Source organism: Lactococcus nasutitermitis, assembly GCF_018403765.1.
In the GTDB taxonomy this organism is placed as follows: domain Bacteria; phylum Bacillota; class Bacilli; order Lactobacillales; family Streptococcaceae; genus Lactococcus; species Lactococcus nasutitermitis.
In genome coordinates this window covers 230,686-346,028 of sequence record NZ_BOVQ01000002.1, presented here as the reverse complement: position 1 = coordinate 346,028, position 115,343 = coordinate 230,686, and the positions used below count along the sequence as shown (strand labels likewise).

Below are 115,343 nucleotides of genomic sequence, written 5' to 3'. Positions count from 1 at the left end.
ATGTTGATGCCCATCTGGTGAGCAGTCAGTATTTTGATTTTTTGAATTATCAAAAAGAAAATTTCTTTCAAAATAAGCTTCTCGCGCTCAATCCTGTAGGCTCAATCGGCTTGCAAAATTCTGTAATGTCACGTTCTGATATTGCCTATACTGAGATGTGGGGAAATGGTTCAAAAGATAAGGCTTTAAAGAAAAATAGTGATGGTTCGGTCACGAATACAGGTGTTTCTACGGCAACTTATCAAGCATTGAAAGATAATATTGATTTGACGCGTCAGCTGAGTGGAAAATCTTTGATTGTCGCCAATTATCAGGAGCATAATCGGGTAAAAGAATGGAATAAGTCTGGTATTGAGCATTCATTGAACAAAGCAGCAATGTTACTGAGCGAAGCAGAAGTTGTTGCGAGTGGTGGCAGTCGGGTGAGTTTAGGCGATGGTCAAAATGCTTTGAACAGTGATTATTTCCCAGATAAAACGTTAAAAATGGACGGAGATTTGCTGTTTAGTATGCAAAATTATCAAAACTTTCAAGTGGCTTATCAAAATCTCCTCCGTGATGGTCAAGAAAATAATGAAAATGAAATCCAGATGAATGGAAAAGTTTTGTTAAATAAACAAGCGGGCAATCAGGTGCAGGCTTTTGCAAAATCTACGACAGGGACTTGGGAGACTGGAACAGACACGATTCAGTTGATAAATTTCGTAGGAAATGATTTGCAAGAATGGGAAGATGGAGCAGGTGTGGCTGCTGATGATAGTTTTGATAATAATGGTCAGCACCATTTTGAGCCGGCTTATCAGAAGGATTTTACTGTGAAGTATTATACGAATAAAAACTTTAAAGAGGCTTATGTGACAAGCCCTGATTATGATTTTCAAGGGAAACAACAGAAGTTGCAGCTTAACTTTGGAAGTGATGAAAAGGGGAAATATGTGGAATTTAAAGTTTCGAGTCTGGAGTATTGGGATATGGTGGTGTTAAAATAAAAAAACTGACGATTGTCAGTTTTTTTATTATTTTATTTCATGAGGAAATGAATAGCTTTTGCAATTCCTTTTTTGCAGGAAATGTAAATGGCAAGGGCCAATACAACTGCGATTGGAACTGCAACTAAGCTGCTTAACATAGAAACGAGAATGTAAGTTATTAAAGCGAGCAAAATTGAAAAAATAGCGATGTTTGCAAAGAAAGTAAGTTCAGCAATCCGTTTTTCAAGAGCTGTTTGAGATTTTTTTCTAGTTTCTGAATAACTATAATATTTTTGATTGTTATAGAAGTCTTTGAGATTTTTTAATTCCATGTGATAATTAGCAACTTTCCGAGGTTTTATGTACTTTTCCATTATAATATAAAATGCGAGAGCTTACATTTCTATAATATTTTTTAAGTTACAATTATGTATCTATTTGAATAAATTAAGCTTAAGCTCACTTGCTGAACTCAGTTTAAAAACGTGATATAATAAATGATATGATTACTATTACAACAACGGCAGAAAGTGTTGAACAGGCAAAAGCTTTGATTGATGCTGGTGCAGATACTTTATATATTGGCGAAGCTGAGTTTGGCTTGCGTGTTCCGACGGCGCTCACTTATGATGAAATTCGAGAAATTACGTTATTGGCACATGAGGCAGGACGTACGGTGACTGTTGCAGTCAATTCGCTCATGCACACGGAAGATATGGCAAAAATTAAACCTTTTCTTGATTTTCTACAGGAAATCGGAGTTGATAAGATTGCGGTTGGAGATACAGGTGTGATTTTTGTTTTGCAACGGGATGGTTATAAATTGCCTTATATTTATGATGCTTCAACGCTTGTCGCTTCGGCTCGGCAGATTAATTTTTGGGCGGAGCAAGGAGCAGTAGAGGCGGTTCTCGCGCGCGAACTTCCTAAGATAGAACTTGAGGGAATGGCTTCAGAGATGCAAATTCCGGGAGAAATTCTTGTTTATGGCGCAACGGTAATCCATCAGAGTAAACGTCCGTTGATTCAAAATTTTTATAACTTCATCAAAACAGATGAGACGGGAAAAGACCGTGAACGTCACCTTTTTGTTTCTGAACCGAAAAAAGAAGATACACATTATTCGATTTTTGAAGATAATCATGGCACCCACATTTTTGCAAATGATGATTTAGATATGCTGACAGAACTATCAAATTTGACAGAAATGGGCTATAATCATTGGAAGCTTGACGGAATTTTTACACGTGGAGAAGTTTTTGTCAAGATTGTCAAAATTTTTGTTGAGGCAAAAAAGCTTATTGAGGCAGGCAATTTTACAATAGATAAAGCGAATCAGTTAGACGAAGAAGTTCGGAAGCTTCATCCATCAGGACGAACAGTTTCTCACGGATTTTATGACATCAATCCAGAAAAAATTAAGTAAAAAATATTTTTGACAGAACTGTCAAAAGTAAGTTTAGCTCATAAAACATTTTTGACAGAACTGTCAAAAATAAAAAAGTAAAAGTTTTGGTCTCACAGACCTTTTCAAAACACAGGAATCTATCTTGAAAATAGTTCCAAATTATTGGAGAAAAAATGAATAAAAATATCACATGTCCAGAAATTCTCGCACCAGCGGGAACATTGGAAAAACTCAAAGTTGCCATTCGTTACGGTGCAGATGCCGTCTATATCGGTGGACAGGCTTACGGTTTACGCTCACGAGCAGGCAATTTTAGCTTTGAAGAAATGGAAGAAGCCGTCGCTTTTGCCAATGAGCATGGAGCCAAAATCTACGTCGCAGCCAACATGGTCACGCACGAAGGCAATGAAAAAGGAGCCGGTGAATGGTTCCGCACACTTCGCGACATTGGCATCTCAGCAGTTATCGTTTCAGACCCAGCTCTTATTGCCATTTGCGCCGCCGAAGCACCAGGTCTTGCCATTCACCTTTCAACACAAGCTTCCGCAACGAACTATGAAACCTTGCAATTTTGGCAAAAACTCGGACTTGAACGTGTGGTCCTCGCGCGCGAAGTTTCTATGCAGGAACTCGCAGAAATCCGCAAACATACAGATATTGAGATTGAAGCTTTCGTTCACGGCGCGATGTGCATTTCCTACTCAGGCCGTTGTGTTTTGTCCAACTACATGAGTATGCGCGACGCCAACCGTGGCGGTTGTAGCCAATCCTGCCGTTGGAAATATGATCTCTACGATATGCCATTTGCTGGCGAAAGAAAGTCTATCAATGGCGAGATTCCCGAAGAATTTTCAATGTCAGCTGTTGATATGTCAATGATTGAGCATATTCCCGACCTCATTGAAAATGGTGTCAATTCTTTCAAAATCGAAGGACGAATGAAATCCATCCACTACGTCTCAACCGTTGCGATGGTCTATAAAAAAGCCGTCAACGCTTATCTGGAAAGCCCAGCGAGTTTTGAAGCAATCAAGCAAGAACTCGTAGATGAACTTTGGAAAGTTGCACAGCGCGAACTTGATACAGGCTTTTACTACGGTATTCCCGATGAAAACAAACAACTTTTTGGCGCTCGTCGAAAAATTCCTGAATACAAGTTTGTCGGAGAAGTCATTTCCTATGATGAAAATTCAGGCACAGCTATCATTCGTCAACGCAATGTCATCAACGAAGGAGACACGATTGAGTTTTACGGTCCAAATTTCCGCCATTTTGAAACAACAATCCAAAATCTCCGTCTTGCAGAAACAGGAGAAAAGATTGACCGCGCGCCCAATCCAATGGAATTACTCATTATTGACGTACCACAAGCCGTTGAAACAGGCGATATGATTCGTCGTTCAGGCGCTGGACTGATTAATCTTTACAAAAAAGAAGGAAAGGTCGCAATGGCAAATGGCACACATTAAAACGATTGTTCTAGCCAATCCTTGGCTAACTTTTACAGATGAAATCAAAGCACTTTTTTTGCAAAATACAGCATACGATTTCCAATTTAAGTCAGAAAAAGAACTCACTGAGCAAGATTTTGCAGAAACAGAAGTTTTGATTGCTATTCCTAGCCCTGATATCTTACCCAAATTTAAAAAATTAAAATGGCTTCAACTTTTTAGTGCAGGCACAAATGGTTACACAGAAGGAGCAGCTTTTCCAGAAAATGTCCAACTCACAAATGCCACAGGGACTTATGGATTAACGATTTCTGAGCATATGTTGACAATGTCGCTTGTTCTCATGCGCAAATTTAACATCTATCAAGAGCAACAGGAAAATGAAATCTGGCAAAATGCAGGAGAACTCCAGTCAATCTACGGCTCAACCATTCTTGTACATGGATTAGGAGATATTGGCGGACATTTTGCACAAAAAATGCAAGCACTCGGAGCAAAAGTGATTGCCGTCAAACGTACAGTTTACGGCGATGAAAAATTTGCCGACGAAGTTTATCCTGAAAGTGAACTTGAACGCCTTTTGCCACAGGCAGATATTATTGCTTCCTCTGTTCCAGGTACGAAAAAAACCTACAAACTCTGGAATGCTGAGCATTTTTCTCTTATGAAGCCCACAGCAATTTTTATCAATGTTGGACGTGGCACAAACGTAGATTTGGATGCACTATGTACAGCCTTAAATAATCAAAAACTTTGGGGAGCAGGAATTGATGTAACTGACCCAGAACCATTACCAAAAGGTCATCCTGCATGGCATACAAAAAATCTTCTCATCACACCACACGCTTCAGGTGGTTATACCTTACCTGCAACGCGCCAACGTTTTGAGAAAATTCTTGTAGATAATCTTACACGTTATGCAGCAGGAAAATCACTAAAAAATATCGTTGATATGCAAACAGGTTATAAGCGAAAGGATTGAACATGACAAAAGTTGGCGTATATTTTGGAACTTTCGCTCCTTTGCACATTGGACATTTACAAGAAATTTATAAATGTGCGACTGAAAATGAAAAAGTTCTCGTGATAGTGTCTGGCTATACAGATGATAGAGGAGCTCAGATTGGACTTCCACTTGCTAAACGTTTGGCTTATTTACAAGAAGCTTTCAAAGATGAGCCAAATTTTGTTATCGCAGGATTAAATGAAACAGATTTACCGCCGATGCCTCACGGTTGGGATGAGTGGACGAAGCGCTTGTACAGTATTATTTTTGAAAATATTGCAGAAACTCCAGCTGATATCACATTTTATGTTGGCGAAGTTGAGTATGTGAAAGAACTCATCCAACGTTTTCCAGAAGATATGAACCATTATCAGGTTGAAATCGCCAATCGTTTGGAAATCCCAATATCCGCTACGAAAATTCGTGGAAACTCACTTCGATATTGGCAATTTATTCATCCTGTTTTTCGCCAACATTTCACAAAGTATGTGACTGTTTTAGACAATGAAACCTTGCTAAGAAGATTAGCTTATTCGAGTAATTCACCACTTGTTACTACAGAAATGGACAATATTAGTTCAAACTCTGGCATTGTTTTTGTAAAAAATCCTATTCACATAGAAAATATGGACATTATTTTTACAGAAAACTCAGAAACGAAGTCCAAGAGAAACACAATCCTCCTTGATGATAAAAACGAACAACTGCGTTTTTACCACAGTATTGATGCTTTAAATGAGCAATTTAAAATAAATATTCCTAGATTAGGAAAATAAAAGTCATCATTATTTTGATGGCTTTTAACTTATTTTTAGAGTAAAATATCATATTTTGATATTAGATTGATTTTTTTGATAAATAAAGTTATACTAGAATAAAAAAGCGCTATCAAAACTACTAAAAAAATAGTTTTAGATAAGTTAATAGCACTAGTTTTAGGGGGAACAAGGGGAGAAATGGTAAAAAGGAGTTTATCAGAAGCTGAAAGTTATACATGGAGAATTATTCAAGAACATTATGAGGAAATTCCCAAGACATCTATTTCAGAATTAGCTGAAATTGCTCATGTTTCAATATCAACAATTAATCGGACAGTGCAGAAAAAAGGTTTCAAAGGTTATGCTGAGTTTAGATTTTCAATCAAAGAAAAATCAATCCCAAAAATTAAAGGTTTTTCTAAAGAAGTATTAGCCGCCATTTCTAAAAATGAAGAAGAATTAATAAAAACGATTAACAGTATTTCTGTTGAAAGTGTAGAAGCAGCTGTAGAAGCGATTGAACAAGCTTCGGAAATTTTAATTTTTGCACGAGGTTTATCTACCAATGTAGCTATAGAGATGATGAAAAAGCTACAACTTTATCATAAATTAGGAGTGATTCATGATGATGCAGGTTCGATGGCTTATTATGCGAAGCACGTCACATCAAACAGCTTGATTATTGTAACATCGCTTTCTGGAGAACGCGATGAAATCAATATTCCATTAAATGATGCAAAAACACAAGGAGCCACTATTTTAGCTTTGACAGTTTCTGAAAATAGTACATTGACACGTCTTGCAGATATTTCGCTTGTTGGTTATAAAAGTCCTTATGAAGTGCATTATTTTGATTTAGATGTTCACAGTCGTCTGCCCTTGCATATATTGGTTCGTGTGCTATTTGACGCTTATTCTATTTATAAAAAAAGTAATTGATTATTGTGAAATAAGTAATGTTAGAAATAAAAACTATTTCATTTATGAAGTAGTTTTTGAATATCATTTTTTATTTTGGAAGAATTTCCAGACAAAAACTTAAAACTTGGAAACCTTTCCTTAGCGAAAAATGTTATTCTTTTATTGTAAGCGATTTCCGAGAAAAATTATGCTTATCAAGAAGGAGCTTCCTCATGGGAGAGAAAATGAAACAAAGAATAAGCTATGCGTTAGGTGCATTTGGTCACGACACCTATTATTATGCGATAAGTACATTCTTTATTGCTTTTGTGACCAGTCAGATGTTTGCAGGTGATAAAAACGAAGATGCTATGATTGCTCTTGTCACATCACTTGTTGTTATTATTCGTTTAGTTGAAATTATCTTTGACCCGATTATCGGTGGTTTTATTGATAATACTCATACACGCTGGGGGAAGTTTAAACCTTGGTTGGTAGTTGGCGGTATCATGAGTTCTTTGATGATTATGTTGATGTTTTCTCGATTTTTTGGTCTGGCTTCAAGTGTCAATAAAGGATTATTCACGGTTGTATTTATCATTTCATTTATTATTTTGGATGCTTTTTATTCATTCAAAGATATTTCATTCTGGGGAATGATTCCAGCTTTGTCTGCGACAAATTCAGAACGTGAAACACTTGGAACTTTTGCGCGTTTTGGCTCAGCAATTGGTGCACAAGGGGCAACGATTTTAGCTGTTCCTATTACCATCATGTTTACATCTGGAGGAAAAACGCAGGGGGCACGAGGATTCTTTGCTTTTGGAGTAATGGTTGCTATCGTACAAGGAGTGACAGCTTTAATCACTGCATGGGGAACAAAAGAACAAAAATCAGACATTCGTCAAACAGGTCAAAAAACAATGCCTATTGATATTTTCAAAGCTCTGATAAAAAATGATCAGTTGATGTGGTTGTCACTTTCATATATCTTGTTTGCTATTGCGTACGTCGCAACGACAGCAACATTGATTTTGAATTTTACATTTATTATTGGACACGCAACACTCTATTCAATCACTGGGATTGTTGGATTTATTGGCTCGATTATTCTTGTGCCTTGTTTCCCACTCTTAGCAAGAAAATTTGGACGGCGCAAAGTATTGACAGGTGCTATTGTAAGTATGATAATAGGATATATACTTTTTGTAGCAGGTTCATCCGTTATAACAACTATTTTGGGATTGATTTTCTTGACAGCACCTTATCAACTTGTCTTCTTATCAGTTCTGATGACAATTACCGATTCTGTTGAGTATGGACAATGGAAAAATGGTGTACGAAATGAAGCAGTCACTTTAGCGATGCGTCCTCTACTTGATAAAATTGCAGGTGCTTTTTCAAATGGTATTTATGGCTTTGTGGCGATTGCAGCAGGTATGACAGGTAGTAAATACGTTGCAGGAAAGAGCTATGGTATCGGAACTTTTAAACTCTATGCTTATATTGTGCCAGCTGTTCTGATGATTATCTCTCTTACAATTTATCTAACAAAGGTTAAACTTACTGAAAAACGTCACGCAGAAATTGTAGCAGAACTTGAAGATAAACTTGGAAATAACAAATGAAAATAGAAACAAAAGAGTTTGGCTTAGGAGCAACGCTGATTACACTGACTAATCAGCAAAATATTGCTTTGAGTTTTACAAATTTAGGTGCGCGTGTGGTAGATTGGAATGTATCAGGAAAACATATCGTTCTAGGATTTGATAGCGCACAAGAATATCTTGAGAAAGATAGTTATCCTGGAGCAACGATTGGTCGTACAGCAGGACGTATCAAAGATGGAATAGTTCAAATTAATGGGAAAGATATCCAGCTCAATCAAAATGAATTTCCCCAAAATTTGCACGGTGGCGAAGATGCGTTTAATTTGAAACTTTGGCGTTTTGAAACATTTAATCAGGGAACAGTAGCAGGAATACACTTTTATCTGACATCAAATGATGGAGAAAATGGCTATTCTGGGAAGCTTGATGTGACTGTGACACATTCGTTTGATGAAAATGGAAAGTGGGAAATTGAATATGAAGCGATTTCTGATAAAGAGACAGTTTTTAATCCTACTGGTCATGTGTATTTTAATCTCAATGGAGATGTGAGTATTCCTATTGATAATCATAAATTGGAACTTGCTGCTTCAAGGTTTGTCGCACTTAAGGATAAGACAGAAATTGTGCGTGGAGACATTTCAGGGATAACACAAGATTTTGATTTTCGTGAGGGAAAACTACTTGAAGAAACTTTTGCAGGCAATTCTGAGCAGTTGATATTGGTTGGTGGGATTGACCATCCTTTCTTGCTAGATGAAGTGATACTTACGAAAGAACAAGCAAGATTATCGCTTGATGATGTGAGCGTTTCGGTTTACACGGATCGTCCGAGTATTGTGATTTTTACGGCAAATTTTGGAGATTTAGGAACGATTTATCGTGGAAAAGCAGAAGCAAATCATGGGGGAATTACTTTTGAATGTCAAGTAGCACCGGGGAGTGAGCAAATTCCTGAGCTTGGGAATATACAACTCCAAGCAGGAGAACATTATCATGCGACAACAATTTACAAACTAAATGGAGAAAAATAAAATGGCGACGATTGTAGAAAATAGCAAAGTCCTATCAAAGTTGACAGGGAAATTTATAGATGTTTTTGGCGGAAAAGAAGGTTTAAAGTATTTTTTCTCGCCAGGACGGATTAATCTGATTGGAGAACATACGGACTATAATGGAGGATATGTATTTCCAGCAAGTATCACGATTGGAACAACAGGTTTGGCACGTTTACGTCATGATACGAAGGTACGTCTTTACTCTTTGAATTTTGAGAAAGATGGAATTTTTGAATTTGATTTAGCTACTGTTCGGGAAAAAACAGACGGAGAATGGATTAATTATGTTAAAGGAATGATTGTTGCATTACAAGAAGCAGGTTATCAGATTGACAAGGGATTTGAGCTACTGGTGTCAGGGGAAATTCCAACAGCATCGGGACTTTCTTCTTCTGCCTCATTGGAATTGCTAGCAGGTGTAGTGCTGGAAAATCTCTTTGGGTTGAATATTTCACGTTTGGAACTTGTGAAATTGGGACAGAAGACAGAAAATGATTATATTGGTGTAAACTCTGGTATTTTAGACCAATTTGCGATTGGTTTTGGTGAAATTGGGAAGGCAATTTTACTGGATTGTAACACGCTAGAATACGAGATGGTACCCGCAGAACTTGGTGATGTAGAGATAGTTATCATGAATACTAATAAACCACGTGCCTTGACCGAATCTAAATATAATGAACGTTTTGCTGAAACACGTGAAGCTTTGAGACGATTACAAACAAAACTTTCTATTCAATCTCTTGGAGAATTATCTAATGAAGAATTTGATGCAAATATTGACTTAATTGGCGATAACACACTGGTAAAACGTGCACGTCATGCAGTATATGAAAATACGCGATGTAAGATAGCGCAAAAAGCTTTTGTTGCGGGAAATTTGAAAGAATTTGGAAAATTACTCAACGCTTCTCACGCATCACTCAAAGATGACTATGCTGTGACAGGGCTTGAACTTGATACGTTAGCTGAGACAGCACAAAAACAGGATGGTTGTTTGGGCGCACGTATGACAGGAGCTGGATTTGGAGGTTGTGGGATTGCATTGGTCAAACATGATGCAATTCCTGATTTTATAAAAAAAGTTGGTGATAAATATGAAGAAGTAGTCGGCTATCCAGCCAGCTTTTATGTGGCACAGATTGGTTCTGGAGCGACAAAACTTGATGTAGAATAGAAAAAGTTATGATAGTCATCAACGTTGGAAATGATAAGAATATTTAACTTTGAAGATAAAGACTTTTTACTTATCAGGTCATGTAATAGTTGCAAGAAGGGACGAGAAATAGGGGATGGAAGAATTAACGATTTATCAAGTGATTGAGAATTTTATTCAGCTTGGAGTTGAAAATGGAACAATTCAAGAACTTGATGTGACATATCTGCGAAATCAACTTTTGCATTTTATCGGAATAGATGATTGGCAAATACCTAAAGAAAAAAAGCTTGAGACAGATTCATTATTGCTAATGGATAGACTTTTGGCTTATGCACAAGAAAAGGGAAAAAGTGTTGAGGAAGAAAAAGAAGCTTATGAAGCTGCTTTGATGGATTTTATTACACCTGCTCCCAGCAAAATTAACATGGATTTTTGGGAAAAGTACCAGCATTCGCCAGATAAGGCAACAGATTACTTTTATACACTTGCTAAACAGGTCAATCAAGTAAAAACACGAGATATTGCACGTAATATTTTATTTAAACATCAGACAAAATATGGTGAGCTGGAGATTACAATCAATTTATCAAAACCGGAAAAGGACCCTAAAGCGATTGCGGCTGAAAAAGAAAGAAAAATACAGTCCATAAGTTATCCACTTTGCCAACTTTGTATGGAGAATGAGGGATTTTTTGGAGGAAATGGACAAGCAGCACGTTCTAATCATCGAATTGTGCGTTTGAAACTTGGAGATGAAGAATGGGGCTTGCAATATTCTCCTTATGCTTACTATAATGAGCATTCTATCGTGTTAAATGAGAAACATCAACCCATGAAAATTAATCAGAAAACTTTTGTGAATTTATTTAGTTTTTTAGAGCAATTTCCACATTATATGATTGGTTCAAATGCTGATTTACCTATTGTTGGTGGTTCGATTTTGACACATGACCATTATCAAGCAGGACGTCATGACTTTCCAATGGCAAAGACAGATATTCGTGAGAAAGTTAAATTAAAAGATTTTCCTGAAATGAGTGCTGGTATTTTAAATTGGCCAATGAGTGTTTTGCGTTTAACTTCTGCTCGTAAAGAGGAGTTGATTGAAGCAAGTCAGATGATACTTGAAAAATGGAAAATCTATGATGACAAAGATTTAAATATACTTTCACAAACTTCAGATGGAGTGGTGCATCATACGATTACACCGATTGCCTATAAACATGGAGAGAGTTATGAAATCAATCTAGTTTTGAGAGATAATAATGTTTCTGACGAATTTCCAGATGGTATTTTTCATCCACATCCTGAGCTTCATCATATCAAAAAGGAAAATATTGGCTTGATTGAAGTTATGGGCTTGGCGATTTTGCCTCCTCGACTGAAAGAAGAACTTAAAGAAGTGGAGAAATATTTGATAAATGAATCCAATGAGATGAAAGCTATTCATCAAAGATGGGTAAATGAATTAAAATCAAAAGATAACTTTACTCCTGAAAATGTTGAAAAAAAGGTAAGAGAAGCTGTTGGAGAAGTGTTTAGTCAGGTATTACAGGATGCAGGTGTATTTAAAGATAATCAAAAAGGACAAGATGGCTTTAGGCGATTTATTGCATTTTTAAATAAGTAAAGTTATACTTAATAGTAAATAATAGGGAATGAGGGGAAAAATGACAGTTTTAGTTTTAGGTGGTGCAGGATATATTGGTTCTCATGCGGTAGATATGCTTCTTAGTAAAGGCTATGATGTGGCTGTAGTGGATAATCTTGTGACAGGTCATCGAGCAGCTGTACCTGCTCAAGCGCGTTTTTATGAGGGAGATGTGCGCGATCGTGGTTTGATGGAACGTGTTTTTACAAGTGAAAAAAAGATTGAGGGATTGATGCATTTTTGTGCTTACTCTTTGGTGGGAGAAAGTATGGAAAAACCTGCCATGTATTTTGATAATAATGTCGGTGGCTGTATCTCGATTTTAGAAGCAATGGAAGAATTTGGTGTGAAGCACATTGTTTTTAGTTCTACGGCGGCAACATTTGGTATTCCTGAAAGTTCTCCGATTTCTGAAAAAACACCACAAAAGCCAATCAATCCTTATGGGGAAAGTAAGCTAATTATGGAAAAAATGATGAAATGGCAATCAGAAGCAACAGAAATGACTTATGTCGCTCTGCGTTATTTCAATGTTGCTGGTGCTGCAAATGATGGTCATATTGGCGAAGCGCATAAAAATGAGACGCATTTGATTCCGATTATTTTACAGGTAGCTCAAGGAAAACGTGAGAATATCACGATTTATGGTGATGATTATCAGACGTCGGATGGGACGTGTATCCGTGATTACATTGATATGGAAGATTTGATTGATGCCCATATCAAGGCTTTGGAATATTTGAAAGCTGGTGGAAAGTCGGATCAGTTTAATCTTGGGAGTTCACATGGTTATTCAAATCTTGAAGTGCTGGACACCGCACGTCAGGTGACAGGAAAAGAAATTCCTAGTGTGATGGGCTTACGTCGTCCTGGGGATCCAGATGAACTGGTGGCAGATAGTACAAAAGCAAAAGAAGTTTTAGGCTGGCAAGTACAACATGACTTGACACATATCATTGAGAACGCTTGGCGCTGGCATAGTTCGCACCCAGATTTGTATGAAAAATAAAAAATTCGGATTTAATCCGAATTTTTCTTTTCGAGCAGCTCATAATAAGTTTGCTTTTTCTTTTGCAAAAAGTCAATGTGACTTTCAAGCTCTTGCTTTTTTTCGCGTAATATGTGTTCTTGTTTGATGAGAAGTGAGAGCCGTTCAATGATGGTGCTGTCTCCTTTTTCTCGCAAATCAGAGTAAGCTTTGATGTCTTCAAGCGGCATACCAGTCATTTTGGCACGCTGGATAAATTCTATCCAGTGGAGGTCTTTTTCTGTGAATGTGCGATAGTTGCTCGTACTGCGTTCAGGTTTGATAAGTCCTAAATCTTCATAATAGCGAAGTGTGGGAATACTAAAGCCAGTGATTTTTGCGATTTCGGAAATTTTATAAGTTTTTGTCATTTTTTTTTGCCCTCAAGCTCGCTTGATAGTTTATAATGATTGTACCATAAGAAAAAGGAGAATAGTATGAACAACTATGAAAAAGGACTAAAAGTCCGTGAAGAAGTGATTGGTAAAAGTGCCAGTCAAGCTGTTTCTGAGAGTTTACGGGACATTGCCCCCGATATTGACAACTACACGCTGTTGACCTTTGCAGAATTTTCTGAGCGAACGGTACTTGATATGAAATTGCGTGAACTGATTACGTTGACGAGTTTATTGACGCAGGGCGATACGGCAGGACAACTTCGTGTCCATCTTCAAGGAGCGCTTAACGTTGGTTGGAGCAAAGCTGAGATTATTGAGAGTTTTATCCAGTGTTTACCTTATGTTGGTTTTCCGCGCGTGCTAAATGCCGTGAGTGTTGCCAAAGAAGTTTTTGAAAAACAGACTGATTAGTCTGCTTTTTTGATGTGTCCAGCTTCTACTTCAAAAATACTGAGATTTTCGGGGAGATTTTTTAAGTGGTCAAGTGTGGTTGTTGTGATGAAAGTTTGTGTTTTGCCAAGGGCGGTTTCAATCAAATCTAATTGGCGACTGTTGTCAAGTTCACTCATGACATCGTCAAGTAGTAAAATTGGATATTCGCCAGTTTCATCAAAAATCAGGTCGATTTCTGCGAGTTTAATGGATAGTGCAACTGTTCGTTGTTGACCTTGACTACCAAAATCGGCGACATTGATATCATTTACAAAAAACTCAAGGTCATCGCGATGTGGACCAATACTTGTTTGGTGGCGGAAAATATCTTTTTCATGTGAATTTTCTAATTCTAGTAGAAAATCTTTTTGAACATTTTGTTTGTAGTGAATAGTGAGTTTTTCTAAACTGTGCGTGAGTTGTGTGTGAACTTTTTGAGCATAGTTTTCTAATTTTTCGATAAATCGGCTACGTTCCTGCATGATTTTTGTTCCATGCTCTACAAGTTGAGTATCAAGAACACTTAGGAAGTTCTTATCAATCTTAGATTTTTCAAATTTTAAATAAGAATTGCGTTCTTTGAGCGTTCGGTTGTAGCGGACGCTGTCGTAAAGATAGACAGGACGAATTTGTCCAATTTCCATATCGAGAAAACGGCGGCGAACACTTGGAGCGCCTTTGATGAGTTCAAGATTTTCGGGCGCAAACATAATGAGATTGAGTTGTCCAATATAGTCGGCAAGGCGATTTTCTTTGAGGTGGTTCGCTTTGGCAGTTCGTCCTTTGGCGGTCAACTCAACTTCTAATGGAACACTTGTGTGTGATTTTTCGACAGTAGCTGAAACTTTCATTTCATGTGCATTCCAAGCGATAAGTTCCTTGTCATGACTGGTACGATGACTTCTCGTGAGGGCAAGAAAATAAATCGCTTCAAGGATATTTGTTTTGCCCTGAGCGTTTTGTCCTAAGAAAATATTAAGATTTGGATGAAAAGTGAGATTGAGATTCTCATAATTTCGGAAATTTTTTAGTTGAATATTATTTAATTTCATTGGGGATTTTTCGTTATTGAGAGCAATCGTTTATTTTCTGCCAGGGAAATGAGGTTTTGTGGGTTTCTTAGTGCTTTTTTGCTTATTATTTTCAGCATTAAGCTTTTTTACGAGTGCTTTGACACGAAGTGTTTCTTCTTTTTCTGTTTGGTGTTCTGCAATTTCTGCTGCTGTGGCGGCACGAAATGTTGTGGCTAAATCGAAATTTGGAATTTCTAATGTATCACCTGCACTGAGTTTTTTTCCTCTACGATTTTCGGTTTCGCCATTGAGGAAAATTTTTCCTTCATTTTCTGCGAGAAAAATCTTTGCTTGACCTCCTGTGTTAATGAGACCAATTTCTTTGATAAATTGGCCAAGAGTAATGTATTCTTCGTATAATGTGTAATTTTCCATGTTCTTATTTTATCACAATTTTAGATTATTTTTATGAGAAGATAATAAGTAAAATATGGCTGATTTTTAATAAAAAAAGAACTCAAAAGTTGCTTGAATTTTGATATAATAAAGTGTATGATAATGCTTTGGCTTGAAAAGTCTTTGAGAGCATTGAACTTAGGAAAGTGATAGAAATATGAAGTTAGCAAATGGAGTAAATCTCCATGTGATAAATGAAACAAAGTTTAAAACAATTCGGATTATGGTGCGTTTTCGCGAGGAAGTGTTGCAGGAAAATTTGGCAAAACGTGTGTTGATTTCTAATCTTTGGGAAACAACAAATGCGGTTTATGAGACGGGAAAAGCCTTTAATCGTCGTCTTTCTGAGATTTATGGAGCGACATTTGCAACAGGTGTGGCAAAAAAAGGGAAGCAACATTTACTGAGTATCAATATGAGTGTTGTGAATCCAAAATTTGTGGGATTTGATACTTTATCTGCGATAGTTGATTTTTTAAAAATTGCTCTTTTTCAACCTGATGTACAGGAAAATGCTTTTAATGTGGATATTTTTCAGCGTGAACAAACAAATCTTATTCATTATTTGGAATCAATGAATGAGGACAGAGCATATCATGCGAGTCGAGAATTGACAAAATTGTTTTTTTCAGATAAAAAATTAGCTTTGCCGAGTGTTTCTACGGTTGAATTATTGGCGCGTGAAAATGCTCAATCTGTTTGGGATTATTATCAAGAAATGTTACGTTCAAATCTGATTGATATTTTTGTGCTTGGAGATGTAGCTGAGACACAAGTTGAGAGACTTTTTACGGATTTTGATTTTGAGAATAGAGCGGAAATTGATGGTCTTTTTTATGCGCAAGCTTTGCAAGATGATGTGCATTTTCTGACGGAGAAAAAAGAAGCGGCACAGTCTATTTTACAGTTGGCTTATCATTTGCCTGTACAATATGGAAGTGCGGATTATCTGGCTTTGCAGATTATGAATGGGTTGCTTGGTGGTTTTGCACATTCAAAATTATTTACAAATGTGCGTGAAAAAGCGAGTTTGGCTTATAGTGTGTCTTCTACTTTTGATTCTTTTACTGGATTTTTCAAGATTTCAGCTGGGATTGATGGGAAAAATGTTGAACGAGCAAAAGCTTTGATTTTTGAGCAGGTAAATGCTATGCAGGCTGGAGATTTCAGTGATAGTGAGTTAGAACAGACTAAAACAATGTTGCGCAATAGTTATTTTATGGGGCAAGATTCTACTTCTAATAATATTGAATTAGCATTTGTGAAGGCTTTGTTGCCTGAGCGTTTTTTGGAGACGGATGCGTTTGTTAGTGGAATTAGTGCGGTCACAAAAGAAGATGTACAGCGGGTTGCCAAGAGTTTAACCTTGCAAGCGGAGTACTTTATGGAAGGTTCACTTTGATTGAGGAGAGGAAGATGAAAAAAATTTTTTATGAGCGCGTTGGCGAAACTTTATTTGTAGATGTTTTAGAGAATGGGTTGACGGTTTATTATCTTCCTAAAGCGGATTATAATCGGACTTTTGGTTTGTTTACGACGAAATTTGGTTCTTTGGATACGACTTTTACTCCAGTGGGAAAACTGGAAACAAAGACATTTCCTGAGGGAATTGCGCATTTTTTAGAACATAAACTTTTTGAGAAAAAAGAGGGCGATGTGATGTATAAGTTTGGAGCTTTAGGTGCTCAAACGAATGCTTTCACGAGTTTTTCGCGGACGAGTTATCTTTTTTCAACGCAGGAAAATAGTTATCCTTGTGTGGAATTGTTGCTTGATTTTGTACAGGAACCTTATTTTACGGCTGAAAATGTGACAAAAGAGCAGGGAATTATTCAGCAGGAAATTCAGATGTATCAAGATGAGAGTGATTGGCGTTTATTTGCTGGATTGCTTTCACGAATGTATCCAAATTCTCCGTTGGCAGCTGATATTGCTGGGACACCAGCGACGATTGATGCGATTACGGCGGAAGATTTATATGAAAATTATGAAACTTTTTATCAGCCAAAAAATATGAACTTGTTTTTGACAGGACCATTTGATGTGGAAAAGATGTCAAACTTTGTGCGAGAAAATCAGGCGAAGAAAGATTTTGTGAATTCTGAAGTGATTAAACGTGAGACGGTAAAAGCGAGTGAGCCAATTTCTGGAGAAACGTTGGCTTTAGAAGTTGCGATGCCAAAATTTGCTCTGGGCCTTCGGGGAGAAGATAAATTGCCTGAAAATCCTGTGGAATTGTTGAAATATAAACTTTCTATGTCATTATATTTAGATTTATTGTTTGCGCCGACAAGTCAGCTTTATGAGAAATTGTATCAATCTGGTTTGATTGATGATTCATTTGAGACGAGTTTTGAGTTTGATGAACGTTTTCATTTCGTGGCTTTATCGGGAGATACAGAAAATCCTGAAAAATTGAGTGAAGTTTTGCAAGAAGCGCTGAAAAGTTATAAAATAGAGAGTGATTTCAGTGAGGAACATCTTGATTTGCTCAAACGAGATACTTTGGGGGATTATTTTAGCTCGTTAAATTCACTGGAATATATTGCCAATCAGTTTTCTTCGGCACTTTATGATAAAGTGAGTTTCTTTGAGTTGCCTGAGATTTTGTCAAAATTGACGCTGACGGAAATTAGTGACAATGCTGAAAAATTTATTCAAGAGATGAAAGTAGTAGAATTTACTATTTTGCCAAAATAAAATGAAAAAGTAGTAAAATTAATTTTGACAGAGTTGTCAAAAGTTAAAAATCAGTAAAATATTTTTTGACGGAGTTGTCAAAAGTTAAAAATTAGTAAAATATTTTTTGACAGAACTGTCAAAAATAAAATGTCAGTAAATTTGGCTGACAAATCTGAAAATATTGTTAAAATATTTTCCAAAAACAAAAAATACGAACAGTTATAATAAAAAATCCATGTGCAGTACAATAACGAAAGGGGGACATGGTGGCAATAAAAACAATCGGTCAGGTTTTAAAAGAAAAACGGACAGAACTCGGTCTTGGACTATCTGAGGCTGAAAAACTTACAAATGTACAAAAATTATATATCGTAGCGCTGGAAACAGATGATTACAAGGCGCTTCCAGGCGAATTTTATATAAAGGCTTATCTGAAACAATATGCTGAAAAATTGGGTTTAAATGCAGAGGAGATTGTTGCAGCTTATGAGGCGGGCAATGGAATTACGGTTGAGGATAAAGATGATATTCAAGAAACTTATCGTTTTGTGAAGCCGAGTGAGCGTGTGGAGGAAGAAGATACAGGACCACGGACTTGGCGAGATTATGTGCCAATTATTTTATTGTCCTCTGTTGCACTTGCGATTGTCCTTGCAGTTGTCTTGGCAGTTGTTGTCAATCAGTCAGGAACACCAAGCCTTGCGAGTAATAATTATCATTATTCTGATAGTAAAAAATCGTCTGCATCGGCGAAATCAACATCAAGTACAACACAAAGTTCTTCAAGCTCAAGTTCCAGCGCAGCTCCGCTACAAAAGCTGAGTGTTACTGGTTCAGGAACAACGTTGAATGCAAATTTAACAAATGCTCAAACACCAGTTAAAATCGAAATTTCAGTAGCAGCTGGAGGTAGTGTTTGGGTTTATGCCAATAATTCAGACATGGCAACAACGGGTGTCACATTGTCTGGCACGAATTTGACAACAACAGGAACTTTGAGCGCTGGTAGTACAGCATCGGTTATCACATTGGGAAATCATGCAGGTGTTTCAGTGACTATCAACGGTCAAGCACTTGACTTGTCTCAGTTGGGAACAGTTGGCCCTTATAAAATTTACTTGACAGTAAATGCTGCGACGGGCACACAAGCACCAACCACACAATCATCTTCAGCAGTGACAGCAAATGCTAATACGACAACTGCTCAATAAAATAAATTATTTTCAATGTATGAAAATGAAAAAAGAAAAGGAATATTATGAAACAGAAACTCCCTAACCAACTTACTATTTTGCGCATTTTTATGATTCCTATATTTGTGATTTTGCTTTATATCCCTAAAGGAGCGCACATTGGAAATACTTATCCAATGTGGATTATTGCAGCAGTAATTTTTGCTTTGGCTTCATTTACGGATTGGCTTGATGGATATCTGGCTCGGAAATGGCACGTTGTCAGTAACTTTGGTAAATTTGCAGACCCATTGGCAGATAAAATGTTGACAATGGTAGCTTTTGTGATGTTGGTTGCTTTAAATATTGCGCCTGCTTGGGCGGTCGCAATCATTGTCTGTCGTGAACTTGCGGTAACTGGTTTGCGCTTGCTTTTGGTTGAGCAAGGTGGAGTTGTGATGGCAGCTGCCATGCCAGGTAAGATAAAAACAGCAACACAAATGGTGTCAATTATCTTCTTGTTCATCGGCAATCCTTTGTATATTGGAACAATCCTGTTTTATGTGTGCGTCTTTTTCACAATTTATTCAGGATATGATTATTTTTCAAAAAATATGTCTGTTTTTAAAAATGCAGATTGATGGAGAAGAGTTGCAGTCATTTAATATGGCTGTTTTTTAATCTAAAGGGGAGTTCTAAAAGCTCAGATTTTGATTTTCCCAAGCCCAGTGTCAAGTCTCCTAGACATGGTGTAACCTGTTGTCGTCGGCTTTCCTTGTTCTTGGAAAAATCAGCTCAGAGATGCCAAAAAGCAGTTTTTAGAGCTACCCTAAAATTTTGGGGAAATAAATATGAAGTTACTTGCTTTCAGAGTGCTTTTGCGTTACAATAAGCTTGTAGAGAACGAACGGTCGGTGCAAGTTCGTCAATCATTGCGTGACAGTAAAAAATGGTGACCACATTATAGTCGTCTGAGGTTCTGCTGAATAACAGGACAAATTTAGGTGGTACCGCGCTTAACGAAAATTTTGCACCCTAGAGCTTCGGCTTTGGGGGCTTTTTTAACTCAAAACTGAGAAAACACAAGATGACAGAAAGGAATTTCATGAAATTACAAAAACCAAAAGGAACGGCTGATATTCTCCCTGATGAATCAGCAAAATGGCAGTATATCGAGGAAATTGCACGGGCAGTTTTCACGGATTACAACTTTAGAGAATTGCGTACGCCAATGTTTGAGAACTATGAACTTTTCAAACGCGCAACAGGTGAGACAAGTGATATTGTCACAAAAGAAATGTACGATTTTGAGGATAAAGGAGGGCGACACATTGCCCTGCGTCCAGAGGGAACAGCTTCGGCTGTGCGTGCTTATATTGAAAATAAACTCTACGCACCAGAAGTTTTGAAACCTGTGAAGATTTTTTATGAGGGTTCAATGTTTCGCTATGAACGTCCACAATCAGGACGTTTGCGCGAGTTTCATCAGTTTGGTGTTGAGTGCTTGGGAGTGAAAAATCCTGCGGTTGATGTGGAAGTTATCGCAATGGCACAGTCATTTTTCACACAAATCGGGATTAGTGGTGTGACTTTGCATTTGAATTCTTTGGGGGATATGGAAAGTCGCAAAGCTTATCGTCAAGCTTTGGTTGATTATCTCACACCTTTTGAGGAGCAACTTTCTGAGGATAGTCGTCGTCGGTTGCACGAAAATCCTTTGCGTGTGCTGGATAGTAAAGAAACAGAAGATAAGAAAATTGTGAAAGATGCACCATCTATTTTGGATTATTTGAGTGATGAATCTGCTAGTTATTTTAGTAATGTGCGTTCGCAGCTTGAGACATTGAATATTCCTTACGTGATTGATACAAATATGGTGCGTGGGTTGGATTATTATAATGATACGATTTTTGAGTTTATTGTTGATTTGAAAGGTCAGGAATTAACAGTTTGTGCTGGTGGACGTTATGATGGCTTGGTTGAATACTTCGATGGTCCTGCGACGCCTGCATTTGGCTTTGGCTTGGGAATTGAACGTTTGCTTTTGATTGCCGAAACACAGGACGTTTACTTTTTGCCAGAGGAAGGTTTGGATGCTTTTATTGCGGTTATGGGCGATAAGGCGAGTGTTGAAGCAACGAAATTGACGGAAGCTTTGCGTACTCAGGCTTATAGAGTGGAACGCGATTTTTCTGGACGTAAATTGACTGCACAGTTTAAAACGGCGACAAAACTTGAGGCTGAGGTGATTATCACGCTTGGTGATGATGAAGTTGAAACGAAACAAGTGACGGTAAAACATAATCGCACACGGCAAGAAATAAAGACAAGTTTAACGGCTCTTTATAAGTCATTTGACCATATTCTTGAGCGATTTGATGAAGAGTATTGAGCTTCTATTAACTACTAATGAGAAACTATTAAAAAATAAATGAGGAATGGGGGATTTGAGTTCTTCAACTTGGAAAGGATTGAAAAGATGAATTTTTCGATGTTTCTTAAGGAGAGGAACTTGTATCTGATATGAAACGGACAGATTACGCTGGAAATATTACAGAGGATTATTTAAATCAAGAGGTGACGGTCAAAGGTTGGGTGGCAAAACGCCGTAATCTTGGTGGACTGATTTTTATTGATTTGCGCGACCGCGCGGGGATTGTGCAGATTGTGGTCAATCCTGAGACGGCTTCGCCTAAGATTGTGGAAATCGCGGATAATGTGCGAAGTGAATTTGTGCTGGAAGTCACAGGAAAAGTCGTGGCGCGTGCAAGTAAAAATGACAAAATCAAAACGGGTGCGATTGAGCTGGAAGCCAGTCAAATCACGGTGCTTAACCGTTCAAAAACAACACCTTTTGAGATTAAAGATGATGCTGAGGTGCTTGATGATACGCGCTTAAAATATCGTTATCTGGATTTGCGTCGTCCGAAAATGCTGGCAAATCTGACTTTGCGCCATGCGACAACACGTGCAATTCGCAATTTCTTTGATGAAAATGGCTTTATTGATGTGGAAACACCCTTTTTGAATAAATCAACACCTGAGGGGGCGCGCGATTATTTGGTACCAAGCAGGGTGAATAAGGGCGAATTTTACGCTTTGCCACAGTCACCACAGCTGATGAAGCAGCTTTTGATGACGGCTGGACTTGACCGTTATTATCAGATTGTCAAATGTTTCCGCGATGAGGATTTGCGGGGCGACCGTCAACCTGAATTTACGCAGGTGGATATGGAAACGTCATTTTTGTCAGAAGAAGAAATTCAGGAATTGACAGAGGGGTTGATTGCGCGCGTGATGCACGAGGTTAAGGAAATTGATGTGACACTGCCATTTCCACGGATGACTTGGGATGATGCGATGAATTTTTATGGCTCTGATAAGCCTGATACACGCTTTGATATGCTTTTGACAGACCTGTCAAAAACTTTGAAGACGGTAGATTTCAAAGTTTTCAGTGAAGCGCCTGTTGTCAAAGCGATTGTCGTGAAAAATGCGGCGGATAAATATTCTCGTAAGAACATTGATAAATTGACAGACCTGTCAAAACAGTTTGGAGCAAAGGGACTTGCATGGATTAAGTTTGACAAGGATGAAATCACCGGGCCAATCGCAAAATTTTTGACAGAAGTTTCTGACGAACTTGTCAAAAATCTTCAGCTGGAAAATAATGACCTCGTCCTCTTTGTGGCTGACAAACTTGATGTGGCAAATGCGACGCTCGGTGCGCTCCGTTTAAATATTGCTAAAAATCTGGAACTCATTGACCACAGTAAATTCAACTTCCTCTGGGTGATTGATTGGCCGATGTTTGAATGGTCTGATGAGGAAAATCGCTATATGTCGGCGCATCATCCATTCACCTTGCCAACGGACGAAACGGTCAAAGAATTGACAGGCGACTTGTCAAAAGTCCGCGCGCACGCTTATGATATCGTATTGAACGGTTATGAACTCGGTGGCGGCTCGCTGCGAATTCACACACGCGACTTGCAAGAAACAATGCTCGAAGCGCTTGGATTTAGTCTTGATGCGGCAAAAGAGCAATTTGGCTTTCTTCTTGAAGCACTGGACTACGGTTTTCCACCACACGGCGGACTTGCTATCGGACTTGACCGCTTTGTTATGCTGCTTGCCGACAAGGACAATATCCGCGAAGTGATTGCTTTCCCTAAAAATAATAAAGCGAGTGATCCAATGACTCAAGCGCCGTCTACCGTCGCTGACAAGCAATTAGAGGAGCTAAGTATCAAAGTTGAACGAAATAATTAAACTGATAAAGTCGATTGGCGCAGAACGCTTAGCCAGTCGCTTCTCTGCTGCGGTACTTTATGGCGTTCTCTCAAGTTTTGCGTTGAACTTTTTCTATCAACCAGGACACGTTTATGCCAGTGGTATCACAGGTGCAGCACAGATTGTGTCAGATATTACCATTCGTCTGACGGGACATAATTTCCTGCCCATTTCGCTGATGATTTTCGTCATCAATATTCCGCTCATGCTACTTGCTTGGAAGGGAATTGGCAGACGATTTACGCTCTACACGCTGATTACGATTGGTATGAGTTCGATTTTCATTCATTTTGTTCCTGTGACACAACTGACGAGTGACCCTGTGATTAATGCCGTTTTTGGTGGTGCAATATTGGGCTTTGGTGTCGGAAATGCGATGAAAGAAGGCATTTCCAGCGGTGGAACGGATATCGTTAGTCTTTATGTGCGACAAAAAACAGGGCGAAAAGTTGGCACACTCTCGTTTATTGTCAATGGGATTATCGTCTTTGTTGCAGGGATTCTCTTTGGCTGGGAATATATGCTTTACTCGATTATTGCGATTTTCATCAGTTCGCGCGTGCAAGATGCTGTTTTCACTCGACAAAAGCGCCTGCAAGTCATGATTGTCACGCAATATCCAGATTTACTGATTGACAAATTATTTGAGAAATTCAATCACGGTGTCACGATTTTGAACAATACTGAAGGTGGCTATACGCACGAGAAACGTACAGTTTTGCTCAGTGTCATCACGATGTACGAGTATCAAGATTTCAAACGGATTATCGCCAAATATGACCCGCACGCATTTGTCTCCATCTCGGAAAATGTTCGTGTTTTAGGCAAATTTGAAGAAATTATGGACTAAAAATATTTTTGACAGAACTGTCAAAAATATTTTATCAGCAAAATTCACTTTTCTAAGAAAAAAGTGGATTTTTAGGAAAAAGAAATAAGGAGTTTATGAAAATCTATGACTAGAATCAAACCACATTTCCTTAACTTCATCGCCATTGCTGTCGGCACTATGATTTATGGATTCGGCTTTGTTGAATTTAATATGGCAAATCACCTCGCAGAAGGAGGTGTTGCAGGTATTTCGCTGATGGGACATTTCCTGCTTGGCATTGACCCGTCAATCAGCCAGTTTGTCCTCAATATTCCCCTGTTAATCATTGGTTTCACTTTTCTTGGGCGACGAATGTTTCTCTATACAATCTGGGGAATTGTGAGTTTGTCAATCTGGATGTTCGTTTTTCAGCGGGTCAATATTTTTATCAATATCAATCATGATACGCTGATTGCCGCCTTACTTGCAGGTGTATTTGCTGGAACAGGAATTGGAATTGTGTTTCGATTTGGTGGAACGACAGGTGGCGCAGATATTATCGCTCAGCTCTTGCAACTCAAAAAAGGAATCCAAGTCGGACGAACATTTTTCATTTTTGATACGATTGTTCTTACACTTTCACTGACTTATATTAGTTTGGAACACATGATGTACACGCTGATAGCCAGTTTTGTCGCTGCGCAAGTCATCGGTGTCGTGCAAAATGGTGGATACACTGTGCGAGGAATGCTGATTATCACAGATAAACACGAGGAAATCGCTCAAACCATCATCGAAGAAATCGGCAGAAGTGCGACTTACCTGCATGGCGAGGGCGCTTATTCAGGCAAAGATAAAAAAGTCCTCTATGTTGTGCTCAATCCAAGTGAAATCCAAGAAGTCAAACATATTTTATCAAAAGTAGATTCAAATGCTTTTGCTTCCGTGATAAATGTTCACGAAGTCATCGGCGATTTTTCCTATCCTAAGAGTCGATTTAAAATCGAAAAAAAATAGTCTAATTAAGACTATTTTTTGTAACTATTAAATTTTGTAGAAATTAGACAAACGGTCACTTTCTAACTGCCCGACAGATTTTACACCTTCAACATTATAACTATCTGCATTGACCGCCGTACGAATGGCTTCTAGCTGAGTAATCGTACGGTCCAACTGAATCAGATTTTGCATATTATAATCAAAAGTATAATTGCTAATCTCGCGTTTTGCCTTTTTCAAGTGAATGATTGCTTTTTCAATCTCTTCAGTTGCCTTTGTAGTACGCATTATTGACCTCCTCTTTAAGATAACTCTTTTTCCTACCTCTAGTATAGAATAAAAAATACAAAAACACCAGCAAAATTATTCTCATTAAAAATAATTTTGTTGGTGTTTTCATTTATTTTCCACTTGCGACAAATGCATCCAAAATCTCAACAATTTCAGCCTGAGAGCTTGCTTCATTGACCGCTGCTTTAACCTTTCCAGAACGTGACGCACCTTTCAGATAATAAGCGGCATGTTGACGAAATTCACGAGATGCCAGATTATCGCCTTTTAAGTCAACAAGTCGTTGCAGATGAAGCTTGGCGATTGCCATTTTTTCAGGTACACTAGGCTCAGGCAAAAGTTCGCCCGTCCGTAGATAATGTTCTGTACGATGTAGCATCCAAGGATTTCCAAGCGCTGCGCGTCCAATCATCACAGCCGTGACACCCGTTTCTTCAATCATTCGTTTGGCATCTTCAGGACTTTTCACGTCGCCGTTGCCAATCACAGGAATATTCACAGCGTCGGTCAATTTCGCCAGCCAATTCCATTGTTCCTGTGCATTTCCAGTGTAAGCTTGCGCTTTTGTCCGTGTGTGCATTGCCACAGCGCTCCCACCAGCGGCTTCAATCGCTTTCGCATTTTCCACAGCAAAGAGATGGTCGCTATCCCAACCGATACGGATTTTCACTGTCAAAGGTTTGTCAATCGCAGAACTGACCGCTTTCACAACATCGTAAACCTTATCAGGGTCAAGAAGCAAGCGAGAACCAGCCTCATTTTTTGTCACTTTTGGTACAGGACAGCCCATGTTGATGTCAATAATATCAGCCACCGTATTTGCTTCAACAAACTTTGCAGCTTCAACTAAAGTATCAATTTCTCCACCAAAAATCTGCATAGATAACGGATGTGGCACGCCCTCAAAATCCATCATCGCCAGCGTTTTTTTATTGCGAAATTCAATTCCTTTATCAGAAATCATTTCCGTCACAACCAAACCAGCGCCAAATTCCTTCGCCGTTGTCAAAAAAGCTTTATTAGTGATACCCGCCATTGGTGCTAGTACGATTTTATTTTTAATCTCAATATCCCCGATTTTCCACGGTTCATTGTACATTTTGTCCATAGTCATAAAGAATATTTTATCACTTTTGACAAATGAAAACCAGCCCACAGCACTGTAAGTTGGTTTTTTCATCAAAATATTTTTTGACAAATCTGTCAAAAGTGATTTTCATCCCCAAATATTTTTTGACAAATCTGTCAAAAGTGATTTTCACGCTCAAATATTTTTGACAGGGTACAAACTTACAACTTCGTTATAATCACCCTGTTCGAAATCCTGTCAAAAAATTATTTATCCAAAATCAAGTCATTCAACTCATTTGCATCAAACATATAATGGCGGTTGCAAAATTGACAGACGACTTCTGCCCCATTATCTTCCTCAATCATCGCCGTCAATTCCGCAGCAGCAAGCGAATGCAAGCCCTCACGAAAACGTGCCTTTGAGCAATCACAATGATAATGCAAATCAGATTCAGCCAGCACCGTGAAATCCATTTCCCCATAAATCGCCGCCAACATTGCGTCCAGTGGCGCATCATTTTCCAGCAAAGTAGAAATCGCAGGCATCGTCTTAATATTTGCTTCCATTTGCGAGATTTCCTCATCCGTCGCATCAGGCAAAGCTTGCAACATAAAGCCACCAGCGACTTTGACACTATCAGCATTTTCATCGAGCAAGACATTTAAACCAACAGATGACGGTGTTTGTTCACTTTCAAGAAAATACCAAGCTAAATCCTCGCCAATCTCGCCAGTAATTAAATCGACTTGTCCCGTGTAGGGTTGTTTCAAGCCCATATCTTTCACAACCAGAAAAAATCCATTTCCCACCAGTGGCGCGACCAAAACTTCACCAGTAGAAGCACGTTTATAGTCGAGGTCTGTATTTTGCACATAACCTTTCACATTGCCCAAACTATCCGCGACAGCAACGATGGCGCCCATCGCGCCATCTCCGAGGATTTTGACAGTAACTTTGCTATCGCCTTTTTCATTAGCTCCCAAGATTTGCGCAGCAATCAAAGTTCGTCCAAGCGCCACAGTAGATGACGGCATGGTTTCGTGACGTACTTGCGCTTCACGCACGCTTTCAGTCGCTTCCAATGCAAAAGCACGAAAATGTCCATTTTTTGAAATTGATTTAATGATTTTATCCATATATTTATTATAACAAAATATGGATGAAAATAGAGTTTAAGCTAAGTTTTACAAGACTTTCTAGCATTCTAAAATAAAAATGTTACATTATTTACAATCAACAAAATTCTTTACAAAAAAAATAAAAAAGCGTATAATTGTATTCAAAAGAATAGCAAAATGAAACAAACAAACAAACAAATTAAAAGTAAGTATTTAACGCGGAAAGTGAGGAAAAAATCCATCAAAAAAGAAGTAAACATGGATATTGTTGAAGATAAGTACTATGAAAAATTCTTTCAAAAACTGAGATTACAACAGGATATTATCGTTATTTTTCTGTGGGCAATTATTATTTATCCGATACTCGTTGCGATAAATTCTTTCTCACAAAAACCTCTCTGGAAAGGCATTTTCCACTGGGATTTGGAGACAGGCAGAGCCTTTACAAAAAAAGTCTTTTTAGTTCTCCTCATTGGTGGTATTATTTTAATCATTCTCAGCACTATTTCTCTCATTCATAATAATTGGCGAGAAAACAAAATACTTTCTCAAAAGAGAATGTATGATACAAAACGACTTGCAGCACGCAAAGAAATACTTGAAAAAATCTACGAAGAACGTTACGGAGAACGGGAAGTTCGGGAAAGCTCACAATATTATATTGTTGCACCAGAGCAAAATCTTCCCAATCATCTGATAGAAAATACCTTTAAAGAAAGAAATTGTTAATGCTATTCTTGAAGAAAGTTCTCGAACTCATATCTGCAAGCATTTTCTTTTATCCAATGGTTGCCTCTATTGCTTGGATTGTAGGAGGTACTTATTATCGTTGGTTTTATACTGGACGTATCAAGCAATTCAAACGCATGGCAAAAGAAGATGAACCGATGATAAGCATTTTAATTCCAGCACATAATGAAGAACTTGTCATCGAAGATACGATTAACTATATGTTTACAGAACTTGACTACCACAACTTTGAAGTGCTTGTTTGCGATGATGGTTCGACAGATACGACACCACTTATTTTGCAACGTTTGATGGTAAAATATCCTCGTTTGCGCTGTGTGCGTATCACAGCAAATAAAGGAAAAGCACACGCATTTAATATCGGGGCTTCCTTTGCTAAAGGAGAGTTTATCTTAAGTAATGATGCAGATATCATGCCAGAACGTGATGCACTCTGGAAATATATGAACTACTTTATTGGCGAAAAGCACCAAAACACAGGTGCAGTTACTGTCAATATGACTGTACAAAACCGTACACTTCTCATTGAAAAGTCGCAAACCGTTGAATTTTCCAGTATTTCAGGACTTATCAAACGCACACAAATTGCAGTTTTAGGCGCAATTTATGCCTATTCTGGCGCAAATACAATGTACCGCAAAGATGCGCTTTATGATGTGGGTATGTTTCGGCAAGATAGAGCAACAGAGGATATTTCGATTGCGTGGGACCAGCAGTTTCAGGGCTGGCAAGCGGTTTACACACCAGATATTATCGCCTACATGAACGTCCCGACCAGTGTCAATGAACTTTACAAACAACGCAAACGTTGGGCGAAAGGTGGCACAGAATCATGGATAACAAATTTTTTACGTATCACTCGTCATCCTCTGCGCTATTTTTCAAAAGTTGTTTTACTATTTGACCAGACTTTGAGTATTCTGTGGGCATTTTACTTTATCATTGGGACGATTACAATGCTGATTAAGTTTATTCTTGATATACTCACGGAAAATTATTATTATTTGAATGTTAATTTGGACCGCTTTTTCATCTTTTATTCATTTGTCTGTGTGGTTGGTGTGCTGCAACTTCTCGCATCACTCATATTAGAAAATCATGAGAGTCGTTTAAAATATATTTTCTTCTCACCACTTTATCTTTTGTGGTACTGGATAGTCGCGCCAATCACAGTGATTACAAGTTTTCCCTCAGCAGTCATAGAACTTATCAAAGGAGAAAGTACAGGTACTTGGGTATCGCCTGAACGGACAAAAATGAGGAAATAAATGTTAAAAAACTGATGAATTTTACCATCAGTTTTTTTATTTCCGAACATTTAAAGCAAAATTTACAAAAAATCATGAATTTCACGAATGATTGCCCCTAGATTTGCTATAATTAAAGTAAGTGCGACAGGAGCTTTCATATTGAAAATGCCAGCCAAGAATCACTTGGAGCGTGCAAAATATTTTAAAGAAAAGAGAATATTATGCCATCAGTAGTAGTTGTCGGGACACAGTGGGGAGACGAAGGAAAAGGAAAAATCACAGATTTTCTGAGTTCAAATGCCGAAGTTATTGCCCGTTATCAAGGAGGCGATAATGCGGGACACACTATTGTCATTGCTGGAAAAAAATTCAAGTTACATCTCATTCCATCTGGAATTTTTGATGCAACGAAAATTTCTGTCATTGGAAATGGTGTTGTTGTCAATCCAAAATCATTGGTCGAAGAAATCGCCTACCTCAACGAAAATGGTGTGAGCGCTGAAAACTTGAAAATTTCAGACCGTGCGCACGTGATTTTACCTTATCATATCAAACTTGATGCGCTCCAAGAAGAAGCCAAAGGCGACAAAAAAATTGGCACAACGATTAAAGGTATTGGCCCAGCTTATATGGATAAAGCCGCGCGTGTTGGCATTCGGATTGCTGATTTGCTGGATAAAGAAATTTTTGAAGAACGTTTGCGTGTCAATCTTGCTGAAAAAAATCGTGAATTTGTCAAATTGTATGACAGCGAAGCGCTCGAATTTGACGATATTTTTGAGGAATATTATGCTTATGGACAGCAGATTAAAAAGTATGTCACAGATACATCCGTGATTTTAAACGACGCGCTGGACAACGGCAAACGTGTGCTTTTTGAGGGCGCGCAAGGTGTCATGCTTGATATTGACCAAGGGACTTATCCATTTGTTACCAGTTCAAATCCTGTTGCTGGTGGTGTTACTATTGGTTCTGGCGTTGGCCCAAGTAAGATAAATACCGTCGTTGGTGTCTGCAAAGCCTATACATCACGTGTTGGTGATGGCCCATTTCCCACAGAACTTTTTGACGAAGTTGGTCATAAGATTCGCGAAGTTGGTCATGAATATGGCACAACAACAGGTCGTCCGCGCCGTGTTGGTTGGTTTGACAGTGTTGTCATGCGCCATTCCAAACGTGTCTCAGGTCTGACAAATCTCAGTTTGAACTCGATTGATGTTTTGACAGGGCTGTCAAAAGTAAAAATCTGTGTCGCTTATGATTTGGACGGTAAACGAATTGACCATTATCCTGCCAGCCTCAAAGAATTGCAACGTTGCACACCAATTTATGAAGAACTTCCAGGCTGGACAGAAGACATCACAGGTGTTCGCACACTCGAAGAATTGCCAGAAGCTGCGCGCAACTATGTCCGTCGTGTCGGCGAGCTCGTCGGTGTCCGTATTTCAACATTTTCAGTCGGCCCAGGACGCGAGCAAACAAATGTCCTTGAAAGTGTCTGGAGCTAATTTTTTTGATATAGCGAAGCCGTTGTGAGCTTGCTCACTTACGGATTGGCTAGTTTGTTCTCCTAAGATTGCCGTAGGAGCTAGAGAATTTATTTTCACCCTGTCAAAAATTCTGATGTTTGACAAATCTGTCAAAAGTGATAAAATTAGAACAGTCATCATAAGAAGAGTAAGTCAATCAAAACGTCCGAGGGAACAGCAGTCACCGACTGAAAGCTGCTGTACGTAAGTATTTGCTGAAGTTCACCTTGTGAAAAATTAAATAAAATTATCAATTAAGAGATAAAATAGGATGGTACCGCGGTTTTCGCTCCTTTAGGAGAGAAGACCGTTTTTTGTACTATTTGAAAGGGAAACTATGAGCTTACAAGAAAAAATCGAAGAATTACGTCAACGCACGCTGGGCGAATTGCTTACAGTCACTGACGAAAAAACACTCAATGACCTGCGCACCGTCATGCTCGGTAAAAAAGGAGAATTAACAGAAATTCTTAAAGGCATGAAAGATTTAGCAAATGAAGAACGTCCAATAGTTGGCGCGATTGCCAATGCTTTCCGTGACGAGTTCGGCAAAGCCATTGAGCAACGCAAACAAGAACTCGCAGAAGTTGCGCTCAATCAAGCCCTGCAATCTGAAACGCTTGATGTCACTTTACCAGGCAAAAAGCAACATCAAGGCACACGTCATATCCTCACGCAAACCCAAGAAGAAATCGAAGAAATCTTCCTCGGCATGGGCTACGAGATTGTTGACGGCTACGAAGTCGAAACCGACCATTACAATTTTGAACGAATGAATTTGCCGAAAGACCACCCAGCGCGCGATATGCAAGATACTTTTTACATTACCAATGAAATTTTGCTCCGCACACATACAAGTCCTATGCAGGCACGGACAATGGACAGCCATGATTTCAGTAAAGGCGGTTTACGAATGATTGCACCAGGTCGTGTGTATCGTCGTGATACAGATGATGCCACACACAGCCATCAATTCCACCAAATCGAAGGACTTGTCGTGGATAAAAATATCACAATGGCAGACCTCAAAGGGACACTTGATTTGGTCATGAAAAAAATGTTTGGACAAGAGCGTAAACTCCGTTGGCGCCCAAGCTATTTCCCATTCACAGAACCTTCTGTCGAAGTTGATATTTCTTGTTTCAAATGTGGTGGCAAAGGTTGCAACGTCTGCAAGCATACAGGTTGGATTGAGATTTTAGGCGCTGGTATGGTGCATCCAAATGTCCTAGAAATGTCAGGACTTGACAGCACCGTCTATTCAGGCTTTGCCTTTGGACTTGGACAAGAACGCATCGCCATGCTCCGCTACGGTATCAACGATATTCGCGGTTTCTACCAAGGCGATATTCGCTTCTTAGAGCAGTTTGGAAAATAATTTTTCTATTGATTTGTAAAACTATTAGAACAGGAAAAATAAAATGAACATAAGTTATAAATGGCTAAAAGAACTTGTCCCAGAGCTCACAGCAACAGCACAAGATTTAGAAGAAAAAATGTCCACTTCGGGAATAGAAGTAGAAGGAGTAACTTCACCCGCTGACGGACTTTCAAAACTCGTTGTCGGCGAAATTCTCAGTTTTGAAGATATTCCCGAAACACATTTGCATGTTTGTCAAGTTGATGTCGGCGAAGCAGAAGCCTTACAAATCGTCTGCGGTGCACCCAACGTTGTCGCTGGTAATAAAGCTATCGTTGCTCTCGTCGGTGCGCGTATCAAAGACAATGTTAAAATCAAAAAAGGCAAAATGCGCGGTTTTGAAAGTCAAGGAATGTTGTGCGCTCTTGACGAAATCGGTGTGCCAGATAGCATCAACCCGATGAAGCATGAAGATGGTATTTACGTCATGCCCGCTACTGCTAAAAAGGGTGAAAGCATTTTTCCATATCTTGATATGGACGATGAGATTATCGAACTTTCTATCACGCCAAACCGTGCCGATGCACTCTCTATGCGTGGTACAGCCTATGAAGTTGGCGCTATATATGATTTACCCGTCAAGTTTGATGCTGTCCACCTCACAGAAATAAGCACAGCAACCGCTGATAAAATCAAAGTTACCGTTGAGACCGATAAAGTTCCAACTTATAAAATCCGTGTGATTGAAAATGTAACTATCGCTCCAAGTCCACTTTGGCTCCAAAATCGTCTTATGAATGCTGGCATTCGTCCCATAAATAATGTCGTTGACGTCACCAATTACATCATGATGTACTACGGTCAACCTTTGCACAGTTTTGACTTTGACCAATTTGGAAGTGATGAAATCCTCGTGCGTCAGGCAACAGAAAATGAAAAACTGACAACACTTGATGGTGAAGAACGCACACTTGAGTCAGAGGATATTGTCATCACAGCAAATGGTAAGCCTGTCGCGCTTGGTGGTGTGATGGGCGGCTTGGATAGCGAAATCACAGCGAAAACAAGCACTGTTGCTCTCGAAGCTGCTTTATTTAATGGCACTTCTATCCGCAAAACCTCACAAAAATTTGCTTTGCGCTCAGAAGCTTCCGCACGTTTTGAAAAAGGTATCAACGAAGGCACAGTCCGGGAAGCGCTTGACTATGCAGCTGCGCTGATTGCCGAACTTGCTGGCGGAACAGTTCTTTCAGGAGTTGTCGAGTCAAGTGACTACCAGCCAGCGCCTGTTTCGGTACAAATCACATTGAGCCGTGTCAATCATGCCCTTGGGACAGAATTGACAAAAGCAGAAGTTGAAAAAATCTTTGTTCAACTTGGATTTAAAGTAACGACTGATGATGAACTGTTTACAGTTGAAATTCCTTCACGTCGTTGGGACATCAGTATTGAAGCAGACTTAGTCGAAGAAGTAGCGCGCCTTTACGGCTATGACAATTTGCCAAGCACTCTCCCACAAGGAGAAACAGCGGGCGAATTGACAGCAATGCAAAAATTGCGTCGGAAAGTTCGGACAAGTCTCGAAGGAGCAGGACTTTCAGAAGTTATTGGCTATTCATTAACAACAACAGAAAAAGCTGTCGAATTTGTTGGAGGAAATCTTGCCACGACTTCTCTCATGATGCCAATGACTGAAGACCGTCAAACTTTGCGTGTCAATATGATACCTGGTTTGCTGGATATCATTCACTACAATCAAAATCGTAAAAATCCAGATATTGCTATTTATGAAATCGGAAATATCTTTCTACCAAGTGATACAGAACGTCCAACAGAAGTACCAAACGCGGCTTTTGCCATCTCAGGAAATATCGAAGCAAAATCATACAATCATCCAGCAGTTCCAGTTGATTTCTATTATGCTAAAGGTATTGTTGAAGAACTTTTAGCGGATTATGATATTCATTTTGAAGCAATGACAAGCAATTCTGCATTGCATCCAGGACGCACGGCAGCTATTTATATTGGCGAACGTCCTATTGGCTTTGTTGGACAAGTTCATCCTGCTTTGGCGAAAAAATATGATATTTCAGATACTTATGTCGCTGGAATTGATTTGCAAGCAATGCTGGATTTGAAACCAGAGCAAACAGTTTTTGTTGATATTCCAAAATTCCCAGCTGTATCACGTGATATTGCCATGCTGATTGATGAAGATAAGACACACGCTGAAATTCTTGATGTTATCCGTAATAGTCGGGTGAAAACTTTAGTGAATATTGAACTCTTTGATGTATATCAAGGGAAGAATCTTCCTGCAGGTAAGAAATCAATGGCGTATAGCTTAACTTTCCAAAATCCTGCGAATACAATGACAGACGAAGAAATCAATACAGCAATGAAGAAAATCACTAAAAACTTAGTAGAAACACTTGCCATAGAAATTCGTTAAGATATAAAAAATATAGCTCAATTCAGCTATATTTTTTTAGTTTTTCAGGAAAATAACACAATATTTCAAAATGAAAAACGCGTACTTAAAACTAACTTAATTATTGTAATTATTTTGAAATAAAAAAAGAGGATTTATATGTTAAAATAAGACAGTATGAAAATTATGATTTCAGAAAAGATGAAGAAAATTAGCTTCATTGCTGGCGTTTCGTTGCTTTTTCTGGGAAGTTTTCCAGTTGCAGCTGATGATACGACAAGTACAGCAGGGGTAAATCAACAAATTCAAGCTTTTCAAACACAGTTAAATTCAGAGCTTTCTCAAGCTAACGCACTTTATACAAAAGCAAGTGATTCGCAAGAGCAAGTAGTAGCAACTCAAACGAAGATTGATAATCTAAAAGGAAAGATTGTTACATCTGAAAAAGATTATGCAAGTTTGAAAGTTTCAGTTGCCAATCAACTTCGCTCAATACAGTCTAGTGGTGGTGTTTCTTCATCAGTGATTGATATTGTTGCTTCATCAAGTAGTTTGTCTGATATGATTCAACGACTTACAAATCTTAACTTGGTAATGAAAGCAGAATCTACACAAGCTCAGCAGCTCGTAAAAACCCAAAACTCGTTGAAAGATATGAAATCAAGTTTAGAGAAATCTAAAATTCAACTTGAGAACAATCAGGCAAGTTATCAAAGTCAAGTGACGAGTTTGCAGGGAAGTATTTCTACTTTGAAAGATAAGATTAGTTCTAATCAACAGCTTTTACAGGAGATGCAGGCGCAAGCAGAGCAAAAACAAAAAGAAGCAACTCAGTTGAATGAGGAAAATGCGGCAAAAGCGGCTGCGGCAGCAAAAAAAGCAGCGGCAGCACAAAAACAGACTGCAAGTTCAAGTTCTTCTACAGCATCTAGTTCTAGTTCAGCTTCTTCGTCCAATTCAAACTCAAATACACCATCACCTAAACCAGTTCCACCAGTTGTTCCAAGTACAGGAAGAAGTCTGAATGTATTGGCAACAGCTTATTCATCTGACAATGGATTAGGATATATCACGGCTATGGGGATTAATTTGCATGAAAATCCAATGTGTATCGCGGTTGACCCTAGTGTTATTCCTCTTGGCTCTATGGTTGAAGTGCCTGGTTATGGGATTGCTGTCGCTGGAGATACTGGAGGAGCAATTATCGGTAATCACATTGATGTGCATCTTCCAACAACAGCACAAGCTCAAGCTTGGGGAGCAAAAAATATTACAATACAAATTTTGAGTTAATTGTGAATATATTTGGTTTAAAGTAATAAAAAGGCTTACAGTTAAGCCTTTTTTTGGTATAATGAAGTCATGATAAAAAATGGACGGATTATCAAGTCCTTATCGGGCTTTTTTTATGTTGAAACTGAGGGAACGGTTTATCAAACGAGGGCGCGAGGGAATTTTAGAAAAAAGGGAATGAAACCAGTTGTAGGAGATTTTGTATCTTTTTCGCATGAAGAAAATTCGGAAGGGTATATTTTGGAGCTTCATGAGCGAAAAAATGGGTTGGTTCGACCTGCGATTGCAAATATTGACCAAGCTGTAATTATTATGAGTACGATAAATCCAGATTTTAGTTTAAATCTATTAGACCGTTTTTTGGTTTTTCTGGAGCATAAAGGGATACAGGCGATTATTTATATTTCAAAGATGGATCTGCTGGGAAATGAAGCTGAGCGAAAACGTTATGAGAAGTTTAGAGAAGATTATCAGAAGATTGGTTATGAAATTTTCTTTGATACATCAGCATTGATGAAAAACTTACGTGATAAGGTGACTGTTTTTATGGGACAAACAGGTGCTGGAAAGACGACTTTGCTCAATAAAATTGCACCAGAGATGAAATTGGAGACGGGCGAAATTTCTGATAAATTAGGACGAGGGCGACATACAACACGTCACGTTGAACTTTTTGAGCTGGCTGGCGGTTTAATCGCCGATACACCAGGATTTTCTAGTTTGGATTATGAAGTAGATAATATACCTGATTTGAATGAAGCATTTCCAGAAATTGCTAAAGTAAGTCAGGGTTGCAAATTTCGGGAATGTACACATACACATGAGCCAGAATGTGCGGTAAAACAAGCATTAGAAAATCATGAGATTTTGGAAAGTCGTTATACGAATTACTTGCAACTTCTTAGCGAGATAAATAAGACGAGGGAAAGTTATGCAAAAAAAAGAAAAAAACAAATTTAAAGATAATCTTCTTGGAAAACAACTGGCTTTGTTTGGCTTATTTGTATTGTGGGGATTGTTGATTATTTTCAAAAAGATGTTGTCACCAAACTTGAGAATGGGATTATTTGTATTGCTCGTTCTTGTGACGGTTGCTGGGATTTATTTCTTGAACCGTGCATTTTTTGGAATTGGCGATGATAAGAAATAGATGAAGGAGAAGATGATGAAAAATAAAATAGCTCCGTCGATTTTATCGGCAGATTTTGGAACTTTTGCGCAAGAAGTTCAAAAGTTGGAAAAAGCGGGTGCTGATGTGGTTCATATTGATGTGATGGACGGACATTTTGTGGATAATCTGACGTTTGGCGCAGGTGTTGTGGCGGCAATTCGTCCTGTGAGCAATTTATTTTTTGATGTTCATATGATGGTTGAAGAACCGCAGAAATATGTAGATGAATTTGCTAAAGCTGGTGCGGACTCAATGACGGTTCATGTGGAAGCAACTCCGCATATTCACGGGACTTTGCAAGCGATAAAAAAAGCTGGTATGAAAGCTTCGGTGGCTATCAACCCTGGAACATCTGTGGAGCTGATAAAACCTGTTTTGTCAATGGTTGATATGGTTCTTGTGATGACAGTCAATCCCGGATTTGGCGGGCAAGCTTTCATTCCTGAAGCGATTGAAAAAGTAGCTGAATTGGCAAAATTGCGCACAGAAAAAGAGTTGGATTTTGAAATTGAGGTTGATGGCGGAATTACAGATGAAACGATTAGTCAAGCGCTTGATGCTGGTGCAAATGTTTTTGTTGCTGGAAGTTTTGTGTTTAAAGGAAATGTGACTGAAAATATTGAAAAGTTGCGTGCGAAATTAGACTGATTTTAACTGTTAGCAGTGATGTGAAACAAAGAAGGATTAGAAAAATATAGAGGAAAATGTGGAAATTTTAATTATTATTTTATTGCTGATTGTTATTTTGCTATCTTTGGCGAATTTTTTCAAAAAATCAGGAAATGGAAATCTGTCTGGAAAACTTGAAAATATAGATAGACATTTGTCAGAAGTGCGGACAGATACCAATCAGCAACTTGGACAGAACCGTCAGGAACTTTCAGGAAATTTGACAAGTCTGTCAAATTCTTTGAACAGCAATTTGTCAAATTTGACAGAAGCTATCAATGAAAAATTTGACCGTCAGTTCAAAGATTTACAAGATTCAAATGAAAAAAAATTATCACAGATTTCATCAAATTTGACAGAACTGTCAAAAAATATGGCAGACAAATTTGACAATAAATTTAAAGATTTACAAGAATCCAATGATAAAAAATTGTCACAAATTCAAGAAACTGTTGATGAAAAATTGCAAGAAACACTTAACCGTAGAATTTCACAAAGTTTTGAACAAGTGACCTTACATTTGAAAAATGTCGAAGAGGGACTTGGCGAGATGCGTAATCTGGCAAATGATGTCGATAGTTTGTCGCGTGTGATGACAGGTGTGAAAACGCGCGGTATCGTTGGCGAAATCCAGCTAGGACGGATTTTAGAGCAGATTTTTACGCGTTCACAATATCGTGAACAAGAAAATATCCAAGGAAACAATGCGGTAGATTATGCCGTTGTAATGCCTGGGAAATCAAGTGATGGCGAGGTTTTATTGCCGATTGACTCGAAGTTCCCGATGGAAGATTATCAACGTTTGCAGACAGCGCTTGAAGCTAATGATAGCGCAGAAATCGAAAGTTCTCGTAAAGCTTTATTTAGTGCAGTGAAAGCTCAAGCGAAATCCATCAGCGAAAAATATATTTTCCCACCAAAAACGACCGATTTTGCGATTATGTTTTTGCCAACAGAAGGTTTGTTCATGGAAATTGTGAACAATCCAGAACTTTATGAGCAACTTTCTCGAGATTATAAGGTTAATATTACAGGCCCAACAACGATGACAGCAGTGCTGAACAGTCTGCAAATGGGCTTTAAGACTTTACAAATTGAACAAAAATCATCAGAAGTGTATGAATTGCTCGGTGCTGTGAAAACTGAATTTGGTAAATTTGAAAATTCTCTTAGAAAAGTGCATGAAAGATTACAACAATCTGAGAAAGAAATTAACACGTTAATCACGACACGTACCAATGTCATGAGTAGAAAATTGAGAAATATTGATTCTATTGATGATAGCACGAGCCGCAATTTATTAGAAATAGATGAAGGAGAAGAATAATGCCACTCATTCAAAATCTAAAAGTCGGAGAGCATTTTGAGGGATTTTACCTTATCAAATCCGTGGAACTGCGCCAGACACGAGCAGGTAAAGACTATCTAGCATTGACTTTTCAAGACCGAACAGGCACGATAAATGGAAATATTTGGGATGCCAACACAAAGGGAGTTGAGCAATTTCGTGCGGGAAAAGTCGTTTTCATGAAAGCACTCAAAGAGCTTTACAACGGAATGCCACAAGTCAATAAAATTCAGCTACGATTGGCAACGGATAGTGAACCACATCATGCGCGTGATTATCGTGAAAAGTCGCCAGTGAATGAGCGTGAATTGCGTGAATATGTGCAATCCATCGTTTTTCGGATTGAAAATCCAACTTGGAATCGAATTGTTCGTGCTATTTTGAAAAAATTTGATCATGAATTTTATGAATTTCCAGCAGCCAAAACTAATCATCATGCTTTTGAAGGCGGACTTGCTTATCATACGACCACAATGCTAAAAGTTGCTGAAAAAGTGTGTGAAGTTTATACACAGCTCAATCCGAGCCTGATGTTTGCTGGTGTTTTGCTACATGATATGGCAAAATGTGTCGAGTTTTCTGGTGTTGAAAATACGACTTATACCTTGCGTGGTAATTTGTTAGGTCATATTGTGCTGATTGATGAGGAAGTAAGTAAGGCAGCGATAGAGCTTGGCTTTGATGATGACAATGAAGATTTAGTGCTTTTACGTCATTGTTTATTGAGCCATCATGGTGAACTAGAGTACGGCAGTCCTGTTCGTCCGCAAATCATGGAGGCTGAGATAATTCATCAGATTGATATGATGGACGCAACGATGATGATGATGACAACAGCGACAGCAACACTTGAAGCAGGTGAATTTAGCTCACGTGTCTGGGCGCTTGATAATCGTAATTTTTACAAACCTAAAAATTAAATAAAAATGAAAAGAAGAAGCAGATGAAAAAATATATTTTCGGAGCTTTGGCAATTTTTATTGTTGCTTTAGCTATTGTTGCTGGTATTGCCTATGTAAATCGTCCAAAAACTGCAAATTTTGCTACAAATGTGATTCGTTATCATGGAAAAACTTACCGAGACCTTAATAACAATTATGTGCAGCAAGGAGATGGCAAAGGTTTTGCACCAAGCGCAGACCCAGCAAAGCAGGTAGGATATACGCTCATCAAAGAAGGAGAAATAAAAGGACAAGGAAACTTAGAATTATTAAAAATTGATGGTAATTCTCGTTTCATCCTGAGTACGATTGCCGATGATAATGGTTCAAGTGGTAGTTTGCTTTCAGATGTCAAAATCAAAACCCTGGCACAGGCAGTCAAACTCATGAATCCAACGAAAGTTTTTCATTCTGATGCAACGGATAATGAAATCAATCCTTTTTCCATTAAAAAATCACAACAAATACTTATTGAACTTCAACAAATGATGAAAACTTCGCCGAAAACAGTCGCAGTAACTTGGAAAAACTCAGAGAGTCTCGAACTTGATAATGCGAATCAACTCTTAGAAATTGATTTGGATGTCCATATTGAAAAATCAGGAAAAACTATGATTTATTATCAAGATGATAATTCAAATAATGTAGGTTGGGAAGTTTCAGGAGATTTATCAAAAAATTTGGTCTAGTCAACTTAAAAAATGTTATAATAGTAAGTGAAAAAGAGAACAAATTGTTTTTGACAATTCTGTCAAAAAAAATAATCTCATCAATTTCTAATAAAAAGGAGTTTTCTCATGAAAAATACATTAAGCAGTAAAGAATTAAAGGTCACCGTAGATACATTTGGCGCTGAAATGCACTCTGTCAAAAAATCTGGGATTGAATATATTTGGCAAGCAGACCCAGAATTTTGGGGACGTCATGCACCAGTTTTATTTCCTATCGTTGGAAAATTGAAAAATGGTGAATACACTTATGACGACAAAACATATACAATGGGTGGACACGGATTCGCACGGGACAATGAATTTCAGCTAGTCAAACACACAGGAGATGAGCTGATTTATGAACTCAAAAATTCTGATGAAACACTTGAACATTATCCATTCAAATTCACTTTTCAAGTCAGCTACAAGCTCACAGCGAACAAAATTCGCGTGCGCTATACAGTAAAAAATGAAGATGAGAAAATAATGAAATTTGGAGTTGGCGCTCATCCAGCTTTTAATGTTCCTCTTAAAAATGGTGAATTTGAAAATTATAGTTTGACGATTAGTCCTGTTGAAGAACGGACTTTTATTCCACTCAACGGCGCAGCAGGGACATTAAAAGTTTCCGAAAGTGAGACAGTTGCCGACTACAAAAAACATCTAACGCACGAGCTTTTCGCAGGTGATGCGCTAGTTTACAGCTCCTCACCAAAAACAGAAGTCACGCTTGCGAATAATCTTGATGAGCACAGTGTTAAAGTCTCATGGGAAAATATGCCATATTTTGGACTTTGGTCGCCTTATCCAAAAGAAGCAGGCTTTGTTTGTATCGAACCTTGGTATGGCTTGGCAGATGATGATGCAACAGACGGCGATTTATCTACAAAATTCGGCATCAACAGCTTAGAAGCTGGCAAAGAATTTAACTGTGAATTTACGATTGAATTTAATTAATGATTAAAAATGAAAACTCTGATGCTGTCAGAGTTTTTTCTGATGAAACGTTTTCCAAAATGAGAATTCCTCTTCAAAAAAGTGCTAAAATAGAGCTATCGTTAAAAATGGAAAGGCATTCAAAATGAAAAAATATCAAGCAGAATTTCCGAAAAACTTTCTTTGGGGTGGCGCTATCGCTGCAAATCAAGCGGAGGGCGCTTATCTGACAGATGGCAAAGGCGAAGATTTGTCAGATATCTGGCAACATGGTGTGCAAGGTGGGGCAGACCGTCCAACTTTGCTCAATGCTTACTATCCGAACCGCGAAGCGATTGATTTTTATCATCGGTACAAGGAGGATATTGTTTATTTCAAAGAAATGGGCTTTAATTGTTTTCGCACGTCCATTAACTGGTCGCGGATTTTTCCAAATGGCGATGATGCTGAGCCAAACGAAGCAGGCCTTGTTTTTTATGATAATCTGATTAACGAATTATGTGAAAATGGCATGACACCGATTATCACGATAAGTCATTACGAAACGCCGATGAATTTGATTGAAAAGTATGGCAGTTGGCGCAATCGCAAGCTGATTGACTTTTATTTGCGCTTTTGCGAAACGATTTTCAAACGTTATGGCGACCGTGTGAAATACTGGATGACTTTCAACGAAATCAACAATATGCGTCGTATGGCGCCAACGACAGGTGGAATTTTCTTCGAAGAGGGAGAAAATAAACTCAAAACCATGTATCAGGCGAGCCATAATATGTTTGTCGCTGCTTCATTGGCAATCAAACTTGGGCGAGAAATTATGCCAGAGGCGAAAATCGGTTGTATGATGAGTGAAAGTAACGTTTATCCCAATTCTTGTAAGCCAGAGGATATCTTTGAGACGGTGCAAGTCCGTCAGAGTTCGCTCTTTTACTCGGATGTGATGGTACGCGGCACCTATCCGAACTATGTTTATCGGATTTGGGATGAATTTGATGCAAAACCGAACATTTATCAGGGCGATGAGGAGATTTTGAAAGCTTACACAGCTGATTTCATTGGTTTTAGCTACTATCGAACGACGACGCACGTGGCTGGAGATACTTTTTATGGCGACACAGGTGGCGACGCTGGTGTGGACAATCCTTATCTTGAAACGTCTCCTTGGGGCTGGCAGATTGACCCTGAGGGCTTTCGTTATACTTTCAATGAACTTTATGACCGCTATCAAGTGCCGCTGATGTGCGTGGAAAATGGGTTGGGAATGCACGATAAGGTTGAGAAAGATGGAAGTATTCACGACCCTTATCGTTCGGATTATCTGATTCGTCATGTGGCAGCAATGAAAGAAGCTTTGCGTGATGGGATTGAGATTTTGGGCTATACGTGGTGGGGACCGATTGACATCGTTTCTGTTGGAACGGGCGAAATGGAAAAACGCTATGGTTTTGTCTATGTTGATAGGGATAATGCGGGGAACGGCAGTCTTGAACGTCGTAAAAAAGATAGTTTTGCAACTTACAAAGCAATTATCGCGGATAATGCCGTGCATATTGAGGAGATGCTGAAAAAATGGAGGAAGTTCAAAAATGACTGAACTTGAAAAAATACTGCCTGGCGACCTTTATCGCTGTGGAGATAAAGAGTTGATGAGCTTATGGAATAAAGGAAAAAATCTCATGCAATGTTATAATCAGCTTGTCTATGATGATAAGACTGCTCAAAATGCGATTTTAGATGATTTACTGGGGTGTCATGGTGCTGGTTCTGTTGTGACACATGATATTCCAAGTCATTCTCTTGCTTACGGTAATCCTTACCGTGTTATCAAAGAAATAAATTAAAAAAATGACAACAATTCTTTTAAATTCTCTTAGTTTTCTTATTACCATCTTAGCCGCGTTTTTCTTAAAAAAAGTCGGTGTGCTACGGCAAGAAGATGGACAACGTGTTTCAAAAATCATTGTTTTTATTACTTTACCTGCGACGATTATTGTTGGTGTTAACGGATTTCACGTCACTTTACTTACTTGGCTACTGTTGGGAATGGGTATATTTTGTAATGTTTTGCTCATTTTGGCAGGATTTGTAGTTGGTCGGCGAAAATCTGTCGTTGAACGTGGTTTTTATATGTTCAATCTCGGTGGCTATAATCTTGGAAACTTTACAATTCCTTTTGTGACGAGCTTTTTTCCTGCGGCGATTCCAGTTATTGCGATGTTTGATATGGGAAATTCTTTTATGGTGGCTGGAACGACACAGGCGATTGTGGAGACGACGAACCGAAAACAAAAACACGGTTTTGATTTGCGTGACCCTTTACGGATTTTGCTGAAAAGTCCGCCTTTTATTGTGTATATTGTGATGATTGTGTTGGCAGTTTTTCATTTGAAATTACCTGCTGGAGCTTTGGTTCCAGTGCATTTTCTGGCTTCTGGAAATTCGTTTTTGTCACTTTTTATGATTGGACTGTTTATGCAGATTTCGCTGAAAAAGGAAAATTTGGCAGTGATTGGTCGTGTTCTTTTATCTCGTTATCTGTTAGCTGGAATTTTGGCAGTTTTTGTTTATTTTCTCTTACCATTTCCTCATTTTGTGAAGCTTGTTCTCCTGTTAATCTTCTTTTGTCCGATTTCGTTTTTGACAACAATACAGGCAACTCAGTTTGGGGTGGATGAAGGAGCAGCAGGATTTGCAAGTAGTTTGTCAATGTTTATTTCATTGATTGTGATGAGTAGTATTGTTATCTTTTTATGAGAAATGTGTTAGAATTTATTTATAATATTTTCTACCATTTTGGTAGAAATGGATTTTGGATTGGAGAAATATGGCAAAATATAATGAAGCTCTCACATTGCGCTCAGGAATTACTTTAAAAAATCGTTTGATTATGGCACCGATGACGATTGTTTCGAGTTTTCATGATGGAGCGGTGACACAAGAAGAAATTGCGCACTATCAACGGCGCGCAAAGGGTGTGGCGGCAGTTATCACGGGAACGGCAAATGTGACAGATAATGGAAAAGGTTGGCCTGGCGAGTTAACGATTGCAACGGACAATGCCATTCCTAATTTGACAAAATTGACAGAGGCTGTTCATTCGCAAGGGGCAAAGGCGATTTTGCAGATTTTTCATGCTGGACGAATGACGCACGCGACAACGATTGGTGAGCAACCTGCATCTGCAAGTACTGTGGCTGCTGAAGTTCCTGATGCTGAGCTTCCTCGTGAGTTGACAAATGCTGAGATTTTGGAAATCATTGAAGCTTTTGGACAGGCAACACGACGTGCGATTGCGGCTGGTTTTGATGGTGTGGAAATTCATGGTGCAAATATGTATTTGATTCATCAATTTTTCAGTCCTCATTCTAATCGTCGGACGGACGCTTGGGGTGGTTCGCTTGAGAAACGTGCAGCTTTTCCTTTGGCTGTGGTCAAGCGCGTTTTGGCTGAGGTTAAGCAGGCTGAACGTCCATTTTTGGTGGGTTATCGTTTTTCACCAGTTGAAGGAACGACACCGGGGATTCGCTTAGAAGATACTTTTTATTTGTTGGAACAGTTGAAAACGCAGGAACTGGACTATTTGCACGTGTCTTTACGGCACTATGAGCGCAAATCAAATTCGCCTGATTTTCAGGAAAAATCTGAACTGGCTTATTTGCATGAAGCTTTAGCTGGTGCAATTCCGCTGATTGGTGTTGGTGGTGTACGCACGGGAAATGATGTGGATAATTTGCTCGAAAATGCTGAATTTTGTGCGATTGGACAACAACTTTTGATTGACCCTGAATTTCCTGTGAAAGTGCTGGAAAATCGTGCAGATGAGGCAGTCACAAAGTCATTTGCTGAGGGAATTTATGATGTGGAAATGTCCGAGCCAACACTGCGCTATCTGGAAAAACGTTATAACTAATTAGAAAATCTGTCAAAATTGGCAGATTTTTTTTGACAGACTAGGTAAACATACTAGCCTATCCGTATCTCCGCTTCGCTACGCTGTCCATTTGCTCTAAGTGACTAAAGTCACAAGACAAAATAGCAAGTGAGCAAGCTCACAACGGCTTTGCTATGTCAAAAATGTTTTTCTGTGGAAAAGTCTGCTGAGATAAGCTGTCAAAGATTTTAGTTATTCTTAAACTGTGGAAAAAATGTGTATTAGTTGTGAATAAACTGTGGAAAGTTTTTGACAAAGCCGTCAAAAACTTTTTGTCAAGAAAAGTTATCATAGAAAAATTAAATGTCAGCTTTGCAGAATTGTATTGCCAAAGTCTTGAAAATCAGCTGTTTAGGTCTATAATAGTTTTAATGTGAGTAACTTAGAAAAGTAGGGAAAATATGCCAGTTAAAATTGTCAAAAATCTGCCCGCTACCAAGATTTTACAAGAGGAAAATATTTTTGTGATGGATGATGAGCGCGCACAAAATCAGGGCATTCGTCCTATGAATTTGCTCATTGTCAATCTCATGCCACGCAAGCAGGCAACGGAAACTCAGATTTTGCGTCTTCTTTCTAACACACCTTTGCAGGTCAATGTGGATTTGCTTTACACGACGACACACGCAGTAAAAAACACGACACAAGGTCATCTGGACAGTTTTTATCGCTCTTTTGATGAGGTAAAGCTGGGCTATTATGACGGGATGATTGTGACTGGCGCGCCTGTGGAAACTTTGGAGTTTGAGGAAGTTGACTATTGGCAGGAACTTCTTGAGATTTTTGAGTGGAGCAAAACGCACGTCTATTCGACTTTGCATATCTGCTGGGGTGCTCAAGCAGGGCTTTATGCGCGTTATGGTGTGGATAAAGTGGAGCTGCCACAAAAGCTCGTTGGAATTTACAAAAATTCTGTGGAAAATCACAAACACGTCCTTTTTCGTGGCTTTGATGATAGCTTTACTTGCCCGCATTCACGTTATACCACGTCTGATGAGCAGGCAATTTCTCAGTTGACAGATTTTGAAATTTTGTCAAAAAGTGAGGAGACTGGCTTGTCTGTTGTGACGAAGAAAAATCTGCGTGAAGTTTATATTTTTGGACATTTGGAGTATGATAGAGATACATTAAATTGGGAATATCAGCGTGATAAATCAGCTGGAATCACTGTTGACAAGCCTGTCAATTATTTTCCAGAAGATGATGATAAGAAAAAACCTCAAATGACTTGGGCATCTGCCGCATCACTTTTCTTCTCAAATTGGCTTAACTATGCGGTTTATCAGAGAACGCCTTACGTTGCTGCGCGACTAAGTGAACATCCTGAAAGTGATTTTGATTTCAATTTGACCAATTTGACCAGCGCAGACAGTGCAATGTTGTAAAAAAATTTTTTGACATAGCAAAGCCGTTGTGAGCTTGCTCACTTGCTATTTTGTCTTGTGACTTTAGTCACTTAAAGCAAATGGACAGCGTAGCGAAGCGGAGATACGGATAGGCTAGTATATTTACCTAGTTCTGTCAAAAAATATATGAAACGAAATTAACGTTTTTGAGACCTAATTTTTTTGACAGAACTGTCAAAAAAATAATAGTAAGAATTAGAATAGGATAATAAATTTATGAGTAAATTAGATACCATTTTAGCTCATGCAGGAAATCACCGAGACGAAAAGACTGGCGCATTAGTCAGCCCTATTCATTTTTCTACCACCTATCAGCATCCAGAATTTGGCAAGTCAACAGGTTTTGATTATACCAGAACTAAAAATCCTACCAGAGCAAATTTGGAAGAAGCACTTGCTCAGATTGAAAATGGAAATTTTGCCCTCGCCACGAGTTCAGGAATGGCAGCGATTGTTCTCGCTTTAGAGATATTTCCAGTAGGGACAAAAGTCGTTGCCAGTCGCGATCTCTATGGAGGCAGTTTTCGCTGGTTCAATGAACAAGAAGAACAAGGCAAATTCTCATTTTCATATACAAATAATGAGAAAGAAATGATAGAAGCAATCACAGCAGATACAGATTTGGTTTATATTGAAACACCGACCAATCCGCTAATGATTGAAGTGGATATTAAAAAAATCGCTGAGATAGCGCATAAAAATGGTGCAAAAGTCATCGTAGATAACACTTTTTACACACCGATTTATCAACGACCGTTAGAGCTTGGAGCAGATATCGTTCTTCATTCTGCAACCAAATATCTTGGTGGACACAATGACGTTCTCGCAGGTGCTGTGATTGTGCGTGATGAGCAGCTTTACGAAAAATTATTGCAACATCTGAATACAACAGGCGCAACTCTATCCCCCTTTGACAGTTATCTCGTCATGCGAGGGATGAAAACATTGGCATTGCGAATGGAGCGAGCGACTGATAATGCGCGCAAAATCGTTGCTGCCTTAGAAAAAAATCCTCAAGTTAAAGAAGTTATCTATACAGGAAAAGGCGGCATGATTTCTTTCAAAATTGCAGATGAAAGCAAAATTCCAAACTTCTTAAATCACTTAAAAATCATCACATTTGCCGAGAGTTTGGGAGGAGTTGAAAGTCTTGTGACTTATCCCTCAACACAAACACACCATGATATTCCCGCTGAAATCCGTGCGAGTTACGGCTTAACAGATGATTTGCTCCGCTTATCTATTGGTATCGAAGCAGCAGAAGATTTAATTGCGGATTTGACACAAGCTCTTGAAAAATGAGAAAATAGAATAGCCTAATTAAGAAAAATGAAAAGTGAGTGAGAAAAATGACAAAATATGATTTTACCAACCAACCAAACCGCCTGAATCACCATTCTGTGAAATGGCAAGAAGTTGAGAAAGATGCAGAACGCCTGCCAATGTGGGTTGCAGATATGGACTTTGTTGCATTACCAGCGATTAAACAAACAATCCATGACTATGCAGACTATGACGTTTATGGTTATCCCTATGTCGCAGATGAGCTTCTCACAGCGATTAGTAATTGGGAAAGAACACAACATGATTATGCTTTTGACAAAGAAGCGATTGTCCTCGTAGAAGGTGTCGTACCAGCGATTGGTATTGCCATTCAAGCCTTTACTCAAGAAAATGATGCCGTTCTAATCAACACACCTGTCTATCCACCATTTGCCCGCACGACCAAACTCAATAAACGCAAACTTGTGGAAAATTCTCTCATAGAAAAAAATGGCGAATTTACGATTGATTTTGAACAATTTGAAAAAGATATTGTCGAAAATGATGTGAAAGTCTTTGTTCTTTGCAATCCTCACAATCCCGGAGGACGCGTGTGGCGCAAAGATGAACTCTTAAAAATCGGGGATATCTGCCAAAAACACAATGTTATCGTTGTTTCAGATGAAATTCATCAAGATTTGGTACTTTTTGGCAATCATCATTATAGTTTCAACACACTCTCACCAGAATTTAAGAATTTTGCCATTATTTTGACCTCAGCAACGAAAACTTTTAATATTGCAGGAACAAAATGCTCATTCACCATTATAGAAAACAAAGAATTACGTGAGAAATTTCTTAATACACGCTTAGCAAATAATCAACATGAAATCTCAACATTAGGATTGATGACGACACAAACAGCACTCACAGAAGGTAAAGAATGGTTGAAAGAACTCAAAGAAGTACTTGAAACAAATATTACTTATCTTGAAAAAGAATTGGCTGAAAAAACTCAAATTAAAGTCATGAAACCACAAGGAACTTACCTTGTTTGGCTAGATTTTTCAGCTTATGATTTAACAGATAAAGAACTTTATGAGAAAATTCACGACCAAGCAAAACTTATCTTAAATCAAGGCGGAAGTTTCGGAAAAGAAGGAAAAATGCACGCACGTTTCAATGTTGCTGCACCATTTGCCAATACCGAAGAAGCAGTCTCAAGACTTGTCAAAGTCTTCCACTAAAAAAATAAAATCATGAGAATTTCAAAACAAAATCCCATGATTTTTTAATTAAATGAGAAAAATGAAAATTAGACCTATCGAAACAAAAGATAATCAAGCACTTTATCAGCTGATACAGCAGATTTTAAAAGAAGAAAAACTTGATTTACCAGGTACAGCATACTATGATGCGTCGCTCGCAACATTATCGACATTTTATCATAGTGCAAAAAATGCAGAGTATTTTGTGTTAGTTGATGAAACAGATAAAGCAATTGGAGGTGTTGGTATTGCACCATTTTCTGGAGCTATCTGTGAATTGCAAAAGCTCTATGTTCTCCCAGCTTATCGCGGACAAGGCTATTCTAAAAAACTCTTGGAAACAGGACTTGACTTTGCTAAGAAATATTATCAGCAAATATATCTTGAAACACACAGTAGTCTAAGAACAGCATTAAAACTTTATGAGAACTATGATTTTAAAAATCTTTCAGCGCCTTTAAATGGCTCAGAACATTCAGCAATGGATAAGTGGTTATTAAGAGATTTATGAGAAAGAAAAAAGTTTATCCTAAGATAAACTTTTTTTAAATATCAAACAAACGACTCGCGTGTTCATGACTGGTATCAATGATGTGTACTTCGCGCTTTGTATCCACATCGTGTTGTTGCAAATAACCATCCATTGTCATATGAGCAAGTTCTTTAATGTTATTGTGTAAACTCAAATGTCCAAGAAAAATTCGTTTCGTCTGATTTCCTAAGACATTGAAAGCAACTTCAGCACCATCTTCGTTGGACAAATGTCCGCGGTCACTTAGGATACGTTGTTTTGTCGCCCAGGGATAAGGACCATTGCGAAGCATTTCGACTTCGTGATTACTTTCCATAAGGTAACCATCAGCGTTTTCTATTATTCCACGCATTCTATCATTGACATAACCTGTATCTGTCAGGAGGACAAAAGATTTGCCATCTTTCATGAAACGATAAAATTGCGGTGCGATTGCATCGTGACTCACACCGAAACTTTCGATATCAATATCGCCAAAAGTCAACGTTTTTCCCATCTCGAAGATATGTTTTTGCTCTGGAGCAATCTTACCGACCATATTTTTGCCGTCAATTTCGCTCCAAGTTTCAGCATTCGCATAAACTTCCATACCATATTTTCGAGCAAGAACTCCCATTCCTTTGATATGGTCACTGTGTTCATGGGTAATCAAGAGAGCATCAACATCATGAATATCACGACCGATTTCATCCATAAGGCTTTCTATTTTTTTCCCAGACAGTCCAGCATCAACAAGTATTTTCTTTTGTGGTGTTTCCACATAAAAAGAATTTCCTGTTGAACCAGAAGCTAAAATCGAATATTTAAATCCTGTATTTTCTATCATTTTTTCTCCACTTGCTCATCAAAATCCTCTAAATCCCAATCATCATCGTTTTCTTCATCTTCACTGTTAGAGTTGTAAGGAAGAGAAACGCTAAATGTTGTTCCCAAACCTTCACCGTCGGAGCTTGCAGAAACAGTTCCACCGTGAAGATTGATAATATCATAAACAAAAGACAAACCAAGTCCAGCACCACCAGTATTACTGTTACGTGCTTTATCCACACGATAAAAACGCTTGAAAATCTTTGGCAAATCTTCTTTTGGAATTCCCAAACCTTGGTCGGATATCGTTAAAATCACGTGATTATCCTGAACTTTCAAAGTCACACTAATATCTCCACCATCAGGAGAATATTTGATTGAATTACCGATGATATTATCAATCACACGTGTCATTTTATCTGTATCAATTTCTAGCCAGAGTGGATTTTCAGGCAATGAACGCACAATTCTAAAAGGTGTTTTCAATGATTTAGCAGTATCATTTTCAATAATTTTATCCCAACGATCTAATTGGAAGTTTAAAAAGGCGCTAATATTAATAATTTCCTTATTGAGAACAAGTCTATCTTGGTCCACACGTGAAAGAGTTAAGAGGTCAGAAATCATTCGAATCATGCGGTCTGTTTCATTAAGCGATACGCCAATAAAAGAAGTAGCGATTTCACGGTCATCAATCGCTCCATCTTCGAGAGCTTCTAAATAAGCTTTCACAGAAGTGAGCGGTGTGCGCAACTCATGTGAGACGTTCGAAACAAAAAGTTGTTGTTCGCGTTCTGATTTTTCCTGTTCAGTTGAATCGTGTAAAATCGCAATGATACCAGAAATAAAACCAGTTTCACTCCGAAAAAGGATGAAATTTGTTCTTAAAGAAATTGCTTCATTAGTAGCACTTGTCGTATCTAAAACAATTTCAGGTTCTTTTTCTAATAAATCATAAAAACTGTATTTATCTTCAATATCAAGAACTTGAACGATGTTTTGATTGTAAATATCATCTTCTTCACGCATATTGAGATAATGCAGAGCAGATTTATTTGCGAGAACGATTTTTCCGTGACGGTCGGTAGCAATGACACCATCAACCATGTAAGTTAAAATGCTATCAAGCTGATTACGTTGGCTTTCCAGACGATTTTGACTGTTGGATACATTTTTACCAAGCTGAAGAATTTTTGCATATAAAACAGTAAATTCATTGTGACCTTTTGGTCGCTCTAGCATTGAAAAATCGCCAGTAATAAAACCATCTACCTGTTCAGAAATCTTCCTAATCGACTGGGAAGGTTGTATCAGGATAAAAATGAGAATTGCCAACGAAGAAAAATAATAAAATAAAAAATTCCAAAGATCAGAAAAATTGTTCTGAAAATTTACGAGGAAATAAAAGACAAAAAGAAGTAGATGAACAACTACTCCTTTAAATAATAATGATCTAAAAAATTTAGTCATGTGGATTGCTCATGTAGTAGCCAACTCCGCGACGTGTTGAAACATATTGAGGACGACTTGGAGTATCTTCAACTTTTTCACGCAAACGACGTACTGTAACGTCAACTGTGCGGACATCGCCAAAGTAGTCATAGCCCCAAACAGTTTCAAGCAAAGCTTCACGTGTGATAACTTCGCCGATATGTTGGGCCAAGTAGTAGAGTAATTCAAATTCACGATGTGTCAAATCAAGTTGTTTATCGTATTTGTAAGCAGCATAATGTGTTGGGTTGATGCGAAGGTCGCCGATAATCAACTCTTTTTTACTGTTGCTCGTTGTTTCAACTGGAGTTGCAGAGATACGACGTAGATTTGCTTTGATACGTGCAAGTAACTCACGGTTTGAAAATGGTTTTGTAACGTAATCGTCAGCACCAAGTTCCAGCCCAATGACTTTATCAAATTCGCTATCTTTAGCAGAGACCATGATGATTGGAACTTCAGACGTTTTACGGATTTCACGTGCAACATCAAGACCATCAATTTTGGGTAACATCAAATCAAGCAAGATTAAGTCAGGATTGACTTCCTTGAATGATTCAAGAGCAGCTTCACCGTCAAAAGCGGTATAAACTTCAAAGCCCTCTTTGGTGAGGTTAAATTTGACAATGTCTGAGATTGGTTTTTCGTCGTCAACGACAAGTATTTTCTTCATTACGATTCCTTTCGAGAAGTTAAAGTTCTGTCACTATTATACACCTTTGTATTATTTTGTGCAATGAAAAAGCGTAATTTTTTAGAAAATTTACATCCGAGGCTTATTTAAGCCTGTCTTACGTTGCTATGACTAGCTTTAAAACAAGTTAATCGTTTTTTCGTTGCTGTGAAAAAAGTTGTTTTTTTGTATTGAAGATAAAAAATATTCTATTTTGAATATTTATTGTGGATAAATAATTGATAGAATAAAAATGAAAACGTGATAATTAATGGCAATTTTGCTATAATAGTAGCTATGAATGGAATTTTAATTTCTCTTGAAGGACCAGATGGTTCTGGAAAGACGTCACTTTTAAAAGAACTTGTCCCTGAACTTCAAACAATGAAACGAGAGATTTTGACAACGCGCGAACCTGGTGGTGTTAAGCTTGCCGAAGAAATTCGACAAATCATCTTGAAGCCTGAAAATACAGAAATTGATGCAAAAACAGAGATGCTCCTTTTTGCAGCTGCTCGCCGTTTGCATTTGCAGCTGAAAGTATTACCTGCGCTTCGTGAAGGAAAAGTGGTTATTATGGACCGTTTTATCGACTCATCTGTGGCTTATCAAGGATTTGGGCGAGAACTTGGGACGACTGTGGTTGACTGGCTCAATGATTTTGCAACAGATGGTATCAAGCCTGATTTGACTTTATATTTGGATATTGACACTGATGCTGCTTTGGAACGTATCATGAATAACCGTGCAGATGAGGTCAATCGTCTTGATTTGGAACGTGTGGAAATGCACAGGAAAGTGCGTCAGGGCTATCTAAAGATTGTCGAAGCAGAACCAGAGCGTTTTGTTAAGATAGATGCGAGTCAATCTCTTGATAAAGTAGTTGCAGAAGCAGTTAAGACAATCAAACAACGTTTTCCAGCTGAATTTTAATACTGACAAATTTGACAAAATAGTTTGTTCTAAGTGACAAAAGTCACAATATAAAATACTAAAGTCATAAGGGCTTTGCGGTATCAAAAATATTTTGATACAAAATCAATAAAAGCATTCAAAAAGAAAGGAATATCATGAAAATTGATGAAATTCAGTCAGAGATAGTTGCACAGTTTTCACGTATTCTGGAGCAGGATAAACTGAGTCATGCTTATCTGTTGGCTGGTGGATTTGGTGGTTTAGAATTGGCGATTTGGCTGAGTCAAGCGATTTTTTGTGAACATCCTGTGAATGGTTTACCTGATGAAAGTTGTCGAACCTGTCGCTTGGTGGCAAGTTTTGATTTTGCAGATTTGCATTTTGTTGAACCGGAAGGGCAAACGATAAAAACAGCACAGATACGCGAAGTGACAACGGTTTTTAATGAATCTGGCTACGAAAGTAGTAAAAAAGTTGTGATTATTCGCTCAGCTGAAAAAATGCATCCGAATGCAGCAAATGCTTTGCTAAAATCAATCGAAGAGCCCACAAGTGAGAGTCATATTTTTCTTTTAACAGAAAATGAAAATCAAATTTTGGCTACGATAAAATCTCGAACACAGATTGTTCATTTGCCTAAAAATACGCGCTATCTTCAAGATTTTTTGGAGAAAAATGGTGTTTTAACGACACAAGCGGAGTTACTTAGTCAGATTTGTACCTCGACAGATGAGGCTTTGAAGTTGGCTCAGAGTAGCTGGTATGTTGAGGGGCAAAAAAAATTACAGCAGTTTGTGAAATTGCTTCAGACGAACTCTGATGAAAGTTTTCTTTATTTGTCAACATTAACGGAGAATTTTGATGATAAAGAAAAACAACAAGTTGCGTTTAACGTACTTTTACAGCTTTTAAATCAAGAAAATCTAATGAAAAAAATTCAAAAAACTTTTCGAGCAATAAAAATGTGGCAGAGCAATGTTCAGTTTGAAGCTTGCCTTGACACGATTGTGCTAGAAATGGAAAAATAAGGTGACAGCAATGATTTATGAAATTAAATTTGAGCATGGCGAACAAAATCTTTTTGCGGAAAGTGAACTTGTTTTAGCACCACAAGTGGATGTGATTATTCGTTCGGAAAAAGGACTAAATTATGGTCGGGTTTTCCGAAGTTTTGCTGAAGATACGAATATTGAGACTGAAATCAAAATTGCGCGGGAGGCTTCTATTGAAGATTTTCGCTTGATTGAGAATTTAAAAAAACAGTCTCAAGAAGCAAAAGTACTGATACGTGAGGCAGTGATAGCTAATGATTTAGATATGAAAATCATTGAAGTGGCTTTTAATCTTGATAAAACGCAACTTTTTATTTCGTTTACAGCGGATAATCGGGTGGATTTTCGTGCTTTGCTTCGTGAGCTGGCTTCTATTTTCAGAACAAGGATTGAATTGCGGCAGATTGGTACGCGAGATGCGTCCAAGATTTATGGTGGAATTGGTCCTTGTGGTCGTCCGCTTTGCTGCTCGGAGTTTATCTATGAATTTCCAAATGTTTCGATAAAAATGGCTAAAAATCAGACTTTATCGCTCAAACAAAGTAAACTTAATGGACTTTGTGGACGTTTGATGTGCTGTTTGACTTATGAAGATGACTTTTATCGTGAGGCGCAACAGAGATTTCCTGATTTTGGACAATGGTTGGAAATGGAAGAAGGACGCGGACGAGTGATTGGGTTGAATATTTTAGGAAATAAAGTCAAGCTGAGATTTGAAGATTATAGTAAAGAATTCGATATTTCAGAAATTGAGGAAAGTGATGACAGATAAAAATAAAATTTTTGAAGAATTAAATCAGCTAGAAAACGCATTGACGACAACATTAGAACAGGTTTCAGCAATAAAAAAAGAATTAGAAAGTTCATTGACCGAAAATGTGACTTTGCGCATGGAAATCGAAAAATTGCGTGACCGTTTGTCGGAGTTGGAACATAAAGAACCAACAAAATCACAGCCAAATTCAAATCTGATTACGATTTATGATGATGGATTTCATATTTGTACGAATTTTTATGGACAGCGTAGAGAGCTTGATGAACCTTGCGCTTTTTGCACGGAGTTACTTTATAGATGAATTTACAACGGAGTTTTAAAGGGGAAAAAACGGCTGGTACGCTGTTTTTAGTGCCGACACCGATTGGCAATATGCAGGATATGACTTTGCGCAGTCTTGAAATGCTGAAAAGTGTGGATTTGATTGCTTCAGAAGATACGAGAAATACGCAAAAATTGCTCAATCATTTTGAGATAAAAGTACCACAGGAGAGTTTTCACGAGCATAATTCTTATGAAAAAATTCCGAAATTACTGGATTTTTTGAGTTCTGGGAAGTCGATTGCGCAGGTTTCTGATGCGGGAATGCCGAGTATTTCGGATCCTGGTCATGATTTGGTGGTTGAGGCGATTAAGCGAGAGATTGATGTGGTGGCTTTGCCGGGCGCGTCTGCTGGGATTACGGCGCTGATTGCTTCTGGGCTGGTACCGCAACCGCACATTTTTTATGGCTTTTTGCCGAGAAAAGCTGGTGAGCAGAAGAAGTTTTTGCTATCAAAGGTGACTTATCCTGAGACGCAAATTTTCTATGAAAATCCTTTTCGTGTGGCAGATACTTTGAAAAATATCACTGAGATTTATGGGGATAGAGAGATTGTGCTTGTTCGCGAATTGACGAAAATCTATGAAGAATATCGGCGTGGGCGGATTTCGGAGGTGCTTGAGTCGCTTGCTGAGCAGCCGATAAAAGGCGAATGTTTGATGATTGTTTCTGGGGCTGATGAGATGCAAATTAAGGTAGATGAACCTGACTTGGCTCCTGTTGAAGCAGTTAAATCGCTGATTGGCAATGGCGTGAAGCCAAATGTGGCGATTAAGCAGATTGCGAAAGAACGTGGTTTGGCGCGGCAAGAACTTTATAATGATTATCATGAAATTGAGTAGTTGTTCTACTCTTTTTTTGTGTAAGCTTTGGAAAATTTTATTTTTGTGATAAGATTTTTTTATGGTGCTAATATTTAGTTTGTGTTAAGATAGATGATATCAAAAGATTTCATTGTTTTAGAATTAAGGAGATTAAATATGAATAAAAATATTAAAAAAATCGTTAGTTTATCTACGTTAGCTTTGGCGAGTGCGACTGTATTGAGCCTTGCAAATACTCAAACAGCACAAGCCAGCACAAAAAAGCCAAAGACAATCACAGTTGCTATTTCATCGGATTCAAATCCTTATGAATATATGAAAGATGGTAAGTTGACTGGTTTTGAATATGATATTTTGCATAAGGCTGATAAGGATTTGAAACAATATAAGTTTAAATATCAAGTTTATGATGATTCAGCTTTGCTTTCTGCTTTGGATGGTGGACGTGCGCAGATTGCGGCAAATAATTTCGGTAAAACAAAAGCGCGTGCTGAGAAATATCTTTTCAGTTATCCAACGGCTGAGGGAATCAATGCGATTTTCTCTAGTAAGAAAGAAGATATCACAAAAATTACGCAACTTGCTGGCAAGAAAACGGAAATTCCAACTGGGACAAACTATGGCGATATTTTGACGACTTGGAATGAAAAACACCCATCAAAGAAAATTACGGTGACTTATAGTCAACGTGCGCTTGCAGACCGTTTGGAAGGCATTTCTAGTGGACAGCTTGATTTCTTGTTTGCTTCAAAATCTGCGGCTGAAAATCTTGTGAAAACACATGCAATTACTGGTGTAGTTGACCATATTCCAACGGATTTGAATAAGTATCCAAGTTTTAAGACTTATGAATATTTTGTACTTGATAATTCACAAACAAAATTGCAAAAGGCTTTGAACAAGGAAGTGAAGAAGTTTGCTAAAGATGGTTATTTGAAGAAATTGTCCGAAAAATATTTCGGGGACAATCAAGTGCCTGAAGCGAGCCAATTTAAGACAAAATAAACTGAAAAAACTCTTGTCAAAATTTAAGACAGGAGTTTTTTTGATGTCAATATTTTTGACAGAACTGTCAAAAATATTTTTGGCGCAAGGTACTTTTGACAGAATTGTCAAAGTGGTAAACCTTGCAACATTGTTGGATTTGAACCCAAAGGTAAGGTTGCTAGGAGAATTTTTGGAAATTCTGTGTAGAAGCTTACCATTTTTGGCGACAATTTTTGTTGGACAGCGAGCGGACGAAAAGTGACTTCCATGCGATGTACGACATTTGGGAAATAAGTGCCAGCTTCAAAAAGTGTTTTTGCTTTTTGGAGATACTCTTTTTCGCTTTCAAAAACGTCGTTGTCATTGAGCAATCCATTCAATTTGTCGATGAATTTCTGTTCTTTTTTTGAAAATTTAACTTTTTTAGGTTTTCCAAACATAGTGATCTCCTTGTTTTAAATTTACGTTTATTTCGTATTTTCTAAAAAAATACTTTTGACAGTTCTGTCAAAAAAATTTAACAGTGTCCTTCAACATTTTCATTAATCCAACATGAATTTTTTTCGTCAAAAATTCTGAGTGCACTGTCAGCATTGACAAAATCAATGATTGCTTCACGTGATAGACCTGTCAAATCAACTGCGGCAGCAATCGTCACGATTTCCATATCCATCATTTTTTGACGCAATGTTTCTAATTTATTTTCCATGAAATCATTATACTCTATTTCTCAAAATTTTGCTTTTCTAATTTCTAAAATAGTAAAATAATTTTTGACAGAACTGTCAAAAAATAAAATAGCAGAACAGAGCCATTTGTCAGCATAAAATATCAAATTTTTGATAAAAAAGTTCAAAAAAATTGCCGAAAAATGGAACAATAACTTGATTTTCATGAACAAATTTTATAAAATTGTTCAGTACGCTTGCGTACGTCAAAACGACAATATTGTGAAAAATGAGTAAATGCCACATAGTGTCGTAGAGAATTGCTTTTGATCTAGCTCAAAAGGTCAGTACCAAACTGATTTCTCAGCCAGTCGCAGAGAACAATTTTACAGGAGAATTTTCTAAAAATGAATATAAATAAAATGGGAACAGGAAGTGCCCACTCAAAATTGATTTTGATTGGTGAGCATTCTGTCGTTTATGGTCAACCAGCCATAGCTCTTCCCGTGAAAATCTTGAAAACAACCGTAACAATTTCGCCAATCCGAACAGGACAATTTATTGAAGATAATGAATCCCGTCGTCGCCTGAACCTCATGGGAGATGAATTTGAAGGTGTGCGTCAACTCATTTTGCGCCTTCTTGCAAAATTTCATGTCCCACATTTGAACTTTTCCTTAGAAATTGACTCAAACATTCCACAAGGCCGTGGATTAGGCGCATCAGCAGCTCTTGCAACGGCGATAACACGAGCATTTTATGATTTCTTTGAGACAGACTTATCAAATGAAGAACTGCTCTATTATGCAAATTTTTCCGAAAATATCACGCACGGACGCGCTTCAGGAATTGATGTCGCCACAGTAAATTCTGAAAAACCACTTTGGTTTATTAAAGGCGAAGCAGTCAATCCATTTGAACTCAATCTATCAGGATTCCTTGTCATTGGCGATACAGGAGTGCACGGATTTACCGCACAAGCTATCAGCATCGTTCAAGAAAAACTTGCCGAAGAAAAAGAAATAACAGAAGTAGGAATAGAAGAACTCGGAGAACTTTCAAAAGGCTCAAAAAATTTCTTGATGACCAATAAAATGACAGAACTTGGAAAAACGATGACCAAAGCACACAGTATCCTTCAAACACTTGGCGTTTCTCATCCTCGTTTAGATACTCTTGTCGAAACTGCCTTAAAAAATGGCGCATTAGGAGCAAAATTGACGGGTTCAGGACTTGGCGGAGTCATGGTCGCACTTGCCCAGACAGAAAAAGATGCCATTCGAATCAGTCAAAAATTACTAAAAAGTGGTGCAAAAAACACGTGGATATATTCATTCTAATAAAATCAAGAACGGCGCAAGCCGTTTTTTTATTAAAATAATTGAGTGTCAATAGCAATTTTCTCAATCTCGTAGCCAAACCATGAAGTCTAATAACACGAAACTTTTTAGCTATGTTATAATAAATCTATGACAACTATCGCAACAGCAAAGGCGCACACGAATATTGCGCTGATTAAATATTGGGGAAAAAAAGTCCCAGCACTCAACATTCCAACGACCAGCAGTTTGTCGATGACTTTGGATAAATTTTATACGACAACATCTGCAGAGTTTTCAGACGAAGCAAGCGATACATTGATTTTGAACGCTACAAATACAGACAGTACTCGCGTTAGCAAGTTTTTAGACAGCTTACGTGATTATTATGGCGATTTTCCAAAAGTACGTGTTCGTTCTGAAAATCATGTTCCAACAGCAGCAGGATTGGCATCATCAGCATCGAGCTTTTCAGCCTTGACAGGAGCAATGTTTCAGCTTCTGGAGCTACCAAAAGATGAAAGAGAAATGTCGCGCGCAGCAAGACGAGGTTCAGGCTCCGCATCACGTTCGATTTTTGGAAATTTTGCCTTATGGAACATGGGAAATGATGACAAAAGTTCTTATGCAGAGAGTTTTTATGACGAAGATATCAACTTATCAATGATTGTTGCCGAGATTTCTAGTAGTCAAAAAAAGATGTCATCTACTTTGGGAATGCAACTGGCGCAGACAGCACCAACATATAGCGCATGGGTTGAAAAATCAGCCCAACAACTCGAAGAAATGAAACAAGCAATCATCACTCATGATATTGAAAAAATCGGTCTGATTGCCCAAGATAATGCTCTTGGAATGCACGAACAAAATCGACAATGCACACAACCTTTCGACTATTTCACAGAGCAAACACGTGCTGTGATTGACTTTACAGAACGTTGTTACCGTTCAGGACTTCTCGCTTTTGTGACAATAGATGCAGGACCAAATGTAAAAATAATCACAGATAAAACAACAGAAAAAGAATTATTAGCAAAATTTCGCAGAGAATTTCCAGAAATTTCCTTTGAAGTAGCACACGCTGGTGGAGGCTTAAAATATGTCTAAAGAAGTGACAGTAAAGCTCCCCGGCAAGCTTTTTATCGCTGGTGAATATGCTGTAACCAGGCCCGAACATTTAGCGCTTGTGACGACGATTGAGACGGATTTTCAAGTTCATATAGCTGAAAGTCAAGAAAAAAGTACTCTTCACACTAATGTCAATATGCAAGATGAACATTTTCAACTCTCAGAACTAGGCACTTTTCAGCCCAAAGACGAACAGTGGTTCCTGAGTTTAGAAGTTTTGAAAATTATATTGAAAAAATGTGGAAAAGAATCTTTTTCAAGCGAAATTGCACTGACGATTGAGAGTGATTTGGGCGCTGGCGAACAGAAAAAAGGTTATGGTTCAAGTGCTGCGGTAGCTGTTGGCGTGACGGAAGCTCTAAACACGTATTTTTCGCTTGGACTGACGGCTTTTGAGCGTTATCAAATTGCAGGAAAAGCACATTTTCAAATTCAGGGAAATGGCTCACTTGGTGATGTGGCGGCGATTAGTTTTGGTGGCAGTATTTTCTACAAATCAGGAAAGAATCCAATCTGGGAAGAGGCAAAAATTCTCGCTGTGGATATTCCGTGGACGGTTTACGTAGCACAAACTGGAAAGGCAGCAAAAACGTCTGAAAAGCTCGAAATTACATTGCCTGATACATTTTTTGAGCAATCTGATGAATTAGTGATTGAGAGCGCAACAGCTATTGATATGCGTGATTTTGATTTATTTAAAGAAAAATTATTGGAAAATCAGTTGCTGCTTATTCAAAATATTCCTGAGGGCTACATGACGCAGAAACTTGCGTTAGTGCTGACATTAGTCAATCAACATGAGAATCTCGTTGGCAAGATTTCTGGTGCAGGATTTGGGGAAAATGTACTTATTTTTGCCAAATCAGAAGAAAACATTGCCGAACTAAAAAATGAATGTGAGAAAAATGGGATTGTTCTTATCAAAGCAACAATTTCACAAGAGAAAATATGACAGAAAAAGAAATTCATCAACATCGTAAAGATGAACATTTATCTTTAGCCGTAAAATATTGGAAAAAAGGTTTGGAAACACCGTCAGGATTGGGATTTCAAGATTTACGACTTGTACCACAAGCCTTGCCAGAAATTGCGCTGAATGAAGTCGATTTATCTGTGCCAATTTTTGGTGGAAGATTTGATTTTCCATTTTATATTGAAGCGATGACGGGCGGTTCTGCGCATGGCGATAAGCTCAATGAACAGCTTGCTGAGATTGCCGCCAATCAACATCTTGCACTGGCTGTGGGTTCGCAGTCGATTGCTCTGAAGTTTCCAGAACTTGCAGCAGGCTTTGCGCGGGTACGAGAAATCAATCCGACAGGCTTTATTTTTGCGAATATTGGCGCAGGACATGGGCTGGAGCAGGCAAAGCGCGCTGTTGATATGTTGAAGGCAAATGCGCTGGAAATTCATATCAATACGGCACAAGAGCTGACAATGAAAGAAAATGAAGGTGACCGGAGTTTTTATTGGCTCGAAAATATCCATGAAATCGCTGAAAAACTAGATGTACCGGTTATTGTCAAAGAAGTTGGTTTTGGAATATCTCGTGGAATTTTTGAGCAACTCAAGCAAACAGCTGTTTCTGCGGTTAATGTTGGTGGGAAATCTGGTACAGATTTTGCTTGGATTGAGCATCAACGTGGTGGCGATTTTGAGTTGATTGGTCATGGTTTTACAACTGTTGAAAGTTTGCTGGAAGCTCAATTTGCGAAAACGCAACTTCCTGTGATTGCGACAGGTGGTATTCGTTGCGCAGAGGATGTTTTCAAGTCACAGATTTTGGGTGCGATATTGGTAAGCTCTGCAGGTTTTATTTTACAAAACTTGATACAAGATGGACCAGACAAAGTTGAGCAGATTTTGGAAAATTGGAAGTCTGATTTGACAAAATTTTACACACTTTTTGGCGTGAAAAATTTGACAGAACTGTCAAAAATTGAAACACTGTATTCAGCTGATATGAGAGCATTTATTGAACAAAGAAATTTTTGACAAAACTAGATAAACATACTAGCCTATCCGTAAGTGAGCAAGCTCATAACGGCTTTGCTATGTCAAAAAATTTTTTATGAGAAAAGTCTGACAAATTCTTTAAGCAAATTATTTTACGTTCTCCTGATTTTCTAATATAATGAGATTAGAGTTAAAAATAAGCAAAAGTTTCTATACTTTTGTCATTTACGAGGAGAAAATCATGACATACACACTTCCTGAATTACCTTACGCTTATGATGCTTTAGAGCCATTTTTTGATGAAGAAACAATGCGCTTGCATCACGATAAACACCATAATACTTACGTAACAAATCTTAATGCAGCTATCGAAAAACATCCAGAACTTTTTGACAAAACTGTCAAAGAACTCGTTGCTGATTTGGCAAATGTGCCAGAAGATATTCGTGGCGCTGTCCGTAACAATGGTGGCGGACATTTAAATCACAGTCAATTTTGGCTCTGGCTCCGTCCAAACACAGACGGTTCATCCAATCATGCAGATGCTGAGATTGGAGATGCGATTGCAAAAGAATTTGGCAATTTTGAAGCTTTCAAAGCTGAATTCAAAGCAGCAGCCACAGGACGATTTGGTTCAGGCTGGGCTTGGCTCGTTGTGGACAAAGACGGCAAATTAAAAATCACTTCAACGGCAAATCAAGACAATCCAATCACAGATGGCTTAACGCCTGTTCTTGGACTTGATGTTTGGGAACACGCTTATTATCTTAAATATCGCAACGTACGTCCTGACTACATTGAAGCCTTCTTTAATCTTGTCAATTGGGACAAAGTCAACGAACTTTACGCAGCAGCAACAAAATAAAATAAAAATCTGTCAAAATGACAGATTTTTATTTTTGACAGAGTTGTCAAAAATATTTTTCAGTAAAAATGTCCCTCTAAAGTAAAAGCCAGTTACGCAAGCTGACTTTTTTTGGTATAATAAGAAACAGTAAACCACGTTTCAAAAAATGAAGCGAACAAAATGAACGGACACTAAATGAAATTTACAGAATTTAATTTTAAGCAAAACATTAACGATACATTAGAGGCTATCCACTTTACAGAGCCAACACCGGTACAGCAAAAGCTGATTCCTATTGTCTTATCAGGACGTGACTTGATTGGCGAATCAAAGACAGGTTCAGGAAAAACACACACCTTTCTCCTCCCAATTTTTCAAAAATTAAACACAGAACGCGACGAAGTTCAAGCAGTTATCACAGCACCATCACGCGAACTTGCCACACAAATTTATCATGCCGCGCAAGAATTTGCGAAAATTGACCCAAGCATCCACGTAAGCAACTTCGTTGGCGGCACAGACAAAGCACGTCAGATTAAAAAACTTGAAAATAGCCAGCCACATATCGTGATTGGCACACCAGGACGTATTCTTGACCTGATAAATGCGCAAGCACTCAAAGTTTATACAGCACAAACATTCGTCATTGACGAAGCAGATATGACACTTGACATGGGATTTTTAGCAGACGTTGACCAGATTGCCTCAGCATTCGGCAAAAAAGTCCAGATGCTCGTTTTCAGTGCAACAATTCCGCAAAAACTCCAACCATTCTTGAAAAAATATCTTCATCAGCCAGTCATGGAAACAATCGCCACCAAAACAGTCATTTCAGATACGATTGAAAATTGGCTCATTTCCACAAAAGGTGCCTCACGAAATCAACTCCTGCTTGACCTCGCAAAAATCACAAATCCATATATGGCAATGATTTTCGCAAATACCAAAGGACGTGTTGACGAAATTCACAGTTTCCTCGTGAGTAACGGCTTAAAAGTAGCAAAAATTCACGGCGATATTCCACCACGTGAACGCAAACGTATCATGAATAGCATCAAAAACCTCGACTATCAATATGTTGTCGCAACAGACATTGCTGCACGCGGAATTGATATCGAAGGAGTGAGCCACATCATCAATGATGAAATTCCAAAAGATTTGACTTTCTTTGTTCACCGTGTCGGACGTTCAGGACGTAATGGTTTGCGTGGCACAGCCATCACACTTTATAGCCCATCAGATGATACAGCCATTCGCGAAATCGAAAAAATGGGTGTCACATTTGAGCCAAAAGTCATTAAAAATGGTGAAATCGTGGACAGTTATGACCGTGAACGGCGCGGCAAACGTATCAAAAAACAAGATGAAATTTCTACAACAACTCGTGGAGCATTGATAAAAGCCAAGAAAAAGATAAAACCAGGCTACAAACGTGCCATTCGCTGGGCAGTAGAAGAAGAAAACAAGAAAAAACGCCGTGCCTCACGCAATAAAGATAATCGTAAGAAACGCGAAAGTCGCAAGCAAAGTTTTTAATATGAAAAAAGTTCTCAAAATTTTCTTAGGAATTTTTATCCTAGCTCTCATCTACATCGCCATTTGTTTCGGACTTATCCTGAGCAAGGTAAATGACCGACCAGCTCATTTAGCAAATAAATATGATAGCATTCTAGTTCTAGGCTCATTCATTGAACCCAACAAGCAACCAGCCACAATTACCAAAAATCGACTGAATGCAGCACTCAAAATTGCTAAAGTAAATCCTAAATCAAAGATTATCATCTCAGGTGGCAAAGGCAGTGATGAACCAGTAGCTGAAGCCACAGCAATGGCGAACTATCTCGAAACAAAAGGTATCAGCAAACAACGTATTATCGAAGAAAATAAAGCCAGCGATACCAGTCAAAACCTCTCTTTTTCAAAGAAATATCTGAAAGGACGTACTGTTATCGTCACAAGCGACTTTCATCTTTATCGCGCACTCTATCTTGCAAGAAAGCTAGATGTAAAAAGTGCAGGTTATGCAGCACACACAACTATTCACAAGCCCCTTCTTTTCACAGGCTATTATGGTCATGAAGTATTAGGATTGACATATGCCTTTGTTTTTGGGGCAGGATAAGGCCTAAATTCTTATCAGAAAGGCAACATCATGTTTCAACCCGAACAAATCAGTAAGCTCAACGACCTTGAAGCCCTAGTTTTTGACTTTATTATCAAATCTCCCGAACAAGTCCAACAAATGACTATCCGTGATTTAGCAAGCAAAGTTCACGTCTCCACATCAACGATTGTCCGTCTGTGTTCAAAGTTAGGTTTTGAAGGTTGGGCAGACTTAAAATTTTACCTAAAAAGTCAATTTCGTGAAAAAACACCAGAAGAACAGCATTATGACAATATGCTAGAATTTGATATGTTTTTAAGACGTATGAATACAAATGCTTACCAAGAACGACTCAACCAAGCAGCAAAACTCATAGCAGAAGCAGATTATACTATCTTTTTAGGACTTGGCACGTCAGGTTCATTAAGCTCTTATGCAACAAAATATTTTGTCAATACAGGATTAAGAAGTTTTGTCATCACCGACCCTTTTCAAGCCGTCCAAGTTAAAGGAATTGGCAATATCGTTGCTGTTATTCTCTCAGTTTCAGGCGAAACCGAGCAAGTTGTGAATAAAGAGCTAGAGTTTAAAGCCGAAGGAGCAAAGATTATCTCAATCACAAATACAGAAGATTGCACAGTTGCTAAACTTGCCGACCTACAAATCTCATACAACCTTGTGAACGAATGGTCCAAGCAATATCCGCTAGGAAATCTCACCACATCACTCCCGGCACTAGCTATTCTTGAAATTCTCGCCCATAAATCTATAGACAACGTCGTTAAACAAATGAAAAAGAGTGAATAAACTCTTTTTTATTTACAAAAATAAGGATAGTCTAAAGGAAAAATGTTACAAATACGGAAACATATTTCGCAAAAGAATATAAAAATCTCACAATAAAGAGCCAATTCGCAAGTAAAACAAAGCATAACAGTAAAAAAACGAAAAAAAATTCTTACAAATTAATTAGAAATTAAAATAAGAACGCTTGCATTTTTGCAATGAAAGCGATATAATAATTTTACAAAATAAAAATTACTCATTTAGAGAGAGGTAATAATATGGCTGATAAAGTTATAGCACTTGCTTGTGCCGCTGGAATGTCAACATCACTATTAGTTTCAAAAATGCAAAAGGCTGCTGCTGATGCAGGAAAAGATTATGAAATCTTCGCAAAATCAACTGCGGATATTGATAATATGCTTGCTGGTACTGGTTCTGCAAAACCTGACGTTTTGCTCTTAGGTCCACAAGTTGCGTTCATGAAAGGCGAAGTTGCTAAGAAAGCTGCTGCTGCCGCTGTTCCTATGGACGTTATCAAGATGCAAGATTATGGCATGATGCGTGGAGATAAAGTCCTTGCAGCTGCTGAAGCACTTATGAATAAATAAACATTATAATATAGGAGCGTAAAGCTCCTTTGTTATACCAAAAAATAAAAAATATTTTTCATAAAAAGAAACAAAATTAAAGGAGAAAAAATGAGCGATAAATACGAAAATCCAACAAGTGATGATTACATGGGCGTTGTTATGGGAATTATTATGAGTGGTGGAAACGCAAAAGGACTTGCTTTCCAAGCGATACAACAAGCAAAAGCAGGAGATTTTGAAGCAGCAGAGCAGTCATTGACTGATTCATCAAATGAACTCCGCTCAGCTCATGATGTTCAAACAGATTTACTTACACGTCTTGCTCAAGGCGAAAAAATTGGTTGGAACCTTTACATGGTTCATGCTCAAGACCACTTAATGAATGCCATTACTTTCAAAGACTTAGCCGTTGAAGTTGTTGGTCAAGAAAAACGTCTTCAAGCCTTAGAAAAAAAATAAACGTTGCAACCTTATACAAAAAGAAATAGGAGCTACTAACGTTGCTTCCTATTTTTTTAAATGAATTTGGTAAAATAGATGTAGGACAAAAACAACAAAAAGGAGGAGAAAACGATGAGCTTTTTTGGAAACATTGATTTTCAAAAACTAACTTTTACAGAAAAAGTAATCTATAATTACTTAAAAAATAATGTGGATAAAATCCCCTATTTGCACGTCAGAGATATTGCCTTAGAAGCTCATGCTGGCTCCTCAAGTGTTATGCGATTGATACATAAAATGGGATTTGATTCTTACATTGATTTCAAAGAATACATTAAAGGACAAAAAGAAGCGCCAGTAGTTGAGGACAGTATCTTTAAAGCATTTCTTCCTGAAGATTATCCAAAGAACATAGAAGAAATTTTAGAAGAATTGGCTGATAAGATTATTAACTCAGATAACCTTATCTTCACAGGTATCGGCGCCAGTGGTTTAATCTGTGATTATGCAGCGCGTCGTTTTGCAGGAATTGGGATTAACAGCTTTTCCTTTAGTGATGTAACCTATCCAATCTCAACCAAATTAAAAAATACAGCCTATAATCTTGTCATTGCTCTCTCCATTTCAGGAGAAACAAATGAAATTATTGAAGTACTTACCAGCTTACAAGAAAATAAAGATATCACGATTGCTGCAATTACACCAAATGTCAATTCAACAATCGCACAACTAAGCGATATAGCTATCTCTTATCGTGTAGATGAGCGGCGTGTAAATATTCACTATGATTTGTCTTCCCAACTTCCTGCAGTTTTTTTGCTTGAAAGTTTATCAGAGCTTGTTTATCAACGCTCACTAGGCTAAATAACTTGATTATTTTCAAGTTATTTTTTATAAAACAATCTGGAACAAAACGTACCATAAACGGTACTGTACCAAAATAGCGAAAACGGTTCAAAAACATATGTAAACACTTGCATTTTAGAAACATTTTAGGTAAAATATAAAATGTAAACGGGTACAAAAGAAATAAGTAACTCTTATTTATAAGAGAAAATACCTTGCAAGGACTTAAAGATTTTGTACTAAAAAAAGGATTTTCCTTTATTTTCTATTTATAGAAAAAAATAATTATTATGAAAGGCTTTTTAAAATGAATAATTTTATTCAAAATAAAGTTATGCCTCCAATGATGAAATTCTTGAACACACGTGCTGTTACAGCCATCAAGAATGGTATGATTTATCCAATTCCATTTATCATTATTGGTTCCATATTCTTAATTTTATCTAACCTCCCTTATCAACCACTCGCTGACTATATCAATAAGATTGGTCTTGGCGGTGTCATGGGACAAATCAATAACGCTTCATTTGGTATTATGGCTTTGCTTGCCGTTTTCGGTATTGCATATAGCTGGGTACGTGATGCTGGTTTTGAAGGAGTTCCTGCTGGTTTGACAGCCGTAATCGTTCACGTGCTACTCCAACCAGACACAATTCATTCTGTAACAAACGTTGCAGACCCTACTAAAGTTTCTACTGCTTGGCAAGTTTCAGGTGTTATCGACCGTCAATGGCTTGGTGGTAAAGGTATGGTTCTCTCTATCATCGTTGGTCTTCTTGTTGGATTTATCTATACAGGATTCATGCGTCGTAATATCACGATTAAAATGCCTGAACAAGTACCTGCAAACGTAGCAGCATCATTTACAGCCTTGATTCCTGCCGGAGCTATCATCACAATGGGTGGTATCCTCAATGGTATCTGCGTCTTGGCTGGTAAAACAACATTCGTTGAACTTGTTTATAAATGGATTCAAACACCATTGCAACACGTGACAGATGGACCTGTCGGTGTCTTCGTTATCGCATTTATGCCAGTATTTATCTGGTGGTTCGGTGTTCACGGTGCTACTATTATCGGTGGTATCATGGGTCCATTGCTTCAAGCAAATGCAGCTGATAATGCTTATGTTTATCACTATGCTAATGCACACAACATTCCATTTAAACTTGGACAAACTGTTGATGGTCATACAACTCACATCGTTGTCCAAGCCTTCATGGATCAATACTTGACTGTTACTGGTTCAGGTTTGACAATTGGTCTTGTTGTATTCCTTCTCTGGCGTGCTAAATCTGTACAGATGAAAACACTTGGTAAAATGGAAATTGGACCTGCAATCTTTAACATCAATGAACCTGTCCTCTTTGGTTTGCCAATCGTCTTGAACCCTATCCTTGGTGTTCCATTCATTCTCATGCCTTTGATTTCTGGTATCTTGACTTACATCGTGATTGCATTGCATATTATCCCACCATTCAATGGTGTCGTCATTCCTTGGACAACTCCAGCTATCCTTTCAGGTTTCTTAGTTGGTGGTTTACAAGGTATGATATGGCAAATAATCATCCTTGTTCTGTCGGTTGTTGTTTATTGGCCTTTCGCAAATGCTTATGATAAGGTTCTTCTTAAAGAAGAAGCAGAACAAGAAGCTGAGATTCAAGCTGAAAACGCATAATTATTTGACTTTAGTACAAGCTCAGGAATACATTCTTGAGCTTGTCTTTGTAAGAACTTATACTACTTGAGTATAATTAGAATAGGAAATACAATGAAAGCATTAATGGGCGAGCGCATAGTAGATGCTTGGCAAGTTGCACATGAAGAAAAATATGAAAAATGGGTACAACATCTCTTTGATGAAAATATCATGATGTGGCATCCTAAATATCCTCAGCAACTGCGCTTTAGTTTATTATATGGTGGTAGTGCGCGTGAGGGAGATTATCTCATCCAGATGTCAAAAGCGGATTTAAAGGTAATTTCTCCTAAACGTTTTGCCAAAGAATTTAAAATTATTGAAGACGAAGAAGAGTGAGATTAAAAACTCCATAATGAAAGAAGTAAATATATGGTAAAAACTCTTTATTTGATGCGCCACGGAGAAACCTTATTTAACAAATTACATAAGATACAAGGTTGGTGCGATTCTCCATTGACAGAAAAAGGAATAAGACAAGCACAGATTGCAGGGAACTACTTTGTAAAAAATCAAATTGTGATTGACAGGGCTTATAGTTCGACTCAAGAACGTGCGGTTGATACTTTAGAGTTAGTTTTGAAACAAAATGATTTGGAAAATTTACCTTATAAACGTTTAAAAGCTTTGAAAGAATGGAATTTTGGACGTTTTGAAGCAGAATCTGAAGATTTAAATCCAAAAATAGTTCCTTACGGTGATTTATTTGTTCCTTTTGATGGTGAAAGTCAGACAGAAGTAGGTCTGCGAATGGTTGAAGCACTTGTCCAAGTGATGCAATCAACAGATGAAGAAAAAAATGTTCTTGCAGTATCACATGGAGGCGCATTAGCCTGCTTTACACGAGCATCAAATGCAGAAAATCAGCTTCCCCGTGGATTAAAAAACTGTTGCATTTTAAAATTTGAATATAAAAATAATAAATTTACTCTTATTGAAAGCATTAATCATGATTTCAGTGAGTTAGAAAAGAGATGATATGACATTAAGAAAAGATTTCCTTTGGGGGGGAGCTGTAGCAGCTCATCAATTAGAAGGTGGATGGAATAAAGGTGGAAAAGGTCCATCTGTCGCTGATGTAATGACCGCAGGCGCAAATGGTGTCGAACGTAAAATCACAGATGGCGTCATTCCAGGAGAAAATTACCCCAATCATGAAGCGATTGACTTTTACGGTCACTATAAGGAAGATGTCGCACTCTTTACTGAGTTGGGATTAAAATGTTTCCGTACCTCGATTGCTTGGACAAGAATTTTCCCCAATGGAGATGAAACAGAACCAAATGAAGAAGGACTTCAATTTTACGACGATTTGTTTGATGAGTGTTTGAAAAATGGAATTGAACCTGTCATTACTCTTTCACACTTTGAACTTCCTTATCATCTGGTTACAGAATACGGCGGATTTCGTAATCGTAAGTTGATTGACTTCTTTGTACGTTTTGCAGAAGTTGTCATGACACGTTACAAAGACAAAGTGAAATATTGGATGACTTTCAACGAAATCAACAATCAGGCAAATTTCAATCGTGATTTTGCACCATTTACGAACTCTGGATTAAAATTTACTGCTGAGGACAATCGCGAAGAAGTCATGTATCAAGCCGCTCACTATGAGTTGGTCGCAAGTGCGAAAGTCGTTGAGATTGGACATAAAATTAATCCTGATTTTCAGATTGGTTGCATGATTGCAATGTGTCCGATTTACCCTGCAACAATGAATCCAAATGACATGATGGCAGCAACAGTTGCTATGCGACGTCGTTATTGGTTTGCTGATGTTCATGTGCGTGGTCATTATCCTGCCTATTTGAAGTCTTATTTTGCACGTAAAGATTTCAAATTGGATATTACAGCAGAAGATGAGGCAGCACTTGCCAAAGGTTGTGTGGATTATATTGGTTTTAGCTATTATATGAGCTTTGCCATTCAAGATCAGGCAACGAATGATAGGGGGGCTAAAGACAAATCACACGCATCATCTGGAAATGCAGACACACGTGAACATCTTGGCGCACCAGAGTTTGACTATAACGAAGATACAGACCTCATAAAAAATAATTTTGTCGAAGCTTCTGAATGGGGCTGGCAGATTGACCCAATGGGATTACGTTGGGCATTATCATGGTTCTATGAACGCTATGAAAAACCACTTTTTATCGTAGAAAATGGTTTTGGAGCAGTTGATGAGGTCGAAGCAGATGGCTCTATTCACGACCCATATCGTATTGATTATCTCAAAGCACATATCAAAGCAATGGAAGATGCAGTGACTTATGAAGGCGTTGACCTGATGGGCTACACACCTTGGGGCTTCATTGACCTCGTCTCAGCCGGCACAGGCGAAATGAAAAAACGTTATGGCATGATTTATGTCGATAAAGACAATGAAGGAAATGGAACACTTGCCCGTTCTAAGAAAGACTCGTTTAACTGGTATCAAAAAGTAATTGCTACTAATGGCGAAGAACTTTAAAAAAATAAATAAGATAAATACAAATAATCGTTGCTTTTTAGCAACGATTATTTGTTTAATTCATTCACACGATTATTGAGAAGATATTATCATGTAAAAGAAAAGAAAGTATTTTATTTCTGCTTTATAATACATAATATATTTGGTAGAATAGTTATGTTAAATAATTAACAAAAAGGAGAATTTTATGAAAAAAGTCGTATTATCAATGTTGGCAATGACTACTCTTTTAGTAGGTGGAACAGTAGTTGAACACCAAGTACATGCAGATGTTAAAATACCAAAAGCTAATGTTTCCAGAGTATATAACCCTAATACGGGAGAACACGTTTATACTCCAGTTGGATTTGAGGTTGTAGAACTTATAAAAGCTGGATGGTCATATGAAGGCACAGCATTCAAAATTCCTTATGTGTCATCCCCATTTACAGGGTATCCTGTTGTACAACGTTTATATAATCCTAATGCTGGGGACCATCAGTATACAACAAATACCTTTGAAGTTTCAAGCTTAGTTGCGCTTGGCTGGAAGAATGATGGCGTTGGAGTTCAGTTTGCGGTTGCTAAAGCTAATACTGGAGCGCCAGTTTATCGTTTATATAATCCAAACGCAAAAGTAGGCTCACATCATTTTACTATGAGCGTTTATGAAAGAGATTCATTGATTAAGGCTGGCTGGAAAAATGAAGGTGTTGCTTTTAACGCATATTCTAACTGATTAAATATTGGAATAGTCGTATAAAGTTTGTAGATGATTTGGTATGGTAGATATGCAAGGGAAAAAGCTAGTAGATGACTGAACCAGATACACTAGATTTAAAAAAATACAAAAAACCTCCGATAAATTCGGAGGTTTTTTTATAAAAAGCAATAGGGACAAATAATATATAAACTTTTATTTTAAAGGATTAACTAAGGCGGTGATCGGATTTGAACCGACGATTAAGCTTTTGCAGAGCCATGTGTTACCACTTCACTACACCGCCACAACACTTATACATTATAGCGAAAATGAAGTATAAAATCAAGAGTGAGGGTATTTAAAAAATAAAATTTATAAAAATAGAGATAAAAATGAGACAGATTTTTTGTATAAAAAATGTTAAAATATAAGAATGAATAGTGAGTCAAAAATCAAGGAATTAACCGAATTACTTAATCAATATGCTTATGAATATTATACGCTAGACCAGCCATCTGTTGAGGATAGTGAATATGACCGTCTTTATAAAGAATTGGTAACTTTGGAGGAGGAAAATCCTCAGTTGGTACGTTCGGATTCACCGACACAACGAGCGGGAGATGTGATATTATCAGGTTTTGAAAAGTTTCAACATCCCTATAATCTTTATTCTTTAGGCGATGTTTTTTCGCGTGAGGAGTTGGCGGCTTGGGAAGAACGTGTACGTAAGGAATTACCTGAGCCAGAGTATATTTGTGAATTGAAGATTGATGGCTTATCTTTGTCTCTCTACTATGAAAATGGTGTACTGGTAACGGCAGCAACACGTGGAGACGGTTCGATTGGTGAAAATATCACGGAAAATGTGAAACGAATAAAAGATGTTCCTTTGCGTTTGACAGAGCCAGTGGATATTGTCGTGCGTGGGGAAGCTTATTTACCTCGAAAAAGTTTTGATAAACTCAATATTGAGCGTGAGTTAGAAGGTGCGGCACCTTTTGCAAATCCAAGAAATGCAGCAGCAGGAACTTTGCGACAGTTGGATACAAAAGTGGTTGCAAAGCGTGGTTTAGCGACTTTCCTTTATCAAGAAGCAAGCCCAGCAACACATGATACTCAGGAAGAGGTTCTTGAATATTTTGAACAGCTTGGTTTAGTGGTGAATAAGGAACGTGTACTTGCACGAACAATGGATGAAATCTGGACTTTTATTGAGCGTGTGACAGAGTTACGTGATCATTTACCGTATGATATAGATGGTGTTGTTATAAAGGTTAATAATCTGGCACAGCAGGAAGAACTTGGTTTTACGGTGAAAGCACCACGTTGGGCGATTGCCTATAAATTTCCTGCTGAAGTTGCTGAAACGGAAGTTTTGTCAGTAGAGTGGACGGTTGGTCGAACAGGTGTTGTGACACCAACGGCAAATATGACTCCTGTGATTTTGGCACAAACGCGGGTTTCTCGTGCAACTTTACATAATGTGGATTATATCCGAGAAAAAGATATTCGTATCGGGGACAAAGTCTTGATTTATAAAGCAGGCGATATTATTCCAAAAGTAGGGCGAGTGTTGTTTGATAAACGTTCAGCAGATTTAGTGGAATTACCTGTACCCGAAAAATGTCCTGAATGTAGCTCGGACTTGTTGCACTTTGAAGATGAAGTTGCATTGCGCTGTGTCAATCCACTCTGTCCTGCACAAAACAGAGAACGTTTAATTCATTTTGCTTCGCGAAATGCGATGAATATTGTAGGGCTGGGCCCTTCTGTAGTTGCTCAACTCTTTGATAAAAAATTGATTACAGACGTGGCTGATTTGTATCAGTTGACGGTAGAAATGTTGCTTGGATTGGATAAGATACAAGAAAAATCAGCACAGAAGATTGTAACGGCAATACAAGCTTCTCGAGTAAATTCAGCTGAGAAGTTACTGTTTGGTTTGGGAATTCGTCATGTGGGTTCCAAAGCAGCAAAATTACTCATGGAAGAATTTTTAAATCTGAGAAAATTGGCTGTTGCTTCAGAAGAGGAAATCGCGCAAATTCCATCACTTGGAGGAGTGATTGCGGCAGCTGTAACAAGTTATTTTGAGACAGATGGTGCCAAACAGTTGCTGGATGAATTAGCTACAGCGGGTGTGAATTTTGATTATTTAGGTGTAATAGCAACGGATAGTATTTTATCAGGAAAAACAGTTGTTTTAACAGGAAAGCTGACTCAATTAACTCGCAATGAAGCACGTGAGAAGCTTGAGAATTTGGGAGCAAATGTTTCGGGCTCAGTTTCTCGGAAAACAGATATTGTCGTGGCAGGCGCTGATGCAGGTTCAAAATTAACAAAAGCACAAGAGTTAGGAATTGAGATTTGGTCAGAGGAAGATTTAGCAGAATTGTGACTTTTGCTGAATTTCAGAAAATATAAAGTATGAAAAAGGGATAAATATGAGAGCAAGATTGATTTACAATCCGACCAGTGGTCAGGAAATTATTAAAAAATATATTGCAGATATTTTAGATAAATTAGAATCTTATGGTTATGAAGCCAGCGCTTTTCAAACAACGCCAGTACAAGATTCAGCAAAGATAGAAGCTGCGCGCGTGACCAAAGAAGGATTTGACTTGATTATCGCGGCAGGTGGAGATGGCACAATAAATGAGGTGGTTAGTGGAATGGCTCCGTATGAGAAACGTCCAAAACTAGCAATTATCCCGACAGGAACGACAAATGATTTTGCACGTGCTTTGAAAATTCCACGTGGCAAACCTCTTGAGGCGATTGAAATCATTGGGAAAAATCAAGTGTTGTCGATTGATGTAGGACGAGTTCCTCGCGATTATGGAGATAGTTACTTTGTTAATATTGCTGCAGGTGGTGGACTGACCGAGCTGACTTACAGTGTACCGAGCCGTTTGAAGACAGCCTTTGGCTATCTTGCCTATCTTGTAAAAGGCGCGGAGCTTTTACCGCGTGTGCGTAAAGCGCCCGTTCGTGTGACACATGATAATGGTGTGTTTGAAGGCGATGTTTCAATGTTTTTCACTGCATTGACAAATTCTGTCGGAGGCTTTGAAAAAATTGCGCCAGATGCGAAACTTGATGATGGTTTATTTACGTTGATTTTGGTTAAAACGGATAATTTGTTTGATTTGATGGCATTACTTGCGATTGTTGCAAATGGTAAGCATTTGGAAGATGTTAATTTGGAATATATCAAGACCAGTCGTGTTGAGATTGAACCACTTGCAGGTCAACAGATTATGATTAATATTGATGGTGAATATGGTGGTGATGCGCCAGTTATATTTGAAGATTTGAAAGGACATATTGATATGTTTGTCAATCTTGATGAAATCAATGATGAGCATTATATCGGTGATGAGGATAGTTTGGCGCTTGAAGCTGTCGCCCAAAAATTTGTCGAAGAAACAGAACGTATGAAAGAGAAATAATAAAAAAGCTGTGCATATTGTACAGTTTTTTTGTGCAAGGATGATATTGTTTATGGAAAACGTTTGCAGTAAACTAGAAGTATCAAATAAATACATGAGGTGTACAAAATGACAACACTTAATTTGGAAAAAATTTATAAGAAATATCCAAATGCAACACAATATGCGGTTGAAGATTTTAACTTAGACGTTAAAGATAAAGAATTTATCGTTTTCGTTGGTCCTTCTGGTTGTGGTAAATCAACGACCTTACGTATGATTGCAGGACTTGAAGATATTACTGAGGGTGAATTCAAAATTGATGATAAAGTAATGAATGATGTTGCGCCAAAAGACCGTGATATTGCCATGGTTTTCCAAAACTACGCACTTTATCCTCATATGACTGTCTTTGACAATATGGCTTTTGGTCTGAAATTACGTAAATACAAAAAAGATGATATCAAAAAACGTGTTGATGAAGCTGCTGCTATTCTTGGATTGACAGATATGCTCGATCGTAAGCCTGCTGATTTGTCTGGTGGTCAACGTCAACGTGTGGCTATGGGACGTGCGATTGTCCGTGATGCTAAAGTATTCTTGATGGACGAGCCCTTGTCAAACTTGGATGCAAAACTTCGTGTGTCTATGCGTACTGAAATTGCCAAAATTCACCGTCGAATTGGTGCAACAACTATTTATGTAACTCACGACCAAACAGAAGCGATGACACTTGCTGACCGTATCGTTATCATGTCTTCATCTCCAAATGTTGATAAGACTGGAACAGTTGGACGTGTAGAACAAATTGGTACACCACAAGAATTGTACAATGAACCTGCAAATAAGTTTGTGGCTGGATTTATTGGAAGTCCTGCGATGAATTTCTTCAATGTGACTGTTCAAGGCGATAAGATTTCCAATGGCGAAGGTTTGGCGATGGATATTCCTGAAGGTCAAGCTAAACTTTTGAAAGAAAAAGGTTACGATGGAAAAGATGTTATTCTTGGTATTCGTCCAGAAGATATCTCTGCCACAAATATTGCTCAACAAGCTTATCCAAATTCAAAAGTTGAAGCAGAAGTGGTTGTATCTGAACTTCTTGGTGCTGAAACAATGCTTTATTTGAGGACAGGTTCAACAGAATTTGTTTCTCGTGTTGAAGCACGCGATTTCCGTGAACCAGGTGAAAAAATCACACTTACTTTGAACTTGAACAAAGCGCATTTCTTTGATAATGAAACTGAAAAACGTATCACTGAATAAAAATTAACCACGGTTTTCCTCTTAATACTCTATCAGATTATTGATAGAGTTTTTTCTTGTGTAAAAGATAATTGACATCCTGTTGAGTATCTTATGACACAATAAAATGCTAAAATGAATTTAGTCAAAATTAAAAAAATAGGTAAAAGCTCTTTAGTTTCTTGGTTTGATATTTTTGAAACTAAGCAAAAACACCGACACCGTTTTTGTGAAAAAGAAGGTAGAATAAATGCTCTTATCGAGAAAGTTTGATAAATGAAAAAAACAATGGACGGAAATATGGCGGCAGCACACGTTGCTTATGCCTTTTCTGAAATTGCTGTGATTTACCCAATCACACCTAGTTCGCCAATGGCAGATTACACTGATGCTTGGGCAACGGCAGGACGTAAAAATATCTGGGGACAGCCAGTAAAAATCACAGAAATGCAGTCGGAAGCCGGTGCAGCAGGTGCCATGCACGGTGTTCTTCAAGCGGGCGGACTTGCCACGACATATACCGCCTCGCAAGGGCTTCTTTTAATGTTGCCTAATATGTATAAAATCGCAGGCGAACTTTTGCCTTCTGTTGTTCATGTTGCAGCGCGTGCTGTGGCGACAAATGCACTGAACATTTTTGGTGACCAATCAGATGTGATGGCAGCGAGAACAACGGGTTACGCAATGCTTGCAGAGTCAAGTGTGCAAGAAGTGATGGATTTGTCTGCTGTGGCACATTTGGCAACGATTGAAGGTTCTGTGCCTTTCATGAATTTCTTTGATGGTTTTAGAACAAGTCATGAAATCCAAAAAATTGATGTTTTGGATTATGCTGATTTGGGCGAAATGATTGACCAAGAAAAATTAGCTGATTTTCGTATGCGCGCAATGAATCCTGACCACCCAACAGTTTCAGGAACCAATCAAAATGCGGATATTTATTTCCAAGAACGTGAAACAGTGAATAAATATTATGATGCTTTGCCTGCGATTGTTCAAAAATATATGGGAAAAATTAATGATTTGCGTGGGACAAATTATGATTTAGTTGATTATTATGGTGCTGCTGATGCGCAAGAAGTCATTGTGAGCATGGGTTCAGTTGCTGGAACGGTCAAACAGACAGTGGATTATCTAAATGCACAAGGACGCAAAGTTGGATTTTTGAATATTCATTTGTATCGTCCATTTCCAACAGAAAATTTCCTTGAAAAATTACCTAAAACAGTGAAATCAGTTGCTGTACTTGATAGGACAAAAGAATCTGGCTCAAATGGTGAACCTCTATTTCTTGATGTGCAGTCAACACTTTTTGACAGTTCTGTCAAAAAAGTTATTGGTGGTCGTTACGGTGTTGGGGGCAAAGATACACGTCCCGAACACATTATCAGCGTTTTTGACGAACTTGTCAAAAATGATAGCAAACGTCAATTTACGATTGGCATTGATGATGATGTGACACATTTGTCTTTGACAGAACTGTCAAAAAAAGATTTAACTTCGTCAGATACTTATCAAGCAAAATTCTGGGGATTTGGTTCTGACGGTACAGTTGGTGCCAATAAAGCAGCTATCAAAATCATTGGCGACCACACAGAAAAATTTGTCCAAGGTGCTTTTGAATATGATTCCAAAAAATCTGGTGGTTTGACAATTAGCCATTTACGTTTCGGAGATAGTCCAATTCTGTCAGAATATATGACCGTAGCCACAGACTTTATCGAGTGTGCCAATGCGACTTATGTTCATCAATATGACCTTATCAAAGGTCTCAAACAAAAAGGGATTTTCCTCCTCAACACAAGTTGGTCTGACGAAAAGCTGTCAAAAAATTTACCAGAAAAATTCAAAAAAGAACTTTTTGACAAGTCTGTCAAATTTTATACGATTGATGCAGCGAAGATTGCCCGCGCAGTAGGGCTCGGACGGCGTATCAACACCATTATGCAAGTCGCATTTTTCAAACTAACTAACATCATGCCATTTGATGAAGTCTATGAACTTCTCAAAAAAGATGCACAAAAATATGCAAAAAAATCTCCAACGATTGTCAAGCAAAATCTTGATGCAATGGAAAGCGCCCTTGCAGGCCTTCACCAAGTAGAAATCCCAGAAACGTGGAGCAACTCAACAGACAACAAGCAAGCCAAATCAGAAAATGAAACGGCAGAAGTCGTTGAAATAGGCAGCCACAAAAAGTACGTTTTTAATTTCCTAGATAAAGTCAACGCTTTTGAAGGAGATGACCTCTCTGTACAAACAATCGCCGAAAATGTTCCCAACGGAACAGCCATCACAGGAACAACAGCCGTTGAAAAACGCGGTGTAGCTCTCGAAGTGCCGGCTTGGAACCCAGAATTTTGTATCCAGTGTAACGAATGTGCCTTTGTCTGCCCTCATGCCGCAATTCGTCCATTCCTCGTGGACGAAGACGAGTGGAATGTTGCCCCTGAAGGCTTCAAAGTCATGGATTATCGAGCAGCAGATGGTATGAGCTATCGTATTCAAGTGTCTGCAGAAGATTGTACAGGTTGCGGATTGTGTGTAGAAGCCTGTCCAAAAGCTGGCGAAGCCCTAAAAATGGTATCTTACGAAAGCCAAAAAGAGCAGGCAGTCAACTGGGCATTTGCGATGACTTTGAAAACAAAAGAAAATCCAGCACGACAAGAAACAGTTATCGGCACACAATTTAATCAACCCCTCTTTGAATTTTCAGGCGCCTGCTCAGGCTGTGGCGAAACACCATACATCAAACTCTTATCACAAATGTTTGGTGACCGCATGATGATTTCTAACGCCACAGGTTGTAGCTCCATCTACGGAGGCACACAAGCAACACCATATACAACGAATGGTCAAGGACAAGGCCCAGCTTGGTCAAATAGCCTTTTTGAAGATAATGCAGAATACGGCTATGGTATGCACATGGCATCTGTTTCCCGCCGTGAAAAATTAGCCAGCGAAGTCTTAGCAGCTCTCCCAGAAATGTCAGAAGACTTGCAAACACTAGCGAAAGATTGGGCAGAACATCTTTTCGATTCCGAAGGAACGCGTGCCAGAGCCGAAAAATTAAAAGCCATGCTCGCCTCAGAACATTTCAACTCACCAGCACTTGAACAGATTTATAAGCAAAAAGACCAGTTCGTTAAGCCAAGTCAATGGATTTTCGGTGGAGATGGTTGGGCATATGACATCGGTTTTGGCGGATTGGACCACGTGATTGCCTCAGGTGCCGATGTAAATATCCTCGTCATGGACAATGAAGTCTATGCGAATACTGGTGGACAAGTTTCAAAAGCAACACCAGCCAGCGCGATTGCGCAATTTGCAGCAGCAGGAAAAACAGCAGCCAAAAAAGATTTAGGCTTCATGGCAATGACTTACGGCAATGTCTATGTCGCACAAATCGCATCAGGTGCCAGCATGTTGCAAACCATTCGTGCCTTCGATGAAGCAGAAAAGCACCAAGGCCCATCATTAATCATTGCTTACACACCTTGTATTTCTCACGGTCTTTACGGAGGCATGGGTAAAGTCTTAGAAGAAGCTAAAGAAGCCGTGAATAGTGGCTATTGGCAACTTTATCGCTACAATCCAAATCTCGAAGATGCTGGAAAAAATCCTCTAACACTTGATTTCAAGAAACCAGATTTTACGCAAGTACATTCTTTCTTATTAAAACAAGCACGCTTTGCCAATTTAAAGAAAATTAATGCTGAACAAGCTGAACAACTCTATGAGAAAGCCGCAGATGATGCACGCAAGAAGTTTATTCGTTACGCTCGTATGTCAGGAGATGTCGAAAAATTCTTAGAACGCGAAGCAAAAACAACTGCCAAAGCCTCTGGAGAAGCACTAACAACAAATAAACCAGTCCGCGAAAAACGCGAACGTAAAGCTGACCCAGAACATGAAGCACGACGTGCCGCCAGAAGAGCAGAACGTGAAGCCCGTAAGGCTGAAAGCAAATAAAAGAGTATCAATAAAATAAAAAACCAATTTATTGGTTTTTTTTATTTTATTTTCAAATAATCCATAAATAAAACATCCCATATAGGACGTAAACCTTGATTTTAAAAGGCTTATAAGCATATATTAAAATAACAAATATTTTTTTCAAAAAGGTTGACACAAGGAAGAAAAAGAGTTAAAATGTAATTATAAGAATACAAATGATTTTTTAACGTAACTTTTAAATTGTTTGTACAATTAAAATGTTTATAAAATTAACATAACATAACATAACATAACATAACATAACATAACATAACATAACATAACATAACATAACATAACATAACAGCAACAAAGAAAGACTAGTCTTTCATCTTATCTCAAAAGATAAGATAAAACATTAACCAAATCAGCTTTTCAAAAAGAATAGGGAGAAACAAATGAATAAAAAAAGATTAACATACCTCATAGCAAGTTTGACTGTCCTATTCTGCATTGGGGCTACCACAAAGATAAGTTATGCAGACGGTGCAAACTTCTCCGTAACACCGATAGCTGCATCCCATCAAACAGATAAAAACTTAGGTTATTTCAATCTCCTATTAAATCCAGGCGAATCAGAAAAGCTCAATTTTCAAATAGTCAACTCCTCCTCATCAACGATTAAGATTAACACAACCTTTGGGACAGCTTTTACAACAAGCACAGGAAACGTTGGCTATACACCAAACCTAGTAAAACCAGATGCTTCTATGAAGATTAACTTAAAAGACTATGTTAAACTTCCTAAAACTCTGACACTCCCCGCACATGCCAGCGCAGAGGTCACAGCAACTGTCACCATGCCAACAAAAAACTTCACAGGAGTCATTGCCGGAGGCTTCAATTTTGAAGAAAATACATCAGATACCACAGCGCCAAGTAGTAAAAAAACTGGTGTGACGATTACAAATAACTACCGATATGTCATAGGATTAGTGATGCAAGAGTCGATGACCAAAGTCGCTCCCTCTCTGAACTTGGGATCAGTAAAAGCAGACCAAGTCAATGAGCGCAATGTCATCTCAGCCCAGTTGACAAATCCAGCCATGGCTTATCTCATGCAGATGAACACGATCGCAGAAGTAACAAGTCTCAAAGACAAGTCCATTAAGTACGATTTTAGTAACTCAGCCATGGAGATGGCACCCAATTCTAACTTTAACCTAGCTATCCCTGTCTCAATACAAGGTGTACTCAACGGAAAAACATCCCAACCACTTAAACCAGGAAAATATCACCTTCATATGATAGTTTACGGAAACAAAGACAATAGTGGACAGTACCAAACTTTAGTAAATGGGCAAGTAACCAAATATGATTACAAATGGACATTTGATAAAGACTTCACGATTACAGGAAACCAAGCCACAACTCTTAACGCAAAAGACCCTACGATTAATCATAAAACAACAATCAACTGGTTATTGATTATCGGCATAGTGATTATCATCCTATTCTTGTTCATTATCATTCTACTCCTCTTTAAACGTCGTAACAAAGAAGAAGACGACAAGAAAGAACAAGAAAACTAACAAAACACCAGAGACCCTATATTCCTCATAAAAAAACTTTATCTATATCATTGTTGTACTTCTTGCTTATAGTCAATCATGGGTGTAAGCGCGAAGTACAACAATAGGCTTCAAAGAAAGGAGAAACGTATCTTGAGGAAAATACTTGTTGCTGTCTTACTCTTATTTATAGTAGGACATCTACCACGAGCTGATGCAGCAACAGTAAGTGCCAGGCCTGTGACGGATACTGCAACGATTACATTTATTGCAAATCCTAATTTGCCTAAACCATCTGCACCAGGACTTCCAAATGGAAATCCAATCAAAACGGAAACTCCGAAAGGAACGCTTCCAAAAACAGGGGAAACCCAAAATTTTACAATCCCGACTGGGATAGGAATGCTTTTTGTAGCTTTACTTCTTTATTTAAAACTTTTTAAAGAAAAAAGTTACAAAAACAAGTAAATCAAATTATTTTCTTCGAGAAAGGAAGAACACATCATGAAAAAAGGAATTACCTTAGCCTCTGCAACTCTTACTGCCCTCGCACTTATCGCTACTGCTGGCCCAGCTTTCGCAGACTCAACAAGCACAACATCTTGGGACACAACAAATACTGTTACTTTCCAAGCACCAGATTCTACAACACCATTGCCTCCAATTAATGTTCCTCAACCTGGCACACCAACAACACCTGGAGCTTTGGCACTTGACTACGCTTCAAACTTAAACTTTGGAACCTATACAGTAGATGGAGCGACAACAGATTTCACAACGTCTGAAGATGCTGATGTAACAAGTTCACAACCTTTAGTAGCTTGGCATGATTTACGTGGAGCAGCATCACCAGCTTTCAATATCACAGCTTCAACATCTGGCTTTAGCGATATGAACCAAGCAACGATTACATTTGGCGCAGGTACAGCTTCAAATGTCACACCAACAACACCAGCTCTTACAGATGTTTCAGCAGTTACACCTGCTGGAAGCGTGACTTTGACTAATGATGGTCAACCAAACCAAATCGCAGCAGACAGCGGTGCAACACCAGGTTACTATGCCGATACATTTGCAAATGCTAAATTATCAGTTCCTGTTGCTCAACAAACAACCGGCACACATACAGCAACTATCACTTGGAACTTAACTTTAGCACAATAATCAAGCATTAGAGGGAGGTTTTAATCAATGCACAAAAACCTCAATTTCTTTGAAAGGGACAACATGGCGAATTTCACCAACTTACTTAAAAAGTCAATAAATCTTGGCGCAAGCGCCTTACTTTTAGTAAGTACCTTGTTGCCAACTCTAGGAATACTATCCACTCAAACGGCGAACGCAGCAACCACAACAGGTGTCGGAACACTCACACCCGGAAGTTCATGGGACACAGGAAACCACGCATACAGTGGACAACAAAACCAAGCCTCAAACTACACTCTAGGTGGAAATGACAGTCCAAGTAAATCTGGTAACTGGTTAAATTTAGTAAATAATGATCCAAACAAAGTAGGCTATGGGATATTCAACGGTTCTATCTCTACAAATTCTTCAATTGGGACAAACAACGCTTTTGTGATGTCTGCATCTATTAAAGTAGATGCAGGAACACTAGGGAATTTCCAAAATGGTGGAGATGCGATAGGTTTTATCTTGACACCAGCCTCAGCCGGTCAGTTAGCAGCAAATATCTCTCAGGCAACAGGACCTGGTTTAGGAATTTCAGGACTTTCAAACTCCTACTTTTTAGGACGTGACCTATTCTCTAACTTACTAGATGCTAACGGACTTCCACCAGGACCTGATGGTCAGAATGGCTCTAACGGTTGGTATAATGGTGGCGGAAATGTCATCGCGATTAGAAATACTCTGGCAGGTGGAACACTCAATCCCGCCTCATATCCTAGCGGAACAACCACAAACACCACGACTGGTCAGGCTTGGATGCAGGCAGATGACAGTACAGCTTTAGCAGGAGTAACAATTCCCGGAGTTGTTCAAGAGCCCATATCTATGTCTTGGACACCAGATACGACAAACAGTGCACCTACTGGATTTAACTCTGGAACACTTACTTTCAGCCTAACATCACAAAACAAAGGATCACTTGGACTTGGAAGTACTAAAACCTATACACTCACGACACATTGTAATTTGCAAGACTCCATGTCAATGGGATTTGTCGCTGGTACAGGAGGAAACTACAGTAACTTATCAGTTTCTCTGAACGGCGGCGCAGGAACTATCGGACGTGGGACTGAACCAGCACTCGTAAACTATGTCAATAGTACGACTGGTAAAGCAATCTCTAGCATGACACAACAATCAACGATTATTGCCAATGTTTCAGATGTCCTTGGTGTTTTAGCACCAGGTAGTACAGCAACATCTACTCCTGCGACAGCTTCAAATACGCAAGGAACCTTTAATTACGTTGCGCCACCAGCACCTGCAGGATACACCTACGACTCCACACAGTCTATCACAGTTGCCAACTTTGTCTCAGGAACGACCAATCCCAACGTTTTAAACATCCAGTATACCCCTAAAACGGAGTCAGGACAAGTGGGCTACTGGTATCTTCCAGGGACACCAGGAACAGCAACGATGTCAGATGGTTATGGACATACCGTTGCTTATCCGTCAACAAGTTTGACAGCAGCAGGTTATACCCCAGGTAAAGCAGACACTCTTCCAGCAGGGCAAGCCTTGTCTGGCGGTACAGATGCAGCTATTTCCTTTACTCCATCAACAATCCCAACGGGCTATCACATTGACCATGTTATTGGCCCTGATAATCAGAGTTATCCAAGCTTTGCAGCAGCACTTGCAGCAAATCCAAACTACACACTTGATTCATCAAATGGTGGAACGAATGCAATGGCAAATAGTTTTGTAGCGGTTCTTGCCGCAGATAGTCATTCTGCAACTTATAGCTACACATATGCCTCAAACACACCAGGAGCAAACGGCAATGCTGGAAATACTGCACCCGCCCTTCCTAATGGTTCGGCATTAAATCAAGCTGGAGTAACAGGAACAACAATCACCGACCCATCGTCAGCAATGACAACTCTTCCTGCAGGCTACGCGATTACAAACATTATTGATCCCTCAAAGGCAAACAACACAACAGGAAGTATCACAAGCATTTTAGGAAACTTTCCTTATATCTCTACTAACTACAATAACTTTACAGGGACAGGTAGTATGTTCACAGGAGCAGATAGTGCCTTTCAGTTTGTAGTGTCAGCACAAAGTCAGTCAGGAAAAGTAAACTATAGCTATGTAAATGGCACACCCGGAGTTGATGATACAACAGGTCAGCCAAGTAGTAATCCTACAACAGCAGGTGTAGCAGCAACTCTACCTGCCACTATCAATCTATCTGGATTAACAAATGCTACTATGACAGTTCCGACTACAGCTATTCCTCAAGGTTATACGATTGACCATGTCGTTGCACCAGATGGCAATTCTTATGCTTCAGTTTCAGCAGCACAAGCAGCCTCAACGACAAATGCTTATTATAATGTCACTAATAATAACTGGACAGTATATCTAAAAGCTTTAGTTCAAACTCCATCTGTTTCAATCAAGTGTGATGCGTCTGGCAATGGTATGACACAACCAGCCATTGCGAACTTTAACTTTGTCAATGCAGATGGAACAGATTACTCTGCACTAACTGGAACAGAAATCCCAGCTAGTGTTGTGACAGCAACTCAAAGTAAAATCAATACAACTTTGAGTACAAGTACATATGACGGCTGGTCTATTTATCAGTATGCAGACCCAAGCGGTCAAAGTTATGGAACACCGCCTAACGCACTTTCTGATGCCGTATCTGGTTTTGGAGGTTATATCGTGGGGGTTAGTAATAACTATACTGTACAACTGGCACTGAGTGGAGAACTTTCTATGTCTGTACCAAATAGTATGGACTTTGGCAGTCATCAAATCACAGGAGCACCTGAAAATTATATAGGGTCTTTAAACTCAGGAGTAACGGTAAGTGATTCACGAACGACAAGCCTGACAGGCTGGACAATTTCTATTGCAGAAGACAGCCATTTGGCTGGAAATTCAGTGAACTTGATGTACAATAACCAGAACTTAACATCAGCAGGTTCTGGAGGTATTCAAATCTACACAGCCTCATCAGGACAGCTCGGTACGACAAATGTTTTAGCTGCTAACTCATCAGCTTTCTCACTCAATGTACCTGCAGATGTTCAGACGGGTACTTACACAGGCCAAGTAACATGGACATTAAGTGTAGCACCATAATCAAGAGAAATTTCTTATTGCAATCGCAATAAGAAATTTTTTTAAGATTTGAGAGAATATTTTCTATTTATCAGCAAGACCAATAAAATTTTGGTATAATAGTTTTATCAACCAAAGATGAGGAGGTTGAAATTTGAGTGATTTTAATCAATTTTTTAACCTAGATTTTTGGCAAAAGATTTTTGAAGTAAATGAATCACCATTACGTTTGGTAATTTCTGTATTGGATATTGCCATTGTTAGCTTTTTCTTGTACCGTGTGATTCGTTTTGTTCAGGGAACAAAATTGATGACGCTAGTTCGTGGTGTTATTATTTTCATTGCTATCAAGATTATTGCAGGAATGATTGGTTTGACAACTGTCGCATGGCTGCTCAATCAAGTGGTAACTTACGGTGCTATTGCAGGAGTTATCATCTTCCAGCCAGAGATTAGACGTGCTTTGGAAAGTTTAGGACGAACAACAAATTTCCTAACACCCAGTCGCAAACAATCCCTAGATGGTCATGTACAAGCCTATGAAAAATCTTTTGCTTATATGTCCGAGAGAAAAATTGGAGCCTTGATTGCTATTGAGCAATCACAAAATCTTGACGAATATGCCTCAACAGGAATTCGCCTAGATGCGGATATTTCCGAAGGTCTAATTATCAATATTTTTATTCCCAATACTCCCTTACATGACGGTGCAGTCATCGTTCAAGGCGATAAAATCGCAGTAACATCTGCTTATCTACCTCTAACGGAAAAATCAGGTATTTCCAAGCAATTTGGCACGCGACATCGTGCAGCGATTGGACTATCAGAAGTTTCAGATGCCTTGATTTTAGTCGTTTCAGAGGAAACTGGAGGCATCTCAATCGCACACAATGGCGAATTTTTTGCTGATATATCAAAAGAAAAATTCCGCGATATGTTGATTGCCGTTCTTGCCCCTGATGCAGAAAGTTCAAAAGGAGGAAAAAATGACAAATAAATTTTTTACCTCTAAACTATTTTATATTTTAGTCTCAGTATTTTTTGCGATAGTGTTATTTTTCAATGCCAGTGCTATTTCTATAAGAAATGAAGGACTAAGAACCAGTGGGGAAGTCTATACAACAGCACTTAGTAATGTTCCTATTGAGTTAAAATACGATTCAAATAAATACTTTGTAAGTGGCTACAACAGTGTTGCCACCGTTCACTTATCAGGATACAATCGCCTGCAAATCAGCAATGAAGAAAATACAGCAACACGTGATTTTTATCTTAGTGCAGATTTGACAAAAGTAGCCGAAGGGACAAGTAATGTTCCAGTAAGGATTGAGCAGTTACCCAATGGAGTAGATGCTGAGATTAGTCCGACAACAATAAGTGTGACTATAGAAAAGAAAGCAACGGAAAACTTTGATGTCAAATCAGAAGTTAATCCCACACAATTACCAACAGGATTCTCAGTTGCTTCAGTCTCTCTTTCAGAAAGTAAAGTAAAAGTCACAGCAGGTGTGAATAGTATCAAGAAAATAAAAAGAATTGTAGCAGAACTTCCAAGTGATGTTCTATTGACAGATAACTACTCTGGGACAGTTGCCTTACGTGCTGTGGACTCAAAAGGAAAAATTCAAAGTGCGCAGATTAGTCCAGCTAATGTAAAACTAAAAGTCAGTGTTGATAAACTGTCAAAAACAGTGCCACTCAACGTAAAAATGACAGGAACAATGGATAGTAGCTTGTCAGATATAAAAACAAGTTTATCTGACAAAAATGTGAGAATATATGGCGAGCAAACAGCACTAGATAAAATAAAAAGCATTGATGTTCCCGTGGATATCACAAATGTCACACAACAAAAGAAAGTAGAAGTAACACTTTCTGGAGATGATATTAGCATACGTCCACACACAGTAGAAGTGACTTTACAACCAGTTGTTAAAAAAACTAATTGAAAATGTTAAAATAAATAAAAAAATGGAGAATAAAAAGTAGAATGGCTAAATATTTTGGAACGGACGGTGTCCGTGGCGAAGCAAACGTAGAATTAACACCTGAAATGGCATTTAAACTTGGACGTTTCGGTGGTTATGTCCTAAGTCAGCACGAGAGCAAAACACCTACAGTTTATGTTGCGCGTGATACACGTATTTCGGGACAACTTCTTGCGACGAGCTTGATTTCAGGACTTTTGTCTGTCGGTATTGAAGTCTACGACCTTGGGGTAATCGCAACTCCAGGTGTGGCTTATCTTGTTAAAAAAGATGGTGTTTCTGCAGGGGTCATGATTTCTGCGAGCCATAATCCAGCACTTGATAATGGTATCAAGTTCTTCGGAGGTGACGGCTACAAATTAGAAGATGCCAAAGAATTAGAAATTGAAGCTTTAATTGATGCTAAAGAAGATACATTACCTCGTCCATCTGCTCAAGGCTTAGGAACACTTCATGATTATTCAGAAGCTGTTCGCAAGTACCAAACATTCCTTAAATCAACAGCAGAAGGAGATTTTTCAGGATATAAGGTTGTTTTAGACTGTGCAAACGGAGCATCATACACAAGTGCGCGTGCTGTTTTTGCAGACCTTAAAGCTGAACTAACTGTTATTGGTGAAGACCCTGATGGTCTCAATATCAATGTTGCTGTTGGCTCGACTCATCCTGAAAATATGGCGAAAAAAGTTGTAGAAACAGGTTCTGCATTAGGACTTGCTTTTGATGGTGATGCAGACCGTTTGATTGCAGCAGATGAAAAAGGACAAATTGTTGATGGCGACAAGATTATGTATATCGTCAGCAAATATCTCTCAGCAAAAGAAAAACTCGCACAAAATACTGTAGTAACAACAGTTATGAGTAATCTTGGCTTTCACTTAGGCTTAGAAGCAGAAGGAATTAACTCAGTAGTAACAGCAGTCGGTGACCGTTATGTTGTCGAGGAAATGAAGAAAAATAATTATAACTTCGGTGGAGAACAATCAGGACACATGATTTTCCTTGATTATAATACCACAGGAGATGGGCAGCTTTCTGCTATTCAACTTCTTAAAGTTCTTCGTGATACAGGCAAAACTTTATCAGAACTCGCAGCAGAAGTTACTATTTATCCACAAAAATTGACGAATATTCGTGTCAAAGACAATGAAGCTAAGAAAAATGCTATGGCAGTTCCAGCAATCAAAGAAATTATTGCTCAAATGGAAACAAAAATGAATGGTAAAGGACGTATTCTAGTACGCCCAAGTGGTACAGAACCGTTACTTCGTGTTATGGCAGAAGCCCCTACACAAGCAGAGGTAGATGAAGTTGTTGATACGATAGCCAAAGTTGTAGAAGCTGAAATTGGTGTAAAATAAAAAGAAAAGAACTTCGTTTTAAATGAAGTTCTTATTTGGAATTATAGAAAAGGAAAAAAATAATGTTTAAAGCAGTATTATTTGATTTAGATGGAGTCATCACAGACACAGCGGAATATCATTTTCGTGCGTGGAAAGCTCTCGCCGAAGAAATAGGTATTACTGGTGTAGATAGGGAATTTAACGAACAACTTAAAGGTGTGTCTCGTGAAGATTCACTCACAAAAATCTTAGCCCTAGGAAATAAAAAAGTGAGCGATATAGAATTTGCTGAATTAGCAAAACGAAAAAATGATAACTATGTTCAAATGATTCAAGATGTTTCTCCAAAAGATGTCTATCCTGGAATTTTGCAACTTCTCCAAGATTTACGAAAAAATCATATCAAGATTGCCCTCGCTTCAGCTTCAAAAAATGGACCATTTTTGCTCGAACGTATGGCACTTACAGAGTATTTCGATGCGATTGCTGACCCGGCAAAAGTAGCAGCTTCAAAACCGGCACCAGACATCTTTATAGCAGCTGCGGAAGCAGTACAAGTTTCACCAAAAGAAGCAATAGGTTTGGAAGACTCTCAGGCAGGTATCCAAGCAATAAAGGATTCAGGTGCTTTACCTATTGGTGTTGGACGTGCAGAAGATTTGGGAACAGACATTACGCTTGTTCCAGATACCTCGCATTATACATTTGAACTCCTCACGAACACATGGAATTCAAAAAAATAAAATCTAAAAAGTCAGAAATTTATTTATCTGGCTTTTTTCTTCTAAAAAACAACAAAGTTAATAATTGTAACATATAGCGTTTTCATTTTTTGTAAAATGTAAAATAAAAGAGTATAATTAATTTAAATAAACTCTAAAGAAAGATAAGACATTCAATGTTACAAAAAAAGGGAAAAAGCTTATTTATAGTGACTAGTCTTTTTACAGTAGGACTTATATTTTCATCCTCTGCTTATGCACAAATCAATGTAAAGGCAAAAGAAACAGCACAGATTGAGCAACAAAATCAATCTATTGGGAAAAAGCATTACATGACAGGAGGATTGCTTCAAACTCTTAATCCCAATGCAGCAATTTCAACGCAGCTTCAAGCAGAAGATTCGGACAGTTCTTTGGGTGCTTCTGGAGCAACAACAGTTTCTAATAGTAATAGAGAACTTTTAGGTTCAAGTGCACTTCCTAGCTTATGGAATCCATTGAATCTGAGCTCAGGAAATTATAATCAAACCACACCAGTTCTTGACCAGCAAGATTTGGAAAATTGTTGGGATTATGCAGGAACTTCTGCCATTGGTGACAGTTCAAATAGAGAACTTGGGACAACTCAAACATTACTTCCAGCTTACTATGATTACCTTTCAGCTGTGAATGCTTTTAAAGATGCTACAAATCCATTTGCTATTATGGAAGATGAAGATAATCCTAGAACATTAGGCGATGGAAATACCGAAGATTATGTTCCTTCAATGAGTATATTAGGCTACAATCCAGTATTACCAGGGAATGGACTAAATCAGCTTATGACTCAGAGTCAAGATGTTCCAATCGTTAAGAGTAGTTTTTCAAGCCTTAAAAAATCAAATTATCATGTAAATAACGAATATAAAATTGCAGGACTTACTGTTGAACAGCTTCCAACAACGGCTAATATTATGAATAGAGTCAATCAAATTAAACAACTCGTTTATCAATATGGAGAAGCCCAGATAAGCATAGAAGCAGAATATTCACTAGACAATACAGGACTTGGTTCTAGTGCGTTATCATCAAAAGTGACAACTAGTGGAGATTATACTTCTTATACACCATATTCTGCAGCTCAAGCAGAAGTGAAAGGAAAAAGTTCAGCTTATACAAAGTCAACAAATAGTAGTTTTTATCCAGATTTAACTGAAAAGTATGATGGAGTAAACTATGTCAATCAAGACCATGAAGTAGAAATTGTTGGATATGATGATAACTATTCTGCCTCTAATTTCAAACAAAATCCTGGTATGAACGGTGCATTTATTGTTAAAAATTCATGGGGGACAGATTGGGGAAGTAAAGGATATTTTTATCTTTCCTATGCAGATATTTTTGTAGTGAGTTCTGATATTTATGCAGATGGTGTTATAAATACACCAAGCAATCAGAAAATATATAGTGCTACCAATACTTCACCTGATGCATCAGGCGAGTATCTTGAGTTCGGAAATGATGGACTGGATGTAACAAATAGCAACCTTTTTGCAAATACTTACACAAGCCAAAATGCAGCAGCAGGCAAAATTGAACAGCTCAATTCAGTTTCAGCTTTTGTAGGTCAACCAGGTATTAAAGTAAATATATTATACAAAGCAGGCGGAGTGACTACATCAACAAAAGTGACAAGTTTTAAAAAACTCGGCTCTTATACCTTTACTGATGCAGGTTATCAAACTATTCCATTTGGTCCAGTAAGTTTGCCTAATAATAGCAGTTATACTATTGCTTTACAGATGACAAATATGACAAAATTTAGCGAAGTGGATATTCCTGTACAAGACCTTAATGCAAGTGGCTCTGGTCAATATCCAATCTTAACCAGCAAGAACTCGTGGATTGAATTTGATAATCAATGGTATAATATATCAACTGATTCAAATGTCACAGCAAATCTTTATTTAGATGCTCTTACACAACTTACAGCAGCTTCTACAGTTACCTTTAACTCAAATGGTGGTACAAAGGTAAGCGCAGAAAAAGTAGCAGCAGGAACTGCAGCAGTAAAACCCACAGCTCCAACAAGAGCAGGTTATACTTTCAATGGCTGGTACACAACAAATAAATTTACAAGTGCTTATAATTTTTCATCAAAAGTTAGCAATAATATTACAGTGTATGCAAAATGGACAAAGATACCTAAACAACCATTGTATAGAATCTATAATCCAAATTCAAAAGCCCATGTTTATACAGAAAGTCATTACGAAGCAATAATGGATGCAAAGCAGGGATGGAAATATCAAGGAATGGCTTGGTATGCTCCAAAAACAGGAGGACTATCTGTTTATCGCGTATATAATCCAAATAGTGGGGAACATTTCTACACAGAGAGTAGTTATGAAAAAAATAGTCTGGTCAAAATAGGTTGGCGCTATGAAGGTGTATCATTTAAAGTTGTTTCATCTGGTGTTCCTATTTATAGATTATATAATGCCAAAGTTATAGCAGGCTCCCATTTTTATACAGCAAGCCTTTCAGAAAAAACTTCCTATATGAAACAAGGCTGGAAGTATGAAGGAATAGCTTGGTATGGTGTAAATTGATACAAAAAAGTTCAATATTTATTGAACTTTTATTTTTCTATCTAACCAATCAACTGCCCAAGAAAACCAGCGAGCAACATCGTGATTTATAAATTCATTGCTTGGCGCAGAACTGGAATTAGCAAGTGATAAACCATGTGGACCACTTTCAAAAAAATGAGCTTCAAAAGGGATATTGTAGTTGCTTAGCTGTTCACAGTATTTTAAGCTGTTAATGATAGGGACTGTTTTATCATCGCCTGTGTGCCAGATGAAAGTTTCGGGAGTTTTGTTTGACACCATTTGACAAGTATCATAAGTTGCTAAGTGATTATTCTTTAAATGTAAATGGGAAATATCTTTTGGCCATCCGAGTTCTAAAGAAGTTACGGGATAGCATAAAAGAGTTCCTTTGGGCTTATAAGTGTCGTTTTGATTGCTATACCAAGCAGCTAAATGACCTCCAGCAGAACAACCAAGAAGAAAGATATTTTTGCAGTCTATTTCCCATTCCCTATGATTACTATAAATAAGCTCAAAAGTATTTTCTAGTTCTTGATAAGCTTGTGGAAGTATATTGTCAACTATTCCTTTATCCATCACACTATAACTCAACACGAAGACTTGAAAAACTTGTGCTAGAAAAGCAAGTGCTAAAGGTTCTGATTCACGAACTGAAATATGTTTGTAGCCACCACCAGGACAAATAATGATTGCGGGCATACTTTGTCTATCTTTACGGGGATTTTCACGTTGATAGAAAGTGACAGAAGCATTTTGATTAAGGGAGAGGTGTTTGATATTCATAGTCTTATTTTATCAAAAAAATAATAGAAAAGTATTGCATCTAAAAAAATATCTTGAAAATTATAATAAGAATGGCTATAATAGAAGTTTAGAAAGTCTTCTATACTTGATAGAGTGATTTAAGGAAAGTAAGTTAAAATTTTATCATGAAAAAATATATCAATGGTTTTATCGTTTTGATACTACTTGGAATAAATTCTGGGACAGTATTGGCAGAAACGGGAACAATTCAAAGTTCATCAGCTACACAAGTTTCGAGTAGCAGTAGTCAGAGTAATCAAAGTACAGAGCAAAGTCAAAGCTCACAAAGCTCAGAAAATACAACATCTAGTAGTACACCAGCGACAGTAAATAACGATAGTCAAAATCAAACAGTGACAAGTACCACAGCACAAGATAATGCTCCAGTAGCTCCAGCTACGACGAATCAACCTCAAACAAATACAGAAAATTCCAATGAACATGGAAAAACATCGTCATCAACAACGATTATCAAAGAAACAGTTAATAACAATAGGGCAAATAGTAACAGTAATATATGGCTAATTGTCTTATCAAGTTTATCGGCTCTTGTGACAATTACAGGAGGAGTTATTGCTGTATTTCGTCATTTTCATAAGCAAATCAAAAAGCGTAAAATGCCTACTGATGATGGAGTAGAAGCTTCAAACTTAACAACAAAAGAAAATACTCAAAATAATAAGAATGTCAAAGGATATCAATCGCAACGACATACAATGACACAAGAACAAAGTACAATACAACAATTTAGTCGTAGAAGAAGTCATAAATGAAGGAAGAAAAATGAAATTTAATGAATCAGAGATGCTCAAGTTCGCTGAAAAATTGGGGGAGAACCTACAAGCGCAAGATATTATTGTGCTAACAGGAGAACTGGGAGCTGGGAAAACAACTTTTGTGAAAGGTTTAGCTTTGGGATTAGATATTCATCAGATGATTAAAAGTCCAACTTACACGATTGTTCGGGAATATGAAGGACGTTTACCCTTGTATCATATGGATGTTTATCGAATTGGAGATGATCCGGATTCATTTGATATGGATGATTATCTTTTTGGTGAAGGCGTGTCTGTGATTGAGTGGGGAGAATTACTTGGACGTGATTTACCCGAGGAATATTTGGAGATTGTTTTTGATAAATATGCTGAAAGTTTTGCTACGGATGCTAATCGAGAAATCAGTCTTATTCCTCATGGCAAACGATATCAAGATTTAATTTCAAAAATGTAGTAAGTAAAAGGGAGAAATTTATGTCAACAGAAGTAATTGTGAGGGAAGCTAAGAGTAGTGATAGTCTGCCACTTATCAAATTTCTTGATAAAGTAGGGGCGGAAAGTCATTTTTTAACAATGGATGATGCAGGCATTTTAATGGGAGAAGAAGAAATGTCGGAGTATTTGATACAAATCTCTGAAAAAGATAATAATGCTTATTTTTTAGCTTTAGTAAATGGAGAAATTGCGGGAGTTCTTGCCGTAACGGCTGATTTTCATTATCGTATTCGACATATTGGGGATATTTTTATTGCTGTGGCGAATGCTTTTCAAGGTTACGGTATAGCTTCTATACTATTTGGGGATATGATTGATTGGGTTGTGGAACTTGGTGTCATTAAGCGTTTAGAACTTACTGTACAAAAACGTAATGAAAAGGCACGCCATCTTTATGAAAAGTTTGAGTTTGAATGTGAATCTGTCCGAAAAAATGGGGCACGTGATGAACATGGAAACTTAATTGATGTTTGTGAATATGTAAGATTTTTTGAATAATTTGAAAGGGACTAAAGAGTCAAGTTTTAATGACTTTTGTGCCCTTTTTTTCGTAAATTTTCTAAAAAATAAAACTAAAATTGTACTTTAGTATTGTTTAATATCAAAATTTTGATATAATTTTAGTATGAAACTTTGGATAAAAACGCTTCTTATGATGGCAGGAATTATTTTGCTAACAGTAGGGGCTGCTGCTACCTATCTTTTTACGGTATCAAGCAGCACGGTAAAAACACTTAAAACAACTTATACAGATGTTGGAAAAGGAAATACTGCTAAGACAATTAAAGCGACGAAACCTTTGACTATTTTGTTAATGGGAGTAGATACTGGAGGTGAAGGACGCGGAACGGCGACTTCTTGGAATGGTAATTCAGATTCTCAGATTGTGATGACGTTAAATCCTGAAACAGATACCACTACGATGGTTTCTATGGAACGTGATACGATGACGAACATTCTGAATGCTGATGGCAATGTTGCTTATCCGGGAGAACCTCAAAAGATGAACGCTGCTTATCCGATGGGCTATAATGCTGGTGGAAAATCAAAGGGATTGGAAACAGCAGTTGCTTATTCGATGAAAACGATAAGTGAGCAATCTGGTATCAATATTGATAATTTTGTGACGATGAATTTTGATGGCTTAATCAATCTGGTTGATGCAGTCGGAGGAATTGATGTTAATAATGATTCGGGGAAAACACTGTATATTTACAATACAGAGCCTGAATATACAGCAACTGTTCCACCAGGAGAGCAACATATCAATGGGGAACAAGCGCTTGTTTTTGCGCGGGATAGAGATCATTTACCAAATGGAGATTATGGGCGTGCGGCACATCAACGTGAAGTATTATCAGCGCTGATGAAAAAAATTCTTGCTCTTGATAATATCACACAATATCAAAAATTCTTGAATGAAGCTTCAAAAGATTTTCGGACAAATATTCCAATTACAACTTCCACATTAACTTCTTTATTGGGATATAAAGACTGCTTCAAAAAAGTGGTTTCTGTTCAATACCAAGGAATTGGTTCAATGGTAAATGGAGTTTCTTATCAATTTATGCCAACGAATATCTATCTTGCGGTGCAAAATGCAATGTTGAAATCTTTAGGGCAGCCTACAATTACTTCAATAAATAATAATATTATTACTTATGAAAGTTATTTTGGAGCTGATACAACATCAACTTACTATCTTCCTTCTGCAACGGTGACGGCAAATGGTAAGGTAATAACTTATGGTATAGATACATCGGGTAATTTTGTTAAGGTTAATTCAGCTAATTCTGGTACTTATGTGTCGGCAAATGGGGGCTCAGTAGGTGCTTCTGATGCAGACACAAATTCGTCAACGAGTGCTTCAAGTACGCAGACGACAACAGATACTGGTACTGGAGATGGGACAAGTAGCGATTATGGAAGTTCAAGTACTTATGATAATTCAAATAGTACTGATACAAATTCTTATAGTAGTTATGGGACTGGTACGGATACAACGACTCAAGATGGAACATATACAGGTCAATGATTGATAAAGTAAGAAAAATATGGTAAACTAATTTCTGTTGGTTTTAATTAAAGGCAACAGAAATTTTATTTTTGGTTCAGTAGCTCAGCTGGATAGAGCATTCGCCTTCTAAGCGAACGGTCGAGGGTTCGAATCCCCCCTGAATCATGGTGCCAAACCTCGCCTCACTTTCGCAGTGAGGCTTTTTTGACTTTTTTTATGATTAGTGCTAAATTTGTGCCAAATCAGTTATTGTTTATTTCATTAAATATTCTTTAGATATTTTTATTACTAGAGTTTTGAGTTCTAAAGATTACAAAAACATTAAGCTAAAGAGAGCAAATAAATAAGGAAAAGAAAAAGTACTCTATAAAATTCTTGTTCAATATGAAATATAAGAAATTAAAAAATAATATAAAAAAGCCACAAAGTTCTTGCTTTTTTTTTTTTTTTTATATTTTAATATAATCATATAAATTTTCAGATAACTTTAAGGTGATGGATTTATTAACGAATTTTTTCTATTGGAGGGAAACAAATGAAAAAAACACAACTTATTGGATTATCAGCAGTTGGACTGATTTCTGTTGCACTATTAGCGGCTTGTGGTAGTAGTTCATCTACGTCATCAGCAAAAACACCGACAAAATATAGTTACGTGTATAGTACAGATCCTACAACATTTGATTATTTGGCAACTAACTTGCAGGTAAACTCAGATATTTTTTCAAACTTTGAAGACGGTTTGATGGAAAATGACCCAAGTGGTAATTATGTTGGAGCACTTGCGAAATCATGGTCTGTAAGTCCAGATGGAACGACTTATACTTATCATCTTCGTAAAGGGGTAAATTGGTCTAATGCTGATGGTTCTGTTTATGCACCTGTAAAGGCATCTGATTTTGTTACTGGATTAAAACATGCAGTAGATACAAAGTCAACGATGCTCTATCTTGTACAAAACTTGATTACAGGATTGAATGACTATACTACCGGTAAAACGAAAGATTTTTCTAAGGTTGGAGTTGTAGCAGATGATAAAGCAGGAACTGTGACGTACCATCTGACACAACCGGCTCCTTATTGGAATACACTTACAACATACTCAATCTTATTCCCATTGAATTCTGATTTCTTGAAGAGCAAGGGAGCGCAGTTTGGTAATGTTTCATCAGCTGATAATATTCTTTATGATGGTCCATTTGTTCTTTCAAACTTTACTTCTAAATCAGTTATTGAATTGAAGAATAATCCTTCTTATTGGGATAAGAAAGATGTACATTTGACTGATGTGAAATTGAACTATTATGATGGCTCTCAACCAAGCTCGCTGTATAATCAATTTAACAAGGGTGTTTATTCAAAAGCAACAGTTTATCCTAATGACCCATCTTATAAACAAGTTGTAAAAAATTATAAACAGGATATTAGTTATGGTCTTACAACACCAACAACATATAATATGACCTTTAACTTGGATAGACAAGCTTATAAATTAACAAAGAAAACAAATTCGGCTGAAAAAGATTCAACTAAAAAAGCTGTTCTCAATCGTGATTTTCGTGCAGCAATTAGTTATTCTATCAATCGTATAGATTATCTTTCACAAGTTGGTGGAAAACAAGGTGCGATTAATCAAATTCGTAATTCATTTACACCGGTCAACTTGGTAAATATCAATAATAAACCTTATGGCGATACTGTTAAAAAAGATTTGGATGGTTTAGATTCATCTGTATGGAAAGATACAAATATTAATGATGGAAATAATTCGACATTCAATGCAACACTTGCTAAAGCTGAGTTTGCTAAGGCGAAAACAGCACTTCAAAAAGAGGGCGTACAATTTCCAATCCATCTTGACCTTCCTCAAGACCAAACAAGTACTCTCTTAATCAATGAAGCAAAATCACTGAAACAGTCTGTTGAACAAACTTTGGGAACAAATAATGTCATCGTTGACCTTAATCTTGAGCCTGAAAATACTTTTTATGCAGCAACATATTTGGCAACTTCTGGTGCACAATCAGATTATGATATTTCAACTGCATCAGGTTGGGGACCAGACTATATTGACCCTGCAACTTTCTTAAATATCTACGATACTCGCCATGGAGACCAGTTACAAACTCTTGGATTGACGGGTACGGATGTTCAGAAAGCTAGTCCATCTGAAGCAGCAGCTATTAAAGCAACTGGACTTGACCAATACGATACGCTTCTTGATAAAGCAGCTAAAATTACCAGTACAAAACAACTGGATGAGCGTTATGAAGCATATGCAAAAGCTGAAGCTTTCTTAGATAATAGTTTCATTGAAATCCCATTGAGTACTGCAGGCGGACTTCCACAACTTACAAAAGTTGTACCATTTACAGGTTCTTATGGTTTGTGTGGTGTATCAAATGGATTGACAGCGACACGCTTTAAGTATGTAAAACTCCAAGATAAACCAGTAACGGCAGCTCAATATAATAAAGCTAAAGCTAAATTTGAGAAAGTAACTGCCAAATCAAAAGTGCTTGATGAAGTAAAAAATTAAGTACTATTACTAACGTTAACACTTCCAATACCTCCTCTTTCCCTCTTGGTGGTATTGGAATGTTTTTTGATAATGGAGCGTTAAAAACTTAAAAATAGCAAAGAAAGTAGAAATAATAGATGCTAAAATATACACTTGGGCGAATACTTCGGGGAATTATCTCTATCTTTTTGGTAACAACCTTGACTTATGCGTTGGTTTATACACTTATTCCTAGACATACTGTATTTAATAATGACCCAAACTATAATAAAATTGCTTCAGTACCTGACCAACGGACAGATTATCAGAATAATGTATTTGATAAAATGGGATATATTGATTATTTGAATACACGAGATTTGGTAAATAAAGCGGAAAAGATTGATTCTTCGGTCACGAATAAGACAAATCAGACTAATAAAGAAATATTCCAAAAATGGGCTAAACACGCAGGAAATGGATGGGAAATTCATCAAATGCCACAAAGTAAAGCTTTTTATGCGACACGTGAAATCCCTCTTTATGAACGAGTGGCTCATTTTTATGGAGAAATGATACAGGTAGATAATATATGGCACGTTCAAGATAAGACCAATCCTCATTTGCATCGGGGTTATTCGATTACTACCAAAGGTGGCTTGGCACTTGTTGGGAGTGGAACAAAATATAAATATCAGATTTATTTTGACGGAAGTTTTCCTTTTATTCATCAGAATATTGTTCATTTCTATCTTGGACAATCTTATCCAACCTATGCGGGGCAAGGAGTATTACAGGTTATTGAGCAAGGTCAGGGACAAGCGAAGCTATCAATGACACAATTTCCAAAAGGTGAAATGCTGTCAGCTGCTAATTTGCGTTCTGCGCAATATCAAAGTCCAAGTGCTACAGATGAACCGACAAAAGCAAAATTTGGAGATGACCCATATACATTGACTCAAAATAATTATCAGGATCCATCAATGATTGCGACTTCCTTTATGATTGGTTTGATTGCACTTTTGGCTGTTTATGCGGTAGGGATACCTTTGTCAATCTTATTTGCACGAAGAAAAGGAACTTGGATTGATGGTATTGGTAATGGTGTAGTTATACTTTCTATTGCTTTACCTGGGCTTGCCTTTATTTACTTTTTGCAGTTTATTGGTGGAAATCTTGGACTTCCTACTCTTTTTCCAGATTTAGGGGCACATAATATCTTGTCTTATATACTGCCAACATTTATCTTAGCGGCTCTTTCAATTGGTGGACAGATACAATGGACGAGACGCTTTATGATTGACCAATCATTGAGTGATTATGTTAAGTTTGCACGTGCTAAGGGATTAACAGAGAAAGAAATTTCACGAGGGCATATTATGAAAAATGCTTTAATTCCAATTGTACAGGGGATTCCGGGTTCGATTATTGCAACTATTGGAGGCGCAACAATGACTGAAACAATCTTCAATGTTCCTGGTATGGGAAAAATGTTGCCTGCTGCGATTTTGGCACATAATAATGCGATGGTTGTTGGATTAACGTTTATATTTACAGCTACGGCAGTTATTTCTATCATTCTTGGAGATATTTTGATGACGATTATTGACCCACGGATTAACCTTTCGATGAAAGGAGCGAATAAATGACACAAGAGAAAATAAACAAAGTGACAGATGATATGTTTGAATTTACACGAGTAGATGAGCTGGCATCGGAAAAGATAGATGCACCTATTTATTCTTATTGGCGTTCAGTTTTTCGTAAGTTCTTTAGTTCAAAATTAACTGTTTTTATGTTGGCATTGATGGCGATTATTGTATTGCTTAGTTTTATTCAGCCTTTATTTTCTGGATATAACTTTATGAATACGGGGAATATCAATAACTTTGCTGCGAGATATAATCCACCTAGTTTGAAATATTGGTTTGGTACAGATGCTAATGGTCAAAGTCTGTTTGATGCTGTGTGGGCAGGTGCAAGAACGTCAATTTTGATTGGTTTCTTAGCGACAGTTATCACAACTGTTCTTGGTGTGATTGTGGGTGCTATTTGGGGAAATTCACCACGGATTGACCGCTTTATGTTGGAGCTTTACAATGTAGTGAGTAATGTCCCTGCACTTTTGATAGTCATGGTACTCTCTTTCTCTTTTGGTAATGGTTTCTGGAACTTGTTGTTTGCTATGTCTGCGACTTCATGGCTTGGTGTAGCGTATTTTATTCGTGTGCAGGTTATGATTATCAGAGATAGGGAATATAATCTTGCTTCAAGAACTTTGGGGACAAAAACTTGGCATATCGTGACTAAAAATACATTGCCATTTATGGTGTCTGTTATCATGACGATGGCTTCGACTTCTTTGCCTGGTTTCATTGGTTATGAGGTGTTTTTAAGTTTCTTGGGAATTGGTTTGTCTGCTGATACACCATCACTTGGACGAATGATTGCTCAATATTCTAATAATATGACGAATGATGCTTATCTTTTCTGGATTCCAGTTATTGTTTTGGCTTTGGTTACGATGACACTTTATCTGGTTGGGCAAGCTTTGGCTGATGCTTCTGATCCGAAAACTCATTTGTGAGTTTAAAAAACAATAATGGGTGAAAGGATATATATTATGACAGATGAAAATAAAATTATTGAAGTAAAAAATATTTCTGTGCAGTTTAGAGTGAGAAATCGTTTGTTGACGGCAATAAGAGATATCTCTATTGATTTGTATGATGGAGAAGTTTTGGCGATTGTAGGTGAATCTGGCTCTGGAAAATCGGTATTTACGAAGACATTTACTGGAATGTTAGAAGCAAATGGGGAAATACCAACAGGCTCTATTTTGTATAATGGTAAGGATTTGGTACAGATTAAGTCAAATGATGAGTGGAGTAAAATTCGTGGTGGAGAGATTGCGACAATTTTTCAAGACCCGATGACTTCACTTAATCCTATTTTGACGATTGGTAAACAAATCGTGGAAGTTATTGAGAAGCATCAAAAAGTAAAGGGACGTGCGGCAAAACAGATTGCGATTGATTTGATGAATAAAGTTGGCATTCCAGATTCAGAGAAAAGGTTTAATGACTATCCTTTTGAGTATTCTGGTGGGATGAGACAACGTATTGTTATTGCGATTGCACTTGCTTGTAAGCCTAAAATTTTGATTTGTGATGAGCCTACAACGGCACTTGATGTTACAATTCAAGCACAGATTTTGGATTTGATTCGTTCGTTGCAGGAAGAATATCACTTTACAACTATTTTTATTACTCATGATTTGGGAGTTGTTGCTAATATTGCTGATAAGGTAGCTGTGATGTATGCTGGTGAAATTGTTGAATATGGAACGGTTGATGATATATTTTTTGACCCGAAACATCCTTATACATGGAGTTTACTGTCGTCATTGCCACAATTAGGACAAAGGGGAGAAGAATTATTCTCTATTCCTGGGACTCCGCCATCTTTATTTAAGGAGATTAAGGGAGATGCGTTTGCACCACGAAATCCTTATTCTATGAAAATTGATTTTGAGCTTGCGCCACCAAAAGTTCAAGTCAGTGAAACGCATTGGGCGAAAACATGGCTTTTGGATGAACGAGCACCAAAGATTGAAAAACCAGAGATTATCCAAAATTTACATGAAAAAATGTTGCTCGTATCTAAAAAAGACAATAAGAGGGGGAAATGATAATGGAAAAAGAAGTTTTATTGTCTGTCAAAGATTTAGAGATTACTTTTGGAGCGGGAAAGAAAAAATTTGTTGCGGTTCAGGATGCAAATTTTGAGATTTACAAAGGTGAAACTTTTTCACTTGTTGGTGAGTCTGGTTCTGGGAAAACAACGATTGGGCGAGCAATCATTGGGATAAATCCTGCTTCTGCTGGTGAGATTATCTTTGAAGGTGAAAAGATATCTGGAAAAATAAATAAAAAGCTGAGAAATAAGATAACAAGAGAAATCCAAATGGTATTTCAGGACCCAGCAGCTTCACTTAATGATAGGGCAACGGTTGATTATATTATTTCTGAAGGTTTGTATAACTTTAAACTTTTTGATAATGAAGAAAGTCGTAAGAAAAAGGTTGAGGAGATTATTAAGGAAGTTGGGTTGCTTCCTGAACACTTGTCACGTTATCCGCATGAGTTTTCGGGGGGACAACGACAGAGAATTGGGATTGCACGTGCTTTGGTTATGGAGCCACATTTAGTTATTGCGGATGAACCAATTTCGGCACTTGATGTTTCTATCCGTGCGCAAGTTTTGAATTTATTGAAGAAGTTTCAGGCGGAAAAAGATGTCACTTATTTGTTTGTAGCTCATGATTTGTCGGTTGTTCGTTTTATTTCTGACCGTATTGCGGTTATCTACAAGGGGAAAATTGTGGAAATGGCTACGACAGAAGAACTGTTTGAACATCCTATTCATCCCTATACACAATCGTTATTGTCTGCTGTTCCTATTCCTGATCCGAAGTTGGAAAAGGAGAAAGAATTGATTGTTTATGACCCAAGACAACATGATTATTCTGAGGATAAGCCGAGTTTTGTGGAGATTTTGCCTGGTCATTTTGTTTGGGCAAATGAAAATGAGTTGAAAATTTATCAGGAAAATTTGAAAAAAGCGGAATTTTAATGTTCTGCTTTTTTGATTATGTAATAATTAGATTCTTGTTCTAAAGGTGCTTTTTTAGACGAAAGAGCTTGGATTATTGAAAACATTTTTTGTTTCAAAGTCAGGAAACGGTTGCTTTTGGAATATGTATAGAAAGGAGTTAAAAATATAAATTGTATAATTAGAGTAATGCTCACAGAAGCTAGATTGTATGTAAAAAAGCCTGAATAGTTATTCAGGCTTTTTTATGAATGAAAAGTTAAGTGATTTATAAGTATTTTTCGGCGGCTTCGGTGTCGCCAATGTAAGGTTCGCGTTTGCCGTCTTTGAGTTGGAATTTGTCTGTACCTTTGCCGGCGATAATTACGGCATCATCGGCTGTGCTGACGTTGGAAATTGCTGTTTTAATTGCATATTCGCGGTTCATTTCAAAATCAACTTTACGCGTGATGTAGCTGGCGATTTCGTTGGCGATTTTCTGCGGGTCTTCGCGGTTGGAATCGTCTGTTGTCAGGATGGTGTCAAGGCGAGGATGATTTTCGATGACATTGCCAAAGTCTTTACGACGACTTTCTCCTTTATTACCTGTTGCACCTAAAATGAGTACGAGTTTTCCTGTGTGATGAGCTTCGACGACTTCGACGAGATTTTCGAGGGAAATGCCATTGTGAGCATAGTCGACGTAGATATGTGCACCATTTTTTGCGGTCAGGAGTTCCATACGACCTGGAACGATAGCTTTTGCGAGTCCTGTGCGAATGTTATCAACGGATGCACCAAGTGCTTTTGTTGCAAGAGCTGCAGCGAGAGCATTTTCTTGGTTAAAGCGACCAATCAGCCGAATGTCAAATTCACCAGTGATTGCACCTTCCAGCTCAAAATGTAATTTGTCGGATTTAATGATTTGATTGTCAGAAAATTTGCCATAAAAAGCATGAGGTAAATCGCCGATTTCTTGCTGAATAGTGTTAAAATGTAGCATTTCAGAATTGGCAACAAAGTAGCGTGAGTGATGAATCAGCTGACGTTTACAATAGAAATAATCTTCGATTGTTGGATGTTCAATTGGTCCAATGTGATCAGGTGAAAGGTTGAGGAAGACGCCAACGTCAAAGGTCAAACCATAAACACGCTCGGTCTTGTAGGCTTGTGAAGAAACTTCCATGACAAGATGTGTCATACCATTTTCAACCGCTTCGTGCATCATGCGCAGAAGGTCAAGACTTTCGGGTGTTGTCAGTTCTGACTTGAAAAATGTTTTGCCGTCGAGACTGGTTTGTGCTGTGGAAAGGAGTGCTGTTTTGCCACCATTCATCGCATCAAGAATGGCTTTGGCGAAATAGGCTGACGTTGTTTTGCCTTTTGTACCAGTCAGAGCAAGCGTTTTCAGTTTATTTTGTGGATAATCATAGAAAGCTTGCGCAATCAGCGACATCGCTTTTTTCACATCAGAAACAATGATGGCTGGAATTTCGACTTCATAATCTAATTCGGAGAGGTAAAATGGTGCTGACAGACCTGTCAAAAATTCTTTTTTGAAATTGAGACCTTTGGCAAAAAAAAGTGTTTCTTTGTCAGTTTTACGGCTGTCATAACTGAGCGCAGAAAATTTGACAGACTTGTCAAAATCCCAAAAATAGTCGCCGTCAACAATTATTTCGTGAAAATTATTATCATCTTTTAATAGTTTTATAATTTCTTTCAAAGTTATCATGTTCTTATTATAGCAAAAAATCAATCTTCTGATTATCTGAGGTAATAAAATTTAAGGAAAAAATGATACGATGCAAGTTGTTAAAATTTCAAACTTAGGGTAAAATAGAGGAATGGAAAATGCGACAAGTAATGAAAATTCACAAATAAAAGCGAAAAAAGATGCGCAACAAAGTAAGATGCTCTCAGGAACAGCTTGGTACACGGCGGCAAATATCATTTCGCGTCTTCTTGGGGCGGTCTATATTATCCCTTGGTATGCTTGGATGGGGCAGTATGATAATCAGGCAAATGCTCTTTTTTCAATGGGTTATAATATTTATGCGCTCTTTCTTTTGATTTCGACGGCGGGAATTCCTGTGGCGATTGCGCGGGAAGTGGCTCATTACAATGCGATGGATGATGAAAATCTTAGCAATCGTTTGGTGCGGCAGATGTTTCTTTTCATGCTTGGTTTGGGAATTGTGTCGGCGCTATTGATGTATTTTGCATCTCCTGCGCTTGCAAATTTGTCAGGTGGTGGGAAAGATTTAATTCCTGTTATGCGCTCACTTTCTTTGGCGATTTTGATTTTCCCTGGAATGTCGGTCATTCGTGGTTATTTTCAAGGGCAAAATGATATCAAACCGATTGCGATGAGCCAGATTTATGAGCAGATTGTGCGCGTGATTTGGATGCTCGTTTTCACTTTCATGATTATGAAAATTGGACTTTCTGGTGGAAATTGGACGATTGCGGTGACTCAATCAACAACGGCTGCGTTCGTTGGAATGTTGGCTTCTTGTGCGATTTTGCTCTGGTATCTCATTAAAAATAATATGTTGATGAAAATCATCAATCCTGGTCCAAGTAAAAATAAAATTCGTGCTTGGAATTTATTGAAACAGACGATTTGGCAGGCAATTCCTTTTGTTATTATTGGCTCGGCGATTCAGATTTTCAAGATTTTGGACCAGATTACTTTTTCAAATGTGATGCACTGGGTGACGACTTATAGTGACACGCAACTGCAGGTTCTATTCTCCTATTTCTCGGCAAATACGGACAAAATCACGATGATTTTGATTGGTGTGGCGATTGTGCTGGGAGATGTTGCGCTTCCGCTGATTTCGGGTAATTTTGTCAAGAAAAACTGGCGTGAAACAGCACATTTGATTTCCTATGATTTACAGCTTTTTGCGGCTTTCATGTTTCCAGCGATTTTGGGAATGATTGTGCTGTCTAAGCCGATTTATACACTGTTTTACACGACACCGAACGCTTTGCAGCTGAGTTTGTTCATCTGGGCGGTCGTTCAGAGTTTCTTGCTGGCGCTTTATATGATGTTGGCGCCGATTTTGCAGGCTTTGCATTATTCGCGCGTGGCGATGAAGTATTTTCTCTGGACACTTCTGGTGAAAATCATTTTGCAAATTCCAGCGATTTTGCTTTTTCGTGAATATGGCCCGCTGGTGGCGACAACATTAGCATTTGGGCTGGGTGTTTGGCTACTTTTGCGGAAAATTCATGAAGTGACTGGTTTCCGTTTGAAGAGTACGATACGCGGAATTACAGGAATTTCTATCTTGACAGCACTGATGGTTGTGGCAACTTTGATTTTATATGCTGTGGTTTCATTGATTTTGACACCACTCGCTGCGGGGCATTTGAAAGCTTTGATAACAGTGTTTGTAGCTGGTGGTGGCGGATTTTTCGTTTATCTCTGGCTTGCGGCACAACTTGGTTTATTGGAAAAATTATTGGGCGAGCGTGGACAGAGTCTGCGCCGACGGTTGCATATTTAAAATTTAAAAGTCCGAAAGGGCTTTTTTATGTTATAATTATTGATAAATTGAAAAGATAGAAAGTGGAGATATAAAATGACAACACGTATCCAAGATGACCTATTTGCAGCAGTCAATGCAGATTGGTTGGCAACAACAGAAATTCCAGCTGACAAACCGCGAATTTCAGCTTTTGATGAACTTGTCCTAGAGATTGAAAAATCATTGACAGAAGATTTGACAGAACTGTCAAAAAATCTGCCGACTGAAAATGCTGAATTGCTCGAGGCCATCAAGTTTTACAATAAGGCTGGTGACTGGAAAACACGGGACAAAGCAGATTTTACAGCTGTCAAAAAAGAATTGGCTAAGATAGAAAATTTGACAAGTCTGTCAAAACTTTCTGAGCGTTTGACAGACCTGATTTTCCATTCGCAAGCGCCAGTTCCTTTTGGAATCGGTGTTGAGCCTGATATGAAAGATGCTCAAAATTATGCGCTTGGTTTGACTGGCCCTGGTTTGATTTTGCCAGATACGACTTATTATGCGGACGAACATCCGCGCAAAGCAGAATTACTCGACTTTTGGCAGAAAAATTCGGCAGAGATTTTGACAACTTTTGGAGTGGAAAATGCAGAAAAAATTGCTGCTGATGCTGTCAAATTTGATAGTCTGCTCGTTGACTCAGCCAATACATCCGAAGAATGGGCAAAATACGCTGAACTCTACAATCCAGTCAGTTACGAAGAATTTCTGTCAAAAATTACAACGGTTGACCTGAAACCATTTTTTGACAGTTTTGTCAAAAAAAATCCAGAGAAAATTATCATTTTTGAACCACGTTTTTATGACCGGTTCAATGACTTGATTTCCCAAGAAAACTGGGAACTTATCAAATCTTGGATGCTTGTCAAAATTGCCCGCAAAGCAACCAGCTTTTTGAGTGAAGATTTGAGAATTTTAGGCAGTGCTTATGGCCGTTTTTTGTCAAATATTTCCGAAGCACGCAGTCAGGAAAAACACCAACTGGACGTGACAGAAGGCTATTTTGACCAAGTCATCGGACTTTTCTATGGTAAAAAATATTTTGGTGACGAAGCCAAAGCTGATGTCAAACGCATGACGAGTGCAATGATTAAAATTTATCAAGACCGCCTGCGCACGAACACTTGGCTCAGCCTCGCTACACGTGAAAAAGCGATTGAAAAATTGGACGCTATCACAGTCAACATTGCCTATCCCGACCAACTTCCAGAAGTTTTTAAACGTCTGAAAGTTGGTGCTGCCAGCCTTTATGAAGATGCTGTCCGTTTTGACGAGATTTTGACCGCCCGTCATTATGAGAAATATAATGAAAAAGTTGATAAAAGTGAATGGCATATGCCAGCGCACATGGTCAACGCTTATTATAGCCCTGATGCCAATAGTATCAACTTTCCAGCAGCTATTTTACAGGCACCATTTTACTCACTCAAACAGACAGCTTCGCAAAATTACGGTGGCATTGGTGCCGTGATTGCCCACGAAATTTCCCATGCTTTTGACAATAATGGCGCTCAATTCGACAAATACGGCAACCTCAACAAATGGTGGACAGACAAAGATTACGCCGCTTTCGAAATCAAACAAAATGAAATGATTGGCGAGTTTGACGGCTTAGAGACCGAAGCGGGCAAAGCCAACGGAAAATTAATTGTCTCAGAAAATATCGCCGACCAAGGCGGGATTACTGCCGCACTCACAGCGACAAAACTTGAAGCCGATGCAAATCTTGAAGAATTTTTCACGCAGTGGGCAAAAATCTGGCGCATGAAAGCCAGTATCGAGTTCCAACAAATGTTGTTGTCAATGGATGTTCACGCACCAGGGAAACTCCGCGCCAACGTTCCACCAACAAATCTGGACGAATTTTTCAGTACATTTGATGTCCAAGCCGCAGATAAAATGTACCGCGCCCCAGAAAAACGCGTCAAGATATGGTAAAATCCTACGACGAACTAAAGCCTGAAACCAAGCGCATTCTCGCGGAAATCAAGGCTGTGCCTTACGGACAAGTCAGCTCTTATCGGGACATTGCCAATCGTGCAGGACAGATAAATGGCGCCCGCCAAGTGGCTCGTGCGCTTCACGGACTTTCCGAAAAATACGAACTTCCCTGGTGGCGCATCATTCGCTCGACAGGTCATGTTGGTATGGTTGGAAATGGCAGAGCAGAGCAAATTCGTCTCCTACGCTCAGAAGGAGTTGAAGTCACAGATAGTGGCAAAGTTCTTTTTGACAAGTAAAATTATTTTTGATAGAACTGTCAAAAATGTTTTTAATCAAACTCACATCTTGAAAGTCAAACCCAAAAGTGTTATAATAAAAGATAACAGTTTGTCAGCAAATGTTGTGAGAAATATTGTCCTCATAGCTTTTGTAAGCAGCGAAAAACATCAGTTTCTCGTTGCTTTTTTGGCGTTTTTTGACAGAAAATATTTGAAAAGTTATTAAAAAGACAAACTAGAGAACTTTCAGATATTTTTATCAAAAACACATCAGATTTTCAGACTTTTATAATTTAGCACTATCATCAGCAATAAAATGCTGACAAGATAGATAACAAATAGAGGAGAATCCACTTGGCAGGACATGACGTACAATACGGTAAACACCGTACAAGACGCAGTTTTTCACGTATCAAAGAAGTAATCGGATTGCCAAATCTGATTGAAGTACAAACTTCAAGCTACCAAAGCTTCCTTGATGAAGGACTTGCAAATGTATTCAAGGAAATGTTCCCAATCGACAACTTTGCGGGAACAATGGAACTTGAATTTGTAGGCTACGAGATGAAGACACCTAAGTACACGGTTGAAGAAGCCCGTGCACACGATGCAAACTACTCAGCACCGATTTATGTAACATTTCGTCTTGTAAATAAAGAAACAGGCGAATTGAAAACGCAAGAAGTCTTTTTCGGCGACTTCCCACTCATGACTGAAATGGGAACATTCATCAACAACGGTTCAGAACGCTTAATCGTTAGCCAGTTGGTGCGTAGCCCAGGTTCATATTTCCACCTCAAAACGGATAAAAATGGCCTCGAATCTTATGGTCATACAACAATTCCAAACCGTGGTGCATGGTTTGAATTAGACACAGATGCTAAAGGTGTAGGATATGTGCGTATTGACCGCACACGTAAATTAACCTTTACAACAATGGTACGTGCCCTTGGATTTGGTTCAGATGAAGAAATCCTTGAACTCTTTGGCGAAAGCGAATTGCTGACAACAACACTTTCAAAAGATGTTCATAAAAATCCATCAGATACACGGACAGAAGAAGCACTCAAAGATATCTACGACCGTTTGCGCCCAGGCGAACCAAAAACAGCAGACAGTTCACGTGGCCTTTTGATTGCTCGTTTCTTTGACCCACGTCGTTACGATTTTGCGCCTGTTGGACGTTATAAATTCAACAAAAAGTTGGCGCTTAAAAATCGCTTGCTCGGCTTGACACTCGCAGAACCAATCGTTGACCCAGAAACTGGCGAAATCTTGGTTGCATCAGACACAGTTGTAACACGTGATGTTTTAAACATCATCGAACCTTTGCTTGACAATGGTTATGGCACAACAGTTTTCCAACCTTCAGATGATGCCGTTATTCCAGAACCAATCGAAGTTCAAACAGTTAAAGTTTACTCACCAAAAGATTCAGAACGTGTGATTACTTTGATGTCAAATGGACAAATTTCACCAGAAGACCGCGTTTTGAAACCTGCTGATGTGATTGCCAATATCAACTACTGGCTCGGACTTTTTGAAGGTATCGGCAAAGTTGATGATATCGACCATTTGGGAAATCGTCGTATTCGTTCAGTCGGCGAATTACTTCAAAACCAAGTACGTATTGGATTGTCACGTATGGAACGTGTTATTCGTGAACGTATGTCATCTTCTGAAAATGAAAATATCACACCGCAAGGACTGATTAACATTCGTCCCGTAACAGCAGCTATCAAAGAATTCTTTGGTAGTTCACAACTTTCACAATTCATGGACCAGCACAATCCGCTCTCTGAATTGTCTCACAAACGTCGTCTTTCTGCCCTTGGCCCTGGTGGTATCTCACGTGACCGTGCATCATATGAAGTACGTGACGTCCATTATACTCACTATGGTCGTATGTGTCCTATTGAAACACCAGAAGGACCAAACATCGGTTTGATTAACAACTTGTCAACTTACGCAAAAATCAATGAATATGGCTTTGTTATGAGTCCTTATCGTAAAATTGACCGTGCCACAGGTACAGTAACTGACGAAGTAGAATACCTCACAGCTGACGAAGAAGATAACTATACAGTTGCCCAAGCCAATTCTCCATTGACAGATGACAATAAATTTGCCAATACAACGGTTATGGCACGTCACACAGGTAACAATATCGAAGTTGACGCTGCAACAGCTGATTACATGGACGTTTCACCAAAACAGGTTGTCGCAACAGCCGCAGCTTGTATTCCATTCTTGGAAAATGATGACTCAAACCGTGCCCTCATGGGAGCTAATATGCAACGTCAAGCCGTACCACTGATTGACCCGCATAGTCCTTGGGTTGGTACAGGTATGGAATATCCAATCGCACATGACTCAGGTTCAGCAGTCATTGCTAAAGAAAATGGTGTTGTTGAGTACGTAGATGGTGACGAAATCCGTATCCGACGTTCAACAGGTGAATTAGATGTTTACGAAATCACAAAATATCGTCGTTCAAATACAGGAACATCATACAATCAACGTCCTTTAGCAAAACTTGGCGATAAAATTGAAAAAGGCGACATCATCGTCAACGGACCATCTATGGAAGATGGCGAATTAGCGCTTGGTAACAACCCGCTGATTGCCTACATGACATGGGAAGGTTACAACTTTGAAGATGCCGTTATCATGTCTGAACGTATGGTAAAAGATGACGTTTATACATCTATTGCCATTGAAGAATACGAATCAGAAACGCGCGATACAAAGCTTGGCCCTGAAGAAATCACGCGTGAAATTCCAAATGTCGGCGAAGAAGCCCTCCGCAACCTTGACGAAAATGGAATTATCCGTATCGGTGCCGAAGTGAAAGACGGCGACATTCTTGTTGGTAAAGTCACTCCAAAAGGAGAAACAGACCCAACACCAGAAGAACGCTTGCTTCGTGCCATCTTTGGTGAAAAAGCACGTGAAGTGCGTGATACATCCCTCAGAACACCTCACGGCGGTGGCGGAATTGTCCACCAAGTCCACATCTTTACACGCGAAAATGGCGATGAATTGCCAGCAGGTGTAAATACACTTGTTCGTGTCTTCATTGCCCAAAAACGTAAAATCCGCGTCGGAGATAAAATGTCTGGACGTCACGGAAACAAAGGTGTCGTTTCAAATATCGTTCCCGTTGAAGATATGCCTTACTTGCCAGATGGCACACCAATCGACATCATGTTGAATCCTTTGGGTGTCCCTTCTCGTATGAATATCGGACAGGTAAAAGAACTTCACTTAGGGATGGCAGCACGTCAACTTGGCTTGCATATCGCAACACCAGTCTTTGATGGAGCTTCCGATGATGAAATCTGGGCAACAGTTAAAGAAGCTGGTATGGCAGCTGATGC

The 115,343-nt window shown here is 38.2% G+C and carries 105 protein-coding genes and 2 tRNA genes (2 of these 107 only partly in view); 92 read left to right on the top strand and 15 right to left on the bottom strand.

The genetic code is table 11. The features are described 5' to 3' along the window. Positions 1–989, top strand: the 3' portion of a protein-coding gene (locus KJS36_RS02120) for a glycoside hydrolase family 66 protein (protein WP_213533853.1). It extends 982 nt beyond the left edge of the window; the window shows 989 of its 1,971 coding nt (coding positions 983–1,971); the start codon falls outside the window, past its left edge; it ends in the stop codon at positions 987–989. Positions 990–1,021: 32 nt separating this feature from the next. On the opposite strand, the gene KJS36_RS02115 is transcribed toward KJS36_RS02120, so the two are convergent. Then, positions 1,022–1,345, bottom strand: a complete 324-nt coding sequence (locus KJS36_RS02115) for a DUF3270 family protein (RefSeq protein ID WP_244842548.1) — start codon at positions 1,343–1,345, stop codon at positions 1,022–1,024. A 128-nt stretch (positions 1,346–1,473) separates the two neighbouring features. Here KJS36_RS02115 and KJS36_RS02110 point away from each other — a divergent pair, with 128 nt between their 5' ends. The 10 genes from KJS36_RS02110 to galE all read left to right on the top strand — a co-directional run bounded on the left by KJS36_RS02110 (position 1,474) and on the right by galE (position 12,981). Beyond that, on the top strand, positions 1,474–2,397 hold the full coding sequence (locus KJS36_RS02110) for a peptidase U32 family protein (RefSeq protein ID WP_213533851.1): 924 nt from the start codon (positions 1,474–1,476) through the stop codon (positions 2,395–2,397). Positions 2,398–2,552: 155 nt separating this feature from the next. After that, positions 2,553–3,848, top strand: a complete 1,296-nt coding sequence (locus KJS36_RS02105) for a peptidase U32 family protein (protein WP_213533849.1) — start codon at positions 2,553–2,555, stop codon at positions 3,846–3,848. Beyond that, on the top strand, positions 3,835–4,812 hold the full coding sequence (locus KJS36_RS02100; RefSeq protein WP_213533846.1) for a D-2-hydroxyacid dehydrogenase: 978 nt from the start codon (positions 3,835–3,837) through the stop codon (positions 4,810–4,812). Before KJS36_RS02105 ends, KJS36_RS02100 begins: the two co-directional genes overlap by 14 nt. 2 nt (positions 4,813–4,814) lie before the next feature. Next, positions 4,815–5,612 carry a transcriptional regulator gene (locus tag KJS36_RS02095; protein ID WP_213533844.1) on the top strand — a complete coding sequence of 266 codons (798 nt, stop codon included), beginning with the start codon at positions 4,815–4,817 and terminating at the stop codon, positions 5,610–5,612. Positions 5,613–5,792: 180 nt separating this feature from the next. Next, complete coding sequence (locus KJS36_RS02090; RefSeq protein ID WP_213533842.1) at positions 5,793–6,533, top strand: MurR/RpiR family transcriptional regulator; 741 nt, start codon at positions 5,793–5,795, stop codon at positions 6,531–6,533. 194 nt (positions 6,534–6,727) lie between these two features. Beyond that, the gene (locus KJS36_RS02085) at positions 6,728–8,122 is read left to right on the top strand and encodes a glycoside-pentoside-hexuronide (GPH):cation symporter (RefSeq protein ID WP_213533840.1); all 1,395 of its coding nucleotides are present in this window, start codon (positions 6,728–6,730) and stop codon (positions 8,120–8,122) included. Then, the gene (locus tag KJS36_RS02080; RefSeq protein WP_213533838.1) at positions 8,119–9,138 is read left to right on the top strand and encodes an aldose epimerase family protein; all 1,020 of its coding nucleotides are present in this window, start codon (positions 8,119–8,121) and stop codon (positions 9,136–9,138) included. Before KJS36_RS02085 ends, KJS36_RS02080 begins: the two co-directional genes overlap by 4 nt. Position 9,139: 1 nt before the next feature. Then, on the top strand, positions 9,140–10,339 hold the full coding sequence (locus KJS36_RS02075; protein ID WP_213534035.1) for a galactokinase: 1,200 nt from the start codon (positions 9,140–9,142) through the stop codon (positions 10,337–10,339). A 115-nt stretch (positions 10,340–10,454) separates the two neighbouring features. Next, complete coding sequence (gene galT, locus KJS36_RS02070) at positions 10,455–11,951, top strand: UDP-glucose--hexose-1-phosphate uridylyltransferase (RefSeq protein WP_213533836.1); 1,497 nt, start codon at positions 10,455–10,457, stop codon at positions 11,949–11,951. Between the two features lie 40 nt (positions 11,952–11,991). Further along, positions 11,992–12,981, top strand: coding sequence for a UDP-glucose 4-epimerase GalE (galE, locus tag KJS36_RS02065; protein ID WP_213533834.1), 990 nt, complete (start codon positions 11,992–11,994; stop codon positions 12,979–12,981). Positions 12,982–12,992: 11 nt separating this feature from the next. On the opposite strand, the gene KJS36_RS02060 is transcribed toward galE, so the two are convergent. Further along, on the bottom strand, positions 12,993–13,370 hold the full coding sequence (locus KJS36_RS02060) for a MerR family transcriptional regulator (protein ID WP_213533832.1): 378 nt from the start codon (positions 13,368–13,370) through the stop codon (positions 12,993–12,995). A 66-nt stretch (positions 13,371–13,436) separates the two neighbouring features. Between KJS36_RS02060 and KJS36_RS02055 the strand changes: the two genes are divergently transcribed. Further along, positions 13,437–13,808 (top strand): carboxymuconolactone decarboxylase family protein, encoded by a 372-nt coding sequence (locus tag KJS36_RS02055; RefSeq protein WP_213533830.1) that lies wholly within the window; start codon positions 13,437–13,439, stop codon positions 13,806–13,808. Here the strand turns inward: KJS36_RS02055 and recF are convergent. Together recF and yaaA are read right to left on the bottom strand one after the other, a co-directional pair. Beyond that, the gene (gene recF, locus KJS36_RS02050; protein ID WP_213533828.1) at positions 13,805–14,881 is read right to left on the bottom strand and encodes a DNA replication/repair protein RecF; all 1,077 of its coding nucleotides are present in this window, start codon (positions 14,879–14,881) and stop codon (positions 13,805–13,807) included. The genes KJS36_RS02055 and recF overlap by 4 nt on opposite strands. A gap of 30 nt (positions 14,882–14,911) precedes the next feature. Next, the gene (yaaA, locus tag KJS36_RS02045) at positions 14,912–15,277 is read right to left on the bottom strand and encodes a S4 domain-containing protein YaaA (RefSeq protein WP_213533827.1); all 366 of its coding nucleotides are present in this window, start codon (positions 15,275–15,277) and stop codon (positions 14,912–14,914) included. A gap of 178 nt (positions 15,278–15,455) precedes the next feature. Between yaaA and yfmF the strand changes: the two genes are divergently transcribed. The 8 genes from yfmF to KJS36_RS02005 all read left to right on the top strand — a co-directional run bounded on the left by yfmF (position 15,456) and on the right by KJS36_RS02005 (position 25,273). Further along, a complete protein-coding gene (gene yfmF, locus KJS36_RS02040; RefSeq protein WP_213533825.1) occupies positions 15,456–16,700 on the top strand; it encodes an EF-P 5-aminopentanol modification-associated protein YfmF in 1,245 nt (414 codons plus the stop codon). A gap of 14 nt (positions 16,701–16,714) precedes the next feature. After that, a complete protein-coding gene (yfmH, locus tag KJS36_RS02035) occupies positions 16,715–17,998 on the top strand; it encodes an EF-P 5-aminopentanol modification-associated protein YfmH (protein WP_213533823.1) in 1,284 nt (427 codons plus the stop codon). A 245-nt stretch (positions 17,999–18,243) separates the two neighbouring features. Next, a complete protein-coding gene (locus tag KJS36_RS02030) occupies positions 18,244–19,191 on the top strand; it encodes a helix-turn-helix domain-containing protein (protein WP_213533821.1) in 948 nt (315 codons plus the stop codon). A gap of 47 nt (positions 19,192–19,238) precedes the next feature. Next, a complete protein-coding gene (gene pgsA, locus KJS36_RS02025) occupies positions 19,239–19,793 on the top strand; it encodes a CDP-diacylglycerol--glycerol-3-phosphate 3-phosphatidyltransferase (protein ID WP_213533819.1) in 555 nt (184 codons plus the stop codon). Between the two features lie 464 nt (positions 19,794–20,257). After that, positions 20,258–21,544 carry a histidine--tRNA ligase gene (gene hisS, locus KJS36_RS02020; protein ID WP_213533817.1) on the top strand — a complete coding sequence of 429 codons (1,287 nt, stop codon included), beginning with the start codon at positions 20,258–20,260 and terminating at the stop codon, positions 21,542–21,544. 131 nt (positions 21,545–21,675) lie between these two features. Then, complete coding sequence (gene aspS / locus KJS36_RS02015) at positions 21,676–23,424, top strand: aspartate--tRNA ligase (RefSeq protein WP_213533815.1); 1,749 nt, start codon at positions 21,676–21,678, stop codon at positions 23,422–23,424. Then, positions 23,408–24,295 carry a YitT family protein gene (locus tag KJS36_RS02010; RefSeq protein WP_244842546.1) on the top strand — a complete coding sequence of 296 codons (888 nt, stop codon included), beginning with the start codon at positions 23,408–23,410 and terminating at the stop codon, positions 24,293–24,295. The genes aspS and KJS36_RS02010 overlap by 17 nt, the downstream gene beginning before the upstream one ends. Positions 24,296–24,400: 105 nt before the next feature. Beyond that, complete coding sequence (locus KJS36_RS02005) at positions 24,401–25,273, top strand: YitT family protein (protein WP_213533813.1); 873 nt, start codon at positions 24,401–24,403, stop codon at positions 25,271–25,273. Between the two features lie 27 nt (positions 25,274–25,300). Here KJS36_RS02005 and KJS36_RS02000 read toward each other — a convergent pair whose 3' ends face one another. From KJS36_RS02000 to hslO, 3 genes are all read right to left on the bottom strand, one after another. Continuing rightward, positions 25,301–25,543 carry a hypothetical protein gene (locus tag KJS36_RS02000; protein WP_213533811.1) on the bottom strand — a complete coding sequence of 81 codons (243 nt, stop codon included), beginning with the start codon at positions 25,541–25,543 and terminating at the stop codon, positions 25,301–25,303. 112 nt (positions 25,544–25,655) lie between these two features. Continuing rightward, positions 25,656–26,660 (bottom strand): tRNA dihydrouridine synthase DusB, encoded by a 1,005-nt coding sequence (gene dusB / locus KJS36_RS01995; protein WP_213534031.1) that lies wholly within the window; start codon positions 26,658–26,660, stop codon positions 25,656–25,658. A 221-nt stretch (positions 26,661–26,881) separates the two neighbouring features. Continuing rightward, complete coding sequence (hslO, locus tag KJS36_RS01990) at positions 26,882–27,754, bottom strand: Hsp33 family molecular chaperone HslO (RefSeq protein ID WP_213533809.1); 873 nt, start codon at positions 27,752–27,754, stop codon at positions 26,882–26,884. 240 nt (positions 27,755–27,994) lie between these two features. Here hslO and KJS36_RS01985 point away from each other — a divergent pair, with 240 nt between their 5' ends. The 22 genes from KJS36_RS01985 (at position 27,995) to KJS36_RS01885 (ending at position 50,503) form a co-directional block, all read left to right on the top strand. Next, positions 27,995–28,465, top strand: a complete 471-nt coding sequence (locus KJS36_RS01985) for a hypothetical protein (protein WP_213533807.1) — start codon at positions 27,995–27,997, stop codon at positions 28,463–28,465. Then, on the top strand, positions 28,465–29,754 hold the full coding sequence (locus KJS36_RS01980) for a glycosyltransferase family 2 protein (RefSeq protein ID WP_213533805.1): 1,290 nt from the start codon (positions 28,465–28,467) through the stop codon (positions 29,752–29,754). The genes KJS36_RS01985 and KJS36_RS01980 overlap by 1 nt, the downstream gene beginning before the upstream one ends. A gap of 203 nt (positions 29,755–29,957) precedes the next feature. Continuing rightward, positions 29,958–31,244: an adenylosuccinate synthase gene (locus tag KJS36_RS01975; RefSeq protein WP_213533803.1), complete on the top strand. Its 1,287-nt coding sequence runs from the start codon at positions 29,958–29,960 to the stop codon at positions 31,242–31,244. Between the two features lie 358 nt (positions 31,245–31,602). Then, on the top strand, positions 31,603–32,643 hold the full coding sequence (gene pheS / locus KJS36_RS01970) for a phenylalanine--tRNA ligase subunit alpha (RefSeq protein ID WP_213533801.1): 1,041 nt from the start codon (positions 31,603–31,605) through the stop codon (positions 32,641–32,643). Positions 32,644–32,686: 43 nt separating this feature from the next. Further along, complete coding sequence (gene pheT / locus KJS36_RS01965) at positions 32,687–35,077, top strand: phenylalanine--tRNA ligase subunit beta (RefSeq protein ID WP_213533799.1); 2,391 nt, start codon at positions 32,687–32,689, stop codon at positions 35,075–35,077. Between the two features lie 156 nt (positions 35,078–35,233). Then, positions 35,234–36,349, top strand: coding sequence for a 3D domain-containing protein (locus KJS36_RS01960; RefSeq protein WP_213533797.1), 1,116 nt, complete (start codon positions 35,234–35,236; stop codon positions 36,347–36,349). Between the two features lie 69 nt (positions 36,350–36,418). Next, on the top strand, positions 36,419–37,309 hold the full coding sequence (gene rsgA / locus KJS36_RS01955; RefSeq protein WP_213533795.1) for a ribosome small subunit-dependent GTPase A: 891 nt from the start codon (positions 36,419–36,421) through the stop codon (positions 37,307–37,309). Continuing rightward, entirely contained in the window at positions 37,281–37,499 is a 219-nt protein-coding gene (locus KJS36_RS01950; RefSeq protein ID WP_213533793.1) for a hypothetical protein, read from the top strand. Before rsgA ends, KJS36_RS01950 begins: the two co-directional genes overlap by 29 nt. Positions 37,500–37,514: 15 nt before the next feature. Beyond that, the gene (rpe, locus tag KJS36_RS01945; RefSeq protein WP_213533791.1) at positions 37,515–38,168 is read left to right on the top strand and encodes a ribulose-phosphate 3-epimerase; all 654 of its coding nucleotides are present in this window, start codon (positions 37,515–37,517) and stop codon (positions 38,166–38,168) included. 58 nt (positions 38,169–38,226) lie between these two features. After that, on the top strand, positions 38,227–39,516 hold the full coding sequence (locus KJS36_RS01940) for a DNA recombination protein RmuC (protein WP_213533789.1): 1,290 nt from the start codon (positions 38,227–38,229) through the stop codon (positions 39,514–39,516). Beyond that, the gene (locus KJS36_RS01935) at positions 39,516–40,457 is read left to right on the top strand and encodes a 3'-5' exoribonuclease YhaM family protein (protein ID WP_213533787.1); all 942 of its coding nucleotides are present in this window, start codon (positions 39,516–39,518) and stop codon (positions 40,455–40,457) included. Before KJS36_RS01940 ends, KJS36_RS01935 begins: the two co-directional genes overlap by 1 nt. 23 nt (positions 40,458–40,480) lie before the next feature. Next, entirely contained in the window at positions 40,481–41,167 is a 687-nt protein-coding gene (locus KJS36_RS01930; RefSeq protein ID WP_213533785.1) for a hypothetical protein, read from the top strand. Between the two features lie 108 nt (positions 41,168–41,275). Then, on the top strand, positions 41,276–42,145 hold the full coding sequence (locus KJS36_RS01925; protein ID WP_213533783.1) for an aldose 1-epimerase family protein: 870 nt from the start codon (positions 41,276–41,278) through the stop codon (positions 42,143–42,145). Next, on the top strand, positions 42,145–42,273 hold the full coding sequence (locus KJS36_RS10880) for a hypothetical protein (protein WP_280520327.1): 129 nt from the start codon (positions 42,145–42,147) through the stop codon (positions 42,271–42,273). Before KJS36_RS01925 ends, KJS36_RS10880 begins: the two co-directional genes overlap by 1 nt. Continuing rightward, a complete protein-coding gene (locus tag KJS36_RS01920) occupies positions 42,270–43,718 on the top strand; it encodes a glycoside hydrolase family 1 protein (protein ID WP_213533781.1) in 1,449 nt (482 codons plus the stop codon). Before KJS36_RS10880 ends, KJS36_RS01920 begins: the two co-directional genes overlap by 4 nt. Then, entirely contained in the window at positions 43,711–43,965 is a 255-nt protein-coding gene (locus tag KJS36_RS10875) for a maltose acetyltransferase domain-containing protein (protein ID WP_213533779.1), read from the top strand. Before KJS36_RS01920 ends, KJS36_RS10875 begins: the two co-directional genes overlap by 8 nt. 4 nt (positions 43,966–43,969) lie before the next feature. Beyond that, positions 43,970–44,878: an AEC family transporter gene (locus KJS36_RS01910; protein ID WP_213533777.1), complete on the top strand. Its 909-nt coding sequence runs from the start codon at positions 43,970–43,972 to the stop codon at positions 44,876–44,878. 70 nt (positions 44,879–44,948) lie between these two features. Beyond that, positions 44,949–46,034, top strand: coding sequence for an NADH-dependent flavin oxidoreductase (locus KJS36_RS01905; protein ID WP_213533775.1), 1,086 nt, complete (start codon positions 44,949–44,951; stop codon positions 46,032–46,034). Positions 46,035–46,456: 422 nt separating this feature from the next. Continuing rightward, on the top strand, positions 46,457–47,440 hold the full coding sequence (gene metA / locus KJS36_RS01900) for a homoserine O-acetyltransferase MetA (RefSeq protein ID WP_213533772.1): 984 nt from the start codon (positions 46,457–46,459) through the stop codon (positions 47,438–47,440). A gap of 237 nt (positions 47,441–47,677) precedes the next feature. Then, a complete protein-coding gene (locus KJS36_RS01895) occupies positions 47,678–48,763 on the top strand; it encodes a cystathionine gamma-synthase (RefSeq protein WP_213533770.1) in 1,086 nt (361 codons plus the stop codon). 47 nt (positions 48,764–48,810) lie between these two features. Continuing rightward, complete coding sequence (locus tag KJS36_RS01890) at positions 48,811–49,971, top strand: MalY/PatB family protein (RefSeq protein WP_213533769.1); 1,161 nt, start codon at positions 48,811–48,813, stop codon at positions 49,969–49,971. Positions 49,972–50,032: 61 nt separating this feature from the next. Then, on the top strand, positions 50,033–50,503 hold the full coding sequence (locus KJS36_RS01885) for a GNAT family N-acetyltransferase (protein WP_213533766.1): 471 nt from the start codon (positions 50,033–50,035) through the stop codon (positions 50,501–50,503). Between the two features lie 34 nt (positions 50,504–50,537). On the opposite strand, the gene KJS36_RS01880 is transcribed toward KJS36_RS01885, so the two are convergent. From KJS36_RS01880 to yycF, 3 genes are read right to left on the bottom strand one after another with little or no spacing between them, the layout of a single operon-like run. Further along, positions 50,538–51,350, bottom strand: coding sequence for an MBL fold metallo-hydrolase (locus KJS36_RS01880; RefSeq protein ID WP_213533764.1), 813 nt, complete (start codon positions 51,348–51,350; stop codon positions 50,538–50,540). Then, positions 51,347–52,801, bottom strand: coding sequence for an ATP-binding protein (locus tag KJS36_RS01875; protein ID WP_213533762.1), 1,455 nt, complete (start codon positions 52,799–52,801; stop codon positions 51,347–51,349). Before KJS36_RS01875 ends, KJS36_RS01880 begins: the two co-directional genes overlap by 4 nt. Beyond that, complete coding sequence (gene yycF / locus KJS36_RS01870; RefSeq protein WP_213533760.1) at positions 52,794–53,495, bottom strand: response regulator YycF; 702 nt, start codon at positions 53,493–53,495, stop codon at positions 52,794–52,796. Before yycF ends, KJS36_RS01875 begins: the two co-directional genes overlap by 8 nt. 297 nt (positions 53,496–53,792) lie before the next feature. Here yycF and tmk point away from each other — a divergent pair, with 297 nt between their 5' ends. The 6 genes from tmk (at position 53,793) to KJS36_RS01840 (ending at position 58,388) form a co-directional block, all read left to right on the top strand. Next, complete coding sequence (tmk, locus tag KJS36_RS01865) at positions 53,793–54,428, top strand: dTMP kinase (RefSeq protein WP_213533758.1); 636 nt, start codon at positions 53,793–53,795, stop codon at positions 54,426–54,428. A 137-nt stretch (positions 54,429–54,565) separates the two neighbouring features. Then, entirely contained in the window at positions 54,566–55,438 is an 873-nt protein-coding gene (locus KJS36_RS01860; protein ID WP_213533756.1) for a DNA polymerase III subunit delta', read from the top strand. A 10-nt stretch (positions 55,439–55,448) separates the two neighbouring features. Then, entirely contained in the window at positions 55,449–56,234 is a 786-nt protein-coding gene (ricT, locus tag KJS36_RS01855; protein ID WP_213533754.1) for a regulatory iron-sulfur-containing complex subunit RicT, read from the top strand. After that, positions 56,224–56,538: a DNA replication initiation control protein YabA gene (locus KJS36_RS01850; protein ID WP_213533752.1), complete on the top strand. Its 315-nt coding sequence runs from the start codon at positions 56,224–56,226 to the stop codon at positions 56,536–56,538. Before ricT ends, KJS36_RS01850 begins: the two co-directional genes overlap by 11 nt. Beyond that, positions 56,535–57,401: a 16S rRNA (cytidine(1402)-2'-O)-methyltransferase gene (gene rsmI, locus KJS36_RS01845; RefSeq protein WP_213533750.1), complete on the top strand. Its 867-nt coding sequence runs from the start codon at positions 56,535–56,537 to the stop codon at positions 57,399–57,401. The genes KJS36_RS01850 and rsmI overlap by 4 nt, the downstream gene beginning before the upstream one ends. 138 nt (positions 57,402–57,539) lie before the next feature. Continuing rightward, positions 57,540–58,388, top strand: a complete 849-nt coding sequence (locus KJS36_RS01840; RefSeq protein WP_213533748.1) for a transporter substrate-binding domain-containing protein — start codon at positions 57,540–57,542, stop codon at positions 58,386–58,388. 107 nt (positions 58,389–58,495) lie between these two features. Here KJS36_RS01840 and KJS36_RS01835 read toward each other — a convergent pair whose 3' ends face one another. Both KJS36_RS01835 and KJS36_RS01830 read right to left on the bottom strand, forming a co-directional pair. Beyond that, on the bottom strand, positions 58,496–58,810 hold the full coding sequence (locus KJS36_RS01835; protein WP_213533746.1) for a bacteriocin immunity family protein: 315 nt from the start codon (positions 58,808–58,810) through the stop codon (positions 58,496–58,498). 77 nt (positions 58,811–58,887) lie between these two features. Beyond that, positions 58,888–59,079: a hypothetical protein gene (locus KJS36_RS01830; protein WP_213533744.1), complete on the bottom strand. Its 192-nt coding sequence runs from the start codon at positions 59,077–59,079 to the stop codon at positions 58,888–58,890. A gap of 366 nt (positions 59,080–59,445) precedes the next feature. Between KJS36_RS01830 and mvk the strand changes: the two genes are divergently transcribed. From mvk to KJS36_RS01750, 16 genes are all read left to right on the top strand, one after another. Then, a complete protein-coding gene (gene mvk / locus KJS36_RS01825) occupies positions 59,446–60,378 on the top strand; it encodes a mevalonate kinase (RefSeq protein ID WP_213533742.1) in 933 nt (310 codons plus the stop codon). A gap of 129 nt (positions 60,379–60,507) precedes the next feature. Further along, positions 60,508–61,464, top strand: a complete 957-nt coding sequence (mvaD, locus tag KJS36_RS01820) for a diphosphomevalonate decarboxylase (protein ID WP_213533740.1) — start codon at positions 60,508–60,510, stop codon at positions 61,462–61,464. Beyond that, positions 61,457–62,437 carry a mevalonate kinase family protein gene (locus KJS36_RS01815; RefSeq protein ID WP_213533738.1) on the top strand — a complete coding sequence of 327 codons (981 nt, stop codon included), beginning with the start codon at positions 61,457–61,459 and terminating at the stop codon, positions 62,435–62,437. The genes mvaD and KJS36_RS01815 overlap by 8 nt, the downstream gene beginning before the upstream one ends. Then, entirely contained in the window at positions 62,434–63,480 is a 1,047-nt protein-coding gene (fni, locus tag KJS36_RS01810; protein WP_213533736.1) for a type 2 isopentenyl-diphosphate Delta-isomerase, read from the top strand. Before KJS36_RS01815 ends, fni begins: the two co-directional genes overlap by 4 nt. 202 nt (positions 63,481–63,682) lie before the next feature. Beyond that, positions 63,683–64,306, top strand: a complete 624-nt coding sequence (locus KJS36_RS01805; protein WP_213533734.1) for a superoxide dismutase — start codon at positions 63,683–63,685, stop codon at positions 64,304–64,306. A gap of 177 nt (positions 64,307–64,483) precedes the next feature. Then, entirely contained in the window at positions 64,484–65,824 is a 1,341-nt protein-coding gene (locus tag KJS36_RS01800; protein ID WP_213533732.1) for a DEAD/DEAH box helicase, read from the top strand. Between the two features lies 1 nt (position 65,825). Further along, on the top strand, positions 65,826–66,410 hold the full coding sequence (locus KJS36_RS01795; RefSeq protein ID WP_213533729.1) for a YdcF family protein: 585 nt from the start codon (positions 65,826–65,828) through the stop codon (positions 66,408–66,410). 30 nt (positions 66,411–66,440) lie between these two features. After that, positions 66,441–67,199 (top strand): MurR/RpiR family transcriptional regulator, encoded by a 759-nt coding sequence (locus tag KJS36_RS01790; RefSeq protein WP_213533727.1) that lies wholly within the window; start codon positions 66,441–66,443, stop codon positions 67,197–67,199. A 257-nt stretch (positions 67,200–67,456) separates the two neighbouring features. Continuing rightward, positions 67,457–67,786 carry a PTS sugar transporter subunit IIB gene (locus KJS36_RS01785; protein WP_213533725.1) on the top strand — a complete coding sequence of 110 codons (330 nt, stop codon included), beginning with the start codon at positions 67,457–67,459 and terminating at the stop codon, positions 67,784–67,786. 90 nt (positions 67,787–67,876) lie between these two features. After that, positions 67,877–68,227, top strand: a complete 351-nt coding sequence (locus tag KJS36_RS01780; RefSeq protein WP_213533723.1) for a PTS lactose/cellobiose transporter subunit IIA — start codon at positions 67,877–67,879, stop codon at positions 68,225–68,227. Between the two features lie 114 nt (positions 68,228–68,341). Next, the gene (locus KJS36_RS01775) at positions 68,342–69,073 is read left to right on the top strand and encodes a MurR/RpiR family transcriptional regulator (protein ID WP_213533721.1); all 732 of its coding nucleotides are present in this window, start codon (positions 68,342–68,344) and stop codon (positions 69,071–69,073) included. Between the two features lie 289 nt (positions 69,074–69,362). Beyond that, positions 69,363–70,733 carry a PTS sugar transporter subunit IIC gene (locus KJS36_RS01770; RefSeq protein WP_213533719.1) on the top strand — a complete coding sequence of 457 codons (1,371 nt, stop codon included), beginning with the start codon at positions 69,363–69,365 and terminating at the stop codon, positions 70,731–70,733. Positions 70,734–70,826: 93 nt separating this feature from the next. Continuing rightward, positions 70,827–71,093 (top strand): hypothetical protein, encoded by a 267-nt coding sequence (locus KJS36_RS01765; RefSeq protein WP_213533717.1) that lies wholly within the window; start codon positions 70,827–70,829, stop codon positions 71,091–71,093. A gap of 33 nt (positions 71,094–71,126) precedes the next feature. Next, on the top strand, positions 71,127–71,732 hold the full coding sequence (locus tag KJS36_RS01760; RefSeq protein WP_213533715.1) for a histidine phosphatase family protein: 606 nt from the start codon (positions 71,127–71,129) through the stop codon (positions 71,730–71,732). A gap of 1 nt (position 71,733) precedes the next feature. Next, the gene (locus tag KJS36_RS01755; protein WP_213533712.1) at positions 71,734–73,230 is read left to right on the top strand and encodes a 6-phospho-beta-glucosidase; all 1,497 of its coding nucleotides are present in this window, start codon (positions 71,734–71,736) and stop codon (positions 73,228–73,230) included. Between the two features lie 187 nt (positions 73,231–73,417). Next, positions 73,418–73,948 (top strand): hypothetical protein, encoded by a 531-nt coding sequence (locus KJS36_RS01750; RefSeq protein ID WP_213533710.1) that lies wholly within the window; start codon positions 73,418–73,420, stop codon positions 73,946–73,948. A 197-nt stretch (positions 73,949–74,145) separates the two neighbouring features. Here KJS36_RS01750 and KJS36_RS01745 read toward each other — a convergent pair. Continuing rightward, positions 74,146–74,216, bottom strand: a tRNA-Cys gene (locus KJS36_RS01745). A 129-nt stretch (positions 74,217–74,345) separates the two neighbouring features. On the opposite strand from KJS36_RS01745, the gene ligA reads away from it, so the two are divergent. The 14 genes from ligA to KJS36_RS01675 all read left to right on the top strand — a co-directional run bounded on the left by ligA (position 74,346) and on the right by KJS36_RS01675 (position 95,011). Next, complete coding sequence (gene ligA / locus KJS36_RS01740; protein WP_213533708.1) at positions 74,346–76,310, top strand: NAD-dependent DNA ligase LigA; 1,965 nt, start codon at positions 74,346–74,348, stop codon at positions 76,308–76,310. A 46-nt stretch (positions 76,311–76,356) separates the two neighbouring features. Beyond that, entirely contained in the window at positions 76,357–77,364 is a 1,008-nt protein-coding gene (locus KJS36_RS01735; RefSeq protein WP_213533706.1) for a diacylglycerol kinase family lipid kinase, read from the top strand. Positions 77,365–77,472: 108 nt separating this feature from the next. Next, the gene (locus KJS36_RS01730) at positions 77,473–78,609 is read left to right on the top strand and encodes an ABC transporter ATP-binding protein (protein ID WP_213533704.1); all 1,137 of its coding nucleotides are present in this window, start codon (positions 77,473–77,475) and stop codon (positions 78,607–78,609) included. Positions 78,610–78,723: 114 nt separating this feature from the next. Next, on the top strand, positions 78,724–78,861 hold the full coding sequence (locus KJS36_RS01725; RefSeq protein ID WP_213533702.1) for a hypothetical protein: 138 nt from the start codon (positions 78,724–78,726) through the stop codon (positions 78,859–78,861). Between the two features lie 3 nt (positions 78,862–78,864). Then, positions 78,865–82,560 carry a pyruvate:ferredoxin (flavodoxin) oxidoreductase gene (nifJ, locus tag KJS36_RS01720; protein WP_213533700.1) on the top strand — a complete coding sequence of 1,232 codons (3,696 nt, stop codon included), beginning with the start codon at positions 78,865–78,867 and terminating at the stop codon, positions 82,558–82,560. A gap of 422 nt (positions 82,561–82,982) precedes the next feature. Further along, positions 82,983–84,116 (top strand): WxLIP family cell surface protein, encoded by a 1,134-nt coding sequence (locus KJS36_RS01715; RefSeq protein ID WP_213533698.1) that lies wholly within the window; start codon positions 82,983–82,985, stop codon positions 84,114–84,116. A 132-nt stretch (positions 84,117–84,248) separates the two neighbouring features. After that, entirely contained in the window at positions 84,249–84,563 is a 315-nt protein-coding gene (locus tag KJS36_RS01710; RefSeq protein WP_213533696.1) for an EF2685/EF0750 family sortase-dependent surface protein, read from the top strand. Positions 84,564–84,599: 36 nt separating this feature from the next. Continuing rightward, positions 84,600–85,259, top strand: coding sequence for a WxL domain-containing protein (locus tag KJS36_RS01705; protein WP_213533694.1), 660 nt, complete (start codon positions 84,600–84,602; stop codon positions 85,257–85,259). A 27-nt stretch (positions 85,260–85,286) separates the two neighbouring features. After that, on the top strand, positions 85,287–88,388 hold the full coding sequence (locus KJS36_RS01700) for a beta strand repeat-containing protein (RefSeq protein ID WP_213533692.1): 3,102 nt from the start codon (positions 85,287–85,289) through the stop codon (positions 88,386–88,388). 133 nt (positions 88,389–88,521) lie between these two features. Continuing rightward, a complete protein-coding gene (gene cdaA / locus KJS36_RS01695) occupies positions 88,522–89,364 on the top strand; it encodes a diadenylate cyclase CdaA (protein WP_213533690.1) in 843 nt (280 codons plus the stop codon). Beyond that, on the top strand, positions 89,354–90,316 hold the full coding sequence (locus KJS36_RS01690; RefSeq protein ID WP_213533687.1) for a CdaR family protein: 963 nt from the start codon (positions 89,354–89,356) through the stop codon (positions 90,314–90,316). The genes cdaA and KJS36_RS01690 overlap by 11 nt, the downstream gene beginning before the upstream one ends. Before the next feature lie 41 nt (positions 90,317–90,357). Then, positions 90,358–91,716, top strand: a complete 1,359-nt coding sequence (gene glmM / locus KJS36_RS01685; protein WP_213533685.1) for a phosphoglucosamine mutase — start codon at positions 90,358–90,360, stop codon at positions 91,714–91,716. Positions 91,717–91,778: 62 nt separating this feature from the next. Beyond that, positions 91,779–92,441 carry a beta-phosphoglucomutase gene (gene pgmB, locus KJS36_RS01680; RefSeq protein ID WP_213533683.1) on the top strand — a complete coding sequence of 221 codons (663 nt, stop codon included), beginning with the start codon at positions 91,779–91,781 and terminating at the stop codon, positions 92,439–92,441. A gap of 188 nt (positions 92,442–92,629) precedes the next feature. Continuing rightward, on the top strand, positions 92,630–95,011 hold the full coding sequence (locus tag KJS36_RS01675; RefSeq protein WP_213533681.1) for an InlB B-repeat-containing protein: 2,382 nt from the start codon (positions 92,630–92,632) through the stop codon (positions 95,009–95,011). 18 nt (positions 95,012–95,029) lie between these two features. Here KJS36_RS01675 and KJS36_RS01670 read toward each other — a convergent pair whose 3' ends face one another. After that, positions 95,030–95,797, bottom strand: coding sequence for an alpha/beta hydrolase (locus KJS36_RS01670; protein ID WP_213533679.1), 768 nt, complete (start codon positions 95,795–95,797; stop codon positions 95,030–95,032). A 146-nt stretch (positions 95,798–95,943) separates the two neighbouring features. On the opposite strand from KJS36_RS01670, the gene KJS36_RS01665 reads away from it, so the two are divergent. From KJS36_RS01665 to KJS36_RS01620, 10 genes are all read left to right on the top strand, one after another. Further along, positions 95,944–96,591 (top strand): hypothetical protein, encoded by a 648-nt coding sequence (locus KJS36_RS01665; protein WP_213533677.1) that lies wholly within the window; start codon positions 95,944–95,946, stop codon positions 96,589–96,591. Positions 96,592–96,601: 10 nt separating this feature from the next. Then, on the top strand, positions 96,602–97,048 hold the full coding sequence (gene tsaE / locus KJS36_RS01660; RefSeq protein ID WP_213533675.1) for a tRNA (adenosine(37)-N6)-threonylcarbamoyltransferase complex ATPase subunit type 1 TsaE: 447 nt from the start codon (positions 96,602–96,604) through the stop codon (positions 97,046–97,048). A 20-nt stretch (positions 97,049–97,068) separates the two neighbouring features. After that, a complete protein-coding gene (locus KJS36_RS01655; RefSeq protein ID WP_213533673.1) occupies positions 97,069–97,587 on the top strand; it encodes a GNAT family N-acetyltransferase in 519 nt (172 codons plus the stop codon). Between the two features lie 127 nt (positions 97,588–97,714). Continuing rightward, positions 97,715–99,124 (top strand): LCP family protein, encoded by a 1,410-nt coding sequence (locus tag KJS36_RS01650; protein WP_213533671.1) that lies wholly within the window; start codon positions 97,715–97,717, stop codon positions 99,122–99,124. Positions 99,125–99,197: 73 nt separating this feature from the next. Further along, a tRNA-Arg gene (locus tag KJS36_RS01645) sits at positions 99,198–99,271 on the top strand. 370 nt (positions 99,272–99,641) lie between these two features. After that, the gene (locus tag KJS36_RS01640; RefSeq protein WP_213533669.1) at positions 99,642–101,645 is read left to right on the top strand and encodes a peptide ABC transporter substrate-binding protein; all 2,004 of its coding nucleotides are present in this window, start codon (positions 99,642–99,644) and stop codon (positions 101,643–101,645) included. 119 nt (positions 101,646–101,764) lie between these two features. After that, positions 101,765–103,255: an ABC transporter permease gene (locus tag KJS36_RS01635; protein ID WP_213533666.1), complete on the top strand. Its 1,491-nt coding sequence runs from the start codon at positions 101,765–101,767 to the stop codon at positions 103,253–103,255. Beyond that, positions 103,252–104,193: an oligopeptide ABC transporter permease OppC gene (oppC, locus tag KJS36_RS01630; protein ID WP_213533662.1), complete on the top strand. Its 942-nt coding sequence runs from the start codon at positions 103,252–103,254 to the stop codon at positions 104,191–104,193. Before KJS36_RS01635 ends, oppC begins: the two co-directional genes overlap by 4 nt. 36 nt (positions 104,194–104,229) lie before the next feature. Then, on the top strand, positions 104,230–105,297 hold the full coding sequence (locus tag KJS36_RS01625) for an ABC transporter ATP-binding protein (RefSeq protein ID WP_213533660.1): 1,068 nt from the start codon (positions 104,230–104,232) through the stop codon (positions 105,295–105,297). Between the two features lie 2 nt (positions 105,298–105,299). Next, positions 105,300–106,241: an ATP-binding cassette domain-containing protein gene (locus tag KJS36_RS01620; RefSeq protein ID WP_213533657.1), complete on the top strand. Its 942-nt coding sequence runs from the start codon at positions 105,300–105,302 to the stop codon at positions 106,239–106,241. A 247-nt stretch (positions 106,242–106,488) separates the two neighbouring features. On the opposite strand, the gene KJS36_RS01615 is transcribed toward KJS36_RS01620, so the two are convergent. Further along, a complete protein-coding gene (locus KJS36_RS01615) occupies positions 106,489–107,934 on the bottom strand; it encodes a UDP-N-acetylmuramoyl-L-alanyl-D-glutamate--L-lysine ligase (RefSeq protein ID WP_213533655.1) in 1,446 nt (481 codons plus the stop codon). A gap of 112 nt (positions 107,935–108,046) precedes the next feature. Here KJS36_RS01615 and KJS36_RS01610 point away from each other — a divergent pair, with 112 nt between their 5' ends. The 4 genes from KJS36_RS01610 to rpoB all read left to right on the top strand — a co-directional run. After that, positions 108,047–109,717 (top strand): putative polysaccharide biosynthesis protein, encoded by a 1,671-nt coding sequence (locus KJS36_RS01610; protein ID WP_213533652.1) that lies wholly within the window; start codon positions 108,047–108,049, stop codon positions 109,715–109,717. 75 nt (positions 109,718–109,792) lie between these two features. Continuing rightward, positions 109,793–111,679, top strand: coding sequence for an endopeptidase PepO (gene pepO / locus KJS36_RS01605; RefSeq protein WP_213533650.1), 1,887 nt, complete (start codon positions 109,793–109,795; stop codon positions 111,677–111,679). Next, complete coding sequence (locus KJS36_RS01600; RefSeq protein ID WP_213533648.1) at positions 111,673–111,981, top strand: MGMT family protein; 309 nt, start codon at positions 111,673–111,675, stop codon at positions 111,979–111,981. Before pepO ends, KJS36_RS01600 begins: the two co-directional genes overlap by 7 nt. 336 nt (positions 111,982–112,317) lie before the next feature. Further along, positions 112,318–115,343 carry the 5' portion of a DNA-directed RNA polymerase subunit beta gene (gene rpoB / locus KJS36_RS01595; protein WP_213533646.1) on the top strand. 559 nt of this gene lie beyond the right edge of the window, so 3,026 of the gene's 3,585 nt are visible here — the first part of the coding sequence; its start codon is at positions 112,318–112,320; its stop codon lies off the right edge, out of view.

Coding starts and splice junctions, on each gene's coding strand:
- KJS36_RS02115 (WP_244842548.1), bottom strand. CDS start 1,345: ATGGAAAAGTACATAAAACCTCGGAAAGTTGCTAATTATCACATGGAA.
- KJS36_RS02110 (WP_213533851.1), top strand. CDS start 1,474: ATGATTACTATTACAACAACGGCAGAAAGTGTTGAACAGGCAAAAGCT.
- KJS36_RS02105 (WP_213533849.1), top strand. CDS start 2,553: ATGAATAAAAATATCACATGTCCAGAAATTCTCGCACCAGCGGGAACA.
- KJS36_RS02100 (WP_213533846.1), top strand. CDS start 3,835: ATGGCACACATTAAAACGATTGTTCTAGCCAATCCTTGGCTAACTTTT.
- KJS36_RS02095 (WP_213533844.1), top strand. CDS start 4,815: ATGACAAAAGTTGGCGTATATTTTGGAACTTTCGCTCCTTTGCACATT.
- KJS36_RS02090 (WP_213533842.1), top strand. CDS start 5,793: ATGGTAAAAAGGAGTTTATCAGAAGCTGAAAGTTATACATGGAGAATT.
- KJS36_RS02085 (WP_213533840.1), top strand. CDS start 6,728: ATGGGAGAGAAAATGAAACAAAGAATAAGCTATGCGTTAGGTGCATTT.
- KJS36_RS02080 (WP_213533838.1), top strand. CDS start 8,119: ATGAAAATAGAAACAAAAGAGTTTGGCTTAGGAGCAACGCTGATTACA.
- KJS36_RS02075 (WP_213534035.1), top strand. CDS start 9,140: ATGGCGACGATTGTAGAAAATAGCAAAGTCCTATCAAAGTTGACAGGG.
- galT (WP_213533836.1), top strand. CDS start 10,455: ATGGAAGAATTAACGATTTATCAAGTGATTGAGAATTTTATTCAGCTT.
- galE (WP_213533834.1), top strand. CDS start 11,992: ATGACAGTTTTAGTTTTAGGTGGTGCAGGATATATTGGTTCTCATGCG.
- KJS36_RS02060 (WP_213533832.1), bottom strand. CDS start 13,370: ATGACAAAAACTTATAAAATTTCCGAAATCGCAAAAATCACTGGCTTT.
- KJS36_RS02055 (WP_213533830.1), top strand. CDS start 13,437: ATGAACAACTATGAAAAAGGACTAAAAGTCCGTGAAGAAGTGATTGGT.
- recF (WP_213533828.1), bottom strand. CDS start 14,881: ATGAAATTAAATAATATTCAACTAAAAAATTTCCGAAATTATGAGAAT.
- yaaA (WP_213533827.1), bottom strand. CDS start 15,277: ATGGAAAATTACACATTATACGAAGAATACATTACTCTTGGCCAATTT.
- yfmF (WP_213533825.1), top strand. CDS start 15,456: ATGAAGTTAGCAAATGGAGTAAATCTCCATGTGATAAATGAAACAAAG.
- yfmH (WP_213533823.1), top strand. CDS start 16,715: ATGAAAAAAATTTTTTATGAGCGCGTTGGCGAAACTTTATTTGTAGAT.
- KJS36_RS02030 (WP_213533821.1), top strand. CDS start 18,244: ATGGTGGCAATAAAAACAATCGGTCAGGTTTTAAAAGAAAAACGGACA.
- pgsA (WP_213533819.1), top strand. CDS start 19,239: ATGAAACAGAAACTCCCTAACCAACTTACTATTTTGCGCATTTTTATG.
- hisS (WP_213533817.1), top strand. CDS start 20,258: ATGAAATTACAAAAACCAAAAGGAACGGCTGATATTCTCCCTGATGAA.
- aspS (WP_213533815.1), top strand. CDS start 21,676: ATGAAACGGACAGATTACGCTGGAAATATTACAGAGGATTATTTAAAT.
- KJS36_RS02005 (WP_213533813.1), top strand. CDS start 24,401: ATGACTAGAATCAAACCACATTTCCTTAACTTCATCGCCATTGCTGTC.
- KJS36_RS02000 (WP_213533811.1), bottom strand. CDS start 25,543: ATGCGTACTACAAAGGCAACTGAAGAGATTGAAAAAGCAATCATTCAC.
- dusB (WP_213534031.1), bottom strand. CDS start 26,660: ATGACTATGGACAAAATGTACAATGAACCGTGGAAAATCGGGGATATT.
- hslO (WP_213533809.1), bottom strand. CDS start 27,754: ATGGATAAAATCATTAAATCAATTTCAAAAAATGGACATTTTCGTGCT.
- KJS36_RS01985 (WP_213533807.1), top strand. CDS start 27,995: ATGGATATTGTTGAAGATAAGTACTATGAAAAATTCTTTCAAAAACTG.
- KJS36_RS01980 (WP_213533805.1), top strand. CDS start 28,465: ATGCTATTCTTGAAGAAAGTTCTCGAACTCATATCTGCAAGCATTTTC.
- KJS36_RS01975 (WP_213533803.1), top strand. CDS start 29,958: ATGCCATCAGTAGTAGTTGTCGGGACACAGTGGGGAGACGAAGGAAAA.
- pheS (WP_213533801.1), top strand. CDS start 31,603: ATGAGCTTACAAGAAAAAATCGAAGAATTACGTCAACGCACGCTGGGC.
- pheT (WP_213533799.1), top strand. CDS start 32,687: ATGAACATAAGTTATAAATGGCTAAAAGAACTTGTCCCAGAGCTCACA.
- KJS36_RS01960 (WP_213533797.1), top strand. CDS start 35,234: ATGAAAATTATGATTTCAGAAAAGATGAAGAAAATTAGCTTCATTGCT.
- rsgA (WP_213533795.1), top strand. CDS start 36,419: ATGATAAAAAATGGACGGATTATCAAGTCCTTATCGGGCTTTTTTTAT.
- KJS36_RS01950 (WP_213533793.1), top strand. CDS start 37,281: ATGCAAAAAAAAGAAAAAAACAAATTTAAAGATAATCTTCTTGGAAAA.
- rpe (WP_213533791.1), top strand. CDS start 37,515: ATGAAAAATAAAATAGCTCCGTCGATTTTATCGGCAGATTTTGGAACT.
- KJS36_RS01935 (WP_213533787.1), top strand. CDS start 39,516: ATGCCACTCATTCAAAATCTAAAAGTCGGAGAGCATTTTGAGGGATTT.
- KJS36_RS01930 (WP_213533785.1), top strand. CDS start 40,481: ATGAAAAAATATATTTTCGGAGCTTTGGCAATTTTTATTGTTGCTTTA.
- KJS36_RS01925 (WP_213533783.1), top strand. CDS start 41,276: ATGAAAAATACATTAAGCAGTAAAGAATTAAAGGTCACCGTAGATACA.
- KJS36_RS10880 (WP_280520327.1), top strand. CDS start 42,145: ATGATTAAAAATGAAAACTCTGATGCTGTCAGAGTTTTTTCTGATGAA.
- KJS36_RS01920 (WP_213533781.1), top strand. CDS start 42,270: ATGAAAAAATATCAAGCAGAATTTCCGAAAAACTTTCTTTGGGGTGGC.
- KJS36_RS10875 (WP_213533779.1), top strand. CDS start 43,711: ATGACTGAACTTGAAAAAATACTGCCTGGCGACCTTTATCGCTGTGGA.
- KJS36_RS01910 (WP_213533777.1), top strand. CDS start 43,970: ATGACAACAATTCTTTTAAATTCTCTTAGTTTTCTTATTACCATCTTA.
- KJS36_RS01905 (WP_213533775.1), top strand. CDS start 44,949: ATGGCAAAATATAATGAAGCTCTCACATTGCGCTCAGGAATTACTTTA.
- metA (WP_213533772.1), top strand. CDS start 46,457: ATGCCAGTTAAAATTGTCAAAAATCTGCCCGCTACCAAGATTTTACAA.
- KJS36_RS01895 (WP_213533770.1), top strand. CDS start 47,678: ATGAGTAAATTAGATACCATTTTAGCTCATGCAGGAAATCACCGAGAC.
- KJS36_RS01890 (WP_213533769.1), top strand. CDS start 48,811: ATGACAAAATATGATTTTACCAACCAACCAAACCGCCTGAATCACCAT.
- KJS36_RS01885 (WP_213533766.1), top strand. CDS start 50,033: ATGAAAATTAGACCTATCGAAACAAAAGATAATCAAGCACTTTATCAG.
- KJS36_RS01880 (WP_213533764.1), bottom strand. CDS start 51,350: ATGATAGAAAATACAGGATTTAAATATTCGATTTTAGCTTCTGGTTCA.
- KJS36_RS01875 (WP_213533762.1), bottom strand. CDS start 52,801: ATGACTAAATTTTTTAGATCATTATTATTTAAAGGAGTAGTTGTTCAT.
- yycF (WP_213533760.1), bottom strand. CDS start 53,495: ATGAAGAAAATACTTGTCGTTGACGACGAAAAACCAATCTCAGACATT.
- tmk (WP_213533758.1), top strand. CDS start 53,793: ATGAATGGAATTTTAATTTCTCTTGAAGGACCAGATGGTTCTGGAAAG.
- KJS36_RS01860 (WP_213533756.1), top strand. CDS start 54,566: ATGAAAATTGATGAAATTCAGTCAGAGATAGTTGCACAGTTTTCACGT.
- ricT (WP_213533754.1), top strand. CDS start 55,449: ATGATTTATGAAATTAAATTTGAGCATGGCGAACAAAATCTTTTTGCG.
- KJS36_RS01850 (WP_213533752.1), top strand. CDS start 56,224: ATGACAGATAAAAATAAAATTTTTGAAGAATTAAATCAGCTAGAAAAC.
- rsmI (WP_213533750.1), top strand. CDS start 56,535: ATGAATTTACAACGGAGTTTTAAAGGGGAAAAAACGGCTGGTACGCTG.
- KJS36_RS01840 (WP_213533748.1), top strand. CDS start 57,540: ATGAATAAAAATATTAAAAAAATCGTTAGTTTATCTACGTTAGCTTTG.
- KJS36_RS01835 (WP_213533746.1), bottom strand. CDS start 58,810: ATGTTTGGAAAACCTAAAAAAGTTAAATTTTCAAAAAAAGAACAGAAA.
- KJS36_RS01830 (WP_213533744.1), bottom strand. CDS start 59,079: ATGGAAAATAAATTAGAAACATTGCGTCAAAAAATGATGGATATGGAA.
- mvk (WP_213533742.1), top strand. CDS start 59,446: ATGAATATAAATAAAATGGGAACAGGAAGTGCCCACTCAAAATTGATT.
- mvaD (WP_213533740.1), top strand. CDS start 60,508: ATGACAACTATCGCAACAGCAAAGGCGCACACGAATATTGCGCTGATT.
- KJS36_RS01815 (WP_213533738.1), top strand. CDS start 61,457: ATGTCTAAAGAAGTGACAGTAAAGCTCCCCGGCAAGCTTTTTATCGCT.
- fni (WP_213533736.1), top strand. CDS start 62,434: ATGACAGAAAAAGAAATTCATCAACATCGTAAAGATGAACATTTATCT.
- KJS36_RS01805 (WP_213533734.1), top strand. CDS start 63,683: ATGACATACACACTTCCTGAATTACCTTACGCTTATGATGCTTTAGAG.
- KJS36_RS01800 (WP_213533732.1), top strand. CDS start 64,484: ATGAAATTTACAGAATTTAATTTTAAGCAAAACATTAACGATACATTA.
- KJS36_RS01795 (WP_213533729.1), top strand. CDS start 65,826: ATGAAAAAAGTTCTCAAAATTTTCTTAGGAATTTTTATCCTAGCTCTC.
- KJS36_RS01790 (WP_213533727.1), top strand. CDS start 66,441: ATGTTTCAACCCGAACAAATCAGTAAGCTCAACGACCTTGAAGCCCTA.
- KJS36_RS01785 (WP_213533725.1), top strand. CDS start 67,457: ATGGCTGATAAAGTTATAGCACTTGCTTGTGCCGCTGGAATGTCAACA.
- KJS36_RS01780 (WP_213533723.1), top strand. CDS start 67,877: ATGAGCGATAAATACGAAAATCCAACAAGTGATGATTACATGGGCGTT.
- KJS36_RS01775 (WP_213533721.1), top strand. CDS start 68,342: ATGAGCTTTTTTGGAAACATTGATTTTCAAAAACTAACTTTTACAGAA.
- KJS36_RS01770 (WP_213533719.1), top strand. CDS start 69,363: ATGAATAATTTTATTCAAAATAAAGTTATGCCTCCAATGATGAAATTC.
- KJS36_RS01765 (WP_213533717.1), top strand. CDS start 70,827: ATGAAAGCATTAATGGGCGAGCGCATAGTAGATGCTTGGCAAGTTGCA.
- KJS36_RS01760 (WP_213533715.1), top strand. CDS start 71,127: ATGGTAAAAACTCTTTATTTGATGCGCCACGGAGAAACCTTATTTAAC.
- KJS36_RS01755 (WP_213533712.1), top strand. CDS start 71,734: ATGACATTAAGAAAAGATTTCCTTTGGGGGGGAGCTGTAGCAGCTCAT.
- KJS36_RS01750 (WP_213533710.1), top strand. CDS start 73,418: ATGAAAAAAGTCGTATTATCAATGTTGGCAATGACTACTCTTTTAGTA.
- ligA (WP_213533708.1), top strand. CDS start 74,346: ATGAATAGTGAGTCAAAAATCAAGGAATTAACCGAATTACTTAATCAA.
- KJS36_RS01735 (WP_213533706.1), top strand. CDS start 76,357: ATGAGAGCAAGATTGATTTACAATCCGACCAGTGGTCAGGAAATTATT.
- KJS36_RS01730 (WP_213533704.1), top strand. CDS start 77,473: ATGACAACACTTAATTTGGAAAAAATTTATAAGAAATATCCAAATGCA.
- KJS36_RS01725 (WP_213533702.1), top strand. CDS start 78,724: ATGAATTTAGTCAAAATTAAAAAAATAGGTAAAAGCTCTTTAGTTTCT.
- nifJ (WP_213533700.1), top strand. CDS start 78,865: ATGAAAAAAACAATGGACGGAAATATGGCGGCAGCACACGTTGCTTAT.
- KJS36_RS01715 (WP_213533698.1), top strand. CDS start 82,983: ATGAATAAAAAAAGATTAACATACCTCATAGCAAGTTTGACTGTCCTA.
- KJS36_RS01705 (WP_213533694.1), top strand. CDS start 84,600: ATGAAAAAAGGAATTACCTTAGCCTCTGCAACTCTTACTGCCCTCGCA.
- KJS36_RS01700 (WP_213533692.1), top strand. CDS start 85,287: ATGCACAAAAACCTCAATTTCTTTGAAAGGGACAACATGGCGAATTTC.
- KJS36_RS01690 (WP_213533687.1), top strand. CDS start 89,354: ATGACAAATAAATTTTTTACCTCTAAACTATTTTATATTTTAGTCTCA.
- glmM (WP_213533685.1), top strand. CDS start 90,358: ATGGCTAAATATTTTGGAACGGACGGTGTCCGTGGCGAAGCAAACGTA.
- pgmB (WP_213533683.1), top strand. CDS start 91,779: ATGTTTAAAGCAGTATTATTTGATTTAGATGGAGTCATCACAGACACA.
- KJS36_RS01670 (WP_213533679.1), bottom strand. CDS start 95,797: ATGAATATCAAACACCTCTCCCTTAATCAAAATGCTTCTGTCACTTTC.
- KJS36_RS01665 (WP_213533677.1), top strand. CDS start 95,944: ATGAAAAAATATATCAATGGTTTTATCGTTTTGATACTACTTGGAATA.
- tsaE (WP_213533675.1), top strand. CDS start 96,602: ATGAAATTTAATGAATCAGAGATGCTCAAGTTCGCTGAAAAATTGGGG.
- KJS36_RS01655 (WP_213533673.1), top strand. CDS start 97,069: ATGTCAACAGAAGTAATTGTGAGGGAAGCTAAGAGTAGTGATAGTCTG.
- KJS36_RS01650 (WP_213533671.1), top strand. CDS start 97,715: ATGAAACTTTGGATAAAAACGCTTCTTATGATGGCAGGAATTATTTTG.
- KJS36_RS01640 (WP_213533669.1), top strand. CDS start 99,642: ATGAAAAAAACACAACTTATTGGATTATCAGCAGTTGGACTGATTTCT.
- KJS36_RS01635 (WP_213533666.1), top strand. CDS start 101,765: ATGCTAAAATATACACTTGGGCGAATACTTCGGGGAATTATCTCTATC.
- oppC (WP_213533662.1), top strand. CDS start 103,252: ATGACACAAGAGAAAATAAACAAAGTGACAGATGATATGTTTGAATTT.
- KJS36_RS01625 (WP_213533660.1), top strand. CDS start 104,230: ATGACAGATGAAAATAAAATTATTGAAGTAAAAAATATTTCTGTGCAG.
- KJS36_RS01620 (WP_213533657.1), top strand. CDS start 105,300: ATGGAAAAAGAAGTTTTATTGTCTGTCAAAGATTTAGAGATTACTTTT.
- KJS36_RS01615 (WP_213533655.1), bottom strand. CDS start 107,934: ATGATAACTTTGAAAGAAATTATAAAACTATTAAAAGATGATAATAAT.
- KJS36_RS01610 (WP_213533652.1), top strand. CDS start 108,047: ATGGAAAATGCGACAAGTAATGAAAATTCACAAATAAAAGCGAAAAAA.
- pepO (WP_213533650.1), top strand. CDS start 109,793: ATGACAACACGTATCCAAGATGACCTATTTGCAGCAGTCAATGCAGAT.
- KJS36_RS01600 (WP_213533648.1), top strand. CDS start 111,673: ATGGTAAAATCCTACGACGAACTAAAGCCTGAAACCAAGCGCATTCTC.